Annotated in this window: 109 protein-coding genes, 1 tRNA gene, 2 pseudogenes and 1 riboswitch; of the genes and pseudogenes, 53 read left to right on the top strand and 59 right to left on the bottom strand. The window is 67.8% G+C overall.

Annotated features, from left to right (window positions below):
• Window positions 1-150: 150 nt before the first annotated feature.
• From ACYQ6W_RS15700 to ACYQ6W_RS15680, 5 genes are read right to left on the bottom strand one after another with little or no spacing between them, the layout of a single operon-like run.
• Entirely contained in the window at window positions 151-450 is a 300-nt protein-coding gene (locus ACYQ6W_RS15700; RefSeq protein ID WP_459676620.1) for a hypothetical protein, read from the bottom strand.
• Entirely contained in the window at window positions 447-1040 is a 594-nt protein-coding gene (locus ACYQ6W_RS15695) for a PqiC family protein (protein WP_459676619.1), read from the bottom strand. Before ACYQ6W_RS15695 ends, ACYQ6W_RS15700 begins: the two co-directional genes overlap by 4 nt.
• Window positions 1037-1996, bottom strand: coding sequence for an MlaD family protein (locus ACYQ6W_RS15690; protein ID WP_459676617.1), 960 nt, complete (start codon window positions 1994-1996; stop codon window positions 1037-1039). The genes ACYQ6W_RS15695 and ACYQ6W_RS15690 overlap by 4 nt, the downstream gene beginning before the upstream one ends.
• Before the next feature lie 14 nt (window positions 1997-2010).
• Window positions 2011-2787, bottom strand: a complete 777-nt coding sequence (locus tag ACYQ6W_RS15685) for an ABC transporter ATP-binding protein (protein WP_459676616.1) — start codon at window positions 2785-2787, stop codon at window positions 2011-2013.
• Window positions 2771-3922: an ABC transporter permease gene (locus ACYQ6W_RS15680; protein ID WP_459676614.1), complete on the bottom strand. Its 1152-nt coding sequence runs from the start codon at window positions 3920-3922 to the stop codon at window positions 2771-2773. Before ACYQ6W_RS15680 ends, ACYQ6W_RS15685 begins: the two co-directional genes overlap by 17 nt.
• A gap of 143 nt (window positions 3923-4065) precedes the next feature.
• On the opposite strand from ACYQ6W_RS15680, the gene ACYQ6W_RS15675 reads away from it, so the two are divergent.
• The gene (locus ACYQ6W_RS15675; protein ID WP_459676613.1) at window positions 4066-5073 is read left to right on the top strand and encodes an SDR family oxidoreductase; all 1008 of its coding nucleotides are present in this window, start codon (window positions 4066-4068) and stop codon (window positions 5071-5073) included.
• A 47-nt stretch (window positions 5074-5120) separates the two neighbouring features.
• On the opposite strand, the gene surE is transcribed toward ACYQ6W_RS15675, so the two are convergent.
• From surE to ACYQ6W_RS15645, 6 genes are all read right to left on the bottom strand, one after another.
• Window positions 5121-5900: a 5'/3'-nucleotidase SurE gene (gene surE / locus ACYQ6W_RS15670; RefSeq protein ID WP_459676611.1), complete on the bottom strand. Its 780-nt coding sequence runs from the start codon at window positions 5898-5900 to the stop codon at window positions 5121-5123.
• A gap of 114 nt (window positions 5901-6014) precedes the next feature.
• Window positions 6015-6773 carry an ABC transporter ATP-binding protein gene (locus tag ACYQ6W_RS15665; protein WP_459676610.1) on the bottom strand — a complete coding sequence of 253 codons (759 nt, stop codon included), beginning with the start codon at window positions 6771-6773 and terminating at the stop codon, window positions 6015-6017.
• Entirely contained in the window at window positions 6770-7600 is an 831-nt protein-coding gene (locus tag ACYQ6W_RS15660) for an ABC transporter ATP-binding protein (protein WP_459676609.1), read from the bottom strand. Before ACYQ6W_RS15660 ends, ACYQ6W_RS15665 begins: the two co-directional genes overlap by 4 nt.
• A complete protein-coding gene (locus ACYQ6W_RS15655; RefSeq protein WP_459676608.1) occupies window positions 7600-8493 on the bottom strand; it encodes an ABC transporter permease in 894 nt (297 codons plus the stop codon). The genes ACYQ6W_RS15660 and ACYQ6W_RS15655 overlap by 1 nt, the downstream gene beginning before the upstream one ends.
• Window positions 8490-9500, bottom strand: coding sequence for an ABC transporter permease (locus ACYQ6W_RS15650; RefSeq protein ID WP_459676607.1), 1011 nt, complete (start codon window positions 9498-9500; stop codon window positions 8490-8492). Before ACYQ6W_RS15650 ends, ACYQ6W_RS15655 begins: the two co-directional genes overlap by 4 nt.
• A gap of 10 nt (window positions 9501-9510) precedes the next feature.
• Window positions 9511-11118 carry an ABC transporter substrate-binding protein gene (locus ACYQ6W_RS15645; protein WP_459676606.1) on the bottom strand — a complete coding sequence of 536 codons (1608 nt, stop codon included), beginning with the start codon at window positions 11116-11118 and terminating at the stop codon, window positions 9511-9513.
• A gap of 240 nt (window positions 11119-11358) precedes the next feature.
• On the opposite strand from ACYQ6W_RS15645, the gene ACYQ6W_RS15640 reads away from it, so the two are divergent.
• Entirely contained in the window at window positions 11359-12543 is a 1185-nt protein-coding gene (locus tag ACYQ6W_RS15640; RefSeq protein ID WP_459676603.1) for an arabinose transporter, read from the top strand.
• Window positions 12544-12556: 13 nt separating this feature from the next.
• On the opposite strand, the gene ACYQ6W_RS15635 is transcribed toward ACYQ6W_RS15640, so the two are convergent.
• A complete protein-coding gene (locus tag ACYQ6W_RS15635) occupies window positions 12557-12781 on the bottom strand; it encodes a hypothetical protein (RefSeq protein ID WP_459676602.1) in 225 nt (74 codons plus the stop codon).
• A 108-nt stretch (window positions 12782-12889) separates the two neighbouring features.
• Between ACYQ6W_RS15635 and ACYQ6W_RS15630 the strand changes: the two genes are divergently transcribed.
• The 3 genes from ACYQ6W_RS15630 to ACYQ6W_RS15620 all read left to right on the top strand — a co-directional run bounded on the left by ACYQ6W_RS15630 (window position 12890) and on the right by ACYQ6W_RS15620 (window position 15985).
• Window positions 12890-15220, top strand: a complete 2331-nt coding sequence (locus tag ACYQ6W_RS15630; RefSeq protein WP_459676601.1) for an FdhF/YdeP family oxidoreductase — start codon at window positions 12890-12892, stop codon at window positions 15218-15220.
• Window positions 15221-15419: 199 nt separating this feature from the next.
• Window positions 15420-15617, top strand: coding sequence for a type II toxin-antitoxin system VapB family antitoxin (locus ACYQ6W_RS15625; RefSeq protein WP_459676600.1), 198 nt, complete (start codon window positions 15420-15422; stop codon window positions 15615-15617).
• On the top strand, window positions 15614-15985 hold the full coding sequence (locus tag ACYQ6W_RS15620; RefSeq protein ID WP_459676598.1) for a type II toxin-antitoxin system VapC family toxin: 372 nt from the start codon (window positions 15614-15616) through the stop codon (window positions 15983-15985). The genes ACYQ6W_RS15625 and ACYQ6W_RS15620 overlap by 4 nt, the downstream gene beginning before the upstream one ends.
• Window positions 15986-16127: 142 nt before the next feature.
• Here the strand turns inward: ACYQ6W_RS15620 and ACYQ6W_RS15615 are convergent, their stop codons facing one another.
• Entirely contained in the window at window positions 16128-16766 is a 639-nt protein-coding gene (locus ACYQ6W_RS15615) for a DsbA family oxidoreductase (protein WP_459676597.1), read from the bottom strand.
• Between the two features lie 9 nt (window positions 16767-16775).
• Window positions 16776-17396 (bottom strand): FMN-dependent NADH-azoreductase, encoded by a 621-nt coding sequence (locus tag ACYQ6W_RS15610; RefSeq protein ID WP_459676595.1) that lies wholly within the window; start codon window positions 17394-17396, stop codon window positions 16776-16778.
• An 81-nt stretch (window positions 17397-17477) separates the two neighbouring features.
• On the opposite strand from ACYQ6W_RS15610, the gene ACYQ6W_RS15605 reads away from it, so the two are divergent.
• Together ACYQ6W_RS15605 and ACYQ6W_RS15600 are read left to right on the top strand one after the other, a co-directional pair.
• Window positions 17478-17855, top strand: coding sequence for a winged helix-turn-helix transcriptional regulator (locus tag ACYQ6W_RS15605; RefSeq protein ID WP_459676594.1), 378 nt, complete (start codon window positions 17478-17480; stop codon window positions 17853-17855).
• 238 nt (window positions 17856-18093) lie between these two features.
• A complete protein-coding gene (locus ACYQ6W_RS15600; protein WP_459676593.1) occupies window positions 18094-18912 on the top strand; it encodes an alpha/beta fold hydrolase in 819 nt (272 codons plus the stop codon).
• A 56-nt stretch (window positions 18913-18968) separates the two neighbouring features.
• Here the strand turns inward: ACYQ6W_RS15600 and ACYQ6W_RS15595 are convergent, their stop codons facing one another.
• On the bottom strand, window positions 18969-19844 hold the full coding sequence (locus tag ACYQ6W_RS15595) for a LysR substrate-binding domain-containing protein (protein ID WP_459676592.1): 876 nt from the start codon (window positions 19842-19844) through the stop codon (window positions 18969-18971).
• A gap of 127 nt (window positions 19845-19971) precedes the next feature.
• On the opposite strand from ACYQ6W_RS15595, the gene ACYQ6W_RS15590 reads away from it, so the two are divergent.
• Window positions 19972-20358: a CidA/LrgA family protein gene (locus ACYQ6W_RS15590; protein ID WP_459676591.1), complete on the top strand. Its 387-nt coding sequence runs from the start codon at window positions 19972-19974 to the stop codon at window positions 20356-20358.
• Window positions 20355-21047, top strand: a complete 693-nt coding sequence (locus ACYQ6W_RS15585) for an LrgB family protein (RefSeq protein WP_459676590.1) — start codon at window positions 20355-20357, stop codon at window positions 21045-21047. The genes ACYQ6W_RS15590 and ACYQ6W_RS15585 overlap by 4 nt, the downstream gene beginning before the upstream one ends.
• A gap of 4 nt (window positions 21048-21051) precedes the next feature.
• On the opposite strand, the gene ACYQ6W_RS15580 is transcribed toward ACYQ6W_RS15585, so the two are convergent.
• Both ACYQ6W_RS15580 and ACYQ6W_RS15575 read right to left on the bottom strand, forming a co-directional pair.
• On the bottom strand, window positions 21052-23184 hold the full coding sequence (locus ACYQ6W_RS15580; protein WP_459676589.1) for an EAL domain-containing protein: 2133 nt from the start codon (window positions 23182-23184) through the stop codon (window positions 21052-21054).
• Between the two features lie 218 nt (window positions 23185-23402).
• Window positions 23403-25646 carry a hypothetical protein gene (locus tag ACYQ6W_RS15575; protein WP_459676588.1) on the bottom strand — a complete coding sequence of 748 codons (2244 nt, stop codon included), beginning with the start codon at window positions 25644-25646 and terminating at the stop codon, window positions 23403-23405.
• 165 nt (window positions 25647-25811) lie between these two features.
• Between ACYQ6W_RS15575 and ACYQ6W_RS15570 the strand changes: the two genes are divergently transcribed.
• Entirely contained in the window at window positions 25812-26819 is a 1008-nt protein-coding gene (locus ACYQ6W_RS15570; RefSeq protein ID WP_459676587.1) for a bile acid:sodium symporter family protein, read from the top strand.
• Entirely contained in the window at window positions 26816-27451 is a 636-nt protein-coding gene (locus tag ACYQ6W_RS15565) for an NUDIX hydrolase (protein ID WP_459676586.1), read from the top strand. Before ACYQ6W_RS15570 ends, ACYQ6W_RS15565 begins: the two co-directional genes overlap by 4 nt.
• Before the next feature lie 129 nt (window positions 27452-27580).
• Here ACYQ6W_RS15565 and ACYQ6W_RS15560 read toward each other — a convergent pair whose 3' ends face one another.
• From ACYQ6W_RS15560 to ACYQ6W_RS15540, 5 genes are read right to left on the bottom strand one after another with little or no spacing between them, the layout of a single operon-like run.
• Window positions 27581-28789 carry a molybdopterin molybdotransferase MoeA gene (locus ACYQ6W_RS15560; protein WP_459676585.1) on the bottom strand — a complete coding sequence of 403 codons (1209 nt, stop codon included), beginning with the start codon at window positions 28787-28789 and terminating at the stop codon, window positions 27581-27583.
• The gene (moaC, locus tag ACYQ6W_RS15555; RefSeq protein ID WP_459676583.1) at window positions 28786-29274 is read right to left on the bottom strand and encodes a cyclic pyranopterin monophosphate synthase MoaC; all 489 of its coding nucleotides are present in this window, start codon (window positions 29272-29274) and stop codon (window positions 28786-28788) included. The genes ACYQ6W_RS15560 and moaC overlap by 4 nt, the downstream gene beginning before the upstream one ends.
• A gap of 5 nt (window positions 29275-29279) precedes the next feature.
• Window positions 29280-30104: an indole-3-glycerol phosphate synthase TrpC gene (gene trpC / locus ACYQ6W_RS15550; protein ID WP_459676581.1), complete on the bottom strand. Its 825-nt coding sequence runs from the start codon at window positions 30102-30104 to the stop codon at window positions 29280-29282.
• Entirely contained in the window at window positions 30101-31147 is a 1047-nt protein-coding gene (gene trpD, locus ACYQ6W_RS15545; RefSeq protein WP_459676579.1) for an anthranilate phosphoribosyltransferase, read from the bottom strand. Before trpD ends, trpC begins: the two co-directional genes overlap by 4 nt.
• A gap of 34 nt (window positions 31148-31181) precedes the next feature.
• Window positions 31182-31778: an anthranilate synthase component II gene (locus ACYQ6W_RS15540; protein ID WP_459676578.1), complete on the bottom strand. Its 597-nt coding sequence runs from the start codon at window positions 31776-31778 to the stop codon at window positions 31182-31184.
• Between the two features lie 123 nt (window positions 31779-31901).
• On the opposite strand from ACYQ6W_RS15540, the gene msrB reads away from it, so the two are divergent.
• On the top strand, window positions 31902-32321 hold the full coding sequence (msrB, locus tag ACYQ6W_RS15535; RefSeq protein WP_459676577.1) for a peptide-methionine (R)-S-oxide reductase MsrB: 420 nt from the start codon (window positions 31902-31904) through the stop codon (window positions 32319-32321).
• On the opposite strand, the gene ACYQ6W_RS15530 is transcribed toward msrB, so the two are convergent.
• Window positions 32302-32823: a mismatch-specific DNA-glycosylase gene (locus tag ACYQ6W_RS15530; protein WP_459676575.1), complete on the bottom strand. Its 522-nt coding sequence runs from the start codon at window positions 32821-32823 to the stop codon at window positions 32302-32304. The two genes, msrB and ACYQ6W_RS15530, sit on opposite strands and share 20 nt — an antisense overlap.
• A gap of 251 nt (window positions 32824-33074) precedes the next feature.
• On the opposite strand from ACYQ6W_RS15530, the gene ACYQ6W_RS15525 reads away from it, so the two are divergent.
• Window positions 33075-33872: an SDR family oxidoreductase gene (locus tag ACYQ6W_RS15525; RefSeq protein ID WP_459676574.1), complete on the top strand. Its 798-nt coding sequence runs from the start codon at window positions 33075-33077 to the stop codon at window positions 33870-33872.
• Here ACYQ6W_RS15525 and ACYQ6W_RS15520 read toward each other — a convergent pair.
• From ACYQ6W_RS15520 to ACYQ6W_RS15495, 6 genes are all read right to left on the bottom strand, one after another.
• On the bottom strand, window positions 33845-34384 hold the full coding sequence (locus tag ACYQ6W_RS15520; protein WP_459676572.1) for a thioredoxin family protein: 540 nt from the start codon (window positions 34382-34384) through the stop codon (window positions 33845-33847). The genes ACYQ6W_RS15525 and ACYQ6W_RS15520 overlap by 28 nt on opposite strands.
• Before the next feature lie 25 nt (window positions 34385-34409).
• A complete protein-coding gene (locus ACYQ6W_RS15515) occupies window positions 34410-35027 on the bottom strand; it encodes a thiamine phosphate synthase (RefSeq protein WP_459676571.1) in 618 nt (205 codons plus the stop codon).
• On the bottom strand, window positions 35024-35791 hold the full coding sequence (locus tag ACYQ6W_RS15510) for a thiazole synthase (protein ID WP_459676569.1): 768 nt from the start codon (window positions 35789-35791) through the stop codon (window positions 35024-35026). The genes ACYQ6W_RS15515 and ACYQ6W_RS15510 overlap by 4 nt, the downstream gene beginning before the upstream one ends.
• 4 nt (window positions 35792-35795) lie before the next feature.
• Window positions 35796-35993, bottom strand: a complete 198-nt coding sequence (gene thiS, locus ACYQ6W_RS15505; protein ID WP_459676568.1) for a sulfur carrier protein ThiS — start codon at window positions 35991-35993, stop codon at window positions 35796-35798.
• The gene (locus ACYQ6W_RS15500; protein ID WP_459676567.1) at window positions 35990-36976 is read right to left on the bottom strand and encodes an FAD-dependent oxidoreductase; all 987 of its coding nucleotides are present in this window, start codon (window positions 36974-36976) and stop codon (window positions 35990-35992) included. The genes thiS and ACYQ6W_RS15500 overlap by 4 nt, the downstream gene beginning before the upstream one ends.
• 82 nt (window positions 36977-37058) lie before the next feature.
• Window positions 37059-37165: riboswitch (TPP riboswitch) on the bottom strand.
• A 61-nt stretch (window positions 37166-37226) separates the two neighbouring features.
• Window positions 37227-38492 carry a hypothetical protein gene (locus ACYQ6W_RS15495; protein ID WP_459676566.1) on the bottom strand — a complete coding sequence of 422 codons (1266 nt, stop codon included), beginning with the start codon at window positions 38490-38492 and terminating at the stop codon, window positions 37227-37229.
• A gap of 226 nt (window positions 38493-38718) precedes the next feature.
• Here ACYQ6W_RS15495 and ACYQ6W_RS15490 point away from each other — a divergent pair, with 226 nt between their 5' ends.
• The 3 genes from ACYQ6W_RS15490 to ACYQ6W_RS15480 all read left to right on the top strand — a co-directional run bounded on the left by ACYQ6W_RS15490 (window position 38719) and on the right by ACYQ6W_RS15480 (window position 42903).
• Window positions 38719-40236 carry an acetyl-CoA hydrolase/transferase family protein gene (locus tag ACYQ6W_RS15490; RefSeq protein ID WP_459676565.1) on the top strand — a complete coding sequence of 506 codons (1518 nt, stop codon included), beginning with the start codon at window positions 38719-38721 and terminating at the stop codon, window positions 40234-40236.
• Between the two features lie 60 nt (window positions 40237-40296).
• Window positions 40297-41721: a hypothetical protein gene (locus ACYQ6W_RS15485; protein ID WP_459676564.1), complete on the top strand. Its 1425-nt coding sequence runs from the start codon at window positions 40297-40299 to the stop codon at window positions 41719-41721.
• Between the two features lie 108 nt (window positions 41722-41829).
• A complete protein-coding gene (locus ACYQ6W_RS15480) occupies window positions 41830-42903 on the top strand; it encodes an NAD(P)-dependent alcohol dehydrogenase (protein WP_459676563.1) in 1074 nt (357 codons plus the stop codon).
• A gap of 50 nt (window positions 42904-42953) precedes the next feature.
• Here ACYQ6W_RS15480 and ACYQ6W_RS15475 read toward each other — a convergent pair whose 3' ends face one another.
• A complete protein-coding gene (locus tag ACYQ6W_RS15475) occupies window positions 42954-44219 on the bottom strand; it encodes a porin (RefSeq protein WP_459676562.1) in 1266 nt (421 codons plus the stop codon).
• 329 nt (window positions 44220-44548) lie between these two features.
• On the opposite strand from ACYQ6W_RS15475, the gene ACYQ6W_RS15470 reads away from it, so the two are divergent.
• The 7 genes from ACYQ6W_RS15470 (at window position 44549) to ACYQ6W_RS15440 (ending at window position 51984) form a co-directional block, all read left to right on the top strand.
• On the top strand, window positions 44549-45328 hold the full coding sequence (locus ACYQ6W_RS15470; protein ID WP_459676560.1) for a site-specific integrase: 780 nt from the start codon (window positions 44549-44551) through the stop codon (window positions 45326-45328).
• A 94-nt stretch (window positions 45329-45422) separates the two neighbouring features.
• Complete coding sequence (locus ACYQ6W_RS15465) at window positions 45423-46919, top strand: replicative DNA helicase (RefSeq protein ID WP_459676626.1); 1497 nt, start codon at window positions 45423-45425, stop codon at window positions 46917-46919.
• Window positions 46920-46923: 4 nt separating this feature from the next.
• On the top strand, window positions 46924-48201 hold the full coding sequence (locus ACYQ6W_RS15460; RefSeq protein WP_459676559.1) for a flavin monoamine oxidase family protein: 1278 nt from the start codon (window positions 46924-46926) through the stop codon (window positions 48199-48201).
• Between the two features lie 64 nt (window positions 48202-48265).
• Window positions 48266-49051, top strand: a complete 786-nt coding sequence (locus ACYQ6W_RS15455) for an MlaE family ABC transporter permease (RefSeq protein ID WP_459676558.1) — start codon at window positions 48266-48268, stop codon at window positions 49049-49051.
• Window positions 49048-49824: an ABC transporter ATP-binding protein gene (locus ACYQ6W_RS15450; protein ID WP_459676556.1), complete on the top strand. Its 777-nt coding sequence runs from the start codon at window positions 49048-49050 to the stop codon at window positions 49822-49824. Before ACYQ6W_RS15455 ends, ACYQ6W_RS15450 begins: the two co-directional genes overlap by 4 nt.
• An 86-nt stretch (window positions 49825-49910) precedes the next feature.
• A complete protein-coding gene (locus ACYQ6W_RS15445; protein WP_459676555.1) occupies window positions 49911-50876 on the top strand; it encodes a sensor histidine kinase in 966 nt (321 codons plus the stop codon).
• 130 nt (window positions 50877-51006) lie between these two features.
• Window positions 51007-51984: a malate dehydrogenase gene (locus tag ACYQ6W_RS15440; RefSeq protein WP_459676554.1), complete on the top strand. Its 978-nt coding sequence runs from the start codon at window positions 51007-51009 to the stop codon at window positions 51982-51984.
• Window positions 51985-52050: 66 nt separating this feature from the next.
• Here the strand turns inward: ACYQ6W_RS15440 and ACYQ6W_RS15435 are convergent.
• Together ACYQ6W_RS15435 and ACYQ6W_RS15430 are read right to left on the bottom strand one after the other, a co-directional pair.
• Window positions 52051-52528 (bottom strand): annotated as a pseudogene (locus tag ACYQ6W_RS15435) (nuclear transport factor 2 family protein).
• Between the two features lie 50 nt (window positions 52529-52578).
• The gene (locus ACYQ6W_RS15430; RefSeq protein ID WP_459676552.1) at window positions 52579-53208 is read right to left on the bottom strand and encodes a TerC family protein; all 630 of its coding nucleotides are present in this window, start codon (window positions 53206-53208) and stop codon (window positions 52579-52581) included.
• 89 nt (window positions 53209-53297) lie between these two features.
• On the opposite strand from ACYQ6W_RS15430, the gene purB reads away from it, so the two are divergent.
• From purB to ACYQ6W_RS15415, 3 genes are all read left to right on the top strand, one after another.
• Complete coding sequence (gene purB, locus ACYQ6W_RS15425; protein ID WP_459676551.1) at window positions 53298-54647, top strand: adenylosuccinate lyase; 1350 nt, start codon at window positions 53298-53300, stop codon at window positions 54645-54647.
• A 69-nt stretch (window positions 54648-54716) separates the two neighbouring features.
• Window positions 54717-56204, top strand: a complete 1488-nt coding sequence (locus ACYQ6W_RS15420; protein WP_459676549.1) for an exopolysaccharide biosynthesis polyprenyl glycosylphosphotransferase — start codon at window positions 54717-54719, stop codon at window positions 56202-56204.
• A gap of 48 nt (window positions 56205-56252) precedes the next feature.
• Complete coding sequence (locus ACYQ6W_RS15415; protein ID WP_459676547.1) at window positions 56253-57281, top strand: hypothetical protein; 1029 nt, start codon at window positions 56253-56255, stop codon at window positions 57279-57281.
• Between the two features lie 6 nt (window positions 57282-57287).
• Here ACYQ6W_RS15415 and ACYQ6W_RS15410 read toward each other — a convergent pair whose 3' ends face one another.
• Entirely contained in the window at window positions 57288-57692 is a 405-nt protein-coding gene (locus ACYQ6W_RS15410; protein WP_459676546.1) for a VOC family protein, read from the bottom strand.
• Window positions 57693-57769: 77 nt separating this feature from the next.
• Between ACYQ6W_RS15410 and ACYQ6W_RS15405 the strand changes: the two genes are divergently transcribed.
• From ACYQ6W_RS15405 to ACYQ6W_RS15360, 10 genes are all read left to right on the top strand, one after another.
• A complete protein-coding gene (locus tag ACYQ6W_RS15405; protein WP_459676544.1) occupies window positions 57770-58477 on the top strand; it encodes a helix-turn-helix transcriptional regulator in 708 nt (235 codons plus the stop codon).
• 363 nt (window positions 58478-58840) lie between these two features.
• On the top strand, window positions 58841-59164 hold the full coding sequence (locus tag ACYQ6W_RS15400) for a helix-turn-helix domain-containing protein (RefSeq protein ID WP_459676542.1): 324 nt from the start codon (window positions 58841-58843) through the stop codon (window positions 59162-59164).
• Between the two features lie 201 nt (window positions 59165-59365).
• Window positions 59366-59590 (top strand): hypothetical protein, encoded by a 225-nt coding sequence (locus ACYQ6W_RS15395; protein WP_459676540.1) that lies wholly within the window; start codon window positions 59366-59368, stop codon window positions 59588-59590.
• 79 nt (window positions 59591-59669) lie between these two features.
• Window positions 59670-60356, top strand: a complete 687-nt coding sequence (locus tag ACYQ6W_RS15390; RefSeq protein WP_459676539.1) for a hypothetical protein — start codon at window positions 59670-59672, stop codon at window positions 60354-60356.
• A gap of 122 nt (window positions 60357-60478) precedes the next feature.
• Window positions 60479-61237, top strand: coding sequence for a hypothetical protein (locus ACYQ6W_RS15385; RefSeq protein WP_459676537.1), 759 nt, complete (start codon window positions 60479-60481; stop codon window positions 61235-61237).
• Window positions 61238-61284: 47 nt separating this feature from the next.
• A complete protein-coding gene (locus tag ACYQ6W_RS15380; protein ID WP_459676535.1) occupies window positions 61285-61599 on the top strand; it encodes a hypothetical protein in 315 nt (104 codons plus the stop codon).
• Between the two features lie 90 nt (window positions 61600-61689).
• Window positions 61690-62478 carry an aldolase gene (locus ACYQ6W_RS15375; RefSeq protein WP_459676533.1) on the top strand — a complete coding sequence of 263 codons (789 nt, stop codon included), beginning with the start codon at window positions 61690-61692 and terminating at the stop codon, window positions 62476-62478.
• 335 nt (window positions 62479-62813) lie between these two features.
• Window positions 62814-63164, top strand: a complete 351-nt coding sequence (locus tag ACYQ6W_RS15370) for a hypothetical protein (protein ID WP_459676531.1) — start codon at window positions 62814-62816, stop codon at window positions 63162-63164.
• 3 nt (window positions 63165-63167) lie between these two features.
• Complete coding sequence (locus ACYQ6W_RS15365; protein WP_459676529.1) at window positions 63168-63743, top strand: hypothetical protein; 576 nt, start codon at window positions 63168-63170, stop codon at window positions 63741-63743.
• A gap of 137 nt (window positions 63744-63880) precedes the next feature.
• Window positions 63881-64426, top strand: a complete 546-nt coding sequence (locus ACYQ6W_RS15360; protein ID WP_459676527.1) for a hypothetical protein — start codon at window positions 63881-63883, stop codon at window positions 64424-64426.
• 64 nt (window positions 64427-64490) lie between these two features.
• On the opposite strand, the gene ACYQ6W_RS15355 is transcribed toward ACYQ6W_RS15360, so the two are convergent.
• From ACYQ6W_RS15355 to ACYQ6W_RS15325, 7 genes are all read right to left on the bottom strand, one after another.
• Window positions 64491-64853, bottom strand: a complete 363-nt coding sequence (locus ACYQ6W_RS15355) for an FKBP-type peptidyl-prolyl cis-trans isomerase (protein ID WP_459676525.1) — start codon at window positions 64851-64853, stop codon at window positions 64491-64493.
• Window positions 64854-64905: 52 nt separating this feature from the next.
• A complete protein-coding gene (locus ACYQ6W_RS15350) occupies window positions 64906-65688 on the bottom strand; it encodes an RNA methyltransferase (protein WP_459676523.1) in 783 nt (260 codons plus the stop codon).
• Window positions 65685-67049: a cysteine--tRNA ligase gene (cysS, locus tag ACYQ6W_RS15345; protein ID WP_459676522.1), complete on the bottom strand. Its 1365-nt coding sequence runs from the start codon at window positions 67047-67049 to the stop codon at window positions 65685-65687. The genes ACYQ6W_RS15350 and cysS overlap by 4 nt, the downstream gene beginning before the upstream one ends.
• A 78-nt stretch (window positions 67050-67127) precedes the next feature.
• Window positions 67128-67427 carry a hypothetical protein gene (locus tag ACYQ6W_RS15340; RefSeq protein WP_459676520.1) on the bottom strand — a complete coding sequence of 100 codons (300 nt, stop codon included), beginning with the start codon at window positions 67425-67427 and terminating at the stop codon, window positions 67128-67130.
• Between the two features lie 124 nt (window positions 67428-67551).
• Window positions 67552-69567, bottom strand: a complete 2016-nt coding sequence (locus ACYQ6W_RS15335) for a Hint domain-containing protein (RefSeq protein WP_459676518.1) — start codon at window positions 69565-69567, stop codon at window positions 67552-67554.
• 156 nt (window positions 69568-69723) lie between these two features.
• On the bottom strand, window positions 69724-70194 hold the full coding sequence (locus tag ACYQ6W_RS15330) for an SRPBCC family protein (RefSeq protein WP_459676515.1): 471 nt from the start codon (window positions 70192-70194) through the stop codon (window positions 69724-69726).
• Window positions 70187-70510: an ArsR/SmtB family transcription factor gene (locus ACYQ6W_RS15325; protein ID WP_459676513.1), complete on the bottom strand. Its 324-nt coding sequence runs from the start codon at window positions 70508-70510 to the stop codon at window positions 70187-70189. The genes ACYQ6W_RS15330 and ACYQ6W_RS15325 overlap by 8 nt, the downstream gene beginning before the upstream one ends.
• 122 nt (window positions 70511-70632) lie before the next feature.
• Between ACYQ6W_RS15325 and ACYQ6W_RS15320 the strand changes: the two genes are divergently transcribed.
• Window positions 70633-71325, top strand: a complete 693-nt coding sequence (locus ACYQ6W_RS15320; protein ID WP_459676512.1) for a hypothetical protein — start codon at window positions 70633-70635, stop codon at window positions 71323-71325.
• Between the two features lie 81 nt (window positions 71326-71406).
• Window positions 71407-72333 (top strand): LysR family transcriptional regulator, encoded by a 927-nt coding sequence (locus ACYQ6W_RS15315; RefSeq protein ID WP_459676510.1) that lies wholly within the window; start codon window positions 71407-71409, stop codon window positions 72331-72333.
• A gap of 22 nt (window positions 72334-72355) precedes the next feature.
• On the opposite strand, the gene ACYQ6W_RS15310 is transcribed toward ACYQ6W_RS15315, so the two are convergent.
• On the bottom strand, window positions 72356-73309 hold the full coding sequence (locus ACYQ6W_RS15310; RefSeq protein ID WP_459676509.1) for a LysR family transcriptional regulator: 954 nt from the start codon (window positions 73307-73309) through the stop codon (window positions 72356-72358).
• A gap of 133 nt (window positions 73310-73442) precedes the next feature.
• Between ACYQ6W_RS15310 and ACYQ6W_RS15305 the strand changes: the two genes are divergently transcribed.
• Entirely contained in the window at window positions 73443-73997 is a 555-nt protein-coding gene (locus tag ACYQ6W_RS15305) for a hypothetical protein (RefSeq protein WP_459676506.1), read from the top strand.
• Between the two features lie 23 nt (window positions 73998-74020).
• Here the strand turns inward: ACYQ6W_RS15305 and ACYQ6W_RS15300 are convergent, their stop codons facing one another.
• The 4 genes from ACYQ6W_RS15300 to ACYQ6W_RS15285 all read right to left on the bottom strand — a co-directional run bounded on the left by ACYQ6W_RS15300 (window position 74021) and on the right by ACYQ6W_RS15285 (window position 78958).
• Window positions 74021-74500 (bottom strand): GNAT family N-acetyltransferase, encoded by a 480-nt coding sequence (locus ACYQ6W_RS15300; RefSeq protein WP_459676504.1) that lies wholly within the window; start codon window positions 74498-74500, stop codon window positions 74021-74023.
• Window positions 74501-74556: 56 nt separating this feature from the next.
• On the bottom strand, window positions 74557-77442 hold the full coding sequence (locus ACYQ6W_RS15295; protein WP_459676502.1) for an autotransporter outer membrane beta-barrel domain-containing protein: 2886 nt from the start codon (window positions 77440-77442) through the stop codon (window positions 74557-74559).
• A gap of 122 nt (window positions 77443-77564) precedes the next feature.
• Entirely contained in the window at window positions 77565-78305 is a 741-nt protein-coding gene (locus ACYQ6W_RS15290) for an SDR family NAD(P)-dependent oxidoreductase (RefSeq protein ID WP_459676625.1), read from the bottom strand.
• Between the two features lie 2 nt (window positions 78306-78307).
• The gene (locus ACYQ6W_RS15285) at window positions 78308-78958 is read right to left on the bottom strand and encodes an HAD-IA family hydrolase (protein WP_459676499.1); all 651 of its coding nucleotides are present in this window, start codon (window positions 78956-78958) and stop codon (window positions 78308-78310) included.
• Between the two features lie 90 nt (window positions 78959-79048).
• On the opposite strand from ACYQ6W_RS15285, the gene glmU reads away from it, so the two are divergent.
• Together glmU and glmS are read left to right on the top strand one after the other, a co-directional pair.
• Window positions 79049-80383: a bifunctional UDP-N-acetylglucosamine diphosphorylase/glucosamine-1-phosphate N-acetyltransferase GlmU gene (gene glmU, locus ACYQ6W_RS15280; RefSeq protein ID WP_459676497.1), complete on the top strand. Its 1335-nt coding sequence runs from the start codon at window positions 79049-79051 to the stop codon at window positions 80381-80383.
• A 4-nt stretch (window positions 80384-80387) separates the two neighbouring features.
• Window positions 80388-82217 carry a glutamine--fructose-6-phosphate transaminase (isomerizing) gene (glmS, locus tag ACYQ6W_RS15275; RefSeq protein WP_459676495.1) on the top strand — a complete coding sequence of 610 codons (1830 nt, stop codon included), beginning with the start codon at window positions 80388-80390 and terminating at the stop codon, window positions 82215-82217.
• A 9-nt stretch (window positions 82218-82226) separates the two neighbouring features.
• Here the strand turns inward: glmS and ACYQ6W_RS15270 are convergent, their stop codons facing one another.
• The 3 genes from ACYQ6W_RS15270 to ACYQ6W_RS15260 form a co-directional block, all read right to left on the bottom strand.
• Window positions 82227-82547: a DMT family transporter gene (locus ACYQ6W_RS15270; protein ID WP_459676493.1), complete on the bottom strand. Its 321-nt coding sequence runs from the start codon at window positions 82545-82547 to the stop codon at window positions 82227-82229.
• Between the two features lie 159 nt (window positions 82548-82706).
• Window positions 82707-83411, bottom strand: a complete 705-nt coding sequence (locus tag ACYQ6W_RS15265; protein ID WP_459676492.1) for a tetratricopeptide repeat protein — start codon at window positions 83409-83411, stop codon at window positions 82707-82709.
• Window positions 83408-85705, bottom strand: a complete 2298-nt coding sequence (locus ACYQ6W_RS15260; RefSeq protein WP_459676490.1) for a methyl-accepting chemotaxis protein — start codon at window positions 85703-85705, stop codon at window positions 83408-83410. The genes ACYQ6W_RS15265 and ACYQ6W_RS15260 overlap by 4 nt, the downstream gene beginning before the upstream one ends.
• Before the next feature lie 183 nt (window positions 85706-85888).
• On the opposite strand from ACYQ6W_RS15260, the gene ACYQ6W_RS15255 reads away from it, so the two are divergent.
• On the top strand, window positions 85889-86203 hold the full coding sequence (locus ACYQ6W_RS15255) for a hypothetical protein (protein ID WP_459676487.1): 315 nt from the start codon (window positions 85889-85891) through the stop codon (window positions 86201-86203).
• 106 nt (window positions 86204-86309) lie between these two features.
• Window positions 86310-86386 (top strand) — tRNA-Pro (locus tag ACYQ6W_RS15250).
• A gap of 45 nt (window positions 86387-86431) precedes the next feature.
• On the opposite strand, the gene ACYQ6W_RS15245 is transcribed toward ACYQ6W_RS15250, so the two are convergent.
• Window positions 86432-87319, bottom strand: a complete 888-nt coding sequence (locus tag ACYQ6W_RS15245; RefSeq protein WP_459676485.1) for a LysR family transcriptional regulator — start codon at window positions 87317-87319, stop codon at window positions 86432-86434.
• 110 nt (window positions 87320-87429) lie between these two features.
• Here ACYQ6W_RS15245 and ACYQ6W_RS15240 point away from each other — a divergent pair, with 110 nt between their 5' ends.
• The gene (locus ACYQ6W_RS15240; RefSeq protein ID WP_459676483.1) at window positions 87430-88305 is read left to right on the top strand and encodes an SDR family oxidoreductase; all 876 of its coding nucleotides are present in this window, start codon (window positions 87430-87432) and stop codon (window positions 88303-88305) included.
• A gap of 3 nt (window positions 88306-88308) precedes the next feature.
• Here ACYQ6W_RS15240 and ACYQ6W_RS15235 read toward each other — a convergent pair whose 3' ends face one another.
• Window positions 88309-88947, bottom strand: coding sequence for a PRC-barrel domain-containing protein (locus ACYQ6W_RS15235; RefSeq protein ID WP_459676481.1), 639 nt, complete (start codon window positions 88945-88947; stop codon window positions 88309-88311).
• Window positions 88947-89210 carry a hypothetical protein gene (locus ACYQ6W_RS15230; protein WP_459676480.1) on the bottom strand — a complete coding sequence of 88 codons (264 nt, stop codon included), beginning with the start codon at window positions 89208-89210 and terminating at the stop codon, window positions 88947-88949. The genes ACYQ6W_RS15235 and ACYQ6W_RS15230 overlap by 1 nt, the downstream gene beginning before the upstream one ends.
• A gap of 136 nt (window positions 89211-89346) precedes the next feature.
• On the opposite strand from ACYQ6W_RS15230, the gene ACYQ6W_RS15225 reads away from it, so the two are divergent.
• The 3 genes and pseudogenes from ACYQ6W_RS15225 (at window position 89347) to ACYQ6W_RS15215 (ending at window position 91392) form a co-directional block, all read left to right on the top strand.
• Window positions 89347-90543 carry a CynX/NimT family MFS transporter gene (locus ACYQ6W_RS15225; RefSeq protein WP_459676478.1) on the top strand — a complete coding sequence of 399 codons (1197 nt, stop codon included), beginning with the start codon at window positions 89347-89349 and terminating at the stop codon, window positions 90541-90543.
• Window positions 90522-90907, top strand: a pseudogene (locus tag ACYQ6W_RS15220) (transposase); the annotation flags it as partial. The gene ACYQ6W_RS15225 and the pseudogene ACYQ6W_RS15220, both read left to right, overlap by 22 nt.
• A gap of 20 nt (window positions 90908-90927) precedes the next feature.
• A complete protein-coding gene (locus tag ACYQ6W_RS15215) occupies window positions 90928-91392 on the top strand; it encodes a VOC family protein (protein ID WP_459676475.1) in 465 nt (154 codons plus the stop codon).
• A gap of 152 nt (window positions 91393-91544) precedes the next feature.
• On the opposite strand, the gene ACYQ6W_RS15210 is transcribed toward ACYQ6W_RS15215, so the two are convergent.
• From ACYQ6W_RS15210 to ACYQ6W_RS15200, 3 genes are read right to left on the bottom strand one after another with little or no spacing between them, the layout of a single operon-like run.
• Window positions 91545-92639, bottom strand: coding sequence for a branched-chain amino acid aminotransferase (locus ACYQ6W_RS15210; protein WP_459676473.1), 1095 nt, complete (start codon window positions 92637-92639; stop codon window positions 91545-91547).
• Between the two features lie 28 nt (window positions 92640-92667).
• A complete protein-coding gene (locus ACYQ6W_RS15205) occupies window positions 92668-93495 on the bottom strand; it encodes a sulfotransferase domain-containing protein (RefSeq protein WP_459676471.1) in 828 nt (275 codons plus the stop codon).
• Between the two features lie 17 nt (window positions 93496-93512).
• Window positions 93513-93818 carry a hypothetical protein gene (locus ACYQ6W_RS15200; protein ID WP_459676469.1) on the bottom strand — a complete coding sequence of 102 codons (306 nt, stop codon included), beginning with the start codon at window positions 93816-93818 and terminating at the stop codon, window positions 93513-93515.
• A gap of 270 nt (window positions 93819-94088) precedes the next feature.
• Between ACYQ6W_RS15200 and ACYQ6W_RS15195 the strand changes: the two genes are divergently transcribed.
• The 4 genes from ACYQ6W_RS15195 (at window position 94089) to ACYQ6W_RS15180 (ending at window position 99418) form a co-directional block, all read left to right on the top strand.
• Window positions 94089-94796 (top strand): ImuA family protein, encoded by a 708-nt coding sequence (locus ACYQ6W_RS15195; RefSeq protein ID WP_459676467.1) that lies wholly within the window; start codon window positions 94089-94091, stop codon window positions 94794-94796.
• On the top strand, window positions 94705-96255 hold the full coding sequence (locus tag ACYQ6W_RS15190) for a Y-family DNA polymerase (protein ID WP_459676465.1): 1551 nt from the start codon (window positions 94705-94707) through the stop codon (window positions 96253-96255). The genes ACYQ6W_RS15195 and ACYQ6W_RS15190 overlap by 92 nt, the downstream gene beginning before the upstream one ends.
• 135 nt (window positions 96256-96390) lie before the next feature.
• Complete coding sequence (locus tag ACYQ6W_RS15185) at window positions 96391-96822, top strand: RcnB family protein (protein WP_459676464.1); 432 nt, start codon at window positions 96391-96393, stop codon at window positions 96820-96822.
• 247 nt (window positions 96823-97069) lie between these two features.
• Window positions 97070-99418 carry a hypothetical protein gene (locus ACYQ6W_RS15180; protein WP_459676462.1) on the top strand — a complete coding sequence of 783 codons (2349 nt, stop codon included), beginning with the start codon at window positions 97070-97072 and terminating at the stop codon, window positions 99416-99418.
• A 19-nt stretch (window positions 99419-99437) separates the two neighbouring features.
• Here the strand turns inward: ACYQ6W_RS15180 and ACYQ6W_RS15175 are convergent, their stop codons facing one another.
• Complete coding sequence (locus tag ACYQ6W_RS15175; RefSeq protein WP_459676460.1) at window positions 99438-101504, bottom strand: ATP-binding protein; 2067 nt, start codon at window positions 101502-101504, stop codon at window positions 99438-99440.
• A gap of 185 nt (window positions 101505-101689) precedes the next feature.
• Here ACYQ6W_RS15175 and mtnK point away from each other — a divergent pair, with 185 nt between their 5' ends.
• The gene (mtnK, locus tag ACYQ6W_RS15170) at window positions 101690-102976 is read left to right on the top strand and encodes an S-methyl-5-thioribose kinase (RefSeq protein ID WP_459676458.1); all 1287 of its coding nucleotides are present in this window, start codon (window positions 101690-101692) and stop codon (window positions 102974-102976) included.
• A gap of 6 nt (window positions 102977-102982) precedes the next feature.
• Here the strand turns inward: mtnK and ACYQ6W_RS15165 are convergent, their stop codons facing one another.
• Both ACYQ6W_RS15165 and ACYQ6W_RS15160 read right to left on the bottom strand, forming a co-directional pair.
• Window positions 102983-104449, bottom strand: coding sequence for a Hint domain-containing protein (locus tag ACYQ6W_RS15165; RefSeq protein WP_459676456.1), 1467 nt, complete (start codon window positions 104447-104449; stop codon window positions 102983-102985).
• 127 nt (window positions 104450-104576) lie between these two features.
• On the bottom strand, window positions 104577-105932 hold the full coding sequence (locus tag ACYQ6W_RS15160) for an MATE family efflux transporter (RefSeq protein WP_459676455.1): 1356 nt from the start codon (window positions 105930-105932) through the stop codon (window positions 104577-104579).
• A 119-nt stretch (window positions 105933-106051) separates the two neighbouring features.
• Between ACYQ6W_RS15160 and ACYQ6W_RS15155 the strand changes: the two genes are divergently transcribed.
• Window positions 106052-106549 (top strand): MgtC/SapB family protein, encoded by a 498-nt coding sequence (locus ACYQ6W_RS15155; RefSeq protein WP_459676452.1) that lies wholly within the window; start codon window positions 106052-106054, stop codon window positions 106547-106549.
• Window positions 106550-106690: 141 nt separating this feature from the next.
• Here the strand turns inward: ACYQ6W_RS15155 and ACYQ6W_RS15150 are convergent, their stop codons facing one another.
• Together ACYQ6W_RS15150 and ACYQ6W_RS15145 are read right to left on the bottom strand one after the other, a co-directional pair.
• Window positions 106691-107968 (bottom strand): cation:proton antiporter, encoded by a 1278-nt coding sequence (locus tag ACYQ6W_RS15150; protein WP_459676451.1) that lies wholly within the window; start codon window positions 107966-107968, stop codon window positions 106691-106693.
• Window positions 107965-108706, bottom strand: a 742-nt coding sequence (locus tag ACYQ6W_RS15145; RefSeq protein ID WP_459676449.1) for a GntR family transcriptional regulator, incomplete at its 5' end; no start/stop codon positions are given. The genes ACYQ6W_RS15145 and ACYQ6W_RS15150, both read right to left, overlap by 4 nt.

Raw genomic sequence — 108706 nt, 5'->3', positions numbered from 1 at the left:
CGGGTGGCGGAGCTGTCGTGCTCTCATTCGCGCGATCACCCCCCAGTTTTCCCCGCTCAGGCGAAACGATAAGCAGCCATGCGAGGCTCAGTTTTTCGGCTTTTGGCGCGGCCTCCTTTACCGTTTCTTCGTCTTTGCCCAGGAGCCGAATCAGCGACCCCTCGGGTGCATCTCCGTGACGAGTGCCGCCCATTCTTCGGCAAGCGCCACGGCCGGCACGGGGCGGCCGGCGCGCCTGTACCAGTAGCGGGCATTCATCGCATCGCCTTCCTGGCGGTGGAGATGGGCGTGCACCAGGTCGCAATCGGCCTCGCCCTCATGCGCCTGCACCACCTCATGCGCGGCCTCCCAATCCCCCCGCCCTGCCCACCACAGCGCCAGCAGGGCGGGAGAGAGCCCCGGCGGCGGGGTAGCGGCGGACAGGCTCGCGCGGAATGCAGTTTCGGTCATGCTGAGGCTCCTGATCTGGGGGCACGGGCGAGATCGGCGGTGATGGCCGCGGCCACGGCATCGAGCAGGCGGCTGGTGAGCGCCGCCACCTCCGCATCCGTCGCCGTCGGGCCTTGTAGCGTGACACTGGTGCGGTCGCGAATCTCGGCCCGACCGGCATCGCGTGGCTGCAACGTCCAGGAGGCGGTGATCGCTCCTTCGCCGGCCGCACTCACGTCCAGCCGGCTGATCGCGACGAAGAGGCGCCAGGCGACCGGCCCCTGCACGGGCTGGTCGGTCACGAACAGATCGGGTCGCGCGGCGGCAAGGCGGGCCGCGATGAGATCGGTCGCACCCAGAGACAGCCGGCTCGCCCAGCGCCCAGTGCTGCTGCGGATGATCACCTGGCCGTTGCGCGTCACGATGTCCTGGCTATCGAGATAGTCGGGCAGGGCGACGCGACGCACCTCGAGCGTCGGCGCATCGGCCGGATTGCCGCCCGCGCCCACGGCGACCGCGGGCGCGCCGAGCGTATAGAGGGTGAGGGGCGGCGCGGCGCAGGCGTTCATGAGGAGGGCGAGCGCCAGGGCCGCGATGCGTGGAGTCCTCATGGCTTGCGTCCCGTCAGCAGAAGTTGCGGATTGCGTTCGATGTCGCTCGCGAAGCCGCGCATGGCGGCGGCCGCCGCCGCGAGGTCGCTCAGGATGGCTTGCAGATCGGCCCGCTCGTCAGACCGCGGCGAGGTGATCTGGTGCAGATCGGCCAGGGTCTGCTTCGCCTGGAGCACCGTCGCATTGGTGTTGACCAGGAGACGTTGCAGGTCGGCGCCGCGCGCCGTGATCTGCTCCGTGCTGGCGCTGGTCAGCCTGTCCACGCCCTGCAGCGTCGTCGTCAGCTGGTCTTGCAGGGCGGCGAGCGTCTTCGCCGTCGCATCCACGAGCGCCCGCGAATGGTCCGAGGTCTGCTGCACGCTCGCGATCAGCGGCGGCAGATCCTGGTCGAGCTTGTCGGCCAGCGTGCGGATGCTCGCGAGCGAGGCCTGGGCGTTGTCTGCCAACTCCTTCAGCGGTAGCTGGGCAAGCGTCTGCTGCGCCTTCTGGATGACCGATTGCTTGGCCGGAATCTCCGGCAGGGTGGTGAAGCCGGGGTGAAGAATGGCGGGAGAACTGCGGTCGAAATCGAGGTCGATCTGCGATTGCCCGGTGACGAAGCTCTGCAGATTGACCTCGGCGCGCAGCCCGTGGCGGATGAGATCGGGGATTTGCAAGGGTGTGCTGTCATTGGCCAGGCGCACGCGCCCAGGCTGAAGATCGAGCGTCACCGGGATATAGGCGGCATAGGCGCTGCGATCGAATTCGAGGGAGATGTTGCTGACCGAGCCCACCCGCACGCCACGAAAGGTGACGGGCGAACCCACCGACAGGCCAGAGGCCGAGCCCTGGAAGATCACCACCGCCTGCACGGGTTTGACGAAGGGGTTGACCTTGCCGAAGAGCAGGATGGCGCCCAGGGCCAGCACGATGCCGCCAAGGACGAAGGCGCCCGTCATGGTCTGCCGGTTGGCCATGGCCAGTCTCCCTCTCAGCGTTCGGCTTGCGCTTCGCGGCGCATGAAGGCCCGCACCTGTGGGTCGTCGCTGCCGTCGCGCAAGGCGGTGGGCGATCCATGGGCAATGGGACGTTTCGTGACGGCATCGAGGAAGATGCCGTCATCGGCGATGGCGAAGAGGCTCGGCAATTCGTGGCTGACGATGACGATGGTGGCCCCCAGCCCGTCGCGCAGGTTGAGGATGAGATCGTCGAGCCGGGCCGAGGTGATGGGGTCGAGGCCGGCGGAGGGTTCGTCGAAAAAGAGCACGTCGGGGTCGAGCGCCAGCGCGCGGGCGAGCCCGGCCCGCTTCTTCATGCCCCCGGAAAGCTCGGAGGGATAGAGGTCGATCGCATGCAGCATGCCGACGAGGCCGAGCTTCATCTCCACCTGCGCGCGGATCGAGGCGGCATCCAGTTGCGTGTTCATCTGCATCGCCAAGGCCACGTTCTCGCCCACTGTCATGGAACTCCACAAGGCGCCGCTCTGGAACAGCACGCCGAAGCGGGCCCGCGCGATCGCCGCGCGGCCGGCCTCGCTCACGGCCCAGTAATCCGTCTCGTCCACCAGGAAGCGGCCCTGGGCCGGGCGCAGCAGGCCGATCATGCTGCGCAGCACGGTGCTCTTGCCGCAGCCCGATCCGCCCATGACGGCGAAGATGCTGCCACGCCGCACCCGCATCGAGAGGTCGCGTTGGATGACCTTCGGCCCATAGGCGAGGGTCACGCCCTCCAGCGTCAGCAGGGGGGGCGCGTCAGAGGCCGATGACATCGGCGAGCACGGCGAAGAGACTGTCGATGGCGATGACGCCGACGATGCCGACGACGACGGCGCGCGTCGTGGCGGTGCCGACGTCCGCAGCACTGCGCGCGGCCTTGAGGCCGATGCGGCAGGAGACGAGGCCGATGAAGGCGGCGAAGACGATGGATTTGACGAAGCCGAAGACGAACTGATCGAGGGGCACGGCGCCGAGCGTCTGATGCACGTAGCCCGCGAGGGTCACGTGCAGCATGGCGACCGAGACCAGCGCGCCGCCCGCCATGCTGATGAGGCAGGCATAGAGGTAGAGCAGCGGCATGGTGATGACGAGGGCGAGGACCGAGGGCAGGACGAGGTAGGTGGTGACCGGAATGCCCGTCACCGTCAGCGCGTCGATCTCCTCATTGCCCAGCATGGTGGCGATCCGCGCGGCATAGGCGCCGCCGGTGCGCCCGGCCATGATGATCGCCGTCATCACCGCCGCCATCTCACGCACCATGGCGATGCCGACGAGATTGGCGACATAGACGCCGGCCGCGAATTTCTCGAGCTGCACGGCGCCGACGAAGGCGAGGATGGCACCCAGCAGGAAGTTCACGATGCTGACGATGAGGAGCGAGGCCGGGCCCGCATCCGCCAGGTTGGCGAGCAGATCCACCCCACGCATTCGGCTGCGGCCGAGCACCGCGCGCAGGCTGCCGAACAGGCTCGCCGCCGCAAGCTCGGACAGGATGCCGATTTCTGTGAGGGCCGCGAGCGTCCAGGCGCCGAGGGCGGTGACGGGGCGAAAGGGTCGGCGCCGCGCCGCGGCGGGCGGCGCCCCGCTCTCGGGCAGCAGGCCGAGCAGTTTGCGTGCGGAGAGCGGCAACCCGTCTTCCCGAAACGGGAGACCGGCCGCGCCCGCCGCCTGTCGCACTTGCCACAGGAAGGTGACGAGGGCGCTGTTCCAGCGGCCGAGCGCTGCGGTGTCGAAGGTGAGGGGCAAGCCCGGCCGCGCCGCGCGCAGCCCTTCGGCCGGAAAACGGGGCAGATGGGCGCCTGCTGCCGTCCAATCCCCGGCGAGGGTGAGCCGGTTGCTCCCCTCGGCGGTGTCTAGATGCCATGCGGGCGGTGCCGTCTGCGCCTCGTCCATCACTTGCGTCGCCATGCCGAACCCTTTGTCCCGCGAAGGGCTGCCCGCGCCAAGCCCCATCTTGTGAAGCCCGACCCGCACACGCTTGCGCGCGCCCGGTTGAAGCAGACGGCGGTGGTTGACACCTGCGCCCTGCACTCAGCGAGAAAGAGACGATCATGGACGAACAGAAAACTCTGTCGCGCCGCAATGTCGTGGGTGGGGCTGGCCTCGGCCTCGCGGCGGTTGCCGCGGGCGGCGCGATGTCCTCTGCCCGTGCGGAGAGCGAGGGGCAGGCGACGGCGGCGGCGCTGCAAAACCCGGCCGACAAATATCCCCGGCCGCCCTTTCACAAACAGTCTCAGCCCTGGCCCGGCCTTGCTTCCAAGATGGACCCGAAGCCCGACCACGGCGAGACCAGCTACAAGGGCTCCGGCCGCCTCGCCGGGCGGCGCGCCCTGATCACCGGCGGCGATTCCGGCATGGGCCGCGCGGCCGCCATCGCCTATGCCCGCGAGGGCGCCGACGTCGCCATCAACTACTACCCGACGGAGGAGCCGGACGCGCAGGAGGTGGTGGAGCTGATCCGCCGCGCCGGCCGCAAGGCGGTGGCCCTGCCGGGCGATCTGCGGGATGAGGGCTTCTGCACGAAGCTGGTGGCCGATGCCGTGCAGCAACTCGGCGGGCTCGACATCCTGGTCAGCAATGCCGGGCGGCAGCAGGCGCGCGAGTCGATCCTCGACATCACGACCGAGGAGTTCGACGCGACGATGAAAACCAACATCTACGCGCCTTTCTGGATCATCAAGGCGGCGCTGCCGCATCTGCCGCCCGGCGCCACCATCATCGCGACGACCTCGGAACAGGCCTATGATCCGTCGCCCGATCTCTATGATTATGCGCAGACCAAGGCGGCGACGATGAACTTCGTGAAGTCGCTGGCGAAGCAGCTTGGCCCCAAGGGTATCCGCGTCAACGGCGTCGCGCCCGGCCCGATCTGGACCCCGCTGCAGGTCTCAGGCGGCGCGACGATGGAAAAGCTCGAGCAGTTCGGCGGCAAGACGCCGCTCGGCCGGCCGGGCCAGCCGGTGGAACTCGCCTCCATCTACGTCCAGCTTGCGGCCGAGGATGCGAGCTATGCCAATGGGCAAGTCTATGGTGCGGCCGGCGGCAGCGGTCAGCCGTAAACCCGCAGGGCGGGCGTCGTTCTGCGACGCCCACCCTCCGTTCCGTCTCAGTCTGACGTGCTCTGGCCCTGCTCGGCCTGAAGCTGGATCAGCGCTTCGCGGCTCGTACGCTCGAACTGCAGGGGCGTGACGGCAATACGGCCGTCGCGCAGCGCATGCGCTTCCGTGCCGGGTTCGTCCTCCCGCCCGGCGCGGGCGATCTTCAGCCAGTGATAGTCGATCTGGCGCGGATCCGTGCCGGAGATGATTTGCAAATCTTCCACCAGCCCGGCGCCCTGCCGGGTGAGGGTCACGGGGCCGATCGCATCTGGCCCGCAATCCGGGAAATTGATGTTGAGGATGGCGCGCTCGGACCAGCTGCCGCCCGCGAACTGGGTGATCACGGTGGCCGCATGAGCCTCCGCCGTTGCCCAGGGCACGCCGGCGCGGTCGGTGAAAGCCTGGCTGAGTGCCATCGCAGGCAGGCCGAGCAGCAGCGCCGTCATCGCTGCGCCCACCGTGCCGGAAAACACCGTCTCCACGCCGAGATTGGCGCCGCGATTGATGCCGGACAGCACGAGATCCGGCGGCGCCGGCATCAGCCGGCGGGCGGCCATCGCCACGCAATCTCCCGGCGTGCCGGAGACGGAGAAGCGCCGCACCCCATGCTCCGTCACCCGCAGCGGGCTGTGCAGGCTGAGCGCGTGGGAGACGCCGCTCTGGTCGTGATCCGGCGCCACGATCCACACCTCGTCGGCGAGGCTGAGCGCCACCCGCTCCAGCACCTGGATGCCGGGTGCATCGAAGCCATCGTCATTCGTCAGCAGCAGGCGGGCGAAGCGGGTCATGGCAATATCCTTCATGTTGAGTGACCCCTCGTCATCCCCGTGCTTGTCACGGGGATCTACCCTTTGAGGCGCCCAGCCGGGTGGATGGCCGGGTCAAGCCCTGCCATGACGAAACTAAATAGGTCTGCCGGCGTCTTCCGGGTCTTCGAGGTCGACGCTCAGCGCCCGCAACTCGGTCGTATGCGGGTGCTGCGTGCGCCCGGCGCGCAGATCCGCGGCCGACAACACCTCCACCATCTCGCCCGCCTGCATCACGCCGACCGTCGGGCAGAGATGCGCGACGACCGCGAGGTTGTGGCTCACCATCACATAGGTGAGGTTGCGCGCCGCCTGCAGGCTCTTCAACAGATTGAGCACCTCCGCCTGCACCGAGACATCGAGCGCGCTGGTCGGCTCGTCCAGCAGCAGGACGGACGGTTCGGCCATCAGGGCGCGGGCGATGGCGACCCGCTGGCGCTGACCCCCCGAGAGCTGATGGGGAAAGCGGAAGCGCACGCTCTGCGGCAGGGCCACTTCGGCCAGCGCCCGTTCGATCCGCGCCTCCACCTCGCCGATGCCGTGGACCAGCAGGGGTTCGGCCAGCGCGCGGTCGATCGTCTGGCCCGGATGCAGCGAGCCATAGGGGTCCTGGAAGACCATCTGCACCTGGCGGAAGAAGCTCTTCGGCCGGCGTGGGGTCAGCGGCTGGCTGTCGATCGCCATCCTGCCCGTCCAGTCCGGATTGAGGCCGGAGACTGCGCGCAGGATGGTGGATTTGCCCGAGCCGCTTTCGCCCACCATGCCGAAGGCGCCGCCTTCCGGTACGGTAAAGGACACACCGCGCACCACCTCGCGCGCGCCGAAGCGGACGCGCAGATCCTGAACGGAGATCATGCGGCACTCCAGGCGGGATCGCGGGTGAGGACGGGCAGGCGGTCCTGCGGGTGGGTAAGCGAGGGCAGGCAGGCCAGCAGGCCGCGCGTATAAGGGTGCTGGGCGCGCTGCAACTCCGACGCCCGCACTTCCTCGACGATGCGGCCGGCATACATCACCAGCACGCGGTCGCAGAAATGGCTGACGAGCGGCAGGTCGTGGCTGATCAGCATCAGCCCCATGCCGCGGCTGCTGACGAGATCCTCGATGAGCTTCAGGATTTCGGCCTGTATCGTCGCATCCAGGGCGCTCGTCGGCTCGTCGGCAATCAGCAGTTCGGGGTCAGGCGCCAGCATCATGGCGATCATCACGCGCTGGCCCATGCCGCCCGAGAGTTCGTGCGGATAGAGCTGGGCGACGCGCTCCGGATCGCGGATGCGTACCTGCGCCAGCAGATCGACCGCCGCTTGGGCGGCCACGCGCCGGCTGCCATTCTTGTGTGCGGCCCAGGCCTCGGCGATCTGGTCACCCGCCGTCATCACCGGATTGAGCGAATATTTCGGGTCCTGCAGGATTAGCCCGGCGCGCTTGCCGCGAATGCGCCGCATGCTGCGTTCGGAGGCCGAGCGGATGTCGATGCCGTCGAACTCCAACCGGTCGGCGGTGATCTCGGCGCTTTTCGGCAGCAGCCGCAGCAGGGAGCGTGCGGTGAGCGACTTGCCCGAGCCGCTTTCGCCGACGATGCCGACCTTCTCCTGCCCGACCGTCAGCGACACGCCGCGTACGGCCTCCGAGAGACCCTGCGGCGTGCGGAAACCCACGCGCAGATTTTCGATCCGTGCCAGCATCAGCTTTGCCTCGGGTCCAACACGTCGCGCAGGCCATCCCCCAGCAGGTTGAAGGCGAGGGAGGCGACGAAGATGGCGATGCCGGGTGTGGCCGGCACCCACCATTGCGCCAGGATGAAGCCGCGGGAGGTCGCGATCATCGTGCCCCATTCCGGCATCGGCGGCTGCGCGCCCATGCCGAGGAAGCCGAGCCCCGCGGCCGTCAGGATGATGCCGCTCATCGACAGCGTCATGCGCACGATCATGGAGGAGAGGCAGAGCGGGATGACGTGGCGCAGCACGATGCGGGGCGCGGAAGCGCCGGTCAGCCGAGCGGCGGCAATGAAGTCGCTGTTGCGGATGCGCAAGGTATCGGCGCGCGCCTGGCGCGCATAGGGCGGCCAGGCGGTGAGGGCGATGGCGATGACGGCGCTGGTGATGCCGGGCTTGAGCGCGGCCACGAAGGCGAGGGCCAGGATGAGCTGCGGCACGGCGAGAAACACGTCCGTCACCCGCATCAGCACGCGGTCGATCCAGCCGCCGGCATAGCCCGCGATGGAGCCGACGGCGAGGCCGATGGGGGCAACGATGACGACCACGGCGACCACCATGCCGAGGGTGATGCGCGTGCCGTAGATGAGGCGGGACAGCAGGTCTCGCCCCAGCTCGTCCGTGCCCAGCCAATGCGCGGCCGAGGGCGGCTGCAGGCGGGCGGCGAGGTTCTGCGCATCCGGGTTCTGCGGCGCGAGCAGGGGGGCGGCGAGGGCGACAAAGACGAGCAGCAGCACGACGACGAGGCCGAGCATGGCGAGGCCATTGGCGCGGAATTGCAGCCAACGGCGGTACTGCCGCCCCCAGGCCGCCTGGCGGCGCGAGGCGGGTGCGTCCGAGAGCAGCCAGTCCCGCGTGCTCATCGCACCCTCGGGTCGAAGATCTTGTAGGCGAGGTCGGCCAGCATGTTCAGCCCGATATAGACGCAGCCGATGACGAGCGTCGCGCCCAGCACGGCGTTCATGTCCGCGTTCAGCAGCGAGACGGTGAGATATTGCCCGATGCCGGGCCAGGAGAAGATGACTTCCGTCAGGACGGCCCCCTCCAGCAGCCCGGCATAGGCGAGGGCGAGGACGGTGATGAGCGGCACCGCAATGTTGCGGAAGGCATGGCGCCACAGGATGCGCCCGGGCGACAGGCCCTTGGCCCGCGCCGCCACGATGTATTCGCCGCCCAGCGCATCCAGCATGAAGGCGCGGGTCATGCGGGTGATGGTGGAGAGGCTGAAATAGGCGAGGACGAGGGCCGGCAAGGCAAGATGGGCGACGGCATCGGAGACTGCGCCCCAGTCCCCCTCGATCATCGCATCCGCCACCAGCATGCCGGTGACGCGCGGCACCGTTCCGTCATAGAGCACGTCCTGCTGGCCGGTGCCGGGCGCCCAGCCGAGCTTCACGTAGAAGACGAGCAGCGCGATGAGGCCGAGCACGAAGACGGGGATGGACTGGCCGGCAAGGCTCAGCACCCGCACCGCCTGGTCGAAGATCGAGCCTTGCCGGGCAGCCGCGAAGACGCCGAGCGGAATGCCGATCAGCATGGCGATGAGGATCGCCGTCGTGGCGAGTTCCACGGTCGCCGGGAAATACTGCGCGATGTCCTGCGTCACGGGATGCGAGGTCATCACCGAGCGGCCGAGATCACCATGCAGCAGATGGTTCAGATAGATCACGAACTGCACCGGCAGCGGCCGGTCGAGCCCGAGCGCCTTCCGTGCGGCGGCCACCACGTCAGGCGGCGCGTGATCGCCGACGATCGCGATCGTCGGGTCGATCGGCACCACCCGGCCGATGATGAAGGTGACGAAAACCAGCCCGATGAGCGTGACGAGCACGCTCCCGAGCGTTTGGGCGATGCCCTTCAGACGATGCAAGACGCGGGCTTCAGCTCTTGGTGATCTCGCGGTAGCTGGTGAAGTCAGGCAGCGCGCCCAGCACCAGGCCGTTCACGCCCTCCCGCAGCACCGCGACATCGTCCTTCTGCAGCATGAAGGCGAAGGGCGCGATCTCCCAGAAGCGCTTCTGCATCTCGGCATAGATCGCCATGCGCTTGTCGGCGTCCGTTTCCTTGGAGGCGGAGATGACTGCATCGGACAGGATCTTGTCGGAGAAGTGGCTGCGCCAGGCGGGGACGCGCACCTTGCTCGCGTCGCTGTCGTCCGGGTCGTAGCAGAAGCCCTGGGCGTTGGAGTTCGGGTCGAAATAGTCCGGGAACCATTCGAGGATGGCGAGCTGATGGGCGCGCTGGCGGGTCTTGGTGATGACCTGCTTCTCTTCGCCCGGCACCAGCGTGAGCGTGATGCCGATGGCCGCGAGATCGGCCTGTACCGCCTGGGCGATGTCGGCATAGGGCGCGTGCGAGATGTAATCCATGGTCAGGGTGAAGCCGCTGGCGAAGCCAGCCTTTTCCATCAGCGCCTTGGCCTTCGCCACATCCTTGTGGAAGGGCGTCTCGTCTAGCGCGCCGGGCAAGCCCTTCGGCAGGAAGGACTGGGAGACGTCCCAGGTCTTGGGCGTGATGTGCTCCGCAATCGCCTGATAGCCGACGGCCCATTTGATGGCCTGGCGCACTTCGGGGTGGCTGAGCTGCGGCACCGCCTCGTTCATGGCGATGTACATCTGTGCCGCCTGGTTGACGGAGATGAGATGCAGCTTCGCGTCGCCCGCGATGGATTTGAGTTGGTCGGAGGTCAGGTTGCGGGCGATGTCCACATCCCCCTTCTGGACCAGCAGCAGCTGGGCCGAAGGATCGGCCACGTGGCGGATGGCGATGCGCTTCATCGCCGGCTGCGGCTTGAAGTGCGGATTGACGTTCAGGATGATGTGGTCGCTCGCCACCCAGGAGACGAGGGAGAAGGGGCCGCTGCCGGCGCTGTTCGTCTTCAGCCAGCCATTGCCGAGATCGTCCCCTTGGGCGTGCTTCAGAGCGACGGCCTTCTCCACGATGCCGCCGACATTGGCCGAGAGGCAGTAGAGCACGAAGCTGGTCGCCTGCACGGCGGGCAGGGTGATCACCAGGGTGTGGTTGTCCGTCGCCTTGATCAGGCTTTCGACGTTGTCCGGCGTGAAGCCGAACTGGCCGATGACGAAGGCGGGGGCCTTGTTCAGCTTGACGACCCGCTGGAGGGAGAAGGCGGCGTCATCCGCCGTCACGAGATTGCCCGAGGCGAAATGAACGTCGGTCTTGAGGTGGAAGGTCAGGGTGAGGCCGTCCGCCGACACGTCCCAGCGCTCGGCGAGGTCCCCCACGATCTTGCTCGGGTTCTTGCGGTCCGGGATCACGAGCTTGCTGTAGCAATTCGCGTCCACCTCGTTATCCGTGAACTCGTAGGATTCCGCGGGGTCCAGGCTGACCATGTCGTCGATCTGCTTGGCCATCACCGCCATGTTGTGCGGCGTTTTGGCGAAGGCCGGGGCGGCGGCCAAGGGCCCGAGGCCGAGGGCTGCGGCTGTTCCGGCCGTGGTGGCGAGCAGGCTCCGACGTGTCAACATAAGGTCACTCTCCGCTGGTTGATCCGATCATATCAGCAATGCGGCGGAGCGGTAGGGGGCGGAAAAGGCTTGCCGGACCGAGGGCGAGCGGGCAGCATCGGTGGGCGGAGCGTGCCGGCGTCTTGGCTGGATGTCTGTCCGCACCTCACCGCCATGGCGGCGTAAGCGTTTACGTCAACCAACGCATCAACGCGCGAAGCCGCCGCAAGGGCGGCCGCGCTTCATGCGGAGTATGCAGCCATGGACATCTCCCGGCCGGTGGATCTCGCCTATCGACGCGTTGTCGCTCTGACGGCCGCGCTCTTCATCTCGTATCTCGCAGTTGCCATGTCACTGCCCGTGGTCGCCGTGCATGTCGTCCACGGCCTGCGGCTGGACAATGCCTGGGCGGGCCTCGCCGTCGGCATCGCGTTCCTCTCGACCGTTCTGAGCCGTGCCTGGGCGGGTTCCTGGGCGGACAGGCTGGGCGGCAAGCCCTGCATGCGCCGCGGCCTGCTGGTCTATGCGACGGCGGGGTTGATCTGTCTTCTCTCCGCGGCGCCCGGCCTGCCAGCTCCCGCGGCCTTCCCGGTGCTCCTCCTTGGTCGGCTGCTGCTGGGCCTGGGCGAAAGCCTCACCATGGTCGGCATGATCGGCTGGGGCATCGGGCTCATGGGCGTGCCGCGTTCCGGCCGCGTGCTGGCGCTGGTCGGCATGGGGATGTATGGCGCCTTTGCCGTGGGCGGGCCGCTCGGCCTTGCTGTGCTGGACAAGGTCGGCTTCGCCGGTGTGATGGCGGTCACCCTCCTGCTGCCGCTGGTAGGGCTCGCCGCGATCGCCGCCCTTCCGGGGGCCGCGCCCCATGCCGGTCAGCGCGAAAGCTATTGGCGCATCCTCGGCCGGATCTGGCGCATGGGCGCGGCGGTTGGCCTGCAGGGCGTGGGCTTCGCGGCCCTCGGCGCCTTCTTCGCCCTCTATGTCGCGAGCCGCGGCTGGCCCTATGGCGGCCTCGGCCTCACCGGCTTCGGCCTGGGCTTCGTGCTGGTGCGCCTGCTTTGCGGCCATCTGCCGGACCGCATCGGCGGCACCCCGGTTGCCATCGTCTCTCTGGCGGTGGAGGCTAGTGGTCAGTTGCTCATCTGGCAGGCGACGGGCCCGCTGCTGGCGCTGGCCGGCGCCGTGCTCACCGGGCTCGGCTGCTCGATGGTCTTCCCGGCCATGGGGGCGGAGGTAGTGAAGCAGGTGGCGCCGCATCAGCGCGGCACCGCCATCGGCGGCTTCGCGGCCTTCCAGGACATCGCCTATGGCGGCACCGGGCCGGTCGTCGGCCTGCTGGCCGACCATGCGGGCTACGGGCCGGTGTTCCTCATCGGGGCGATTGCTGCCGGCCTCGGCTTGGTGATGGCGGTCTCCGCCCACCGCCTGGCCCGCACCCAGGCCGCCTGATAGCCCGCCGGCGCTACCGCCGCGTGGAGAAGGCGGCGGTGCCGAGCACCAGGCCGAGGATGCCGGCCGCCAGGAGATAGGGCGCAGGCTGCGCCCGGATCTTCTGGCTGACTTCGTAGACCGCGGACTCCACGGCGCCCGCCGCGTCGATCGCCGGCGGTACGATGCGCGTGTTGATGAAGTGCAGCAGGGGCGAGGGACCGTCCGGCTTGTCGATCAGATAGCCAATGGAGACCATGTCTGCTCTCGCGTCTGTTGATGTCGACCGGCGGTAAATGGGGCGCGCGGGCGTTGCCGCAAGCAGCCCGGGCCCCATCTCTTCGCGAAGCCGGAGAGGAGACCGCTCATGGACCGCACCCCGTCCTTCAAGCCCTATACGCGTCCCTCCGGCGGATGGGGCTCGGCCCGGTCGCTGCAGAACATCCTGCGACGGGAAGGCGTGCCGGTGAGCGGGGCCCTGGCCCTCACCCAGCAGAACAAGCCTGACGGCTTCCAATGCGTGAGCTGCGCCTGGATCAAGCCCGCCGATCCTCTGCCTTTCGAATTCTGCGAAAACGGCGCCAAGGCGACGGCGTGGGACATCACGACACGCCGCGCCAAACCGGAATTCTTTGCACAGCATTCCGTGTCCGAGCTGCGCGGCTGGCAGGATTACGATCTGGAGCAGGTCGGGCGGCTGACACGGCCCCTGCGCTATGATCCGGCAACCGATCGCTACCGCGAAACCTCCTGGGATGAGGCCTTCGCGGAGATTGGCCGCGAGCTGCGGGCGATCACCGATCGCAGGCGGGCCGTCTTCTACAGCTCCGGCCGCACCTCCAACGAGGCGAGCTACCTCTACGCCCTCTTTGCCCGGCTCTACGGCAACAACAATCTGCCTGACAGCTCCAACATGTGTCACGAGACCACCTCGGTGGCACTGCCGGCGAGCATTGGCGTGCCCGTGGGCACCGTGACGCTTGACGATTTTGCGAAGACCGACTGCATCTTCTTCTTCGGGCAGAACCCGGGGACCAATTCGCCGCGCATGCTGCACCCCTTGCAGGAGGCGAGCGAGCGGGGCGCGCCGATCATCACCTTCAACCCGCTGCGCGAGCGGGGGCTGGAAAGCTTCACCAACCCGCAGTCACCGGTTGAAATGCTGACGGGGCACGAAACCCGGATCAGCTCGCAATATCACCAGGTGAAGACCGGCGGCGACCTCGCGGCAATGGCGGGTATCTGCAAATCCCTGGTCGCGATGGATGATGCGGACCGTGCCGCAGGCGGGCAAGGCGTGCTGGACCATGCCTTCATAGCCGAGCATACCACGGGCTTCGATTCCTTCGTCGCGTGGCTGCGGGCGCAGGACTGGGAGGCGCTGGAGCGGCAGTCCGGCCTGGAGCGAACGGCGCTGGAGCAGACGGCCGCGACCTATGCGCGTTCGAAAGCCGCGATCGGGGTGTATGGGATGGGGTTGACGCAGCATCGCGCCGGTGTCGAGACCGTGCAGATGCTGGTCAACCTGCTGCTGCTCAAAGGCAATATCGGCAAGGACGGCGCCGGAATCAGCCCGATCCGCGGGCACTCCAACGTCCAGGGCCAGCGCACGGTCGGTATCACCGAAAAGCCCGAGCTGGTGCCGATGGATGTATTGGCAAAGCAATATGGTTTTGAGCCGCCGCGCGAGACGGGGCTGGAAACGGTGGAGGCCTGCGAGGCCATTCTGCGCGGCGAGGTGGATGCCTTCGTCATGCTCGGCGGCAATTTCCTCCGCGCCATTCCGGACCGGGACCGGATGGAGGCCGTGTGGCGCAAGATGCGGCTGACCGTCAGCATGGCCACCAAGATCAACCGCAGCCATCTCTATCCCGGTGCCGTCAGCTACGTTCTGCCAGTGCTCAGCCGGATCGAGCGGGACCGCCAGGCGAGCGGCGACCAGCTGCTGTCGATGGAAGACACCTCGGGCTGCATCCATGCCTCGCGCGGCGTGCGGGCGCCGGCCTCCAAACATCTGCGCAGCGAGGTGGAGATCGTCTGCCGCATCGCCATGGCGACGCTGGGCCCCAATCCGCTGGTGCCCTGGCAGGGCTGGATCGACGACTACAGCCGCATCCGTGATGCCATCGCCGAGACCTATCCCGCGATCTTCTATGACTACAACAGGCGGATGCACGAGCCGGGGGGATTCCATAAGCCCATGCCCGCGCGCAAGCGGGAATGGCACACCAAGACCGGCAAGGCGCTCATCATCACACCAACGGCGCTCGAGGAAGATCGCGACATGCCGGCCGAGGGCGCGGAGGTGCTGCGCATGATGACGCTGCGCAGCAACGACCAGTTCAACACCACCGTCTATGGCTTCGATGACCGCTTCCGCGGCGTCAAAGGCACGCGCATGGCGGTGCTGATGAACCGGGCGGACATGGCGCGGCTGAGCCTGGCCGAGGGCGAGACGGTCTCGCTTGTGACTGAGTCCACCGACGGCTTTCACCGCGAAATGGCGGGCTTCCTCGTCACGCCCTACAACATCCCGCTGGGCTGCATTGGCACCTACTATCCGGAAGCGAATGCGCTGCTGCCGCTCAGCCACCATGCCGAGGGCAGCAAGACCCCGGCGGCGAAGAACATTCCGGTGCGGGTGAGGAAGGCGGCCAGGAGAAACGATGGATCATCTTGCCAACCGCAGGCGGGTTGATCGCGGGAACTCTGCCTTCGCTATGCGCCTGTTGCTTCACTTTCGAAGCTCGGCAGGAGGCTGTAGCCGGCATTTGATCTGAGAGCCAAAGTGGTAACGCGCATCTTGTTATGGGAGGATATCGAAGGCCGCTCCCATCGGCATTGTATCAGTCATCATCTGATGCGATAATCTGTGCCTCTGAAAGAAGGCACGGATCATGCGAACCACGGTCGCGCTCGATGACGATCTTCTCGCCAAGGCTCAAGCCTATACGGGCTTGACGGAGAAGTCTTCGATCATCCGGGAGGCGCTGAAGGCGTTGATCGAGCGAGAATCCGCTTCGCGGCTCGCGCGCCTTGGCGGCACCGAGCCCAAAGCGAGCGCGGGACCGCGCCGGCAAACCGAGCCAGCATGATCTTGGTCGATACCTCGGTCTGGATCGACCATCTGCGCCAGACCGATTCTATGCTCTTTGCGCTACTGGAGCGTCGGGAAATCCTCGCCCATCCTTTCGTCATCGGCGAATTGGCGTTGGGCAATTTCAGGAAGCGGGACCTCATCTTGGGGTTATTGCGCGACCTGCCTTCGGCACTGGTTGCTACTGATGAAGAAGTCCATGTCTTTATTGAGCGGCACGCCTTGTTTGGGCTCGGGATTGGCTATGTCGATGCTCATCTTCTGGCGGGCACGACCCTAACGGCGGCCGCGCGTCTCTGGACTCGCGACAAGCGTCTAGCAGCCGCGGCGGCGCGGGTCGGTGTCGCGGCAACGCCCGATCACTGACGAGCGCTTGTGTTGATTGAGGGCTGGGAGGAGGCCGTCCCCTAACCAGGCGAGGACCCTGTGCCACAGGAAAGGAAGTTCGGTGCAGGGCTGCTTGTAGGCCGATCATTGGGATGAGGCCGCGAGGACTAACGCCTCGCTATCACCCGGCCATGCCGGCAGCGGCCTGACGGATCGCCGAGGCAATCTCGTCCTCGCTGCGTCCCCCGTTGATGGCGATACGCCCACCGAAGACGAAGTGCGGGACGGACCGGACCCCGGCGGCCATCGATCGGGCCGCTTCCTGCTCGACACGTCTGTGCTGCGCCGGATCGAGCGCGATCGCACGGGCTTCTTCGCGTTCGAAGCGATGAGACACAGCGATGTCGGCGAGAACATCGGCATCCGATATGGTCTTGGCTTCCAGAAAATGCGCATGGGTGATTGCGACTGCGAGCCGATGCTGCGTGCCGCGGGCACGCGCCGCAAGGATCAACCCGTGCGCCGCCTGCGTCCTATACGTCCAGGGCTGACGACTGAGGTCGAGGTCAAGGCCAGAGGCGCGCGCTTCCGCTTCAGGTCGGGCGAAGGAGGCCTTCGGGTCCATCACGCCGTAGCGGGCGCGGAGAAGATCCGGAATGAAGAGTCCCTCGGCCGGCGCATCGGGAAGCAGAAGCACCGGATGCTGCCGGATATCCACCTCCAACTCTGGGAATCGTTCCGCGAGGACCTTGTCGAGACGGTGATACCCGATGATGCACCAGGGGCAGGTGATGTCGGTGAAAAGATCGATGTGCAACATGGCGGGCTCTCAGGCGACCTTTTCCAAGACCGCGCGCACGCGAGCTTCGGTGGCGGCGATTGCGGCCTGCGCCATGTCGGGTCCCAAGACGGTGCCTTCGACGCGGAGGATGTCGATGTCGGTCAGGCCGATGAAGCCCAGAAGGTGGCGCAGATAGCCCGTCTGGAAATCGAAGGGTGCCCAGTCGCCTTGGGAGAAGACGCCGCCTGCGGCCGTAACGAGGTAGACCTTCTTGCCGGTGAGCAAGCCCTGCGGCCTGCCGCCTTCGGTGTATCCAAAGGTCACGCGCGGCCAGGTGATGTGATCGAACCAGGCCTTGAGCTGGGAGGACAGGCCGAAATTGATCATCCCTGAACCCAGGACGATCACCTCCGCCCGCTTCACCTCGTCGACCAGCACCTGGGCCAGGCTCACCGCCTCGGTCTGTTCCGGGGTACGCGCCTCGGGCGCCGCGATGCGGCCGTCAATATAGGCTGGCGTGATATGGGGCAGGGGTTTGGTGACGAGATCCCGCGTCAAAAGGGTGGCGCCCCAACGATCCTTGAAGCCTTCGGCGATCTCGGTTGCGAAGCGGGTAGAAAGACTCTCCGGCCCACGCGGGCTCGATGTCACGAGGAGGATGGTGGTCATGCGGTGCTCCCACAGGGTGGTAAATTCTTGTTACCAACCCTATTAAGGTGACCGCAAAATTGCGCGCAAGAAGGCACGCCGATGACCCTAAGTGACATCCATTTTCCTACCCCCGGCGAAGGGGACGACTGCCGGATGGTTCGGGAAATCCTCGATCTCATCGGCGACAAATGGACGCTCTACATCATCGCGACGCTCAAGGATGGACCCGTTCGGTTCAATGAGCTGCGGCGTCGGATCGATGGCATTTCGCAGCGGATGCTGACGATCAATTTGCGTGGATTGGAACGGGATGGGTTGGTGAAGCGGACCTTGTTCCCCACCATCCCACCGCGCGTCGACTATGAATTGACCGAAGTAGGCCGGACGCTTCTCGCGCCCGTCATGGCGCTCGTGACCTGGGCGAATGGCAATCAAGATAAGATCCGCAGCGCTCGCGCCCGATATGATGGGGGCTAGTGCGCGCGGCGGCGTTGCGATGCATCCGCCGGCCGTAAGGTAGAGCACCCACCGCAGCTCCATCTCGTCTCTCTATACCTTCAAGGCATAGCTCGACCGGACAAGGTATTTGTCTTCGAGAGACGCGGCTCATAAGAGCGTAACGGTTTTCTATCCTTTTCAACAAAGGGTGGATGAACCGAACCAATTCGTTCATTCTCATCATCAACCGAATAACAAGCACAGAGGAAAGGGCTCCATGCCGACAATCACAACCAGCGATGGCGTAACCATCTTCTATAAGGACTGGGGCTCGGGCCAGCCGATCGTGTTCAGCCACGGCTGGCCGCTGTCGGCGGACGACTGGGACGCCCAGATGATGTTCTTCCTCCAGCACGGATATCGGGTAATCGCGCATGACCGGCGCGGCCACGGCCGGTCCGATCAGCCCAGCACCGGCAACACCATGGACCAGTGGGTCGCGGACCTCGCGGCCTTGACCACGCATCTCGACCTGCGCGACGCGGTGCATATCGGGCACTCCACGGGCGGCGGCGAGGTGGCGCGTTATGTTGCCCGCCATCAGGAGCGGGTCGCGAAGGCGGTGCTGGTCGCTTCACTCACGCCGAACATGTATCGGAGCGTGGAAAATCCCTCCGGTCAGCCGCCGGAGTGGTTCGACGCGATCCGCGCAGGTGTGCTGGGCAATCGGGCGGAGTTCTACCGTTTTGTGCCCGAGAACCCTTTCTATGGCTACAACCTGGACGGCGCAAAGCCGTCGGAGCTGGTCATCGCCAATTGGTGGCGCCAAGGCATGGCGGGTGGGGCGCTCGCCCACCACGCCACCGTCGATTCCTGGCTTGAAGACTACAGCGCTGACCTCAAGGCGATCACCGTGCCAGTTCTGGTGATGCATGGGGAGGCGGATCAGGTCGTGCCCTTCGCGAGTTCGGTGCCGCGTGCGGTGGAGTTGCTCAAGAACGGGTCGCTGAAGACCTATCCCGGCTACCCGCACGGCATGCTCACCACGCATGCGGATGTCCTCAACCCCGACTTGCTTGCCTTCATCAGATCCTGACGGCATCGCGTGGGGCAGCCTGGGCGCATTGGGTGTTGAGCACACGCCCAACCGCCTCACCCCGCCCCCCGCAGATGGGCGAGCCAGGCGCGGGCGGGGGCGGGCAGGAAGCCCTCCCGCCGCCAGGCGAGGACCATGTGCCACAGGATCTCGGGTTCGGTGACCGGCACCATGCGCACGCCGGAGGGCGCGCGGTCCTCCACGATCAGCCGCGGCAGGAAGCCGATGCCGAGGCCCGCGGCCACCAGCGCGAAGAGGAAATCCGGCTGGCTGGTGCGCGCCACGATGCGCGGCGTGATGCCGGCCTTGCCGCTGGCCTCCATCACCATGGCGTTGAGCGCGAAACCCGCCTCGAACAGGATGAAGGGATGGCCGCCCAAAGCGGCGAGCGGCACCGGGCGATCGCGGGGCAGCCCGTCCGCCTCCGCCACCACCGCGACCACGGGGGAGGTCGCGGCCTCCTGCCAGTCGAAAACCTCCGGCACCGGCATCAGCAAGGCGCCGAGGTCGATCTCGCCCTCGCGTAGCATCTCCTCCAGGCGGCTCGATCCCTGTTCCACCAGCGAGATGTCGATGCCGGGATAGCGCGCATGGAAGCGTGCCACGTGCGGGGCGAAGAGCAGCGAGGCGCCGATGGGGGCGAGGCCGAGGCGCAGCCGCCCACGCTCCAGCCCGCGAAGCTCGGCCAGTTCGCGCATCAGGTCGGCGCGCTCCGCCAGCATGCGCAGCGCCCGTGCATGAACGATCTCACCTGCCGCCGTCAGCCGCGAGCGGTGCCCGATGCGGTCGAGCAGCGGCAGGCCGGCCTCCTCCTCCAGCTGTCGCACCGTTTTGCTGACATTGGATTGCGTGGTGTTCAGCACGGCAGCGGCTTGGGAGAAGCCGCCCTGGCGGACGACCTCAGTAAGGGAACGGAGCGCACGCAGGTCCATCAGACTATTCCATTCAGGACTGGTTTCGATCGAAACAACCCATTTTACACATGAACTGCGGCACGCCTATTCTTGCCTCATCGGCGGCCCTCCGGCGGCGTCGCTTTTCGCACAAGGCAGTCCCGCGATGAGCATGATCGGTGCCATCTCCCTCCTCTTCGTCTGTGAGTTCCTGGGCGACGTCCTGCGCCGGGCAGCGGGCCTGCCGCTGCCGGGCTCGGTCCTCGGCATGCTCGTGCTGCTCGCCTGGCTCGCCGCCCTGCGGCGCGAGCGGCAGACGCTGACGCAGGTGACGCGGTGGCTGACGGCGCATCTCTCGGTGATGTTCGTGCCCGCGGCCGTCGGCCTCGTCACGCAAGGCGCCGTGCTGTCGCGCTACGGCCTGGGCCTGGCCGTCGCGACCGCCGTGTCCGTGCTGCTGACCCTCGTCGTCACCGTCCTCGTCTTCCACTGGGCGACGGGCGTCGTGGAGCGCCGGGCGCCGATGGCAGCGGAAGGGAGGGCCACGGCATGAACGCCCTGCTCTCGAGCCCGGTCGCCTGGCTCGCCATCACCCTCGCGGTTTTCGAAGGGGCGGACATCCTGTCCCGCCGCTCGGGGCGGCATCCGCTCTGCCACCCGGTGCTGCTGGCAACCCCGGTGCTGATCGGCCTACTGCTGGCCAGCCACACCGCCTATCCCACCTATCTGCGGCAGACGCAGGTGCTGGGTTTCCTGCTCGGGCCCGCCGTCGTCGGCCTCGCCGTGCCGATCTGGGCGCAGCGTGCCCTCATCGCGCGGCTCGCGCTGCCCATCCTGCTCGCCCTCGTCGCCGGCGCGGTGACGGCGAGTGTGAGTGCGGTCGCCATCCTCTCGCTCTTCGGCGCGCCGCGCGCCATCCTCGCCTCCATCGCGCCGCGCGCCGTCACCACGCCGGTCGCGATGGCGATGGCGCAGAGCCTGGGCGGCGTGCCCTCGCTCGCCGCGGCCATCGTGCTCTTCGCCGGGGTAACTGGCGCCATGGTCGCAACAACGCTCTTCAACCTACTGAAGATGCGGGATTATCGGGCGAGGGGCTTCGCCATCGGCGTCTCCGCCCATGGCTTCGGCACGGCCCGCGCCTTCCAGGTGGACCATACGGCCGGCGCCTTCGCCAGCCTCGGCATGGCGCTGAACGCCATCGCCACCTGCGTCTTGCTCTCGGTGCTTGCCACCCTGATCTGAGCGCTTACTGGAGCGTGGCGAGGCCGTGAGTCTTCTCTAGCTCCCGCACCGCCCGCATGCCGAGGTCCGTCAGCGGCCGCGCCGGGTCTACAGCATAGACGAAATCGTCGGCCCAGTCTGCCAGAGCCTCGGGCGGCATCGGCCGGGCGAGGGCGTAGCCTTGGCCGTAATCGGCGCCGAGAAAGGCCACCATCTCCACGAGATCGACGCTTTCGAGGCCTTCGGCCACCACCCGCATGCCGAGCCGGTGTGCCACCTCGATCAACCCACCGATGAAGGGGATGGTATTCTCCGGGTCGTGCAAAGCTTGGCGGATCAGGTTCTGGTCGATCTTCACCTTGTCGAAGGGTAGGCTGCGCAGACGCTGCAGCCCGCTATGGCCGGAGCCGAGATCGTCCATCACCAGATGCACGCCTTCTGCTGCCAAGCTGCGCAGGGTGACGCTCGCGCGCTCCTTCCAGTTGCGGCTGCCGTCCAGCTCCAGCAGTTCGAGCAGCAACCGGTTCGGCGGCACGCCGAAGCGGCGCAGCGCCTCCATGATCCAGCCCTCGCAGCCGGGCTGTTCCAGCACGGCGGGCGGCAGGTTGATGCCGAGGCGAAGGCGCGGCAGCCGGCCGCGCTCGCGCGCCAGGAAAGCGAGCGACTGGTCCAGCCCGCGGCGGAACAGATCCTGCAATTCGACCGTGCCGAAGGCGGGCAGGAAGGCGCTGGGGGGCAGCATCTGGCCGTCGAGCGATAGGCGCGCGAGGGCTTCCACGGCGTCCACCTCGCCCGTCTTCAGGTCGACAAGCGGCTGCAGCACCATCTGCAGGCCGTCCTCATACAGGGCTTGGCGTAGGCTGCGGCGCTGCTCCACCGAAATGGGCGGGGTGGAGGCCATGGGCGCCGTCCCGCGCCGCTGCACCAGTTCCTGCAGGGCCCAGAGCCAGATGCCGGCAAGCTGATTGGAGAATTGGCCGGGAAAGGCGCCGTAGAGGCTGAGCACGGCCACGGGCAGGCCCGTCTCGTCCAGCAGCGGCACCGCGACGCCGCTGCGAATGCCCAAGCGCGCCGCCATGGGGGCCCAGGCGGCCATCCGCGGGTCGAGAGCGATGTTGTCCGTGATTTCGATCTGCCCGGAGGCCCAGGCGCGCAGCGTGAAGGGTTGCAGGCGCGTTTCGCGTGTCCCCACCCGCAAGGTCGCCCGACGGGTTTCGGGGTCCCCCAGCAGGTCCAGCGCGCGGCCGGCGCTGAACTCGACGACGTGCAGGTTGTCGTCGTCCGGTCGGCCCCAGGCGACGCCGCGCATGCCGTGCAGTCCGGAGAGAAGCTGCACCACCTCGGCCGGAAAGGTGCCTGCGGTAGACCAGCCCTCCACGCCCTTCTGAATGGTGGCGAGGGCCTGATGCCGCTCGATGTCGAGCTGCCATCGCCCTTCCTGTTCGAATTGCAGTTCATTCGCAAAACGCACCTGCAGGACGGCATGCGCCCGCATGCGCTCCACTGCCGTCAGAGATGTGTCGTCCACCGTCTTGTGCAGCGCGCCGGCAACGGTGTCGAGAAGACGGATCGAATCCGCGGCGACCACGCCGGTCAGCCCATGCACCACGCCGAGATGGACGGAATGCGTGCGGTGGGTTTCCTCAGGCAGGCCCGGATCGATGAGCATGCGGAGATGATCATGCAAAACCGCGCCCAGGCGCGGCTGCTCCTCCGGCGTCATGCGGGCCAGCAGGCTGCGGCTGACCTCCATCGTCGGCAGCATGGCAATCAGGCGAGGGATGTCGTCGCGGAGGGTGGCGTCGAGGGCCGCATGGATGCGGTCGAGCGCGAGGGTGGCCGCGCTGCCATAGGGCATCACCGCCGCCGTCACATGCGCCTCCGACATGGTGGCGACCTGCGCATCCTGGTCGGCGACGCGGCGGGCGAAGAGCTGGCGGAAACGCCAGGTGGTGCAGAGCGCGCCCGCGAGCAGAGCCAGGGTCAGGGTGGGGAATACCGGGGAAGGGGTGGCGCGCGGCCAGGCGCCCATGACGGTCAGGGCAAGCGCAAGGAGTGCTGCCGCGCCCAGCAGCAGGCCAATCAGGAGCCAGCCCACGCGACGCAATCGTCGCAGATCGGCCGGTTCGTCGCGTCCGACATAGGCGGGCATGGTCATGCCGCTTCTCCGTCCCAGCCGGCACCAAAGACGATCCTTGCCTAGGCCGACCCTTGGTCGGACATCGGAAGGGGTGGCGCCGGACGCAAGAGCACCACGCGAGGCGGCGCCCGGGCCTCGTCATCCGCGACCCTGGGCCCGGAACGGTTCAAGAGCAAGATGAATCGTTCGTTACCGAATCGGTGCATCCCGCCGGGTGCGGCCGGCGGGGCCAGCGCTTAGCGCCGCCAGCGCGCGCCGCCGCCCCCGCCGCCCCAGGCGCCGCGATTGTAGCCGCCGTACTGCCGTGCCGTCTGGTCACGGTTGAGCTGGCTCCAGTTCTGGCTGTTCGTCGCGGGCTTCTGCACCTGCTGCCAGGATCCGTTGTTGTAGCTCGACCAGCCGGAACTCGTATGCCTGTAGGCATTGCCGTCGGCCCCGGCATAGACGTTGCCGGTCGGCGTCTTCACCACTGCAGCATTGTTGCCATTCGCCCCGTGCACGGCCGCTCCCTGGCCGCCATTGCTGGTGCTGTAGGCGCCGGCCGAGCCGCGCGCGTTGCTCGCACTCGCGGTGTTCACGGTGCCGTTCGGCCCGCTCACCGTGCTCGAGCCCCAGCGGCCATAGGCATTGGCATTCTGGGTGGTGCTGCCGTAGCGGCCCGTGCTCGGGTTGTAGCCTTCGGCATGGGCGGTGCCACCGTTCGGGCCCCAGACGGCGGAGCCATGGGCATAGGCGCCGGTCGTCGGATTGTAGCGCGAGCCCGCGGCCGCCCCGCCGTAAGGGCCATAGACCGCAGCGCCGCGGGCATAGGTGCCGGTGGTGGGATTATAGCCATAGCCCGCCGTCGCGGTGCGGCCATAGGGCCCGTAGACGGTGCCGGTCGTGGCCCATGCTCCCGTCGCCGTGTTGTAGTGCACGTTACCGGCATAGGTGTAGGGATAGGGGTAGTAGACCGGCACCCGGCCCCAGGCGACATAGGGCGGATAGTAATAGCCGGTGCCGAAGGCGATGATGCCTGCGGTGACGAAGCCCATCATGTAGCCGGCGGTATAGCCATAGGTCACGGCGGCGGGCGTTGCGCTGTACACCTGCACATAGGTCACGTTGTAGACTGGGCTGGACGGTGGGATGGTGTAGATCACCTGCGGCACCGCGGCCGCCAGCACCCATGGCCCCATCGGGCTTGCGGCGACGAACCAGGCGCCCTGGTAGCAGCAGTAGTATTTCCCCTCGGCGAAGATGACCTGATAGGCCGTGTTGGTCGCGTATTGCATCGTCGTGCCCGGGATGGGCGCGAAGTTCGGCGCTCCGGCATAGGTGACGGTCACCTTGGCGGTGCTGCGGGAGAGTGTCGCCTGGGTCGGGATCTGCGCCTTCAGCACCGCGGCCTGAGCCGCGGCGGTGCCGGGCACCGAGACGAGCAGATTGCCGAACTCGCCATCGGGCGAAAGCCGCGCAAAATCCGGCGGCAGGTTCGGCGTCGCGAAGGTCCAGGGGCCATAGAGGCTCTTGGCCGAGAACCAGCGGCCGGAGACGAGGTAGTAGAAGGTGCCGGTGGGTGTGTAGCGGAACAGCACCGCCCCGGTATTCGTCACGACCTGCAGCGCGGTCTGCGGCACCGGCTTGAACTGCGGGGGGCCGGCGGTGACGATGATCTCGGCGGGTGTCGTCGACACGAAGATCGTGGGCGGCGCCCCGGTGAAGGGCTTGCCGGGCACCGATTTGCGCAACGTGGCGAAATTCGCGTCATTGGGGATGCGGCTGAACTCGGGCGGCAAGGTACCGGCCGGCTGCCAGGGGCCGGTATAGGCCTGCGCCACCAGCCAGCTGCCGTTGTTGTTCAGATACCAGGCGCCACCCTGGCTCGTATCCTGCAGAACGTCCCAATTGGTGTTGACGGCATAGGTGAGCCCGGTCTGGCCGATCGGCGCCATCACGGGCGTGCCGTCGAAGATGAGCAGGCTCGCGGGTCCCGCGCTGTAGAAGATCGGCGGCGGGTCGTTCTTCACCGGCGCGGCCGGCGGGGGCTTTTCGCCCAGGCTCAGCAGCACGGTGTCGAGCGGGATGATCTTCGGCGGCAGCTTGGCGATGTAGTCGCTGATGCGGGTCTGCACCGCCATGGCCTGGCTGGTGTCGAGCGAGGGGAAGCTCGAGGAGAGGAGCTTCGGCGCTGAGAAGATGACGGTGTCGGTCTCGGGATCGACCGTCGTGGTGCCGGATACCTCGATCGTGCCGAGGAAGGGGGGCTTGCCCTTGGGCGCGATCTGGATCGCCGCGCGCGCCGAGAGGGTGGTGCGGCCGGGCCAGGCGATGGCCTGCGGCTCATAGATGGTGACGGTGCCGTTCGGCCCGTTGATCACATGCGGCCAGGGCGCGATCGGCGTTGCCCCGGCGGGCGGGGCCGCGGCCGCGCTGCGCGCGGCCCAGGCGGCGAGGGGCACGCCGACAAGGGAGGCCGAGAGGAGGGATCTGCGCCGCATCGCCATGTCGTCCACCCTAAGCTTTTGCTTTTGCAACAATAACGACTTCGTGAGCAACAGGCAACCGGAGCCTCGAATGACTTCTGCTCCTGCATGCCAGCTCGTCCGGCCGCGGTTCCTTCCGCATCTTCCCCGTGCCGGCGCCCCGCGACTAGGTTGGCGGCCATGCGCACGCTCCTGAACCTTCTCCCCGACGGCTTCACCCTCGCCATCGTCGCGACGGTGGTCATCGCCTCCTTCTTCCCCTGCTACGGCGAGGGCGCCACCGTCTTCAAATGGCTGACGACGCTCGCCATTGCGGTGATGTTCTTCATGCAGGGCGCGCGGCTGTCGCGCGAAGCGATCATCGCGGGCTTCGGCCATTGGCGGCTGCATCTCACGATCCTGGGCGCGACCTTCGTGCTCTTCCCCGTGCTCGGCTTTGGCTTTCAGGCGCTGTTTCCGCACGTGCTGACGCATGCGACGCTCATCGGCCTGCTCTACATCTGTCTGCTGCCCTCGACGGTTCAGTCCTCCATCGCCTTCACCTCCATCGCGCATGGCAACGTGCCCGCGGCGATCTGCTCGGCGACCTTCTCGACGCTGCTCGGCGTGGTGGTGACGCCGATCATGGCGAGTCTGCTGCTCAAGACCCATGGCGGGGGCGGTGGGCTGGAGAGCATCGGGGCGATCTTCGTCGAGCTGCTGCTGCCCTTCGTGCTGGGCCAGCTGCTGCGGCCGTGGATCGGCGGCTGGGCCCACCGCAACAAGCACATCCTGAAATTCACCGACCGCGGCTCGATCATCCTCGTCGTCTACACCGCCTTCAGTGGCGCGGTGATCGACGGGCTGTGGCACAAGCTGCCGCTCTCGGGCTTCGCCGAGATCATTCTCGCCAATGCCGTGCTTCTCGCCGTCGTGCTGGTGATCACCACCTTCGGCAGCCGGCTGCTCGGCTTTGCCAAGCCGGAGGAAGTGGCCATCGTCTTCTGCGGCTCGAAGAAGAGTGCGGCGACCGGCGTGCCGATGGCGAACGTGCTTTTCGGCGCCTCGACCGTCGGCCTCATCGTGCTGCCGCTCATCATTTTCCACCAAATGCAGCTGATGGTCTGCGCCGTCCTCGCCAAGCGCTATGCGCGGCAGCACGAGGCGCGGCTTGCCGCCTCTGGCGCGCAGCCGGCGGCGGCCGAATGAGCGGCGAGCCCGATTGGCTGCTCTGGGCGCGGGAGGTGCAGGCGACGGCGCAGACCGGCCTCGCCTTCACCAAAGACCCCTATGACCGGGAGCGCTACGAGGCGCTGACAGGGCTTGCCGCCCGCATGCTGGCCGCGCGCACCGATGGTAGCGCGGCGGATCTCCACGCGCTCTTCGCCGCCGAACGCGGCTACGCCACGCCCAAGATCGACGTGCGCGGCGCCGTCTTCGATGCCGAGGGCCGCATCCTCATGGTGCGGGAAGTGATGGATGCGAACCGCTGGACGCTGCCGGGCGGCTGGGCCGACGTGAGCCAGACCCCGGCCGAAAGCGCGGTGCGGGAGGTCTTCGAGGAGACGGGCTATCGCGCGCGTGCGGTGAAGCTCGCGGCCGTCTGGGACCATGCGGCGCAAGGCCACCACCCGCCCAGCCTCTTCTCCATCGTCAAGCACTTCTTCCTCTGCGAGCTGACGGGCGGTGCCGCGCAGACGAGCCTGGAGACCTCCGAGGTGCGCTTCTTTGCAGAAGACGAGATCCCTGCCGACCTCTCTAAGGGGCGTATCCTGCCGCAGCAGATCGCCCGCATGTTCGCCCATTGGCGCGACCGGGCGCTGCCGACCGACTTCGATTGAGGCGTCGGACGGGATTCCGTCACGTTTACAATCGTCGTGCGCGGGCCTGCCCTCCCGCCCAGGCGGTAGGTGCCCGGCTCAAGGCCGGGCACGACGTTCTGACGCGAGTCCCGCGGGCTGAGGCAGCCTTTACAGGCCCAGGGGCGCCAGACGGATCGCGGGCACCATGTCGCCGGGACCGAGCGCCGGGGCCAGCGGCGGCCGTACCAGCAGCGCATCGGCCGCCGCCAGCCGGCTGATCTGCCCCGAATCCTGCGTGCCATAGGGATGGGCGAGCCAGCCGCCACCATCCTCCCGCTCGAGCAGAGAGGCGCGGACGTAATCCTCGCGCATGTCGTTGGCGGGCAGGGGGCTTGCCAACCGCACCGGCTCGGCCATCGGTGGGTGGCCCGGCAGCCCCTGCAGCTTTTCGAGTGCCGGTAGCAAAAAGAGGATAGCACAGACCAGGGCCGAGACCGGATTGCCCGGTAGGCCGAGCATCGGCATCGGCCCGAGGCGGCCGTGCATCAGCGGCTTTCCCGGCCGCATGGCGATGCGCCAGAAATCGAGCGTCAGGCCCTGCGCAGCGAGGCCGGCCTGAACGAGATCATGGTCGCCGACGCTGGCGCCGCCCGTCGTCACCAGCATGTCCGCGCCGCGGGCGGCCTCCGCGGCGGCCGCGATCGCCTCCAGCCGGTCCGGTACGGTGGGCAGCAGCGTGGGCTCGGCGCCGGCCGCGCGCAGGAAGGCGGCGAGGGCTGGGCCATTGGAGGAGACGACGCCCCCCGGCGGCAGCGGCTCGCCCGGCAGGGCGATTTCATCCCCCGTGCAGAGCAGGGTGACACGCGGCCGACGATGCACCGTGATCCACGGATGGCCTGCGGCGGCGGCGAGGCCGATATGGCGGGGGGAGAGACGGGTGCCTGCCGGCAGAACGGTCTGGCCTGCCATGAAATCCTGGCCCATGCGGCGGATGTGGCGGCCAGGCGCCGGCGCCTCCCGGACCGTCACCTGCGCATCCTCGGCGCGCGCATTCTCCTGGATGAGGATGGTGTCCGCGCCCTTGGGCACCAGGCTGCCCGTGAAGAGCCGCACGGCCTCCCCGGGTCCCACCGTGCCGGCGAAGGGATGGCCGGCCGGCGCCGCACCGATCAGCCGCAGCGCAGTGCCGGCCTGCGCATCCGCGGCCCGGACGGCATAGCCGTCCATGGCGGAGACATCACCAGGCGGGTTGGAGAGACGTGCCACCACCGGCGCGGCGGTCACCCGATGCAGTGCCTCCGCGAGCGGAACCGTCTCCGCCGCAAGCGGGGCGAGACCTGCCAGGATGCGCGCGCGCGCTTCGGCAACCGAGATCATGGCGTGGTGAAATCCCCGGATTTGCCGCCGGATTTCGCGACGACGCGCAGGCTTTCCACCACCATGCCGCGGTCGACCGCCTTGCACATGTCATAGACCGTCAAGGCGGCGACCGAGGCCGCCGTCAGCGCCTCCATCTCGACGCCGGTGCGGCCGGTGGTGCGGACGGTCGCGGTAATCTCCACGGTCGCCGCCGCTTCGTCCGGCTCCAGATCGACGCGCACCGAAGACAGGGGAAGGGGATGGCATAGGGGAATGAGATCGGCCGTGCGCTTCGCCGCCATGATGCCGGCGAGCCGGGCGACGCCCAGGACGTCTCCCTTGGCGGCACTGCCGCTCTGGATGAGGGCGAGGGTCGCCGGCTGCATCACCACCCGGGCGCGGGCCGTGGCCTCCCGCTGCGTCTCGGCCTTGTCCGAAACGTCGACCATCGCCGCGCGGCCGGCAGCATCGAAATGGGTGAGCTTCGGGCCCTCCGCGCTCATCGCCGTCAGGCCGCGCTGGCCTTGCGCTCCGCGCCGATGAGGTCGCGCACCGCCTGGGTCACGTCGGGCTGGCGCAGCAGGCTCTCGCCCACCAGATAGCACTGCAAACCGGCATCCACGAGGCGCTTCACGTTCTCCGCCGTGCGGATGCCGCTTTCGGCCACCAGGAAACGCTCCGGCGGCACCTGGGGCGCCAGTTTGATCGACGTCTCAAGATCGGTCTTCAAGGTCTTGAGATTGCGGTTATTAATGCCGATCAGCGGAGTCTGAAGGCCGAGGGCGCGGTGCAGTTCCGCCTCGTCATGCACCTCGGCCAGCACGTCCATGTCGAGCGCCCGCGCCAACTCTTCGAGTTCGCGCGCCTGGTCGTCGGAGAGGGCGGCCATGATCAGCAGGATGCAGTCGGCGCCCATCGCCCGGCTCTCATAGACCTGCCAGGGTTCGAGGATGAAATCCTTGCGCAGGATAGGCGCCCGCACGGCGGCGCGCACCGCCGCCAGGTGCTCGGCCTCGCCGAGGAAATACTTCCGGTCGGTCAGCACGGAGATGCAGGTTGCGCCGCCCTCGACATAGGCCTCGGCGAGGGCCGCCGGGTCGAAATCCTCACGGATCAGCCCGCCGGAGGGCGAGGCCTTCTTGACCTCGGCGATGAGCGCCACGCGATGGGTGTTGACGTGATCCATCAGCGTGCGTGCGAAGCCGCGCGGCGGCGTCTGCTGCGCGATCTTTTGCTTCAGCACGTCCACCGGGAACTCCGCCTTGCGGCGGGCGGTCTCAGCCCGGGTGTCGTCGCAGATCTGGACCAGAACGTCGGGGGTTTGGGAACTCATGCTACCGTCACTGATTGATTCTCCGTGGGTGGCACCTGGCTTTCGCGCCGCAAGGTGTCAAGCGCGGCGCGGGCGCGGCCCTCGTCGATCGCGGCACGGGCCGCGCCGAGGCCTTCGGCCAGCGTGTCGACGCGGCCGGCCACCACGAGGGCGCCCGCCGCATTGAGAAGCACCGTATCGCGATAGGCCCCTGGCTCGCCATCCAACAAAAGGCGAAGGGCGGCTGCATTGTGGGCGGCGTCGCCGCCGCGCAGCGCCGAAAGCGGCGCATGCGGCAGGCCGAGTTCCTCGGCATGCAGCACGACGTCCCGCACATGGCCGTCTTCCAGGATGGAGACATGGTTGGGGCCAGCCAGCGTCAGCTCGTCCAGCCCCTGGCCGTGGACGATCCAGGCGCGCTCGGTCCCCAATTGGCCCAGTGCTTCGGCCACGGGCCGCGTCCAGTGCGTGGCATAGACGCCGGTGAACTGGCGGGTGACACGTGCCGGGTTGGCGAGCGGCCCGAGCAGGTTGAAGAGGGTGCGGGTGCCGAGCTCGGCGCGTACGGGGGCGGCATGGCGCAGGGCAGGATGGTGGTTCGGCGCGAAGAGGAAGACGCAGCCGGTGCGGGCCAGCACTGCTTCCAGCCGCGCGGGCGGCAGGGTGGTGCCGATGCCCAAGTGTTCCAGCACGTCGGCCGCCCCGGATTTGGAGCTCAGCGCCCGGTTGCCGTGCTTGGCCACCGGCACGCCGCAGGCGGCCACCACGAAGGCGACGGCGGTGGAGATGTTGAGCGTGCCCTGTTCGTCACCGCCCGTGCCGCAAACGTCGATCGCGCCGGGTGGCGCGTGGATTGCGACCATGCGGGCGCGCAGCGCGCGCACGGCGCCGACCATCTCGGCCACGGTTTCGCCGCGCACCCGCAGCGCCATCAGCAGGCCGGCGATCTGCGCATGCGTCGCGTCACCGGTCATGACCGCGCCGAAGGCCCCTTCCGCCTCGGCTTCCGTCAGGCTCTCGCCGCGGGCGAGGCGGGCCAAAAGGGGACGAATGGCGCCGCTCATACGCTTGTTCTTACCACGAAACGACGTGCGAAGATCAGGCGGCTTGCGCGGGGCTGTTGCGGCCGCGCGCGATCTCCAGGAAATTGCCCAGGATCTTGTGGCCGTGCTCGCTCGCGATGCTCTCCGGATGGAACTGCACGCCGAAGATCGGCAAGGAGCGGTGGCGCAGACCCATGATCAGCCCGTCCTCGGTGAAGGCCGTCGGCACCAGCGCCTCAGGCAGCGTGTCCCGCTCGACGATCAGGCTATGATAGCGCGTGGCGTTGAAGGGCGAAGGCAGACCCTCGAACACGTCCGAATTGGCGTGGGTCACAGGGCTGATCTTGCCGTGCATCGGCACCGGCGCGCGCAGCACGCGGCCGCCGAAGGCCTGGCCGATCGCCTGATGGCCGAGGCAGACGCCAAAAAGCGGGATGCGTCCCGCGGCCGCCTGGATGAGGTCCAAACAGATGCCCGCCTCGTTCGGCGTGCAGGGGCCGGGCGACAGCACGATGGCCTCGGGCTGCTTCGCCATCACCTCGTCCACCGTCAGCGCATCGTTCCGCCACACCGCGCATTCGGCGCCGAGATCGCCGAAGAATTGCACCAGGTTGAAGGTGAAACTGTCGTAGTTGTCGATGAGGAGGATCATGCCAATATGATGCGCTCCGCGCTCCCCAGGGTCAATCAGAAGCCGGGAAGGTCTGGGTTGATGCAACCTCGGCCGCAGCACCGGCGAGAAGACCCGTGGAGACAGGAATAAGGAAGAACGACGATGGATACGCAAACCGGCTCCAAGACCTATCCGGTGAGCTTCAGCGATGCGGAATGGCGCGCGCGGCTGACCCCGGAGCAGTATCAGGTGCTGCGCCAGCACGGCACGGAGCGCCCCGGCTCCTGCGCGCTGCTGCGCGAGAAGCGCCCCGGCACCTTCGCCTGCGTCGGCTGTGGCAATCCGCTCTTCAAGGGTGACACGAAGTTCGAGAGCGGCACCGGCTGGCCGAGCTTCGACGTGCCGCTACCGGGCGCGGTGGAGACGACGGAGGATCGCAGCTACGGGATGCTACGGACCGAGGTGCATTGCGCGCGCTGCGGTGGGCATTTGGGCCACGTCTTCCCGGACGGTCCGCCGCCGACCTATCAGCGCTACTGCATGAACGGTGTCGCGCTGAGCTTCACGCCCGACGAAGCCTGAGCCTGCGGACGCGGCCTGCCATGGCGTGCCAAGGTGCTGCGTCCCACGCCCGACAGGCGAGGCCCGAGGTCGAGGGCAGAACCCAGATCTCGGGCATGTCTGCGATAGGCGGCTGCGGCCCGTAGAGCAGCTTGCCGGTGCTCGTCGCGAAAAATTCGGCCGCGGCGCGCTTGCTGTTGAAGGCGAGGAGTCGCGGCCTGAAGCGCATCAGGGCCGCGCGTAGCCGCAGCCGGTCGAACCCATGGCGCGGCAGATCTTCATCCTGGCCCGACCGCGTCTTGCAGACGTCGGTGAGTCCGATGCCGCAGGCCAGAAGCCTCGGAAACTCCTCCGGCCGAAAGCGGCGGGGCGTCAGCCCGGTCTCGGCCAGGATCGGCCAGAAGCGGTTGCCGGGCCCAGCGTAATAGGCGCGCCGTGCGGCGGAGACGGCCCCCGCCGCCGTGCCGCAGATGACGAGATCGAGGCCTTCGGCCAGCAGATCGGGCAGGATGTCAGGGTCCATGGCCCGTATCTAGAGTCTCTCCACCTCTGGTTGAAACAGTCTATCCCGTCATGCCACGGATGTGGGCATCTTCTCGGCCGCCGCCGCAGGTATCACCCGGCCGGTAATGGCGTCTCCCATCAGATACCCGCGTGCGCGGGCATGATGGTGTCAAAGCGGTTCCGCCCCGAAGCCTCACATCCCCGCGCGGCCGGTTTGGCGCCATGCGCCAGCGCCCCACCTTCTGCCCCATCGTAGACAGGAGAGACGGGATGGAGTGCAGGCTCGATGGACAGGTGGCCCTGGTGACCGGCGCGAGTTCCGGCATCGGCTATGCGTGTGCGGAGGCGCTGGCCGAGGCCGGGGCCGCCGTCGTCATCAACTACCATTCCCATGGGGAGCCTGCGGAGGAACTTGCGCGCCAGATCGAGGGCCGTGGTGGCCGGGCCATCGCGGTCGGTGCGGACGTCTCCAAGGAAGACGACGTCCACCGGCTCTTCGACGCGACGCTTTCGGCTTTCGGTGCGCTCGACATTCTGGTTGCCAATTCCGGCATGCAGAAGGATGCGCCGCTCACCGAGATGACGCTGGACCAATGGAATGCGGTGCTGGAGGTCAATCTCACGGGCCAGTTCCTCTGCGCCCAGGCGGCGGTGCGGCAGTTCGAGCGGCAGGGCCGGCGCCCGCAATCCCGCGCCCTCGGCAAGATCATCTGCATGAGCTCGGTGCATCAACAGATTCCCTGGGCGGGTCACGTGAACTATGCCGCCTCCAAAGGCGGCATCATGTTGATGATGCAGAGCATGGCGCAGGAAGTGGCGGAGAAGGGCATCCGCATCAACGCCATCGCCCCCGGGGCCATCCGTACCAATATCAACAAGGAAGAGATGGAGGGCGACAGTGCCAAGAAGGTGCTGACGCTGATCCCCTATGGCCGCATCGGCGACCCTGAGGATGTCGGCCGGGTCGCGGTGTGGCTCGCCTCCGACCACGCCGATTACGTCGTGGGCACAACGATTTTCGTCGATGGCGGGATGACGCTCTACCCCTCGTTCCGCGGCAACGGGTGAGCGGCCGCGGAGGCCGCCTCCATCGCGTCGAGAAGGTCCGTCAGGGTGGTGTCGGTATAATTGCCGTTGCGGTAGCCCTGGCGCAGCGTCTCGATGCCGTGCTCCACCACGAAGCGCGGCTGTTCGAGGAAGCGGCCGATCAACGTCTGGCGGTGGTCGAGGATGGCGACGGTCGGGACCAGGATTTCGTTCAGGCCCATGGCCGCCATCATCTCCCGCTCGGCGCGCGCCTGGCTGATGATGCTCAGCCGGATATTGGGCTGCTGGCGGCACAGCAGGTCGATCGCTGGCAGGTTCACCCGGCAGTCCGGGCACCACATTTCGGCTGCCACCAGCAGGTGGAAGTGGCCCTGCAGCATCTTCATGCGCTGAACGGTGAGCGGCGAGATGGGGCCGCCCCCGTTCACCCGGTTCGCGATGACCGTGATGTCGGCGATTTCGTCCGCCGTGCCGGTTTTGACGAAATCGGCGAAGCCGAAGCCAATGCCGCACAAAGCGCCGAAACGTGCCATTCCTGTCCTCGCCGAAGCCCTCCGGCTAGACTGGAGCAGCCTCCGCTCGCGGTAAAGCCGCCTGCCATTCGGCGAGGCGCGCTTCCGGGTCCGGATGGCGCAGCACGTCCGTCACCATGGCGGCGCTATCGGCGCCCGCGTCCAGTGCCGCGCGCCCGCGCTCGGGCGTGAGCCCGCCGATGGCGACGAGCGGCAGGGCGCCGATGCGCCGTTTCCAGTCCGTCACCCGGGCGAGCCCCTGTGGCGCCCAGGGCATCTGTTTCAGGATGGTCGGGAAGACGGGGCCGAGCGCCACGTAATCCGGCGCGAGGCTGAGGGCGCGGTCCAGTTCCGCCTCGTCATGCGTGCTGATGCCGAGAGCCAGGCCCGCGCGGCGGATGGCCGGCAGATCGGCCGTGTCGAGATCCTCCTGCCCGAGATGGAGAAAGCCGCAACCTTCGTCGATCGCGAGCCGCCAATGGTCGTTGACGACGAGCACGGCGCCGACCGGGGCGCAGAGATCGCGCGCGGCCCGGATTTGCGCGCGCAACTCGGGTTCCGGCTTGTCCTTCAGGCGCAGCTGCACGAAGCGCAGGCCATGCGGCAGCAGGCGTGCGATCCAGGCCACGTCGTCGACGATGAGGTAGACGGGGTCGAGCATCATCGGAAGGCCGTGCCGAAGACGGGGGTAGAGGGTTCGGCCATGTCGCGCATCGGCATGGGATCGGCCTCGAAGCCGCGGCGGCCGGCGCGGATGGCCTCGGCCATCGCTTCCGCCATCATCGCCGGGTCTCCGGCCTTGGCCACCGCGGTGTTGAGCAGGATGGCGTCGAAGCCGAGTTCCATGGCCTGGGCGGCATGGGAGGGCAGGCCGATGCCGGCGTCGATCACCATGGGCACGTCGGGGAAGCGTGCGCGCAGCGCGCGCAGGCCATAAAGGTTGTTGAGCCCGCGACCGGTGCCGATGGGCGCGCCCCAGGGCATCAGCACCTGGCATCCGGCATCGAGCAGCCGTTCGGCCACGACGAGATCTTCCGTCGTATAGGGAAAGACCTCGAAGCCGTCGGCCGCGAGCATGCGGGCGGCCTCGACCAGACCGAAGACGTCCGGCTGCAGCGTGTCGTGGTCACCGATGACTTCGAGCTTGATCCAGTTCGTCTCGAAGACTTCGCGCGCCATCTGCGCCGTGGTCACCGCCTCGCGCACCGAATGGCAGCCGGCGGTATTGGGCAGAACGCGAACGCCGAGGCTGCGGATGAGCGACCAGAAGGCCTGACCTTCGCGGCCGGCGCCCGATTCACGGCGCAGAGAGACGGTCACCACCTCGGCGCCCGAGCGGCGCACCGCTTCCGCCATGATGGCGGGCGAGGGATATTGCGAGGTGCCGAGCAGCAGGCGGGAGGTGAGGGGGACGCCATAGGCCTGCATCGCCTCAGCCTCCCCGCATGGGGGCGAGCAGTTCGAGGGCGTCGCCCTCGCGCAGCATCAGGGTCGCGCGGCTGCGGGCGGGGGCGAAATCCCCATTCACCGCCGTTCCGATGACGGCGCCGCCATAGCCGAGTTCTTTGAGGACGGCGGCGAGGCTCGGGCCCTGCACCTCGCGCGGCTCGCTGTTGACTAGGATTTTCATCCTAAAACCTCCGCAGAAATCGTTCCGTTAAGAAAATAGTCCGTGGTGCGCCGCGCCAGGGCAGGCGCGAGCAGGAAGCCATGCCGGAACAGCCCATTGGCGGCGATGCGCCGGGGGGCGAAGGCGCGGAGCCGCGGCAGATTGTCGGGGAAGGCCGGCCGCGCATCGGCGCCCATCTCCAGAATTTCGGCTTCGGCGAAGGCGGGATGCAGCGCATAGGCGGCGTTGAGGAGTTCGACGATCGACCGCGCGGTCACGCGCCCGCGCTCGCCGCTCTCCACCATGGTGGCGCCCAGCATGAAAATGTCGCCGCCCCGGGGCACGACGTAGAGGGGAAAGCGCGGATGCAGGAGCCGCACGGGGCGGCTGAGCGTGACGCCGGGGCAGCGCAGGATCAGCATCTCCCCCTTTACGCCGCGCAAATCCTCCAGCCGGTCCTGCGCGGCAAGCCCGCGGCAGTCGACCACCGCCTCCCAGGCTGGGTCCGCCGGGTCCGCCTCCACTCCGAAGTGGAGAGGGACGCCGCGCGCACCCAAGGCCGTGGCGAGCGCCGGCAAGGCGGCGCGGGGGTCGAGATGGGCTTCGTGCGGGTAGAACAGCGCCTGACGGAACCGCCCGGCGAGATCGGGCTCGAGTGTTGCGATGCCCGCCGCATCCAGCCGCTGGTGCTCGGGGCTCCGGCGCGCGAAGCGGGCGAGGTCGGGCGCATCGCGCAGCGGGGCGAGAACGAGGCTGCCGCGCTGCACCGTCTCGGGGAAGACGCGCGGCCAGAAGGCGAGGGCTTCCTGCCCCAGCCGCGCCACGAGCGGCTCGGCGCTCTCCACCTCGCACCAGGGCGCCAGCATGCCGCCGGCATAGCGGGAGCAGGCGGCGGCGCCGAGCGTCGCGCTGCGTTCATGGACGGTGACGGCGAAGCCCGCTTCCGAGAGCGCGAGCGCTGTCGTCAATCCCAAGACTCCGGCGCCGATGACGGTGATCTGCACGGCACGTCCTTCGCTTGCGATGCGGGCGTGCCGGCGGAGGGGAGGGAGGCTGAGGTGATGCCGGGGCAAGGCGCCCCGGCGCTTCCATCCCTTCGCCGGCATGACCCGGATCAGGTTCGAAGGGTCGCCATCGCGGGCGGCATGCCGCCCCATGGCCTCTCAGCCCCTCACGTGGGGCTCCCCTTGGTAGGCCGCGAGTTTACGCCCGGGGTGCCGGCCCGTCAAAACCCCGGCAGCCGGGGGCGCCCCGTCAGAAGACCTTGTGGTCGATCCCGACGAGGGTGATCTTCGTCGCGTCGGCGAGGGTGATGACGTCCGACCCGCCGGAGACGGCTTCGGAGAAGATCGGATTGCCGCTGTAGCCGCCGAAGACGAGGGCATCGGCCCCGGTCAGATTGTAGATCGTCTCGCTGCCGCCGGCGTGGCCGGCGAGGAAGCCGAAAAGGTCTGCCCCTTTGCCTGCAACGACGGTGGTGGTGCCGGAACCGCCGACCACCGTGTCATTCGCATTGTTGAGGAACATGGTGGCGTGACTGCCTGCGGCGGAGAAAAAAGTCTCCGTGCCGCTGCCATATTGCCCGGCCATGACGGTGGTGCCGCCGGCGCCCGCGACGAAGGTGACGGCCGCCATGCCGGCGCCGAACTCCGTCGTATTGCCGCTGCCGCCGACCAGCAGGGAGGTGCCCCCGCCGGTGCCGGCCACCATCACCGTCGTGCCCGAGCCGCCGTAGAAGGTCGTCGTTCCTATTCCGGTGGAGCCCTTGAGCGTCGTCGTGCCCGACCCGCCATAGGCGACGACGGAACCAGTACTGCCCTGGAGGTTGAGGCTGCCTCCACCCTGGCTGCCATAGACGGTCGTCACGTTGATGTCCGCTCCGCCGATCACGGTCGTCGCGCCGATATTGCTTTCGCCATAGACGGTGGTGTTGCCGGGGCCGCTCTGCACGAGGGTGGCGCCGCTTCCGTCGCTTTCATAGAGCGTCGTCGGGCCGGTGCCGCCATAGATCGTCACGCCGCCATTGGAAATGCTGCCAAAGACGGTGGTGGGACCGGCGCCCCCTTGGACCGTCGCAGAACCGGTTCCGACATAGACCGTGAGGTCCGCCACTTCGGAATACACGAAAACCGGGTTGCCGCCGGTAAAAACGGTTTGCGTGCTCATCCTGGCGTAGATCGAGTCCGTGCCCGCCGCGTAGACCGTGCTGTTGCCAGAGCCGAGAGAGAGACTGGTATTCCCGGACAGAAAGACATAGCCGCTTTTCATGTTCACGGTGTCATTGCCGTGGATGTCGTAGACGGCCTGGTAGCCGTCCGGGACGTTGGTCTGCGACCCGCCGGTAATGATCAGGGAATTGACCAGTGTGCTGCCCACGGGCGGAACGGAGCCGGTTCCATCATAGACGGCGTCGTTGTGATATGTCCCGTTGGGGTCGAAGAGACTAGCGAAAATGGTGTAGATCGAAGGGACAAAGGGAAGATTGGATGGGTCGAAAGGCCAGTAGAGAGAGTCAGCCATCCGGGTCGTCCCTCTGCTATTGTTTCTTCCAATCCCGCCGTGACGATGCGGAATTGGTTGCTCATCGAGACTAGGGTGACCGGTAAACTTTGTCCAGCCACCGTCGCGGTGTGCGCGGCGCCAGGTCCGAGTCATCTCCGACCGGCCCAGGCTTGATCCATGTCATGGCGGGTCGCGGCCAAGCTCTTCTTAAGCTGCGGGAGAAAAGGCTGGCAGGGAGCGAGACATGGCCGCGGGCAGTCGTATCAAGCATCAGGGCCTGCGCGCCCGGGTGATGTCGGCCGATGACGCCGCGCGCGTCATCCAAGCGGGCATGACCGTCGGCATGAGCGGCTTCACCGGCTCGGGCTATCCCAAGGCGGTGCCGCAGGCCCTGGCCCGGCGGATCGAGGCCGAGCATGCGGCGGGCCGCCCCTTTCGCATCCGTGTCTGGACCGGCGCCTCCACCGGCCCGGAGCTGGACGGGGCGCTGGCCCGCGCGGATGGCATCGAGTTCCGCCTGCCCTATAATTCAGACCCCGTGGCGCGGGAGCGGATCAATCGTGGCGAGATGGACTATCTCGACATGCATCTGAGCCAGGTGGCGCCCATGGCCTGGCAGGGCTTTCTCGGCCCGCTCGATGTCGCGCTGGTCGAAGTCTCCGGCATTACGGAGGAGGGGCATCTCATTGGCTCTTCCTCGGTCGGCAACAACAAGACCTGGCTGGACCGTGCGAGCCAGGTGATCCTCGAGGTCAATGCCTGGCAGGATGCCGCACTCGACGGCATGCACGACATCTATTACGGCACCGCGCTGCCGCCGAACCGCCGGCCTATCCCGCTGATCCGCCCGGATGACCGTATCGGCGAGCCCTATTTGCGCGTCGATCCCGCCAAGATCGTCGCCATCGTCGAGACCGATGCGCCGGACCGCAACCTACCCTTCGCCGAGCCCGACGGCGCGGCCCAGGGCATCGCCGCCCATCTGCTGGAGTTCTACCGGCACGAGGTGGCGCGCGGCCGGCTGCCCCCCAGCCTGCTGCCGCTGCAATCGGGGGTCGGCAACATCACCAATGCCGTGCTCTCCGGCCTGCTCGACGCTCCCTTCGAAAACATGACCGCCTATACTGAAGTGATCCAGGACGGCATGCTGGACCTGATCGCCGCCGGCAAGATCCGCGCGGCTTCGGCCACCGGCTTCTCCCTCAGCCGCGAAGCAGCGCTGCGCTTCAACGCCGAGATGCCCCGCTTTCGCGACAAGATCATCCTGCGACCGCAGGAGATCAGCAACCATCCCGAACTGGTCCGCAGGCTGGGCTGCCTCGCCATGAACGGCCTCATCGAGGCCGACATCTATGGCAATGTGAACTCAACCCACATCATGGGCAGCCGGATCTACAACGGCATCGGCGGCTCGGGCGATTTCGCGCGCAACGCCTATGTTTCGATCTTCATGACGCCCTCCACCGCGAAGGGCGGCGCGATTTCGGCGATCGTGCCGCAGGCCGCCCATGTCGACCACATCATGCAGGACGTCCAAGTGATCGTGACGGAGCAGGGGCTCGCCGATCTGCGCGGCTTGTCCCCGAAGCAGCGGGCCGCGGTGATTATCGAGAACTGTGCGCACCCCACCTACCGGCCGCATCTGCGCGATTACTTCACCCGCGCGAAACAGGGGTCCTACGGGCAGCAAAGCCCATCGCTGCTCGCGGAAGCGCTGTCTTGGCATCAGCGCTTCGTCGAAACCGGGAGCATGCTGGGCTAAGGCGGTTGACCGGCGGGCCGGCGGGCGGCACCTAAGCCGCCTGTCTCCGAAAGCCCGCCGATGCCCATCCGACTGCCCTTCCGTCTGACGTCGCTGCTGATCCTGACCCTGGCCGCCCTTGCCACCCGCCTGCCCATGTTCGGCGACCCGGTCATCTATGGCGACGAGGAGTTCTATCTCCTCGTCGGCCACCGCATCCTGCACGGCGCCATCCCGTTCGTGGATATCTGGGACCGCAAGCCGGTCGGGCTCTTCCTGCTCTATGCTGGCATGAAGGCGCTGGGCGGCAGCGGTGTGCTCGCCTACCAGATCGTGGGCACCGGCTTTGTCGTGGCGACGGCGGCGGTGATCGGCCGGATCGCGCTCTATGTCACCGGCCGCTTCGGCGCGGTCTGCGCCGGGGTCGCCTATGTCATCTGGCTCAATCTCGGCCATGCCGGGGCCGGGCAGTCACCCATTTTCTACAATCTGCCGATGGCGCTGGGCGGGCTCATCACGCTGCGCGCCAGCCTCGGCGAAATGCGACCCTTCGGCAACCTCACCGGTGCCGGTGCTGCCGCCATGCTGCTCGCGGGTCTCGCGCTCCAGATCAAATACAGCGCGGTGTTCGAAGGCATCTTCTTCGGCCTCTGCTACCTGTGGCTCAGCCTGCGGGCGCACGGCCTGCCGGGCGCCGCGCTGCGCGGTCTGCTCTGGGTGCTGGTGGCGCTGCTGCCGACGCTTGCCGCACTGCTCGCCTATGTCGCGATGGGCCACGGGCAGGCCTTCGTCTTCGCGAACTTCGTTTCCATCTTTGAGCGCTCAGCGGATGCCGGGGCTGGGCTACTGCTGCGCCGTCTGGCTCTCATTCTGGCGGTGCTGGCGCCGCTGCTTCTCTGCGCGCTTTGGCCCGTGTCGCCCACCCACGCGGCGCGCCGCTTTCTCCTCTGCTGGCTGGGCGCGGCCGTGTTCGGCCTGCTCATCTTCGGCACCTATCTGCATCACTATCTGCTGCCCGTGCTGGTGCCGGCGACGGCCGCCGCCGCAAGCTTCTTCGGGCAGCGGCGGTGGCGACTCGCGACCCTCGGCCTGCTCGCCATCGTCTTCGTCGTCAGCGACGGGATGATGGTGACGAGCCTCGCGCGCCACGGGACGGTGCGGCAGTTCGACGCCATCGTCCGCAGCATCGATCCGCACGGCTGCCTCTATATCTATAGCGGGGAGCCTGCCTTCTACGATGCAACCACGGCCTGCATCCCGACGCGCTTTGCCTTCTCCAGCCACCTCTCGCGGCTTGCGGAATCGCATGCGGTGGGGACGGACCAGACCGCCGAGGTCGCCCGCATTCTGGCCACGCGCCCGACGACGATCATGCTCGGCCCGGCTCACTGGGACGAGAACTGGGCGGCGCGGCGGCTGGTGCTGGCAACACTCGCGCGCGAGTATCAAGAAGTATTGCAAACCAAGCTCGGGGAGGACCCGGTCGCGGTCTACCGGCTGAAGTGATCTGCTCGCCGCTTCGTGACCGCGCCGCCACGCCGGACTTGACGCAGGTCAAAGCCGCCCGCGGGTGACGCGCCCAGCATCGCCCCACCAACCAAGGAGGCGGGGCGGATGGCCAAGATGAAAGCGGCGATCTTTCTGGAACCGGGGCGGATCATCCTCGGCGAGAAGCCGGTGCCTGAACCCGGGCCACTCGATGCGCTCATCCGCATCACCACCACGACCATCTGCGGCACGGACGTTCATATCCTGAAAGGCGAATATCCGGTCGAGAAGGGGCTGACCATCGGGCATGAGCCGGTCGGCATCGTTGAAAAGCTTGGCAGCGGCGTGCAGGGCTTCGGGCTGGGCCAGCGTGTCATCGCCGGTGCGATCACGCCCTGCGGCCATAGCAATGCCTGCCAGTGCGGCGTCTCCTCCCAGGATGGGCCGGGCACCGAGCATGGTTTCAAACCGCTCGGGGGCTGGCGTTTCGGCAATACGATCGACGGGGCGCAGGCCGAATTCCTGCTGGTGCCCGATGCGATGGCGAACCTCGCCGCTGTCCCGGACAGTCTGACGGATGAGCAGGTGCTGATGTGCCCGGACATCATGAGCACGGGCTTTTCGGGGGCCGAGAGCGGGCATGTGCGGATCGGCGACACCGTGGCGATCTTCGCGCAAGGCCCGATTGGCCTCTGCGCCACCGCCGGGGCGAAGCTTTCGGGGGCGACGACCATCATCGCGGTGGACGGCATCGCGCGGCGGTTGGAGATTTCCCGCAAGCTCGGCGCCAGCCATGTCATCAATTTCCGCGAGACCGATCCGGTGGCGGAGATCCTGCGGCTGACGGAGGGGCGCGGCGTGGATGTGGCGATCGAGGCGCTGGGGACCCAGGCAACCTTCCGGTCCGCGCTGGAAGTTTTGCGACCGGGCGGCACGCTGTCCAGCCTCGGCGTCTATTCCGGTGATCTGACAATCCCACTGGGGCCCTTCGGCGCCGGGCTGAAGGACCTGAAAATCATCACCACCCTCTGCCCGGGCGGTAGCGAGCGGATGCGGCGGATGATGGAGGTCATCTCCTCCGGCCGTGCCGACCTGAAGCCGCTGGTCACCCACCACTTCAAGCTCGATGAGATCGAGGCGGCCTATGACCTCTTCGCCCATCAGCGGGATGGCGTGCTGAAGGTCGCGATCACGCCCTGAGCGAAAGGCGGGGAGGGTGCTTTGGGGCACCCTCCCTTCGCGACATCAGATCACCACTGGATCTGGGTGCCGACGCCGAAGAGCTGAGCCTGCACCGTGTTGTGGTCCACGCCCGCCTTGCCGGTCTCGAAGTCGTAGCCGCCCTGGTGGCGCCAGCCATAGTCATAGTCGACAAACAGGCTCACGCCCGGCACCAGCGTGTAGGTCGCCCCGGCGGCGAAGCCGTCGTTCACCTGCTGCCCGGTGGTGAGACCGGCCGAGGTGATGGTCGCGCCGGAGCCAGCGTCGATGCCGCCCGGCAGGTCGCCCGTCGTGTTGAACACGAAATAGCTGGCGCCGACGGTGATCGGGCCCGTCGTATATTGGGCGCCGCCCAGCCAGCCGATGGCGGCCGTGCCGCCATCGGGCTCGAGCTGGAAGGTGTATCCCGACACCTGGTTGAAGTTACCGCCGACGACGTTGCCGCCGAAGGTGAGGCCGGCGATGGTTGCGGTGGCACCGCCCGAGAAGATCTGCAAGTCCTTGTAGCCGCTCGGCGTGGTGTAGCTCGCGCTCTGGGTGCCGGTGCCGCTCACCTGGCCCGCGAACATGTAGTCCGCACCGATCTGGATGCCGACGGGCCCGAAGGTCTTGGTGTATTGGGCGCCGATGTCCATCACGTTGCGCGGCGTGCCGCCCGAGACGGCGGTGGTGACGGAGGTTGCCGCATCCGTGTAGTTCTCGGCCGTCTGGTTCGGCGTGAAGCCGAGCGCGAACTGGAAGCCGGACAGCGAGGGTGACAGGTAGACGATCTTGCTCGTTTCCTGGTCAAGCCCGCTGTTGTCGACGAAGGGATAGACGGGCTCTGCGTTCGTCGGCACCAGCGCCGGCAGGTCGCCCCACCAGCCGCCGTCGTTGAAGCCCTCGAAGGTCCCCGTCTCGAAGAGGACGATCGGCCCGTTCTGCTGGCCGAAGCTCACCTGGCCGATCTGCGGCAGGCCGAGATAGCCGTAGGCCTGGTGGACGTAGAGGGTTTCCGAACTGGCGCTGCTGCCGGTGTTCATGCGGATCTCGGCCGCCGCACCGTAGTGGAGACCATTCGCGGCGACGCCGTCGAAGCCGGGATAGAGACGGAAATAGCCGAGGAACCCGGCGGTCGAGGTCTTGCCGCTGCTCGTGGAGTCGAGCGACGAGCCTTCGACGCCCGCATACCAGTTGACCCGGCCATTGAGGCGGACGGTGACGCTGCCGGGCGTCGCCGTCTGAGCATGGGCGAGCGGAGCCGCGAGGCTGGCGGCGAGTGCGAGGGCAGTGCTCGCCAGAAGAGGATTGCGCATGGGGATCTCTCTGTTTGTGGCGCTTCGGTCACGTCCGGAGCGTGGGCACGGATCTTTCCCAAGTAGACAGTAGAACTGCAATGACGCAGAAAACTAAATGCGACAAAAACTCAACACCGTATTCTAAATACAACAATGAAATCTGAAAAAGATGGTTGCTGCATTCCACTTTATTCGAATGAACGCCGCAAATGATCGAAACATGCTGCAACAAAATTCATTCTATATTTGTGGGAAAAATTCCCACATATTTGCAAGGTAAGCCGGTGAGGAGAGACAGGGCGTTGAGCGACAGCCGGGAGAGCGCGGGCAGACCGGATGCGGGCAGAGTGTCGGTCCGCCGGCGGGTGGGGGTTGCGCCGGCGCGCGGAGGTCAAGCGACGCCGAGCGATCGCCCGCTGTCACCGGCCACCGCCCGCGCCTATCAGGAGGATTGGAACCGCTTCGTTCGCTGGTGCGCAGAGACCGGAGCGACCGAATTGCCGGCGGAGGCGGCGACCATCTGCCGCTTTCTGGAGATGGCCCGCGCGGATGGCCGGCATCCGGCCACCGTCAACCGCCAGATGGCGGCCATCGGCTACATGCACCGAGAGGCTGGCTTCCTGACGCCGCTCCTCTTGCCGGAAGGCCAGACCATCCGCCGTGCCATGGCGCGGCTGACGGAGCCAAGCCCCGCGCGGCCACAGCGCCCGACGATGCGGCTCTGGGGTGAGATTCTCGGCGCCATGGGCCATGAAGACCTGGCGGATGTCCGCGACAGAGCGCTGATCGCCCTGCACGTCGCCGGCGCCTTCCGCTGTGCGGAACTCTCCCGGCTCGCCTCGCGCCAGGTGCATGTGGAGCGCGGCAGCATGCAGATCCACCTCGGCCGCTTCCGCTCCAACGCTGCGCGCGGGGTGCCCCAGATCACCCTGATGGACGACCCGTTCCTCCTGCCGGTCACGCAGATGCGGTGCTGGCTGGAGACGAGCGAGCCCCAGGGCAGCGCGGTCTTCCGCCATTGCGCGGCGGGGTGCGTGACGGACCGCGCGATGAGCGAGGAAGAAGTGCGCGCCGTCATCCTGGACCGCGGGCGGGCTGCCGGGCTGCATCTGACGCCTCCGCGGTGAGCGGGCGGCGCCACACCTGCCGCCCGCCGTCGCGGCCGGCGAGAGCGCATGAGGGGTGGTGATCACCGGCGCCAGCCGGTCTATGCTGCGCGCCATGAACACGATCGACCCTGCGCTTCCGGGCCTCGTCCAACGCCTGCCGCCCAGCAATCTCCAGGCCGAACAGGCGCTGCTCGGCGCACTGCTCGCCAACAACAAGGCCTATGAGCGGGTGTCGGAGTTCCTGGCGCCCGAGCATTTCGCGGACCCGATCCACGGGCGCATCTTCGCCTCCATCTCCCGCCGGGTCGAAGCCGGACAACTCGCCGACGCGGTGACGCTGAAGGCGGAGTTCGAGCATTCCGGCGTGCTGGACGAGGTTGGTGGCACCGCCTATCTCGGCCAGCTCCTCACCGCCATGGTCGGCATCATCAATGCCGGTGATTATGGCCGCACCATCCACGATGCCTGGCTGCGCCGCCAACTCATCGACGTCGGCGAAACCCTGGTCAACCGCGCCTTCGGGGCGGAACCCGAACTCGACGGGCGGGACCAGATGGAGGCGGCCGAACAGCAGCTCTTCGATCTCGCGACCAAGGGCGGCTCGGAAGGCGGCTTCGTCACCCTCGAAAAGGCACTGACCTTCGCCATTGAAAGCGCCGAGCGCGCCTTCCAGCGCTCGGGCGGCGTCTCCGGCCTCTCGACCGGCTTGCGCGATCTCGATGCCAAGACCGGCGGCCTGCACCCGTCCGACCTTGTCATCCTCGCGGGCCGCCCCGGCATGGGCAAGACGGCGCTCGTCACCAAGGTGGCGTCGGGTGCCGCGCGCGCGGCGCTCGCCGAGTCGCTGAAGGAAGGCGGTGGCGATCCGCACATGAGAGGCTCGGTCGCGCTCTTCTCGCTCGAAATGAGCGCCGAGCAGTTGGCCGCGCGTCTCCTCGCCGAGGAGGCGCGCGTCTCCGGTGATCGCATCCGTCGCGGCGATATCGGCCCGAAGGATTTCGACCGCTTCGTGCAGGTCTCGCGCGATCTCGCGCAGATCCCGCTGGAGATTGACGACACGCCGGCCATCACCCTCTCGGCGCTCCGCACGCGCTGCCGGCGCCTCAAGCGCTCCAAAGGTCTCTGCCTCGTCATCGTCGACTATCTGCAGTTGATGCGCCCGGCCGCGGGGACCCGGCCGGAAAGCCGCGTGCTCGAAATCAGCATGATCACCCAAGGGCTGAAGGCGCTCGCCAAGGAACTCTCCGTGCCGGTCATCGCGCTGTCGCAGCTCAGCCGCGCCGTGGAAAGCCGAGAGGACAAGCGCCCGCAGCTCTCCGACCTCCGCGAATCCGGCTCGATCGAGCAGGACGCCGACATGGTGATGTTCATCTACCGCGACGAATATTACCTGGCGCAGCGCGCCCCGCAGCAGATGGGCTACGATTCGGAGGAGAAGTTCCAGGCCGCGCTCGACAAGTGGCAGCAGGACATGGAGCGCGTTCACAACCGAGCCGAACTCTACATCGCCAAGCAGCGTCACGGACCGACGGGCAAGATCGACCTGTTCTTCGAGGGTGAATTCACCCGCTTCGGGGATCTCGACCAGACGCACGACGACCGGGCTTGAGCGCATGACCGAGGTTGATGTCGCGATCCTGGGGGCCGGCGCGGCAGGGCTTGCCGCGGCCGCGGCCCTGCGGGCGGCCGGGCGGAACACCCTGATCCTGGAAGCCGCCGCTCAGCCGGGCGGCCGCGCCCGCACCACGCGGCCCGCGCCGCTCGGCGGTGCCTGGCTGGATGAAGGCGCGGCTTGGATCCACATGGCGGAGCACAATCCGCTGGTGCCGATGGCCGAGGCCGCCGGCATTCCGCTCACCGAAGCCTTCCGCAATGCGAGCCGCATGTTCGTGGGCAGCCGAGAGGCGACGGCTGCCGAGCATGCCGCCTATGAGGCGGCGACCGCACAGTGGGATGCGATCGTGATGGGTCACCCGGCCGCGCCCGACACGGATCTCGCGACGGCCATCGGCCCCTTTCGCCACGAGAACCCCTGGGCGCCGACCATCGAAGCCTGGGAGGCGAGCCTGATCCAGTCCGTGGACGCGCCGTATCTCAGCCTGGCCGATTTCCGTCTCAACCAGCTCGACGGTCTCAACCTCATGGCGCCCGAGGGCCTCGGGCGCCTGCTGCTCGATCTGTTCCTGCCGCTCGCCGGGCCGATCCGCCTCGGCTGTCCGGCGACGGCGATCGACTGGAGCGGCCCGCAGATCCGCATCGAGACGCCGGAGGGGGTCGTGACCGCGGCGCAGGTGATCGTCACCGTCTCGACCGGCGTCTTGGCCTCGGGCGACCTGCGGTTCACGCCCGCCCTGCCGGCGGCGACCGCCCAGGCCATCCATGATCTGCCGATGGGCCTGCTCAGCAAGATCGTGCTGCGGGCGGCGGGCGAGGCTCGCGGCGGCATCGGCGACCACACCCATCTCTTCCGCAAGCGCGACACCTTGGAGAGCCCGCTCCTCAGCCTCATCGCCTGGCCTCGCGGCACGGACCACGTCATCGCCTTCGTGGGTGGCGACGCGGCTTGGGCCGTGGCCGAGGAACCGGCGGCTGCCGAGGCGCTGTTCCGCGCCGAATGGTGCGCCATGCTCGGGGCCGACGCTGACCGCCTCTTCGCCGCAGACGGCCTCTTCACCACAACATGGGCGACGGACCCGCATCACCGGGGCGCCTATAGCTATGCGCGTCCGGGTGCCACCACGGCACGGGCGCGGCTCGCCGAGCCGGTGGGCGAGGGACGGCTGCTCTTCGCGGGGGAAGCCTGCCGCACGGATGGGACGGCCGGCACGGTGGGCGGCGCCGTGCTGGACGGCCGGCGTGCGGCTGCGCGCCTCCTCGCGGGCTTGAGATGAGGTCGCCCGCGCTCTTCATCCGGCCGGCTCTGGGCAGCCGCCGCCAATCTGTCTATCTGGACGCATGAACGCTCTTCTGAACGCCGTGGCCGCCATCGGCCGCTGGGCGATTTCCTCCCTTCGATCGGCGGGGGCTTTGGCCATCTTCGCGGCCGAGGGCCTTGTGAACATCGTCCTGCCCCCCTTCTACCCGCGGCTCTTCGGCCGGGCGATGCTCTCCATGGGCTTCCTGTCCCTGCCGGTGGTGGCCTTGACCGCGATCTTCGCCGGCATGGTGATCGCGCTCCAGTCCTATACCGGCTTCGCCCGCTTCGCCGCCCAGTCCCAGACGGCCACCATCGTCGCGCTGTCGGTGACGCGCGAACTCGGCCCGGTGCTGGCGGCGCTGATGATGGCCGGCCGTGCCGGCGCCGCGATGGCCGCCGAACTCGGCACCATGCGCGTGACGGACCAGATCGACGCCTTGCAGACCCTGTCCACCAAGCCGATGAAATATCTCGTCGCGCCGCGGCTGCTCGCCGGCATCATCGCCATGCCGCTGCTCGTCATCGTCGCTGACATTCTCGGCATCCTCGGCGGCTTCATCGTCTGCACCGTCAAGCTCGGCTTCAATGGGCCGAGCTACATCACGGACAGCTTTGCCGCACTGCATACGGACGACGTGACGCTCGGCCTCGCCAAGGCGATGGTCTTCGGCTTCGTCATCGCGCTGTCCGGCTGTTTCCACGGCTATCGCAGCCGGGGCGGCGCCGAAGGCGTGGGCTCCGCCACCACCTCCGCCGTCGTCATGGCCTCGGTTCTGGTCCTGGCGCTCGACTACGTCATGACCGAGGTCTTCTTCACGCGATGAGCGGCGATACCCCCAAGATTCGTATCCGGGGCCTGCGCAAGGCCTTCGGCGAGAAGCAGGTGCTGGACGGCGTCGACCTCGACGTCGTTCGCGGCACCTCCATGGTCGTCATCGGCGGCTCGGGTACCGGCAAATCGGTGCTGCTGAAATGCATCCTCGGCCTCATCGAGCCTGACGAAGGGCGCATCGAAATCGATGGGCAGGACATCCTGTCGCTCGGCCGCCGGGCGCGGGAAGAGGCGCGCGGCGACATAGGCATGCTGTTCCAGAACGGCGCGCTCTTCGACAGTCTGACGGTGCGGGACAACGTTGCCTTCGGTCTCATCGCCAAGGGCCGCGTGCCGCGTCATGCCGCTCATCGCCGGGCCGAGGAGGTGCTTCAGCAGGTCGGCCTCGACGCTCGCGTCGGCGATCTCGCGCCGTCGGAACTGTCGGGCGGCATGCAGAAGCGCGTGGGTCTCGCGCGCGCCATTGCAGCGGAGCCGGCCGTCATGTTCTTCGACGAGCCGACGACCGGCTTGGACCCGATCATGGGCGCCGTCATCGACGGCCTGATCGTTGATTGTGTGAAACGGCTCGGCAGCACGGCGATCGCCATCACCCACGACATGACGAGTTGCCGCCGCATCGGTGACCGCACCGCTATGCTGCATCGCGGCCGGATCATTTGGGAAGGCCCGTCGGCCGATCTCATGGACTCCGGCAATCCGATCGTCGATCAGTTTACCCACGGACGGCGCGAAGGCCCGATCCAGATGGAATTGCGGCGCTGAGCGAACGGCTCCGCGGCCGCGCTTTCCACCTGGCTTTGCAGCCGGTAGGCTGAAACGTTGATGAAGTCGAACATTCGGACCGCTTCATGCTGAAGCAGCCGCGCCTGCGCGCGAAGAGAGACTGGCTGAGCTATCTTCCCCGGCGCATCCGCAGCGTCTGGCAGGGGCAGGTCTTGGCCGCCGTCTGCCTGCTGCTCGCCTTCGGCGCACATCGGATTCTGATCCCGCTGCTGCAGTCCAATGGGCCCTTCTTTACGCTCTTCCCGGCCGTGTTGGTCGCCGCGATCTGGGGCGGCCCGCTGTCGGGCTTCACCACGCTGCTCGTCGGCGCGGTCATCGCCTCCTATTTCTGGCTGCCGCCCTATTTCAGCTTCTTCGTCGCCGAGGGAATCGTCCCCCACATCCTTGGCTTCCTGCTGGTGGGCGGCGTCGTTCTGGTCATTGCCGCCGTGCTGCGCAGCCTGGTGGACCGGCAACAGGCGGCGGAGGAGCGGGCGGTGCTGCTGGCGCAGGAGATGCGCCATCGCGTGCGCAATCTGATGGGCCTCGTCGTTGCGATCTCCCATCAGACAGCCCGCCAGACGGAGAGCCTGCCGGAGTTTCTCGACAGTTTCGGGGGCCGGATGGAGGCGCTGTCCGCGGCGCTGACGCTCGATCCGTCCTGCGCGGAGGAAGCGCGGGTGATGGAACTCGACGCCTTGCTCGCGCGTGTCCTCGCCCCCTTCGGACATGACCGTTGCCTCTTTGCCGGGCCGATGATCCCGATCGGCGGCGGTGTCGCCTCGGCGCTCGCCCTGGTTCTCCACGAACTCGCGACGAATGCAGTGAAATACGGCGCCCTGTCGGTGCCCGAAGGCCGCGTCGAAATCGGCTGGCGGCGGGGCGGAAGCCATGTCGAGGTGGAGTGGCGGGAAATCGGCGGGCCGCCGGTGGCGAACCCCGCGGGAAAAGGCTTCGGCTCCCGGCTCATTCAGTCCGCCTTCGCGCAATACGGTGGGGCGGTGACCATCACCTACGCGGCAGAAGGCGTGCACTGCCGCATCCGCTTCTGACGCGGCGGCCTGCCCGTTGCGCGAAGGACTGGGTCGCAGCCGCGCGATGACACCGATCCGTTATGCGGATTGGAAAGCGGCCGTTTCCGGCGCATACAGCGGCTCTCTGTGAAGAACATAGGACGCTCACATGTCTCGTCCCGCGACCCGCGTTACCGTCACCGGCGCTGCCGGCCAGATCTGCTACGCGCTCCTCTTCCGCCTCGCCCAGGGCGACGTCTTCGGCCGTGATCAGCCGATCATCCTGCAGCTGCTCGACCTGCCGCAGGCGCAGGCCGCGGTGCGCGGGGTGGTGATGGAGTTGGAAGACTGCGCCTTCCCGCTGCTGCAGGATGTCGTCATCACCGACGACCCGGCAACCGCCTTCCGCGACGCCGATGCCGCCTTCCTGGTGGGCTCGCGTCCGCGCTCGAAGGGCATGGAGCGCGCCGACCTGCTGACGGCCAATGCCGAGATCTTCAAGGTGCAAGGCCGCGCGCTGAACGAGAACGCGAAACGCGACGCGAAGGTGCTGGTCGTCGGCAACCCCGCCAACACCAATGCCGGTATCCTCTCCGCCTTCGCGCCCGATTTCCCGAAGGAAAACATCACCGCGATGGTCCGGCTCGACCACAACCGCGCGCTATCGCAGCTGGCGGCCAAGGCCGGCGTGCCGGTCTCGACCGTCGAGAAGATGATCATCTGGGGCAATCATTCCCCCACGATGCTCGCCGACTGGCGTTTCGCGACCTCCGGCGGCCAGAGCCTGCCGAAGATGGTGAACGACGAGGCCTGGTATCGCGACACCTTCATCCCGACCGTCGCCAAGCGCGGCGCCGCCATCATCGAGGCGCGGGGTGCCTCCTCGGCGGCCTCCGCCGCCAATGCCGCGATCGACCACATGCGTGACTGGGTGCAGGGCACGAACGGCGGCTGGGTCTCGATGGCCGTGCCGTCCGATGGCGACTACGGCATTCCCGAAGGCATCGTCGCCGGCGTGCCGGTGACCTGCGCGGGCGGCACGTATGAGCGTGTGAAGGGCCTGGAGATCGACAGCTTCACCGCCGAGAAGATCGCGGTGACGGTGAAGGAACTGCAGGACGAGATTTCCGGCGCGCTCGGAAAGTAAGTCACGATACACACAGGCTGCTCGGGTGGGCTGCGGAACACAGTTCACCCCACGGCGCCCAAGGGGTTAGAGCCCGAGGTCGCTCAGGCCCGGATGGTCGTCCGGGCGACGGCCCTGCGGCCAGTGGAACTTCCGCTCGGCCGCCGCGATCGGCAAATCGTTGATGCAGGCGAGCCGCCGCTGCATCAGCCCGTTCTCAGCAAATTCCCAGTTCTCGTTGCCGTAGGAACGGAACCAGTTGCCGCTGTCGTCGTGCCATTCATAGGCGAAGCGCACGGCAATCCGGTTGCCGGTATAGGCCCATAGTTCCTTGATCAGCCGGTACTCCAGCTCGCGCGCCCATTTGCGGGTGAGGAAAGCTTCGATCTCGGCGCGCCCGGTGATGAATTCGGCGCGGTTCCGCCACTGGCTGTCGGGGGGTATAGGCGAGCGCCACCCGTGCCGGGTCGCGGCTGTTCCAGCCATCCTCGGCGCTGCGCACCTTCTGCGCGGCGGCCTCGGCCGTCGTGAAAGGGGGCAGGGGCGGGCGTGGGGCATCGGTCATTGGAACCTCCTAGGGTGGGTGCGCTTCGGAACCCACCCTAAAATGCAGCCTCACCCCGCAGCGAGGCTGAGCGGCAGATAGCCGAAATGCTCCAGCACGCGGTGGGTGCCCTCCCAAATCATTTTCAGCGCCACGAAGAGCACGACGGCGAGGCCGGCCCAGGCGATCCAGCGGCGCTTCTCCAGCTGTGTCGCGATGACGCTGGCGGCCACGCCCATCAGTACCACCGAAATCAGCAGGCCGAGGGCCAGGATCCAGGGATGCTCGTGCGCAGCACCTGCGACCGCTAGCACGTTGTCCAGGCTCATCGAGATGTCGGCGAGGGCGATCTGCATCGCCGCCTGCAGCGGCGTCTTTGTCACCGCGGCCGTGCCGTCCTCGGCATGAGCGGCCTTGTGCCGGAGTTCGCGGAACATCTTCCAGCAGACCCAGAGCAGCAGGATGCCGCCCGCCAGGGTCAGGCCGACGATCGCCAGCAGCTTAAGGGCTACCAATGCCATGCCGATGCGCACCAGCACGGCGAAGCCGATGCCGGCGAGGACGGCGATGCGCTTCTGATGGGGGGCGAGGCCGGCGACGGCGAGGCCGATGACGACGGCATTGTCTCCCGCCAGCACCAGGTCGATCATCAGCACCTGGGCGAGGGCGGCAATTTGGGAAAGCAGGGTTGCTTCGGTCATTTCCCTTCATCTGAAGGGCAGGCCATGCTTGTCAATGTCCGCCGCCGGGGTTAGGGCGGCGCCTGAGCCGCTTTCCCGGAGATATCATCATGGTCCCTCGTTATTCCCGGCCGGAAATGGCCGCCATCTGGGCGCCCATCAACCGCTACCGCATCTGGTTCGAGATCGAGGCCCTGGCCGCCGAGGGCATGGCCATGGTCGGCGCCGTGCCGGAGGAAGCGGCCCGCACCATCCGTGAGCGGGGTGCGCCGATGCTCGCCGCCATGACCGAGGCGGACGTCGCGAAGATCGACGAGATCGAGAGCGTGACGCGGCATGACGTCATCGCCTTCCTCACCTGGCTCGCAGAGGGTGTGGGTCCGGACAGCCGCTTCGTCCATCTCGGCATGACGAGTTCGGACGTGCTCGACACCTGCCTCGCGGTGCAGCTGACCCAGGCGACGGACATCCTGATCGCCGATGTCGATGCCGTGCTGGCGGCGCTGAAGAAGCAGGCCTTCGCCCACAAGCACACGCTGACCATCGGCCGCAGCCACGGCATCCATGCCGAGCCCACCAGCTTCGGCCTGAAGATGGCCGGGCACTACGCTGAATTCGCCCGCAACCGGGAGCGCCTTGTCGCGGCCCGGCGCGAAATCGCCACCTGCGCGATTTCGGGCGCCGTCGGCACCTATGCCCATCTCGACACGCGGGTGGAGGATTACGTCGCCGAGAAGCTCGGCCTTGCCGCCGAACCTGTCTCAACCCAGGTCATCCCACGGGATCGCCACGCCGCCTGGTTCTCGGCGCTGGCCGTCGTCGCCTCGGGCATCGAACGTCTGGCCGTCGAAGTCCGCCACCTGCAGCGCTCGGAAGTGCGTGAAGCGGAGGAGTTCTTCCATGCCGGGCAGAAGGGCTCCTCCGCCATGCCGCACAAGCGCAACCCGGTGCTGAGCGAGAACATCACCGGCCTCGCCCGCGTGGTGCGCGCGGCCGTGGTGCCGGCGCTCGAGAACGTCGCCCTCTGGCACGAGCGCGACATCAGCCATTCCTCGGTGGAGCGGGTCTTCGCGCCCGACGCCTCCATCGCGCTCGACTTCGCCCTGCAGCGCTTGGCCTCGATGATGGACAAGCTGCTCGTCTACCCCGAGCGGATGGCCGCGAATATCGAATCCTTAGGCGGCGTCGTGCATAGCGGCGAGGTTCTGCTGGCGCTCGCCCGGGCCGGCATCCTGCGGGAGGACGCCTATCGCATCGTCCAGAAGAACGCGATGGAGACATGGACGAAGCTCGGCAGGCCGGAAGGCCGCTCCTTCCGTGAAAACCTCGATGCGGACCCCGAGGTCGCAGGCCGCGTTCCCGCCGCCGTGCTGGACGAGGCGATGGACGCGCGCATGCATCTGAAGGCGCTGGACGCCCTCTATACCCGTGTTTTCGGCGAGGCGGGCCCAGCCGCTTGATTCGTTAACGAAACGAAAATATAAAGGGGCAGCGGAGAGACGCGGAGCCAAAAGGAGGCCGGGCGGACCATGCCGCGTCGCAGCCTCGATGCCGTCCTGACGGGTTCCGACCCGCACCGTCTCTCCGCGCCCCATCCTGCCGTGGTCGTGGCGGCGGCCGATTTCGTGGCCGTCGCCGGTGCCGGCCTGCTGTGCCGGGGGCTCAATCCCGCGGGTCATGCCGCCCATACCCCGCGCGAGCTGGTGGTTGTTCTGGTCACCGCCGGCCTCGCCGTCCTGCTGTTGCACCGTCGCTGCGTGACGGGGCAGGGGGCGCAGCCGGCTCGGGGCGTGGAGGCGCTGCTTTGCCTCGCCCATGCCTTCGCCCTGCTGCTGCTGGCACTGCTCTTCTGGGAGCAGGTGATGAGCTTCCATCTTGGGGCCGGCGCCCCCCCGGAAGCGGATGCCATCCTCGCCAGCAACCGCAACTGGCTCTTTGCCTGGGCGGTGACGGCACCGCTTCTGCTCGCGCTCACCCGGGCGACGGTCGCAGCCTTCCCCGCGCGCCAGACGAGCCCGCCGCCCGCGCGCCGGGCGGTGGTGGTGGGCGATGCCGCAGGGGCCGCGCGCCTGGCCCGCGCCCTGGCGCGCGGGGGACCTGGCCCCGCCTTGGAGATTGCGGGCGCGCTCATTCTGACGCGGTGGGAGGAGGCGGGCGCGCCGCCCGCCGGCTGGCCGCGGCTGCAGGGCCTCGCTGCACTGCGCCGCACGGTGGCGCAAGGGGAGGCCGACCTGTTGCTGGTGGCCTTGCCGCAGCGGGCGGACCGCTCCATCGCCGCCCTCATGCGCGTGATGGCAGGGCTCGCGCTGGACATCTGGCTCGCGCCCGACATCGCCCGGCTCTATGCCGCACCGGCCCGGCTCTCGCCCCTCGGCGGTCTGCCCTTCCTGCACCTTCAGGAGCGGCCCATCGCCGGACGCGCCGCCGTCGTCAAACGCGCCGAGGATCTGGCCCTCGGCCTGCCTTTGCTGCTGATGGCGGCCCCCCTGATGCTCGCGATCGCCGTCGCGATCCGGCTGAGTTCCCCGGGGCCTGCGCTCTTCGTGCAGCCGCGTCTGGGGCTGAACCGCAGCATCATCCAGGTGCGCAAGTTCCGCACCATGACGCGCGAGGCCAGCGACCCCGCGGGCGCGCGGCAGACCGTGGCGGGCGATGCGCGGGTGACGCCGCTCGGCCGCGTTCTTCGGCGCAGCAGCCTGGATGAACTGCCGCAGCTGCTCAACGTCGTCGGCGGCAGCATGTCCCTCGTCGGGCCACGGCCACATGCGCTCGGCAGTTGTGCGGCGGGGCGCCCCTTCGCCGAAGCGGCAGCGGACTATGCGGCGCGCCATCGGGTGAAACCGGGCATGACCGGCTGGGCGCAGGTGCAGGGCTGGCGCGGGGAGACGGATACGGCGGAGAAGCTCCGCCAGCGTGTCGCGCATGATCTGCATTACATCGCGCACTGGTCGCTCTGGCTCGATCTGCGCATCCTGGCGCTGACGCTGCGCGCCATGTGGCGTGGCGAGGGAGTGTAGAGCCGCGCCGTTCTTGCGATGCGCCGTCAAACATCGGCAAATGGCGGCATGCATCATCCAAAGACATCGCGGCCGCGGCCGCGGCCCGCCCGGCCGGCACCTGCGGCTGGTCCGCCGGTTGAGCGCGGCAGCCGGCTCTTCACCCTGGCACTCTACGCCTGGTTCTTCGGCGCCTATGGTCTCGTCGTCTGGGGCGTGGTGTCGGATCGCGGGCCCTGCGCCTTTCTGCTGGACTGGCAGCGGGCGGCCTTCGGCGGCTCCAGCCTGGTGCTCGGCGCGCTTCTTGGGGCCGTGGTCGTTTTCTGGGGCCCGTCCCTGCTCGGCAGGATTGCGGGCCGCCTCTCGCCCGCAAGCCCCGCGGTCGCGCGCTACAACCAGTTGATGCGGCTCGCCATGATGTCCCGCAGCGAGGCCGCGGCCCGCGCGCGCATGGTCTGGAACGGGATGGATGACGGGGCCAGGCGGCGGATGGTGACCCGCCGCCGCAACGCGGCGTTGATCGTCGCGGCCGTGCTGCTGGTGGGCACCGCTGCCGTCAACCTCTATGTTACCCGCAGCGCCAGTGCCGATGCCGGACAGCCGCTTCGGCCGGTGATGCTCGGCGGATCTGCCCCCCTGCTTCCAGAAGGTGCCACGCCCTGGGTGCGCGTCCTCGGCGCGCATCCTGTGATGGAAGCCGCGATGCAGCGCGACTACTCCATCCGCGGCACGCCCTACCGGGATTACTATACGCCGCTGGTGCCGGAGGCCTGGACGCCGGGCAGCCCGATCGCTCTTCTGGAGAAGGACGAAACCTTTCCCGACCTGCACCGCCCGCAGGACATCCCCGATCCGCCCGGCGCGATCGAAGGCGTGTTGTCGGACGGCGGGCCGCGGCCCGAGGTCGAGGCCTTCTTCCGGCGCCAGGGCTACGCCGTGGACGACCGGACGCTGGTCCTGACCCGCAAGCCGCTGCATGGCGTGATCCCGGGCGAGGACCCGTTCCTCGGCGGCTTCATCTGGTACATGGGCGGCATGCTGACGCTGATGGCGCTGCTGGTGGCTGGGCTCACCGAGCGGCAGCGCCGTCGGATCTAGCGCGCTTCACGCCTCGCCCAGCCGGGACCGCGCCTCCGCCGTCACGGGTGTAAACAGATTGACGAGCCGGCCGTCCGGGTCGGCCAGCAGCATCGACCGGTTGCCCCAGGGCATGGTGGTCGGCGGCTGCAGGACAGGGAGGCCCGGGGCGGCGAGCCGGGCTGCTTCGGCGTCCACCTCCGCGACGCGGAATTCGATGATAGCCGAGCCGGCGGTGCCGGGGACGATCGGAAGGTCCCCGAACAGCGCCAGCGTCTCCGCCGCGGCGATGGCGAGCGTGCCGCCCGCGCTCGGAAGTTCAGCGAAAACCGGCGCGCGCCAGAGCGGGGTCAGCCCCGTGACCTTGGCGTAGAAATCCACCAGGCGATGGATGTCCGTCGTGACGAGACGGGTGGAGGCGAAGGTCGGCATCTGTGTGCTCCCAGGAATGGCCTGCTTGTTCTAGGCCGGTGCTGCTGACAGCATGGTGTCAGCAGTGAGGGCTTTCGATGCGCCGCGCCGACCGGCTGTTTCAGATCATCCAGATCCTGCGGCGGTCCTCCCGGCCGGTCACGGCGAAGGCGCTGGCGGCCGAACTCGAGATCTCGCCCCGTTCAGTCTATCGGGACATGGCCGATCTCATGGCGCAGCGCGTGCCGATCCAGGGTGAGGCGGGCATCGGCTATCTGCTTGGCCGGGATTTCGACATGCCGCCGCTGATGCTGACGCCGGATGAGCTGGAGGCGGCGATGCTCGGCGCGCAGTGGGTCGCGGAGCGCGGCGATGCGGTGCTGGCGCAGGCGGCGCGGGATCTCATCGCCAAGCTCAACGCGGTTCTGCCCGGACATCTGCAAGCCGTCATCACCGATCCGGCGACCGGGCCGCTGCCGCCGCTGGAGCAGAGCATCGACCGCATCGACATGGCGCGGACGCGTCTCTGGATCCGCCAGGGGCGGAAGATCCGCCTGCGCTACCGCGATCAGGACGGAAAAGAGAGCGAGCGCGTCATCTGGCCGGTCGTCATCGGCTATGCCGAGGCGGTGCGGCTGGTGGCGGGCTGGTGCGAGACCCGGCAGGATTTCCGTAGCTTTCGCAGCGATCGCATCGTCGACGCCGTCTTCCTGGAGGAACGGCACAGCATGCGCCCGGCCGTTCTGCGCGCCGAATGGCAGCGCCATCTTGCCCTCCGCCGCGCGGCGCGGCCCATCAAACCGTAACGATCGGGCCGCTCACAGTCCCCAGATGCCCCATTTTATGTTGCAGCTCTGCGACTGCCGCACGGCCTGTCGGCACCGTACAGGACCGGTTCAGCTGTCATCAGCGCCGAGGCAAATCGGCAGACTCCTGCGGAAAACAGGAGCGAGCGTGTTGTGCTGCAACTCCGGTGTTAACGATGTCTCGCAACGAGGTCGACTGCCGATGGCATCATCCGTCTTATGTATCTCGTTTCTTGAACGAACCGTTTCTCTATATCTGAAGGCATTGGGTCTGTCTTGGCCTGTTGACTGTTTTTGCGCTCTCCGTTCTGAAGAAGAAAAAGCGTTCTTAACGGGTGCTGCATGTCAACACGGGGGGAGCGGTTGCAGACGGCCATGGTTGCTCGAGGCATCCGGAAACAGATTGTGCTTGCGTCGCAGCTTGGTGTGAATGAAAGCGCTGTCAGCCGCTGGCAGCAAGGCGCCGGTCTTTCCCTTGATCATGCCATCAAGCTTTGCGAGGCGTTGGATATCTCGCTGGATTGGCTGATTCTCGGCCGTGGCAGCATGGATCAGCATCGGCGCGATACGCTGGCTTCGAAGAATCCAGATGAAATCGTTGACCTAGAGAATTTGCCGCCATCAATCGTTGCGGCCTTCTATGCTCTCGCGGAGTGCATAAGAGCGGAGATCGTGAAAGCGGAGTAGAAATTGCGCTAGGTGCATGAGGGTGAGCGCAACTTGCGCACCGCGCAAGTAAACGTACTTTATTCGTAACGAACGCGCTGATAGAACGAGGACGCGGAATGAAAAGAACCAAACGTCCAGGCCTCTATTGCGGTGACAAGCCTTCATTTCGTAGAAAAAAAGAGAAGATTAAGAGGCCGGGCGACCGAAAGGACATGCGTCATGGTTGCGTACTATATCTTCGAGCGGATCGATGAAGCCAAGCTGACGGCGGCTGATGCGAAAGAGGACGTCAGGAAGGCAGGTTTCGACGCCAATCAATTCACCTATGTCGAGGACGACAAGAAGGTGAAGGTGACGCCCGCAGGGCCCACCGCCCCCTATCTGCCGCCGAGCACGGTGGCGCACGGTACCAAGCCGAAAATCAACGTCACGGTCGTGGATTAGGGCGCCCTATTCGTCCAGTCGCACGTTCCACACGCAGAGAAAACACCGGCGCATCCTGCGCCATTTCGAGGACAAGCCAATGTCGACGCTCATCACCATCAATGTCATCAACAACAGCACGCAGAATCACAGCTTCTACTTCTTCCAGGAGCCCGCGAAATACACGGGCGGCGTCAAGCCCTATTCCAACAGCCTCTACAGCGCGGCGCTCGCACCCTACAACGATCCTGTCAGCGGCGGTGGCTCGCTGACCTTCCGTGCGAACATTCAATTCGTCGCCGGCGTGCAGCAGTCCGACAATGCCGTGCCGCCTGTCGGGCAGAGCTCCGGCTATGGCACGGCCACCAAGCCAATCGACCTGACGCTTGCGGACGGCACGCCGACCAACAACTCGACACTGATGGCGATATCGACCTCTGGCGGGCTCGGCCTCAGCGCGCCGAAATTCACCCCCGGCGTCCAGGCAGGAGCTTTCCGCATCACCACGCCGAGCTACAATGCCAATGCCAACAACTATTTCGCGGGTTCCGCCGTGCAGCTCGGCAACGGCAGCTTCGTGCTGTCGAATTTCGTGCTGGCCAGCCCCGCCGCCAATATCGACGCGCAGCCCATCCTCAAATACTACGTCGCCGTCGGTGATTATGTCGCCGGCAGCGTCATGAACTTCACGACCAGCTCGGTCGCGGCCGCGCTCTGCGATGCAACCCAGGGCAAGGTCGCCTTCAACGTCTCCTACGATGCGTCTGGTAACTGGTCGGTGACCTGACAGCGCGGCCGTCTCGAACGCCTGGGGCAGCGCGCATGCCGGGGCGCTCTGTTTCCATCCGTCTACGGGTGGAAACAGCCGCCTCGGCCTCTCCGGGGCCAGCAGAAGGACTATCTTGTGCCGTGACGACGATCACCATCAACATCCAGAACGATAGTCCGGCGACGCAGAACTTCCTGTACTTCATCTCGCCGGTCAGCAGCGGCAGTGGCGCGCCCGCCTATTGCACCAGCCTCGGGACAGCCGCACTCGGCAATTACGCGCAGACCGGCACGATCCTCACCTTCATGCTCAACTTCGAATATCGGGCGGGTGTGCAGCAGGCCTACAGCTTGCCCGCGGCCGGCCAGCAATCGGGCTTCTACTCGGCAAGCCAAAGGGTTTCGCTTTCGGCGGGCGACGGCACCACCAACTGTGCGACGACAATGGTGCTCAATCCACTGAGCCTGTTACCCGCGACGCCCGCGGCCTCCGTGCCAAAGGGCATGTTCCGCATCACCACACCGAGCTATGACAGCAGCGCCTTGACCTACAATGCCGGCACTGCCTTGCGGACGTCCGCTGGCGGCGTCGTCCTGCCCGGCTTCGTCGTCGCTTCTCCCAGCATGAACATCGACCTGCGGCCCGTGAGGAGCTTCTGTGTCGCAATTGGCATCGCCGCCACGGGCATCGTCATTCTGCCGAGCGATTTCCTCAATACCGCGACCTGCGACGCCACCACCTATACCAGCTTCGAAGTCATCTACAGCGCCGCAGGTACCTTCACGGTCAAAGGCTATGTGGATACCGGCATGTCCACCAAATCCGTCCCCGCTGCAGCACCCTCGCCCGAGACGTCCTCCAGCCAGACGGCACCGAAGCGCATCGTCGTGACGCTCTAGGCGACCCGCCCCAACCCATCCATCCATCCATCGAAAGAACTTCCATCATGACTGACCTGGTGCTGAATGCGATCTATCTGCAATATGCTAAAGGTAACAGAACCGGCACAACGCTGATGGTGCAGTTCGCAGACTACAAGGGCCGGCATGACTTCATTCTCGGAGACGACAGTGCCGCCTGGTCTATCGAGACGAGACAGACAAACTGCACCGGCAACACGATATGCAAGATTACGACCACGACGGCTGAGGAGGGGGTGCTGATCAAACCTTTGTCGGAGCTTACCTGGATCGCCAACACCGCGTCTGACCTTTTCACGATTGACGGTGACGATTACAAGATCACCTTCACTCAGCCCTGATGAACGGGCGAGGCGGCGGGTTGCCAGAGGTTGATGACGCCGCGCGTTGGTGCAAAGCTCCTGTGGCGATGCAGCAGGAGATGGCGGACCATGGCCCATGAACTCACCGCCCGGACGGCGGCGGGTGCCAATTCGCTGGGGGAGGTCGATGCCACCGCGCTGCGCGAGGCGCGGGTGGATCTCGCGGCCGCCTTACGCATGGCAGCGCGCCTCGGGCTCGAAGAAGGGATCTGCAATCACTTCTCCGCCATGGTGCCGGGACGGGACGATCTTTTCCTCGTCAACCCGTACGGTCTCGCCTTCCGCGAAGTCACCGCCTCCAGTCTTCTGGTCTGTGATTTTCATGGCAACGTTCTGGAAGGCGAGGGCGCGCCGGAAGCGACGGCCTTCTACATTCACGCCCGGTTGCACAGGCAATGCCCGCGGGCGCGCGTCGCCTTCCACACTCACATGCCCTATGCGACGGCACTGAGTATGGTGGAGGGCGAGCCCTTCGTCTGGGCCGGACAGACGGCGCTGAAGTTCTACGGCCGTACCGCGATCGACGACGCGTATAACGGCCTCGCACTCGACGAGCGCGAGGGCGACCGCATCGCGGCAAGCCTCGGCGCAGCCGATATTCTGTTCCTGCGCAACCACGGCGTGATGGTGACGGCGCCGAACATCGCCGAGGCCTGGGACGACCTCTATTATCTGGAGCGCGCGGCGGAGGTGCAGGTGAAGGCGCACTCCATCGGGCGGCGGCTGATGCCGGTGCCGGCTGAGATTGCCGCCCGCACGGCGGCGCAGATTCGTGCGGGCGACGCCGAGAGCGCGCGCCTGCACCTCGAAAGCGTCAAGCGCCTGCTCATGAAGGTCGAGCCCGAATTCGCGACCTGAGGGAGGAGCCCGGCCCTCCACCAACCCCCGCGCCCGGCAGGCAGGGCGGTCTGTTGACTTCCCGGCAGGCTGACCTTACGCTTTCGACATCATCTCGGGGGGCTCGCGCCGATGTCTTTCTGTTGTTGAACGCCGTCCTTTGATCCTGCCGCGCGCAGGATGGATGCCGTCGACAACCGGCCGCCGTGCGGCCTCGAAAGACACCAAAATGCCCGAGACCGCCTCCGTTTTGCCGCCTCAGCACGTCATTCAAGCCACTCTGCGGTGTCGCTGTTCCGCCTTCTGACAGCTGCTGCACCGCGTCGCTTCCGTTTGACCGTTGAAGGAACTCGGCTATGTCCCAGTCCCGTCTGGCCGTATCGCCCCCGCATCATCGTGCTGCGTCGACCCTGATCGCGCCGCCTGCCGCTGCTTGCGCGCGTGCGCGTGTGGTCCAGAGATGGGCCGGTCGGGCGATGCGGGGGGCCACGACCCGGTTCGGCCATGCGGCCGAACGCCTGCCTATGCCCGCCCTTCTGAGACGGCATCTGTCCAAGGGCGAAGCCGCCTTCATTCTCGCGGCCTATGCCATTCCGCTGCCGGGCACCGGCCTCGTCGCCGCTGCCATCGTGGGGGGCAAGATCGGCTGCCGCCATCTGCACAGCCGCTGGACGGGGCGCGGCGCCACCCGTGCCTACGGCGGCTGACCCATGAGCAAACGGCCTCTCACCAGCGGCGAGATCCGGCTCGCGCAAGACCTCTTCGCAGACGCGATCCAGTACTCGGCCGTCCGCGTCTATGATCGCGGCTTCGCCTTCCTCAATGTCATCGGCGACATGTCCTATGCCGGCCATCTCTATTTCCCGATGCGCTACCGTGACGATTTCTCGCGAACGGCCTTGGCGGAACAGCGGCTCTTCATCCATGAGCTGGTCCATGTCTGGCAGTATCAGCACAACGTCCTGAACCTGGCGCTGGCCGCGCTGCGCGAGGGCGTGAAGCACCGCTTCCAGTATCGAAAGGCCTATCTCTTCCGTCTCGAACCGGGGCGGGACCTGCTCGATTACGGGATGGAGCAGCAGGCCGCCATCGTCGAAGCGTATTTCCTGCGGCGGCACGGCGGCGTTTCGATGGGGCGCTGCCTCAATGAAGATGAGGAGACGCCGGCCTTGCTGGAGGGCGTGCTGCAGAACTTCCTGGAAGATCCCAGCTACCCACGGCGCTTGGGCCCCGCGCCTGCGCTGGCTTCGGAGACACCCGGCCGGCTGCAGCCCGATGCGGCGTGACGGCGCAGCGCATCGCCCGTCCTCCGCGCGAGAAAATCTGTCCGCAGAAACGGTTCGCCCATTCCGCGGTGTCTCAGGGAGGATTGCGCAACTCCCGCGCGTGAGGCACGCTTTCGTCCTCTCGCAAGGAAATGACGATGGCGCGTCCAGCTTCGATCGCGTGTGCGGCCGCCATTCTGGCAGCCTGTCTATCGGGCCCGGTGATGGCGCAGAATGCGCCGCCACAGGCGACGGCTACCGTCACTGTGACGCAGATGCGGGAGAGCATTACCCTGCCGGCGCCGCGCGCCGTGGCCCCGCCGCCGCAGCAGCAGATGATGACACAGACCGCACGCCTCGCCAAAGCCAAGGAAATCGTCATGCACAAGACGACGACGGCTGGCGAGACGATGCTGATCGCCCGGCCTGCCTCTCTCGCGCCCGACTGCACGCCGCTGGGCGACGTGGATGCGAAGGTGATCCTGCCGCCCGGCCACGGCAAGGTGAGTATCACCGCTGGGACGGCCTTCCCGAATTATGCGCCGGGCGATCCGCCTTACGCCTGCAATAGCCATCGCAGCCCGGCGACCATCATCGCCTATCAGGCGAAGCCGGGCTATGTCGGGCAGGACGAAACGAAGGTGCAGATCTTCTTCCCCGATGGGGACGCGCCGCTGCTCGTCGTGCACATCACCGTCGACTAGATGGCGCTCTGCCGCATGGGGCGGCCGGAGGGAGGGCGGGCCGCGGCCCGCCCCAGGGCGCGGCTCAGCCGACGCCGAGCAGTTCGACGTCGAAGATCAGCGTCGCGTTCGGCGGAATGACGCCGCCGGCGCCATGGGCGCCATAGCCATGCTGGGGTGCCAGCACCAGGGTGCGCCGGCCGCCGACACGCATGGTGGCGACGCCGAGATCCCAGCCTGAAATCACCTGCTGCACGCCGATGGTGAACTGGAAGGGCTTGCCGCGATCGCGCGAGCTGTCGAATTTGCGGCCGGGCTTACCGCCATCGTCCAGCCAGCCGGTGTAATGCACCGTTACCTTCTGGCCAGGGCTCGGCTGTGCGCCGTCACCCACCACCTCGTCGCGGTAGCGCAGGCCCGGATGCAGGGTCATGTAGTCTTCGCTCATGGTCGAAACCTCCCTTGCCGCGCGGCCAGGATGCGCGCGGAATGCCGTTGATCTAGCCAACCTGTTTCTTCGCGTGCCGGCCGCGAGCGAGTTCGGTGACGACGCCATGCAGGGTGCGTAGTTCCTGCTCCGTCACCTCGCCGCGTTGAAACAGATGGCGAATGTTGCGCACCATGCCGGGCCGCTTCTGTTCGTTGCGCAGGAAACCGCAGTCGTCCAGCTCGCGTGTCAGATGACCCAGGAAATTCTCGAGCTCGCCCTTCGTCGCGACGCGCGTTTCATTCGTCATCAGCTCCCGCGGGGATGACGGCTCATCCGCCATCCACCACTCATAGGCCATCACCATCACGGCCTGCGCGAGGTTGAGGGACATGAAGGCGGGGTTGAGCGGGTAGCGCACCAGCATGTCGGCATGGGCCATGTCGTCATTCTCGAGCCCAGCCCGCTCCGGCCCGAAGAGGATGCCGGCGCGCAGGCCCGTGGCCGTCACGGCACGCAGTTCCGCGGCCGCGCCGCGCGCGGTCAGGATCGGCTTGATGATGTGGCGCGGGCGAGGGCAGGTGGCGGCCACATGGTGCAGGTCGGCCACCGCCTCGGCCACCGTGTCGAAGACCTCCACCGCCTCCAGGATGCGGTCGGCGCCGGAGGCCATCCGCCAGGCGCGATCCTGCGGCCAGCCGTCGCGCGGGGCCACGAGGCGGAGGTGGAAGAGGCCGCCATTGGCCATGCAGCGGGCGACCGAGCCGATATTGTCGGCGAGCTGCGGCCGCACCAGGATGACGACGGGGCTATTGCCGATAGGGCCGATCTCGGCCCCCGCCTCCCGCCCGGTCACGGGGCGCTGTCCGCCCGGCGCCAGGTGGTGCCGGCAGGCCCATCCTCCAGCACGATGCCCTGCGCGAGCAGGGCAGCGCGGATGGCATCGGCGCGCGCGAAATCCCGCGCCTTGCGGGCGGCCAGCCGTTCCGCGATGGCGGCGTCCACCGCCGCCGCATCCACGCCGCCCTGGAACCAGGCTTGTGGCTCGGCCTGCAGGATGCCGAGCACTCGGCCCGCCGCATGGAGGCCGGCCGCGGCCAGAGCATCCCCGGCCATCGCGCGGTCCGCGAGATGATGCAGCGCGGCAATGGCGGCCGGGGTGTTGAGGTCGTCGCAGAGCGCCGTCATCACCTCGTCCGGCACGGCGGATGGCGCTTCGGCGAAAGCCGGGGCATGGCGGGAAAGCGCGCGGTAGAAGCGGTCGAGCTCACGCCGCGCCTCGACCAGGCCGGCCTCGGTGAAATCCACCGCCGCACGATAATGGCTGCGCAGCAGCAGAAAGCGCACGGCTTCGCCGGGGGCGAGGCTCAGCACCTCCGCCACCGTGCGGAAATTGCCGAGCGACTTCGACATCTTCTCGCCGTTCACCAGCAGCATGCCGTTGTGCATCCAGACGCGGGCGAAGCGGCTGCCGGGGAAGGCGCAGCAGCTTTGGGCCATTTCGTTCTCGTGGTGCGGAAACAGCAGATCGCCGCCGCCGCCATGGATGTCGAAATCCTCGCCCAGATACCGCCAGGACATGGCGGAGCATTCGATGTGCCAGCCCGGCCGCCCATGGCCCCACGGGCTGTCCCAGCCCGGCATCCCGGCATCGGAGGGCTTCCACAGCACGAAATCGCCCGCATCACGCTTGTAGGGGGCCACCTCCACCCGGGCGCCGGCGATCAGCTCCTCCCGCGAGCGGCCGGACAAGTGCCCGTATTGCGGGTCGCTGGCGACCGCGAAGAGCACGTGGCCCTGGGCCTCATAGGCGTGGCCATGTGCGATCAGCTTTTCGATGATCGTGATCATCTGCGGAATGTTGTCGGTCGCGCGCGGCTCCACGTCGGGCGGCAGGGCGCCGAGGGCCGCCATGTCGTCATGGAAAAAGCGCGTCGTCTCTTCCGTCAGCGCGGCAATGGAGATGCCGAGCTCCGCCGCCCGGGCGATGATCTTGTCCTCCACATCCGTGATGTTGCGGACATAGGTCACTTTCGGGAACATCTCCCGCAGTAGGCGGGCCAGCACGTCGAACACCACGACGGGCCGGGCATTGCCGAGATGCGCGCGGTCATAGACCGTCGGACCGCAGCAATAGAAGCGGACGTGCTGCGGGTTGAGCGGCCGGAAAACCTCTTGCCGGCGGGTCAGGCTGTTATGGAGCGAGAGAACGTGCATCCCGGCCTTTTGCCGGGAGAGCGGGCCGCCTGCAAGCGGCCCGCCGGCAAGGGAGGCGCGCGCCGCGCCTCCCCTGGCTCAATAGCCGTAACGATAGCCGTAGACGTAGCCCGGGGGCGGCGGGGGCGGGGCATAGTAATAGCCATAGGGCCGCGGGGCCCACTCGTGGTGCCAGTGATGGCGCCATTCGGGGCGGTATTCGTCCCGCCACTCATGGCGCCAGCGGTGATGCCAGCCGCCGCCATTGCCGTAGCCGTCCCAATCCGCCTGGATCACCTGGGCGCCAACTGTCGTGGCCGCCTGAGCGGTCGGGCTGGCGATGGCAGGCAGCGCCAAGGCCAGGGCGCCGATCGCGACGGTGGAAATGAAGAGCCGCATTGCGGAACCTCCTGTTCTATGCCCAGGAGTCTGGCGATGGCTGATGGCGCGACGGTTGCGGCGGCGTGGCGAAAGCAAGGCGCCCGATCACGATATCGCGTGAGGGGAGGGCGCAGGCCCTGGGTCAGGGGGCGACGCGCCGTGCCCCGGCGAGCGCCGCCCGTCCCGCGAGATGCGCACGCAGGCGCGCGATCTCCGGCCCGGTCACACGGAGAGGGGCATAGGCCAGCGCCTCGCTCGTCAGCACCGCGTCGGGCCGGTCGCGGCCCCAGACTGGATGCAGCGCGGTGGCCCCTTCGGCCGCCAGAAAGGCGCTGCGGTCTCCGGTATCGAGATAGCTCTCGACTGCCAGGTCTTCCGCGAAGATCACCGCGTGCTCTTCCAGTTCCACGTGGAAATACTGCACCGTCTCCGCCGGCATCTGGCGGATGCTGGTGCCGTTGACGAGGTGCTTGACGGGGATGAGCACACCCTCGCTCCACACGGCATGATCAGGCGAGAGCAGGAGCGGGCGGCTTGGCACGCCCTCGGCGAAGGCGCCGGCGGCGATGCGGATGGGGCGCACGGCCTCGGGCGCCGGATGCCGCCGGCACTCCACCATACGGCTGCCGATCCAGATGACGGGCGCGAGGCTGCCATCCAGCCGCCGCACGCGGTCCCCCACCGCGAGCGTCTCTACCGGCCGTGCGCCGTCCTCGGTCTCGATCCGTGTGCCAGACACGAAACAGGGCGCGTTGCTGACGGTGATGAGGGTGCCGCGGTCGGTCACGTCTTGCGCCACCGAGAAGTGAGCGTTGGTGTAGTCACCGGCCATGGAAATGACCGTGGTTTGCCCACCTTCGACGATCACCACCTGACCCGGCTCGCCGACGGCGAAGGCGCCGGGCACATAGGTCAGCTGTTCCAGATGGAGGGAGTTTCCATCCCCGAAACCACTGATCGTGACGCCAACCGTGTCGCTCACAACGTCGAGCGTGCCGTGATCGGTAAAAATTACGGATCCGGACAGAATTCCATGATTGAAGAACGTGCCTGATCCTCCGATGGTCAGGTTATTGACGACGTCGTTCGGGTTCGAAAAGACCAGGCCTCCGCCGACGATCGTCAGATTGTCGATTTCCATCGGGCTTGCATTCGGAATGGCGGGAGGCGATGACAGGTCCAGCCTGCCGCCGACGACGATGCCGTGAACCACACCGGTCACATCGGCGGAAGCACCATCCTCGAGAACCACGCCCGTTGCGGTTGCGCCGTTTGCAATCGTCAAATGGCCGCTGCTGCTGACGGTGATGGTGGCGGCGCTGGCGCCGCTCGAGACGGTCAGCGTGTAGGCGCTGTCGACCGTCATGTCGCTCACGACCTGGCCGGAGCTGATATACGTGCGGATATCGACGGTCGCGCCCGGCTCCGACCGCGTATCGCTCACGGTGCTATTCAGGGCGAGGAGGAGCCCGCCGGACTCGACCGTTGTCCCAACCAGGGTTGTACCCGAGCCGAAAAGAGTGGCGCCCGCGCCCACGGTCGTCGCGCTGGCTGTGCCAGGACCGGAGACATCCATTTGACCGCCAGCAAGGGTCGTCGATATCGCGGTGCCGCTGTCGACCCGGAACTCTCCTTGCGCCTCGACGATCGCACCGCTGACGACCCCGCCGCCCAGGTCGATCTCGCCGCCGGACTGCACATCCGCCGACACCACCGTACCCCCGGAGGCGACGAGGATGTCGATGCCCGAGGTCACGGTGAGACCGCTCAGCATCTCGCCGGACGAGACGTAGACGGTCTCGTGCAGGATGGCACCCGAAGCCGCGGTGATGCCGCTGTTCGTGCCCCAGGCATAGAGTGTGCCGCCGCTGGCGACCGAGGTCACGCTATCGGTGCCGCCGCTGCTGATGGTGAGGACGGCGGCGCTCTGCACCACCGTGTCGATGATGACGCCGCCACTGCTCACGATGCCAGAGGTGACGGGGCCGAGGGTGGTTTCGCTGGCGACACCGCCGTTCTCGACCACGAGGCCGCCGCCGGCGAGGATGGTCGCGTCCAGCGCCGTGCCGCCGCTTTCGACGACGAGACTGGTGCCGAAGCCGATGACCAGGCCGCTTTCGACGCTGCCGCTGGAGATGACGATGGTCTCGTTGGACACGGCGCGCCCCTTGATTGCTGCGGCGCAATCGTTAACGGATTTTTAAGAAACGTCGAGTGGGAAGCGGCCAGCCCGCTTCGGCGCGGCCCGCGCTTGCGGCCGTCACACGCTTTCTTGAAGCCCCGGGGCCCGGCAGCGCGTGCCCCGGGCTTCTCCTTACGCGCGGGCTTGGGCGGGGTAGGCTTCCTGCAGCGCCGGCAGACCCGTCTCCAGCAGGGATTTTAGGTTGGAAAGCACCTTAGGCCAGCCGCCAGATACCGCCTCGATCACCTTCGAAGCAGGGTGGCCGATGCTATGCGTGATGGTGAGCTTCACCGCCCCCTTGGCCTCTTCCAACTCCATGCGGCAGAGCGACGGCCCCTCCGCCTGCAGTTCCGGCCGCTTCTGGTGATGCCAGCGGATCACCAGCCGGTGCGGCGCCTCCGCCTCGAGGATTTCGCCGGAGTCGTAGACATCGCCGGTCTCGGAGAGCAGGCGCCAGGCCGAGCCCGCGCGCCAGTCGCTCTCGCAATGCATGCCGAACCAGTATTGCCGCATCAGCTCGGCATCCGTCAGCGCCGCCCAGACCCGTTCGGGCGTTGCGCGGATATAGGTGACGTAGACGAAGCAACTTTCCGTTTCACTCATGGCCGTCTCCCTCCAGCTTGCGTTTGATCTGTGACAGGGCGCCGAGACGCGGCATATCGAACTGGTTGATCCAGCGTTCGGCGATCTCGTGGATAGGCACGGGGTTGAGGAAATGCAGCTTCTCGCGGCCGCGCCATTGCACCGCGACCAGATTGGCCTCTTCCAGAATGCCGAGATGCTTGGCGACCGCTTGCCGGCTCATCACCATGCTCTCGCACAACTCACGCAGGGTCAGGCCATTCTCGGCCCGCAGCCTGTCCAGCAGGCGGCGGCGCGTCGCATCCGCCAAGGCACGAAAGACGCTGTCCTCTTCCATGCCTCACGGTAGGCAACCAAATGGTTGCATGTCAAGCGCCGATTGTTTCGCTTGGACCTCAGACTGCCGGCCGATAGACCCTGTTAACCTCTGATTCAGCTTCCGCCTAAGGGTATCCTGTCATGCTGCGCCGCATCGGGTCCGTCTGTGCTCTCGCCACCTTGCTGGCGATGAGCGCCTGCAGTGCAGATTCGGGGCTGCCGAAAAACGCAGCCTTTGGTGGACCGGGCGGGACAACGGCGCAGCAAGGGATCGTCGTCGTCGGCATCAGGGTGGTCCGGCCGCCTACCGAACATAGCTTCCTCGTAGGTGATTACGATTCGGCGGCGTGGTTCCTGATGACCTTCCGCGGGGTCGATGAGTCAAACCGTTTCACCCGCGTGACGCGGAGCGTGCAACTCTGCAACCAGACGGAATCGCTCATGGGAATGGCGCGCATCTGCGACCCAACCATCATGGCCCATCGGGTGCTCGAGCTTCCGCCCGGCCGCTACGTGCTGTCGGATTTCGAAGTTCATGAATACAAGATGACGTTGACGACGAGCTTCGCCGGCGGACCGGAAGGGTCGAACGTCACCGGCTTTCATCAACCGCCTCCCGGCGTCCATTCGCTGATCGCCTTCGATGCCGCCCCCGGGACGATCACCTATATCGGCGACTTCAGCTGGGACCCGGGTTCCTTCCCGGCCCGCTGCGTCGTGACACGGGATGATCTTGGGGCGCGGTCCGCTCTGGCCGACTACCCGCTCATCCAGGGACCGATGGTTTTTCAGACACCGCGCTCCATCGCGGTCGCCGCTTATCCGAAGAGCTAGACACGTCCGCGCAGCCCCTCTTCTGTTCGAAACGAATAGCCTCTAAGCTCCGTTATGCTTGGCAGGCATAACGGAGGCGGCATGGAATTGCGGCATCTGCGGTATTTCGTGGCCGTCGCCGAGGAGGGCAGCCTGCTGACGGCGGCCCAGCGGCGGCTGAACACCTCCCAACCTTCTCTGAGTCGGCAGATCAGGGACCTCGAAGCCGAAATCGGCATCCCCCTTCTCGAACGGCAGGCCCGAGGCGTGGCGCTGACCGCGGCCGGCAAAGTGTTTCTCGATCACGCCAAGCTCGCCCTGCTGCAGGTTGACGCGGCGGTGGACGGGGCGCGGCGGGTGGCGCGGCCGGAAAAGCCCGTGCTCGCAATGGGCTTTCTGGTCGGGCTGGAGGTGATGTGGCTGCCCCACCTCTTGCGGATGATCCGGCAGGAGGCGCCCGAGATCGAAATCACCCTGTGCAGCCAGTCGTCCCCGGACCTGGCCCTGTCGTTGATGCGCGGCAAGTTGGACCTCGCCTTCCTCCGCCCCGAGAAACAAAGCCTTGGAGTGTCGTTCAAACTGCTGGCGAAGGAGCCCCTGATCGTCGTGCTGCCCGCGGGTCATCCCTTGGCCGCCCAACGGAAGATCCGGCCGGAGCAACTGGCCCGCGAAAGCTTCGTCAGTTCGTCCCGAACCTCGCCCATCTTGCAGACCGTCATCGAAGACTATGCGCAGCGCACCGGCATCGTACTCAAGCCGCGCTACGAGGCGGAGAACATATCCTCCGCCATGTCTCTCGTGGCCTCCAGCGGTGGGCTCACGCTCGTCCCGCTCTATGCCCAGAACATGCTGGCGCCGAATGTCGTGGCCCGGGCGCTCGAAGGCGAGCCGCCGACGGTGGAACTCATGCTCGGCTACAACGAGGCCAATGCATCGCCGGTACTGCGCCGGCTGTTGGCGCGGCTGGAGGAGCTGATCGGGAACGTGCAGAACCAGAGTATCATCCAATATGCCGAGGTTCAGCATTGACCGCGCAAGGCGGATTTCACGCTCAACCCTCGATGGAGCGGATATCGCCGGGGGCGTCGGTGGTCCAAACCGGCGGATGGCCGATCTGCGCCTTGATTGCCGCGATCACCACCTTGAGGCGGGCGGAGGGCTGAGCCAGCGCGCGCAGCAGCCATATGCCCGTGGGCGTCGCATTCCATTCTTCCCCGCCCAAGGGAATCCGGAGGAGCGTGCCGGCCGCAATCTCCGGCCCCACCACCCAGTCGGCCAGGAAGGCAATGCCCATGCCGGCCTGGGCGGCCAGACGCATCGCCTCGAAATCATCGCAGCGGAACACGGCGGGGGCGCCTGGGCCACTGCCGACGCGGTGCCCGAGGACATCGGACCAGCCGAGAAGATCGGAACCGTGAAGCTTGTCGATCAAGCGATGGCCGGCAAGATCGTCGGCGCTCTCCGGGCATCCCGCCCGTGCGAGGTAGCTGGGGCTCGCCACCAGCAGCCGTCTTTGATCGGCGAGGCGCGTCGCGATCAGCCCGCTATCGGCGAGATCCCCGATGCGGATCACGGCATCGAGGCGCTCCAGCACCGGGTCGGCGAGCCGCTCCGTCAGGTCCAACGCGACCTGCAGGTCCGGATGTGCCGCCATGACGGCCTCCAGCGCCGGAATGACGTATCGTTTGCCGAAGGTCGGGAAACAGGCGAGCCGCAGCGTCCCGGACACGGACCCGTCGAGGGCAGCGACCTCGGCATGCGCATCGGCTAGCTGGTCGAGCAAAGGTTGAGCGCGCTCCATGAGACGCGCGCCCGCCTCCGTCATGCCGAGTGCCCGGGTGGAGCGCACCAGCAGGCTGACGCCCAGCGACTGCTCCAAGGCATCGATCTGCCGCACGATGGCGGAGGGCGTCTGCCCGCGCCGGCGCGCGGCAGAGGAGAAGCTGCCATGGCGCACGACATCGACGAAAACGGCCAGATGCTCGGCGAAGCGCGGGTCCTTCATCGCAAGCCCCATCTTTGCGGAAACGGCACAGGCGTTTCACTCAAAGGCCGGATTATCGCGTAGCGCAGGTTGGAGCAAACCTGCCGTCACCGGCGGGGCAGATCGTCCCGCCTCGACGCAAAGGACCATGCAGATGCGCGTTCTCGAACAGATCCTCTCCCAGTCTGCGTTTTCCCATGAGGTCGATGTGCCGCTAGCCGAGATCGACATAGCCGACTGGTTGTTCACCCTGCCGGAAGCCGAGTATCTTCGCTGCTGCGCGCCCGATCATATCGCCGCCGGCGTCACGACCACCGATGACGGGCGCCGCATGTCGATCAATGTCGAAATGGTGGGAACCGGCCTGGTCGTGCAGCATTACGTCGCCGAGGAGGCGACACCGAGCTATTGCCGCATGAACTCGATCTCGGACGTGTTCACGGCCAATGGCCGTACGCAGGTCAACGTGGTGTGGGAGCTGATCGCGGAGGACGCGGGCCAAGGTCGCACGCGCTACACCAACCGGGTGACCGCGCATCCGACCGATGCCTTCATGGCCTTCCTTGCCGAGCACGGTCTGACCTTCGAGCAGGCGGCAGCGGCCCGGCAGGCTGCGGGCAGTGACCATAACCGGCGTGAGACGCCGCTCTTCGCGGAAAGCATTGCCCGCCGCGCGGTGGCGCACCGGGCAACGCCAAGCGCGTCCTGAGCGCCGTGCTCTAAGATCGCCCCTCAGCTTCCCTGCCACTCCCGCCTGAGCATCGACATCGTGATCGTGTCGACACGAGTGCCATCCGACCGCAGGCGCGCCTCGCGGCCGACGCCTTCCTCCACGAAGCCGCAGCCGGCGTAGAGCGCGTGGGCGCGGCGGTTGTGGCGGTAGACGACGAGCCAGAGGCGGTGGGCCGGCGTCTCGCGGAACACCCAGTCCCGCACGGCGGCGAAGATGCCGCGGCCATGGCCCGGCACCGAGACGGCGATGCGGCGGAACAGCACGTTGCCGTTCTTGTCCCGCAGATCCTGCACCATGGCGAAGCCGGTGGGCGCGCCCGATGCGTCTTCACCGATGAAATAGGCGTGGTCGGGCCCGGCCATGGCGGCGGCATGCTCCGCCGCCTCCCAACGGCCGACGCGGTCCTCGTTCCCGGGCAGGCGTTCCACCTGCATGATGAAGGGGATGTCAGCAGGGGTCGCGCGGCGGATCTGGCTCATGCGCCGGAGGCTGCCCGGCCGGCCTGCGCGTGGCAAGCCATCCGGGTGCAGGGCGGTCAGAAACACCAGTTAAAGCTGGCCTGCACGCCGTTCGCCGTCACATTGCCGGCGACCTGGCCGAGATAGGAGAGGCCGATCCGCGCCTGCGCCGAAAGCTTGAGGTCCAGCCCGGCATCGAGCAACGCGGTATTCGTCGCCAGCGGCACGCCGCTCACCCCGAAAGTCGTCGTGGAGAACTGGGTGAAGCTCATCGTGGCAGTCGACGTCACGCCGCCGAAGGTATGCTGCCAGGCGGCCGAGGCATGCGGCACCAGCACCATGCCATTGGCAAGCGGCACGTCCGTCGCTGTGCGCAGGCCGAGCGACCCATAGCCGATGTCGTCGGTGGTGGAGGCAACGGTGAGGCCGGCGCCCCCGGCGCTGCTCTCGGTCACGCCATCGGTGTTGAGATGCACCCAGGCGAGGCCGCCGAAGGGTTCGACCGCCACGGTCCGGATCGCAAAGGCATGCGAGACCTCGCCGAAGATCTGCGTGGTGCCGCCGCCGTAACTGCCCGAGGCCTGCTGATCGAAGCCGGAAAAGGCGATGCTGCGGTCGGCATCGGTCTGGTTGAAGGCATGCATCACGCCGAAGCGCAGGCCCACCGGCCCGGCCGCGCCGCCGCCATAGAGGCCGAGCAGCAGGCTATTGGTGGTGGCGGTGGAGGAGACGCCGCTCATCGTCGCATTGGATTGGGTATAGCCGATGGCACCACCGAGGCGCAGGCTGCCCACGGCGACATCCGCGCCGGAGACGAAGCCGCCGAGGCTTTCATGGACGGAGGCGGCATTGTCCGTGCCGTTGTAATTCGTCCAATTGCCCAGGCCCTGCCCCCAGAAGGTGAGATCGGCCGGGGCTTTGCTGCCACCGCTCGCGGTCGCCGGGCCGCTGGTGCCAAGTGCCGTGACGGGTCCTGCCGCGGCACCATAGGCGCTCTGGCGCAACCGCCCGAGCACCGCTTCCCGCCCAGCGCTGCTATCCCCCAGCAGCACGGTCTGTTCGCTGGCATAGGCTTCGCCCGAGAGGGAGGCGAGGGCCGCCGGCAGCGCAGCCGCCGACAGGCCATAGAAGGCGGAGAGGCCGGAGGGCAGGGTGCCGAGGTTCGTTGCGGTGGCGCCGCTGCTGGTGCCGGTGTTGATCGCACTATCGATGGCGCTGCCCACCGCCTGCTCGTTGGTCGTGGTGCCCGCCGTCGCGGCGAGGTCGGAGGTGAGCGACAGCGCCACGGCATCGCTGCCATAGGTCAGGCTCGGCGTGATGAAGACCGGCAGGCCCTCGGTCGAGAGGGTCGCGAAACTGCCCGTCACGCCGCCGCTCGCCGTCACTACGGTGTAGGTGCGTTGCAGACCCGTGGGGCCGGCGAAGGCCGCGAGCAGCGTGCCGTTGAGCCGCGCGGCGCCCGCGACCTTCAGGCTGTCGCTCTGCGCGCCGCTGATGCGAAGCGCCAGCGTGCCGCTTGCCGTCTGCGCGAAGACGCCCGCGATCTGATGCGTGGCGCCCGCGCCCGTGCCGCTGATACCGAGCCAGCCGCTATTCTCGAACCGCCCGTCGGCACTCGGCGTGAAGGAGACGAGACCGTCGATGGTGCCGTCATTGACGACCGCCGTGCCGTCGGCCGTGGCGCCGGTTGCAATGGCGAGCGCGCCCGGGGCCGCGGTGATGGTGCCGGTATTGAGCAGCGTGCCGTCCAGCCCGCTGAGGCGCACGGCGGTCGCATTCTGGCCCGTCGCCGTGATGCTGCCGTTATTGGTCAGCACGCCATAGGTATCGCCCGCGATGCCGGTCGCATTGGCGCCGGTGACGAGGATCGTGCCGTCATTGACGATATCGTCCCCGCTGATGCCAGAGAGGCCGGTCGCACCAGGTGTCGCGACCGTCAGCAGCCCGGCATTGCGGATCGGGTCATACACGCCCGGCACGGTCGCGAGATAGTTCAGCATCGTGCCGTCGCTGGTGAAGTAGAAACCCACAGCATCGCCGCCATAGAGGGAGTCGACCGAGGTGAGGGACGAGCCCGGCACGTCAAGCTCGGTCCAGAAATAGGTGCCGTCGGCATTGATGTGCAAAATGGCGGCGTGGGAGCCGCCGCTCGCGTCGATCCAATCCGCCCCGAGATTGTATTCGCCGTGCCGTCCGCCGCCGGTAATGCCCTGGAAATGCGTCGCGATGGCGCCCGGATGGTCGTAGGTGGTGAAGGTGCCTGTTGCCATGTCGTAAAGGTAGCCGTGCTGGGCATTGAGACCCAGGCTGTCGGTGTAGCCGCCCGCCACCTTGTTCCCATAGATGCCATAGGCGGTGGTGACGATGGCGCCGGGCCCGACGAGGCTCGTGAAGCTTTGTGTTGTCTTGTCATAAATGAAGGCGCTGCCCGCGCCCTCCGTCGTGTCGTAGTTGCCGACGACGTAATTGCCGAACTGGCTGTGCGGGATGGTGTTCGCGACGGTGACGCCGGGCGAGGAGGGATAGACGAAGGAGGTGTATTGCGCGCCGGGTGCGGCGGCTGAATCGAAAACATAGCCGATATTGGCGGAGGAAGCGGCGGTCTTGTAGGAGCCGACGACCGAGAAGATGCCGCCGGGCGAGCCGAAGCTCGGGCCATAGGGCAGTTGCGTCGTCGCCCCGGGGTAGTTGACGTTGTTGGCCGTCGCCGTCGGGATCGAGACCCAGGTGCCGCTGTCGATCTCGTAGAGCACGCCGCTCGAAGCCCCGCCGGTACCCGGAATGACGACGTTGCCGACGATGTTGGTGCCGCGGATGCCGGTGAAATTGGCCTCGCCCAGACTATAGGGGATGTTGGTGTAGGTGATGTCCCCCGCATGGGCCGTGGTGCCCAGGCCGAAGGCGACGGGCAGCAGAAGGGCAGCCCCCGTCACGCAGTATTTGCGGTGCGGAAGAAACGTCATGATTGCCTCGTCGAAATTAAGTGCTTGACGTTGGATTATGGCAATCACGCGCGGTCGGATGAACCGCGATTCGTGTTAGCACCAAAAAACGACAGGCAGCGCAGGGAGGCGCTGCATGCTTCCTAAACGGCGGAGTTTCCGCCATCCACCGGCAGCATCGCCCCCGTGATGAAGGTCGCGTCGTCGGACGCCAGGAAGGCAATGGCGGCCGCCACGTCTCGCGGCTGGCCGAGCCGCCCGAGCGGCAGCGCCTCCGCCATCTCGGCGAGGCGGCGTTCGACATCGGCGCCCGCCTCGCCACGCAGCATGGCGGTATCGGTGTCACCCGGGCAGACGGCATTGACGCGAATACCGAGGCGCGCGTGATCGGCCGCCATGCTGCGGGTCAGCTGCACAACGGCGCCCTTGCTGGTGCCGTAAGCCACGGCCTTCTGCGCTGCAACCAGGCCCCAGTCGGAGGCGACGTTGACGATGGCGCCACCCCCCATGCGCGCCATCACAGGAACTGCGGCGCGAGACAGGCGGAAGACGGCGGTCACGTTCACCGCCATCAGCGCATCCCATTCCGCATCCGTGCAGCGCTGTGAATCGCCTTGGAACAGAATGCCGGCATTGTTCACCAGAACGTCCAGCCGGCCATGCCGCCCCTCGGCCCAGGCGATCAGCCGTTCGGCCGCACCCGGGGCGGCGACGTCCTCGGCCATGAAGTCTGCACCCAGCTCGGCGGCGATGGCGTGACCCGCCGTCTGGTTGCGGCCGGTCAGCAGCAGGCGCGCGCCGCGTTCGGCGAAAAGCCGCGCCGTTGCGGCGCCAATGCCCGCGGTGGCGCCGGTGATGAGGGCGATCTTGCCGGTGAGTTGCATGGTCACGGCCGCAGCTTCTCGCACAGCGCCGGCACCGCGGCGAAGTGCTCGGCCGTCGCATCGGCCATCGCGCCCACCTCGCGTGGGCCATAGCCCCAGGCGGCGAAGATGGTGGGCAGGCCGGCCCCCTTGCCGGCGGCGACATCATTGTGGTGGTCGCCGATCATCACGGCGTCTTCCATCGCCGCCCCGGCCGCGCGCAGCGTGAAGCGGATATGGTCCGGGTCCGGCTTCTTCACCGGGAAGCTGTCCCCCGCGCCGACCGCATCCAGCAGCGGCAGCACGCCCACATGGTCGAGCAGGATGCGCGCCGGCGCCTCCGGTTTGTTGGTGCAGACGGCAAGGCGCCAGCCCTGGGCCTTCAGCGCCTGCAGCGCCTTGAGCGCGCCGGGGTAGAGGTAGGTCTCATCCGTCGAATGCGCCGTGTAGTCGGCCAGCCCCTCGGCCATGTCGGCCTCGGTCGGCACCAGACCACGCGCCGCATAGCCGCGCAGGAAGAGCTGCGCCACGCCGTCCCCCACCATCGGCCGCACCTCGGCGAGCGGGAGCGGCTCCTTGCCATGGCGGGCGAGGGAGCGGTTCAGCGCCGCCGCGATGTCCGGCAGGCTGTCGGTGATCGTGCCGTCCAGATCGAGCACCAGGCATTTCGGCATCCGTTGCACTCCGATACGAGAATTGTCCCCGAAGCCTTTGACACGGCTGGCCTCTCGCCGCTACCCGAGCGGTGTGACCGAAGGACGACCATGACCGCCGAGACCGCCCCCACCACTGCCGTCATCCTGGCCGCGGGTCTTGGAACCCGCATGAAATCGCGCCTGCCCAAATGCCTGCACACGATCGCTGGCCGGCCGATGCTGGCCCATCTGCTGGCGGCGGCGGAAGCGGTTTTCGACCGGATCGTGGTGGTGACGGGGCCGGAGATGGAGGCGGTGGCCCGAGCGGCGGCCCCGCATGCGACGGTGGTGCAGCAGGAGCGGCTCGGCACCGGGCATGCGGCGCTGCAGGCGGCCGGGCATTTCGGCACGGGTGACGTCGCCATCCTCTATGCCGACAATCCGCTGATCACGCCCGAGACGCTGCGCCGATTGAAGGCCGCGCGGGCCGGGGCAGGGCTCGCGCTGCTCGCCATGCGTCCGCCCGAGCCTGGCAAATACGGACGCGTGCTGACCGACTTGCAGGGTTTCGTCACCGAAATCGTCGAATGGGCCGATGCCAGCGAAGCACAGCGCGCGGTGACGCTGTGCAATGCCGGCGTCTTCTGTGCGGCCGGGCCTGATCTCGCGCGCTGGCTCGGCGCCATCCGCAATGACAATGCGAAGGGCGAATATTACCTGACGGATGCGGTGGCCCTCGCCGTCGCCGAGGGGCAGCAGGTCGTGGCCGTCGAAGCCGATTATGCCGAGCTACGCGGCGTCAATTCCCGCAGCGAACTGGCCGAGGCCGAGGCCGTCGTGCAGCAGCGCCTGCGGGCCGCCGCGATGGAGGGTGGCGCGACCCTCACTGCGCCCGAAACCGTCTTCTTCTCCGCGGATACGGTGCTGGAGCCGGACGTGATCGTCGGGCCCCATGTTGTCTTCGGCCCCGGCGTCACCGTGCGCTCTGAGACTGAAATCCTAGCCTTCAGCCATCTCGAAGGCTGCGACGTGGGTGCGGGGTCGCGCATCGGCCCCTATGCCCGGCTGCGGCCCGGCACCGTCGTGGGCCAGGGCGCCCATGTCGGCAATTTCGTCGAGCTCAAGGCCGCGACCTTGGGAGACGGCGCCAAGGCCAACCATCTCGCCTATATCGGCGATGCCAGCATCGGCGCCGGCAGCAACATCGGCGCCGGCACCATTACCTGCAACTACGATGGTCACCTCAAGCATCGCACGGTGATCGGCGCCGGCAGTTTCGTCGGCTCCAATGCCACGCTCGTCGCACCCGTGACGCTGGGTGAGGGCAGCTTCGTTGCCGCCGGCAGCACGGTGACGGAGGATGTGGCGGCGGATGCGCTGGTCTTCGGCCGCGCGCGGCAGAGCGTGAAGCCGGGCGGCGGGGCGGCCATCCGCGCGACCTGGACCAAGAAGAAGGGGGCCTGAACCCATGTGCGGCATCGTCGGCATCCTGGGCGCGCGCCCGGCGGCACCCCTCATCCTCGAAGCTCTGAGCCGCCTCGAATACCGCGGCTATGACAGCGCCGGCATCGCGACGCTGGACGGGGGCGCGATCGACCGCAGGCGCGCCGAGGGCAAGCTCGGCAATCTCGCGGGCGTGCTGGAGCGTCGGCCGCTCGCAGGCAGCACCGGCATCGGCCATACGCGATGGGCGACCCATGGCGCGCCGACGGAAGGCAATGCCCATCCGCATGGCACGAGCCGCGTCTCCGTCGTGCATAACGGCATCATCGAGAACCACGCCGCACTCCGCGCCGAGCTGGAGGCCGAGGGCCAGGAATTCTCGACCGAGACCGACACCGAATGCGTGGCGCAGCTGCTCGATCTCTATCTGCAACAGGGCATGAGCCCGGAGGCGGCGGCGCGTGCGGCCCTCGCGCGGCTCGAAGGCGCCTATGCACTGGCGCTGATCTTCGCCGGCCATCCTGACCTCATGATCGGCGCGCGGCATGGCGCGCCGCTCGCCGTGGGCTTTGGCGAGGCGGAGATGTTCCTCGGCTCCGATGCGCTGGCGCTGGCCCCGCTCACTCGCCGCATCGCCTATCTGGAGGATGGCGACTGGGCGGTGCTCCGCCGCACGGGCGCGCAGTTCTTCGACAAGACCGGCGTGGAGGTGACGCGCCCCGTGCGGGAAACTCGCCTGACGGGGGCGGCCATCGGGCGCGGCAACTATCGTCATTTCATGGAGAAGGAACTGCACGAGCATCCCGTGGTGATCGGTGACGTGCTGAGCCGCATGATCGACCCCGGCACCCGCCAGGTGGTGATGCCCGATCTGCCCTTCGATCTCTCCGAAATTCCGCGTGTCACGATCAGCGCCTGCGGTTCGGCCTTCTATGCCGGTCTCGTCGGCCGTGTCTGGCTCGAGACCATCGCGCGCCTGCCCGCGGATGCGGATGTCGCAAGCGAGTTCCGCTACCGTGCGCCGCCGCTGCCCTCCGAAGGGCTCGGCCTGCTCGTCAGCCAGTCCGGCGAGACCGCCGATACGCTGGCGGCGCTGCGCTACATGCAGGATGAGGGGCAGCACGTGCTCTCCGTGGTCAACGTGCCGGAGAGCAGCATGGCGCGCGAAAGCGACGCGGTGCTGGAGACGCTGGCCGGGCCCGAGATCGGCGTCGCCTCCACCAAGGCCTTCACCGCGCAGCTCACCGTGCTGGCGGCCCTGGCGCTTGCCGCCGGCCGCGCCCGCGGCACGCTGGATGAGGGGCGCGAACTGCTGCTGACGCAGGCGCTGATGGAAGTGCCGGGCCAGGCCGCGGAGATCTTGAGCGGCCCGGCCGCGGCGGGGATCGCGCGGCTCGCCGAGCGTATCGCCGAAGCGCGAGACGTGCTCTATCTCGGCCGGGGTGCCTGTTTCCCGGTCGCCCTCGAAGGCGCGCTGAAGCTCAAGGAAATTTCCTACATCCATGCCGAGGGCTATGCCGCCGGCGAAATGAAGCACGGGCCGATCGCGCTGATCGACCGGCATGTGCCGGTGGTGGCCATCGCGCCCTCCGGTCCGCTCTTCGAAAAGACCGCCTCCAATCTGCAGGAAGCAGCAGCGCGCGGCGGCCAGGTGGTGGCTTTCACCGATGCCGCCGGCGCCGCGAAGCTAGCCGGCGTCGCGGCCGAAACGGTGGTGCTGCCGAGCTGCGATCCCTTCACCGCGCCCATCCTGCATAGCATTGCGGTGCAGCTGCTCGCCTATCGCGTGGCGGTGCTGAAGGGCACGGATGTCGACCAGCCGCGCAACCTGGCGAAGTCCGTCACGGTAGAATAGCCGCGCCGGCTACGCGGGCGTCGACAGCTTCATCAACACCAGCCCGGCCAGGATGAGCAGGGCGGCGGGCAGCCGGGCGGGCGTTACGACTTCCCCGAGCAGAGCCGCACCCAGCACGAAGGCGCCCAGCGTGCCAATGCCGGTCCAAACCGCATAGGCCGTGCCGAGCGGCAGGCTGCGCATGGCCGTCGCGAGCAGCAGGAGGCTGACCGCGAGGGCGCCGAGGGTGACGAGGCTCGGCCAGAACCGCGTGAAGCCCGCGGATTGTTTCATGGCCGTGGCCCAGACGATTTCGCAGAGTCCGGCGACGAGCAGCAGAATCCAAGCCATGGCAGTGCCCTTACGACCTGCCGGGCCGTCCCGGTCTTGAACCCCCCGGCCGCGGGACGGCCGGGCGGACGGGAACGTGGTCGCCGCGCTTCAGCGCTAGCGCCGGGCACGCGATCCTTCAAGCCACGATCCTTTGCCTCAGGACGGGCCGTGGGCGCTCTAGCCTCCGCCCCCCGCCCCGGCCGAGACCAGATCGCGCCATTGGGTGAGCCCCCCGGTCAGCTGATAGGCGATGCCGTAGAAATAGTCCTGCAGTTGTTGCAGCGGCAGGACGTGCGGCTGGGGCTCCAGCCCCCCCTGGGTGGCGACGGCGAGGAGGCTCGCGGCGAGCACGGGGTTTTTCTCCACCCCCGTGCCGCGCCGGTACAAGGCGGCGAGGGCGAAGGCGCCGCAGGCATCGTTCTGCTTCGCGGCCTTCTCGTACCATGCCACCGCCTGTTTCGGGTCGGGCGGTGGCGGCCCTTGGGCGAAGCTGCCCGTCTGATAGAGGAAGCCGAGTTCGCATTGTGCCGCGGCATAGCCTTGGTCGGCCGCCTTCCGCAGCCAGTCCGCCGCAGCCGCATAGTCCTGAATGATGCCGAGGCCGGTATAGGCGAGGGTGCCGTATTCGTACTGCGCCCGGGCCTCGCCCGCCGCTGCGCGCCGCGAGAGATCGGCGACCTGCGCCGCCACCCCGTCGTCCTGGGCAGGCGCCGGCCGCAGCTGCAACAGATAGGCGGCGAGGGCGAGAATCAGCAGCCAGAGGAGCGGCACCCGGTAGCGCCGGCGGTGCGATGGTGGCGCCTCCAAGGCTTCGGCGGCCCAGGCGGCGCGACGCGCGGCCCGCGCGCGTGCGACCTCGAAGGGCAGGGGGCGCCGCGTCACTGCGCTGCCTCCATCACCCTCTCTGCCTGATCATAGGAATTTGGGCCTAGTTTTTTGGGATTATCTAGGAGCGCGGTCCTATCATCCGCATCCGCATCCGGATCCGGCCCCGCGCCGATGGTGAACTCGGCCAGGAGTGCTGCGAGGGAGGAGGCTTCCTGCGCGAGGCGGGAGCCGGCAGCGGCGGTTTCTTCGATCATCGCCGCATTCTGCTGCGTCACCTTGTCCATCTGACTCACCGTCGTCGTCACGCCGGCAATCGCCCCGGCCTGGCGGCGCGCCGCCTCCGCGATCTCCGCCACCCGGGCCGCGAGTTCGCCGACCTGGCCGGTGATGCGCTGCAGCGTCTCCCCCGTCTCGTGCACCAGGCGTACGCCGTTGCCGACCTGCTTTTCGGAGGAGGCGATGATGTCCTTGATCTCGTGTGCCGCATTGGCGGAGCGGCCGGCAAGGGCCCGCACCTCTGTCGCGACCACCGCGAAGCCGCGCCCGGCCTCGCCGGCTCGCGCCGCCTCCACCCCGGCATTGAGTGCCAGAAGATTGGTTTGAAAGGCAATTTCCTCGATGAGCAGCAGAATGTTAGCGATGCGGTGGGAGGAGGCCTCGATCTCGCCCATGGCCTGCACCGTGTCATGGACGACGCGGGCAGAGGCCACGGCATCGCCCCGGACGGAGGCGGCGAGGCTGGCCGCCTGGCCGGCATTGCCCGAGGCGGCCTGCACGGTCTCGGTGAGGTCGCCGAGGGCCGCGGCCGCCTCCTGCAGCTGCACGGCCTGCTGCTCGGTGCGGCGCGCCATGTCGGCCGCGGCCGCGCCGATTTCCCGCGCGCCGGCGGCCACCCCGTCCGTATTGCCCTGCACGCGCCGCATCGTCTCTTCCATCTTCGCCGCCGCCTGGTTGAACTCGCGACGCAGGCCCCGGTATTCGCCGGTGAACTCCTCGCGGATGCGGAGCGTGAGATCGCCGCGGGTGAGGCTGGTCAGCGCCCGGGCGAGTGCCGCGACGACGCGTGCCTGGGTCGACTGAACCGCCGCGCGCTCCGTCTCCCGCGTCGCCCGCTCGGCCTCTGCCGCCTGCCGCGCGGCCTCGGCCACGGCCTCCAGCCGGGCCTTTTCATCGAGCGAGGCGCGAAAGGCGCGAAAGGCGCGGGCGAGCGCTCCGGCCGCGCCGCGGCCTTCGCGCAGCGCCGTCTCTGCGACGGGGCGGCCTTCGGCGAGTGCGGTGAGATTCAGGCAGGCGCGCTGGATCATCCTTGCGTTGCGGGTGAGGAACCAGACGATGGCGAGGCCGATCGCCGTGAGCAGCGCAATCACGCTCCAGGCGCCGATGGCGAAGTGGATAAGGCCGCGCACGAAGGGCTGGCCGTAAAAGGCGCTGTCGGGCTGCCGGCTCCAGATCAGCCAGGGCGATTGGCCGTCTTGCACCGAAAGCGGGACGGTGGCGGAGAAGACCGCCTGGGTATCGGCCGTGCCGGCGGCGGCGAGCTGCCGCAGCTCCGGACTGAGCTGCATCCGCGGGCCGAGGAAGAGCAGTCCATAGCCGGGATTGGTGAGGGCCATGCCGCTCGGCGGCAGCATGGCGCGCAGAACGCCCGCGCGGATGATCGCCGAAATGGTGCCCGCCAGCGCGCCGTTGGTCCCGTAGAACGGCACGGAGAAGATGACGCCGGTGCGATCCGCATTGTGGCCCGTCTGCGCATAGAGGGAATTGTCGCAGGTCAGGACCATCGGCCCCGAAATCATCGGCCGGGCGGCGCCCTTGAGCGAGTCGAGCGTCGGCACATGCGCCGCAAACCAGGCGATCTGTTTCTTAAGAAGATGATACTCGTAGATTTCGGTCTCGAAGGGCTTGGGTGCGCCCGTCTGCGACGGATCCTGGCTGCCGGCGATCTCGCTGTCGAACATCAGGATCGGTGCTTCGGGCTTGCTCGTCACCGGGTCGATCCGGTCGGGGTCGAGGCTGCGCGGGACGATGTAGACCTCCGACACGTCGATATTGGCGGCAAGGCTGTCGTAGATCTGACGGATCGTGTCTTCGCTATCGGCATCGAGCGTGGTGGCGTGGCGGTCGATCCGGCGGATGGCGGGCAGGCGGCTGATCGTATCGAGCTCGTCCGTAATCAGATGCAACTGGTATTGCACGCTGCGCGCCGTCGCCTGCGTCGCGTCCATCGCCTCGACCCGGAAGCGTTCCCGTGCCGTGGCGATGCCGAATTGCAGATCGAAATAGACGGCCGCGCAGCCGAGCACGCCGAGCAGGAAAACAGCCGCATAGGCGAGACTGTCTCGTCGCAAGCGTTTCCCTCCGTCCGCATGGCGTCGGTCGGGGAGCATCGGCCTGAAGCGATGAAGTTTTCGTAAGCGAAGCGATAGGCTTGCCCTTATCGTATCGAAATCGAGATGAAAGTTCTGGACGTGATGGCGCCGGATGCGGCAGGATGAGCCATCCCCCACAACCGCATCCGTGACGGAGAGCCGATGTCCTCCTCCAAAGCTGACGCCATCGCTGCCGGTCTCGCCCATGCCCTCGATCTGCGGGCCGCGCGGGAGCGGCAGCTCGCCCTCATCGCCATTGCCGCCGGCAATGCTGCGGCGCGGCAGGCGCCGAAGGCCGCGCCTGCCGAACCTCCGCCGGTGGAGGCGCCGGCGCTGCGCCCACCCCCGGGCGCGAGTGCGCAGATCCTCCGTCTCGGCCTGTGGCGGACGCCGGTCGAGCCCCCGAAGACACCGCGCGTCCGGCCGAGCCGCGTCCGGCCCAGCCGTGCCAAGCCGAAGCCCACGCCCGCCGGTTGAGGCCGGCATGGCTGCGCCGCGCCTCATCTGCCGGCACCCGGTTGCGGCGCGCCGCACACGCTGCTACAGGAGCGCACCCGCGGCGATGCCGGCGGGCATGATGGTCCGGAGCGTAGCGCAGCCTGGTAGCGCATCAGTCTGGGGGACTGGGGGTCGTGGGTTCAAATCCCGCCGCTCCGACCATTCTTTCCTGAAAATCAGAGCCGTGATCCGGGGCCGCGTCGTCTCTCAGGCGATGTAGCGCGCGAGTTCCTGTGGCTCGCCGTGCGGAAAAGCCGTCTTGAGATAATCGAGAAAGGCGGAGACGCGCGCACTCAGCAGCCGGCGCGACGGGTAGAGTACCCACAGGCCGATTTCGGGCCCCTCGGCATCGCCCCACACCACCAGCCGGTTCTCGGCGATATCCCGGCTGACGAGCGAGACGGGCAGGCGGCCCGCGCCGAGCCCGGCGCGCACCGCATCGCGAATCATGATCAGCGACGAGGCTGCGAGCACCGGCTTGATCGTCAGCTGCGCCACCCCCTGAGTGGTGCGCGCCGTCCAGATGGCGGGGTCGCTGCCGCCGCGCACCACCGCCGGCACGGGCGCCCCCGCCGTCGGCCGAGGCAGCTGCGGCGCCGCCACCACGACCAGCCGGTCATGCAGGAAGATCCGCCCCACGAGGCTCTCGTCCGGGTCCGGATTCACCCGGATGGCGAGGTCATAGCCCTCTTCGATCATGTCGACGGATCGGTCCTCGGCGGTGATCTCCAGCCGCACCTCGGGGTAGGCGAGGGCGAAGCCCGCCGCGATCTGGCCCATGGCGGTCTGTCCGAAGAGCAGCGGCACGCTCACGCGCAGCCGGCCCCGTGGCCGCGCCCCGCCCGAGGCGATGGCCGCCGCGGTCTCCTCCAGCTCCGCGAGCAGAAACCCCGCCCGCTCATAGAGCGCGCGGCCTTCCTCGGTGAGCTTCGGCGCGCGCGGCCCGCGTTCAAAGAGCCTGAGGTCGAGCGCCGCTTCGAGTTCCGTCACCCGGCGCGAGAGGGTTGCCTTCGGCCGTCCCGTCGCGCGGGCGGCGCGGCCGAAGCCGCCATGGCGCGCGACGAGGGTGAAGTCGGCAAGGGCGAGGAGATCCATGGTACGACTGTTCTACCAGTGAGACGGCCTGTCCAGATATACCGTCTGCCGGACCGAATGTGGATCGACCATCTTGAGGATGTCTTCAAAACCCACAGGGAGTGATCCTCATGACCATCCTCGTCACCGGCGCCAGCGGTCGTGTCGGCCGCCATGTCGTCGATCAGCTCGTGAGCCGCGGCGCCTCGGTGCGTGCGCTGACGCGAGATCCCGCCAAGGCTCGCTTTCCGGCTGAGGTGGACCTTGCCCAGGGCGACCTGCTGGACATCGCGGCGCTGCGGCGCACCATGGCCGGCGTGCGCACGCTGTTCCTGCTGAACGCCGTCACGGGCGACGAATTCACCCAGGCGCTGATCGCGCTGAACATCGCCCGGGAAGCCGGGATCGAGCGCGTCGTCTATCTCTCGGTGATCCATGCCGATCGTTTCGTCAACGTGCCGCATTTCGCGGTGAAGCGCGGTGCCGAGCAGATGATCCAGCAGATGGGCTTCAACGCCACCATCCTGCGGCCGTCCTACTTCATCGAGAACGACGCCATGATCAAGGACGTCATCCTCAACCACGGCGTCTACCCCATGCCGGTCGGCAGCAAGGGCGTCGCCATGGTGGATACGCGCGATATCGCCGAAGTGGCGGCGCTTGAGCTGATCCGCCGGGACCAGGCACCGGGCCCGCTGCCCGTGGAGACGATCAACCTCGTGGGCCCCGATACGCTGACCGGCCCCGGCCTCGCCGCCCTCTGGTCGGAGCTGCTGGGCCGTTCCATCGCCTATGGTGGAGACGACCCGAGCGGTTTCGAGCAGACCATGGCGGGCTTCATGCCGCCCTGGGCCGCCTATGAGATGCGCCTGATGGCGGAGCGCTACGTGACCGACGGCATGATCCCGGAGGTCGGGGACGTCGCGCGGCTCACCACGCTGCTCGGCCGGCCGCTCCGCAGCTATCGCGCCTTCGCGGCGTCCCTGATCGCGGGGGACGCCGCCTGAGGCTCAGGAGGGCTTGAAGGTGAAGTCCGGCGCGTCACGCAGCGACTGCTTCGTGGCGCCCGGATAGATCAGGCCGTAGTCGAAATTCTGCGCCGGCGTCGCGGAGGAGGCGCCCGGGGTGCCGCCACTCGCCGCCGTCGCGGATTTCGTCTCCGGCGCGTTCGGAGGCGTGGCGACGGTGCTGCCGGACCCGGCATGCGCCGGGTTCGCCTGGCTCGGCACCAGCTTCAGCTTGTCGAAGGGCACCTTCACGAGCTTGCTGCCGAGGCCGAGCACGCCACCCACGGAGAGCACCGCTTCCTGCACCGTGCCGTTCTCGCTCATCAGAAGGTCGTTCACCGTGCCCAACACCAAGCCCTTCTCGTTGTAGACGGTGGTGCCGACGAGCTTACTCATCCGCCATTTCCCGTCTACCCGGGTGATGTTGGCCTGGGGTGCCTTATCACCCAGGGCCTGGTCACTGACCTTGCCGGTTTGGGTGCCGGCCGAGTCGGGCGTGCGGTTCTGCGGGTTGGACTGGGCGGTGTCGGGCGCGACGTTCGCGGGGCTGCCCGGCGTGGTGCTTTGGGCGAAGGCCGGCGCCGAGAACGGCATCAGCAGCGCGATGGCCGCAGCGCCCGACCAGTGCGAGAGGCGCGGCATCAGCGGTCTCCCGCCCGGGGTCCCGCCTTCGGCGGCTTCGGTATCCATCCCTGCTTCTCCGCCTCCTGCGTGATGGGCGGGGCCACCGAACCACCGCGCCGCGCGATACGCACCGCCTCGGTCTGGCTGCGGCCGCCGGTGTTCGGCGGATCGCCTACTCCGGCAGCCCCGCCGGGCGGGGTTTCGGGATCGGGCCGGCGCGGGTTGGCGTTCGCATCCTTACCTTGCGGAAAATTGACCGGATCGCCACCGAACTGGGCCATGTTTGTCTCCCTTGGCTGACCGAGGAGATATGGGCATGGCGTAGGCCCGTGCCCGGCCGGCCATGCGCAACTGCGCGCGAGCACGACCCGGGGGCTGCACTGCCCAAATCCGTCGTGGAGTGCTAGGGCCTTTGCCATGACTGATCTCCCTGCGCGCAGCACCCGGCTTCTCCTGCTGACTGCGGCCTTGGTTGCCATCGCCTTCAACCTGCGCACGCCGGTCGCGAGCCTCGGCCCCGTGCTGCCAGACGCCATCCGCGCGACGGGTCTGTCGCCGGTGGGGGCCAGCCTGCTCACCATGCTGCCCTCGCTCTGCTTCGGCCTGTTCAGCCCGGCGGCGCCCCGGCTTGCCGGGCGGCTAGGCATGGACCGGGCGCTGCTCGCCGCGCTGGCGGCGCTGATGCTCGGCACGGCCCTGCGCAGCTCGGGCGGTGCCTGGGCGCTCTTCGCCGGCCAGGGTCTCGCCTGCGGTGGTATCGGCATCGTCAACGTTCTGCTGCCGAGCCTGGTGAAACGGGATTTTCCGCAGCGCGTCGCGGCGGTTACCGGCCTCTATGTCATGAGCATGTCGATGGGTGCGGCGCTTGCGGCCGGTGCCACCGTGCCGCTGGATCATCGCGTCGGCGGCTGGTCCACCGCCCTTGGCCTATGGGCGGTGCCGGCCATGCTCGCCGGCCTGCTCTGGCTGCCGCAGGCGCGAGCGGCCGAAACGGAGCCGGTGCGGCCGCAGCGCTCCGGCTGGCTGTGGCGCCATCCGCTCGCCTGGCAGGTGACGCTCTTCATGGGGCTGCAATCGGCGCTCGCCTATATCGTCTTTGGTTGGCTCGCGCCCATCCTGCGGGATCGCGGCCTCTCCGCCGTGGACGCCGGCCTCGCTTTGTCCCTCTCCATCCTGGCGCAGTCCGTGGCGTCGCTGGTGGCCCCCTCGCTCGCGACCCTCGGGCGGGATCAGCGGCCGGCGGCGGCCGGGCTGACGCTGCTCTGCGTCGGCAGCCTGCTCGCCTGCCTCTACGCGCCGCCCGCCACCGTCTGGCTCTGGGTGGTGCTGCTCGGCGTCAGCCAGGGTGGCCTTTTTGCTGTGGCCCTGATGCTGCTGGCGCTGCGCACGCCCGACCCGCACCTCACGCGCCATCTCTCCGGCATGGCGCAGGGCGTGGGCTATGTGCTGGCCTCCGCCGGGCCGCTGCTGGCCGGGCTGCTGCATGCCGGGCAGAAGGGCTGGGCCGGGCTCGCCCTGCTCATCCTCGTCCTCGGGGCGGGGCTGCTCGCCGCAGGCCTGGGCGCCGGGAAGGATCGTCACATCACGCGCGGCGCCCGGCCGATCGTCAGGTGATCTCCGGCATCCTGCACGGTGCTGAAGGCCGGTTGCCGCTGGGGCGACTGCCCGGTCGACTGTGGTTCATCGACCATGGTCTACAACCGCTTCAATCGCTGGTCGCGCCGGCGGCAAGGGCTACGATGCCGATCGCCTGCGCTGCGCGGTCCGCGACGCTGGTACCATCCCGGTCATTCCCGGCCGGCGCAACCGAAAGCGGGTTATCCGTTACGACAAGCAACGCTGCGCCGGTTGCCACCTCATTGAGAACGCCTTCTGCCGCCTCAAGGACTTCCGGCGCGTTGCCACCCGCTATGACAAACTCGCTGACAACTTCCTGTCGGCAGTCGCTCTCGCTACTGCCATCGCCTTTTGGTGCTGATCACACCTTTGGAGAGAATTGTGGTTGAGAATTCGGATTTCATCGTGCGTCGCGCCGACCATGTCGGCTTCTCCGTTGCCTCGCTGGACTTAGCCCTTCGCTTCTGGGTCGAAGGCTTGGGTGGGCAGCTGGTTCGGGTCGGCGAGATGGGTGGGGAATTCCTTGGAGAGGTGACCGGGGCTCACGGAGCATCCGTCCGCATGGCCATCGTATCCCTGGCAGGGCAGATGATTGAACTACTGGAGTATCGAGGTGTCGACTTACAACACCGAGCGTCCAGGCCCTTCGATCCAGGATTTGCTCATCTCGCTCTTATCGTGGACGACTTAGACAAGGTTCTGGCACGGATTGCAGTCTACGAATGGAGGCCACAAGGAAAGCCGCAGGTAATCTCTGGCGGTACCCGAGCAGGAACGAAGGTGATGTACGTCGTCGGCCCCGATGGCGCGACGATCGAGTTCATGCAATCGCCAAACGCAAATTGAGTCTGGATCCTAGTAATAGTTACGCTGCGCGGTGTTCAGCATCTTTTGCTGGTCCACGCAGCACTTGGCCGAATCCGGCCGTAGTTGATCTGCCAAAGCGATGACAGTCCGTTGAGGGGCGCCTACCGGCGTGAGGTCGCGCCCCTCCGACGTCAGCCGAGCCGTTCGACCCAGCCATAGGGGTCGGGCAGTTCGCCGCGCTGGATGCCGGTGAGCGTGGTGTAGAGCCCCTGCGTCACCGGGCCCATGCCGCCATCGGCAATGGTGATGTCGTGGTGGCGGCCGCGCACGCGGCCGATCGGCGCGATGACCGCCGCCGTGCCGCAGGCGAAGGCCTCCACCAGCCGCCCGCTCGCCGCATCCTCGGCCCACTGATCGATGGTGTAGAGTTCTTCGCGCACCTTGCGCCCCTGGTCGCGGGCGATGCGGATGATCGAATCGCGCGTGATGCCGGGCAGGATGGTGCCGCCGAGCGGCGGCGTCACCAGCGAGCCGTCCGCGAAGACGAAGAAGACGTTCATGCCGCCGAGTTCCTCGACATAGCGGTGCTCCACCGCATCGAGGAAGACCACCTGGTCGCAGCCCTCGCGCTTGGCTTCGGCGATGGCGGTGAGGCTTGCCGCGTAGTTGCCGCCGCACTTCGCCTCACCGGTCCCGCCCGGCGCGGCCCGCGTCAGGGTTTCCGAGACCCAGATGGTGAGCGCCGCCGCCTTGCTGCTGAAATAGGAGCCGACGGGGCAGGCGATCAGGCAGTACAGATAGTCGGTGGAGGGATGCACGCCGAGGGCGGTTTCGGTGCCGAGCAGGAAGGGGCGCAGATAGAGCGTGCCCACCTCCTTGGCCGGAATCCAGCCCGCGTCCCGCCGCACCAGGGCCCGCACGCTTTCGACGAAGAGATGTTCGGGCAGCGGCTCCATGCACAGCCGCTCCGCCGAATGGCGCATGCGGCGGGCATTGGCTTCGGGGCGGAAGAGCGCGCTCGTGCCGTCTGCCAGGCGATAAGCCTTTAGCCCCTCGAAGATCATCTGGGCGTAGTGCAGCATCACGGTCGCCGGGTGGAAGGAGAGGGTGGAGAGGGGTTCGATCCGCCCGTCATGCCAGCCGCGCTCGGCACTGAAGCGCATCGTCGCCATGTGGTCGGTGAAGACCCGGCCGAAGCCCGGATTGGCAATCGCGGCCTGGCGTACCGCCTCAGGCTGCGGGCTGCCCCCCGCCACCTCGATGAAAGCCGGTTCCGTTGCATTCATGTCCTGTTTCCTCACTCCAACACGCGACTCAAAGATAGCCGAAGCGCTGCATGACCGCGCCGTGGTCCCGTTCGATGCGGGCCGCCTGCGCGGGGCTCAGCACCTGCCGCCATTGCCCGGCCTGGCCCACGCGAAAGAAGGCATCGGCCGATTGCGCCGGCTGTTCGACGAAGCCGTGCGCCGCTTCCTGGGCGCGCAACACGGCGAAATCGCTGAAAGCGACGGCGCGCGCAAGCCGGGCGGGCTCAGGAGCCTCGCCCAGGAAGCGGACCAGGCCGCCGAAGGCGCCCGCCGCATCGGCCAGCATGTCCTCGTAGCGCAGCACGTGCAGCTGCGGGCTCGGTCGGCGCGTCCAGAAATGCACATGGGCGGACCAAGTGGCGAGGCGGACATAGACGCTGCTCTCCGTCCCGCCGGTCGCGGCCTCGGGATCGGCCATGAAGGCGATGGTGCGGTCCAGCGACAGGCCGAGATGCCGGCTGAAGGAGACAGCGACGTCCCGCGGGTCGCGCAGCACGTAGATGCAGCCGGCCGTCACCTCCTTGGTGATGGTCTGCACGCCTTCCACCACGAGAAGGGCGTTGTGCGTCTTGACGAAGGTGATGCCGGGGCGGGCCGCCGCCATCTCGCGATGCACGATGGGGCGCAGGCGCTGGACGTCGGCGATGCTGTAGGCCGTGGCCGGGCGCGGATCGTGCGGCTGGTAGCGGGCGGCGGCACTCTCGCCGGTCGTCAGGGCGGTGAGGTCGTTGATGTCCTGCGGGCGGTCTCCCGCACGGATGTAGTTGTGCAGGAAGGCGCGGACCCAGGTATTGCCGGATTTGGGATAGGAGGCGATCCAGAGCAGCTGACCCATGGGAGAGGCGGGCCGGTTCAGGCGCGGCGCGTCAGCTCGTCGTAGATGTCGACGATCTCGCCGGCGATGCGGCCGAGCTCGAAATCCCACCAGCGTTCCAGCAGCACGTCAGCGCGGTTATGGGGCGCGAGTTCTTCGCGCAAGGTCAGAAAGCGGTCCCAGAGATCGGGCCAGGGCATGTCGGCGGGAGTCAGCGCGATCAGGTCCGGCACGAAGGCTTCGCGCAGCCGCACCTTCATCGGCCCCGCATGGGAGGCGAGGATGCGCGTCGCGGTGAGGAATTTTTCGCGGGTCTCGCTCGCCGTGTCCATCACATTGCTCATCCCGTTTCGCCTTCCCTAGGAGGGGCGGCCCCGGTGTGGCCGCGATGTGAAAAAGTAAACGGTTTGGCGGAAGCGGCACCAGAGCGGCCCGGTCGACCCTGCCGTGCCCCATGCCCTGCGTCAGGCCGCCCTCGCTGATTCGGCACTTTGCAGCCGACGTATGTTCCTATTATGTTCTTGTTCTTCCTCCGCCCGACGCAGAAAATGAACCAATCGTTTCAAACACTTGAAGATCTTCGTGCGGATATCGCGTGCCTGGAGCGTGGGGCGATGGCACCGGCTTCGCACGCTGTCCTGCCTTTCGGCGTCGACATGATGGATCGCCACCTGCCGGGGGGGGGCCTGCGCCTCGGCGGCCTGCACGACCTCGCGGATGCAGGCACGGGTGCGACCCATGGTAGCGCAGCGGGGCTGATGGCGGCTGGCATTCTGGCGCGGCTCTCCGGCCCCGTCCTCTGGGTGGGGGAGCGGGACGATCTCTTTCCGGCGGGTCTCGCCGGCGCCGGGCTCCACCCCGACCGCGTACTGCACGTGCAGGCGCCGCAGGCCGTGGCCCTGGTGCTGGAGGAAGGCTTGCGCCATGGCGGCTTCGCGGGCGTGGTGGGTGAGGTCGCGGATCTGCCGCCCACGCCGGCCCGCCGCCTGCAGCATGCGGCCGAGGCCGCGGGCCTGCCGGCCTTCCTGCTGCGCCGCCCGCGCAAGGCGGGCGCCGCCGCGCGAGACCTGCCCATCCCGGCGCTGACGCGCTGGCGTCTGCGGCGCCTGCCGTCCGGCCCCGTGGTGCCGGAGGCGCCGGAGGTGCCGGGCCTCGCCCCGGCGCTCTGGCAGGTCGATCTGCTCCGCTGCCGCGGCGCCGCCCCTGCATCCTGGATTCTGGAGGCCTGCGATGAGACGGGTCATCTCCGTCTTCCTGCCCTTCTGGGCCACCGAACGGTGGTGCCGGCAGCGGCAGGCGGACGGGCACGCCGCAGCGGATAGCACGGCCGCCACGGCCGGCGGCTGCGTCACCCGCCTGCATGACGGGCGCCGCCACGTCGTGGGCGCGGCCGATGCGCGCGCCCGAGCGCGTGGCATTCTGCCCGGCCAGCCGCTGGCCGCAGTCCAGGCCATGCATCGCGATCTGCAGGTGATCGAGGCCGATCCAGCCGGGGATGCCGCCGCCCTGCGGGAGCTGGCGGCCCGGGGCCAGCGCTATGCGCCGCTGACCGCGGCCGACCCGCCGGATGGCATCCGCATCGACAGCACGGGGGCCGACCATCTGCATGGCGGCGAGGCCGGGCTGCTGGCGGAGATCGCCGGCCGTCTCGCCCGCGCCGGCCATGCCTGCCGCCTCGCGGTCGCCGATACGCCGGGCGCCGCCTGGGGGCTGGCCCGCTATGCCGCAGGCACCGCGCCCGTGATCTGCCCGCCCGGCGGCACGGAAGCCGCGATCGCGCCCCTGCCGCTCGCCGCCTTGCGCCTGCCGGGGGAGACCCTGCGCGGCCTCGCCGCCCTCGGCCTCGGTGAGGTCGGTGCTCTTCTGCAGGCGCCGCGTGCGCCGCTCGCCCGGCGGTTCGGCGCCAGCCTGCTGCGCCAGCTCGATTATGTGCGCGGCACGGTCTTCGAGCCGCTGGAGCCCGTGCCGCCGCCCAGCCTGCTGCGCCAGCGCCTGACCTTCCTCGAACCCATCGGCACGGCGGAGGCCTTCGCGACCGTCATCGGCCGCCTCACCCGGGCGATCGCGGAGGCCCTGACCCGGCGCGGGGAGGGGGCGCGGCGGCTCGATCTCGTCTGCGAGCGGGTGGACGGCACGCTGCAGGTGGTGGCGGTCGGCACGGCGCGGCCGGTACGGGATGCAGCACAGCTCGCCCGGCTGCTGAGCGAAAAGATCGAGACGATTGAGCCGGGGCATGGGGTGGAGGCGATGACGCTCTGGGTGCCGCTCGCCGAACGTGCGGAGGCCGAGCAGCATGCGGCGTTCGCCGCACCCTCCGCCGCCGGAGAGATGGCGGCGCTCGCCCCGCTGGTGGACCGGCTGGTGGCGCGCTTCGGCGCCGCCCAGGTCTATCGTTGGGCCCCGGTGGAGAGCGACGTGCCGGAGCGCAGCCTGCGCCGCCTGCCGCCGCTGGTGCCGCCGACGGGCCGCACTTGGCCCGCGGAACTGCCGCGCCCCCTGCGGCTGCTCACCCCGCCGCAGCCGGTGCAGGCGATCGCGGTGCTGCCGGACCAGCCACCGGCAGCCTTCACCTGGCGCCAGGGGCGTCACCGCATCCTGCGGGCGGATGGGCCCGAGCGCATCTTCGGCGAATGGTGGCGCCGCAGCGGCGAAGAGCAAGCGGTGCGGGATTACTGGGCGGTGGAAGACGAGGAGGGGGCGCGCTTCTGGCTGTTCCGCCGGGGTGATGGGGAGCGGCCGGAAACCGGCACGCTCGCCTGGTTCCTGCACGGCATTTTCTGAGGTGCAACCGACAAAGAGCTGCAAACTCCGCGGCATGCGAGGCGGCCTTGCCGTCTCGTCATCGCCTGGCCCCATTGCCGTGCGCCGCGGCGCCGCCATCTTCCTCCTCATGTGCTCCATGAGAAGGATGCCGCGATGAAGCGCCTGCTGTCGGCCACCTTGGCCCTCACCCTCACGACCGCGCCTCTGGCGATGGCCCAGCCGATGGGCGGACCTGGCGGCCCGCCGCCGCCCCCGCCGGGCGGTCCCGGTCACCATCAAGGCCCGCCGCCGCCGGGCTGGAACCACGGGCCCGGCGGCCCAGGTGGCCCCGGTGGCCCGGGCTGGGGCCGCGGGCATCCGCCGCCGCCCCCGCCGGGCGGCTGGCACCACTGGGCGCGGGGCCAGCGCTTCGACGCGCCGCATGGCTATTGGCAGCCGGTGCCCGACTGGCACGCCCATCCCGGCCTCTACCCGCCGCCGCCCGGCCAGCAATGGGTCTGGTACAACAACCAATACGTTCTGGTCGCGATCGCGAGCGGGATCATCGGCGCCGTGATCGGCGCCAGCATGACGCCGTACCAGTAAGCGCCATCACCAACCGTCGAAGATTGAGAAGGCGGACCCTCCAGGTCCGCCTTCTGCGTTTCAGCCCTCTGCCCAAAGACCTAATACTTTAGTCGAAAGTCTGCGTGTGTTTTGTTTCATGCACGCGTATTCTACCTCTTTGGGAGTATCTTCGGGCGCCTTTAGACAGGTTCTTGATCATTTCTCTTGCGCCGAAAGGATGATCCGTGGTGTAGACCGCTCATCATCACCGAAACGTGAGCGATAGATGGTCGATACCACCGTCATGCGCGCTGCGGATTTCCTCAGCACTTTGGGTGTGAACACGCACATCCCCTACACCGACGGCGGCTATGCCAATCTGAACAATGTCCGCGCTGATCTCGCCTATCTCGGCATCACGAAAGTCCGTGACCCGATCAGCGATGGCGCCGCCGGCTCCGCGCCTCTGTCGAGCTACATCCAATTGGCGCAGCAGGGCATCACCTTCGACATCCTGCTCTTCGTCGGTGGCGACCATACGCTCGCTGACGTTGCAACCAATCTGGCGCTGGTCGAGAGGCTCGCCGCCGCCGCTCCCGGCAGCGTCACCGCCATCGAAGGCGCCAACGAGATCAACAATTTTCCCCTCACCTTCGGCGGCATTGGCGGCCTAGCCGGGGCCGTCGCTTTGCAGGAAGCGATCTATGCTGCGGTGAAGGCGACGCCGCTGCTGCAGGGCGCTTCCGTCTATTATTTCACCGGCTACGATGCGGGAGGGATCGCCGCGGGACCCAATCCGGCGACGACCCCGGGCCTCGCGGATGCCGATACGCAGCATCCCTATCCGAACCAGGGCGAGGCGCCGCAGGCCTGGGTCGCGCGCGCCCAGGCCCTCGGCAACGAACACCCGGCGACGGGACCCGCCGTCTATACCGAAACGGGCTACAGCACGAACGGTGGCACGGGTGGCGCGGTCAACCAGGATGTCCAAGCCCGCTACACGCTGGATCTGCTGATGGACGATGCCAAGCAAGGCATCGCCATGACCTATCTGTATCAGTTGATGGACGCCTATCAGCCGGGCTCGCCGCAGGGGGATGACGGCTTCGGCCTCTTCGATCCGGCGAACCAGCCGAAGGAAGCGGCGGTCGCGCTGCACGACCTGACGGCCATTCTGGCCGACCCCGGCAGCCGCGCCACCACCTTCACCACCACGCCGCTCGCCTATACCCTTCCAGGCCTGCCTTCGACCGGTGACAGTCTGGAACTGCAGAAATCATCAGGCGCGACCGACATCGTGGTCTGGGCCGAGCCCGCCATCTGGGATGAGGCGAGTGGGCACGAAATCGCGGCTCCCGTTAGCGAAACGACCCTCGACCTCGGCAAGACCTATGCGCAGGTCAAGATCTTCGATCCTCTGCTTGGGACCGCGCCGGTGCAGACGCTCACAGGCGTCAGCCGCGTCACCCTCGCCTTGACCGACCATCCGCTCATCGTCGAGGTCGCCCCGCAGGTGGTGTCCACGACCAGCGGAGGCGGCTCCGACGCCGTCTCCGGCGGTGGAACCGCCCCGGTGTCGAGCGCCGGATCCAGCCCCGCCAGCACGCCGCAATCGAACTCCACAGCCTCGGGCGGCGCGTCTGCCGCCAGCACCCCGGCCGTTGCGGGCCAAACCGTGCCGTCCTTCCTCTTTCTCGGCGCGACGAGCGCGATGGCAGGCTTGGCACAGAGCCGCTACGGCGCCGGCTTCGCTCAGTCCGACGTGACTTTCGCAGGCCCGGGCGGCATTCCGGCGCCCAGGACGAACACGGCCGCTCTGGTGCTGACCGGTGGCAGCACGGCCCCGGTGCCCACGGGCTATGCCACCGTTCTGGACACGGCGAGCGGGGACCGGCTCACGGTCTCCGGTGCGGCGACAATCTTCCTCCAGCATGAGACGGCGCTCGAGACCGAGGCTGGGCCAAGCCTCGTCTTCGCCGCGGGGGCCGACACCATCTCCGCCGGCAGCGGCGCGCTGACTGTCGCGGGTGGTGCGCAGAGCCTTCAGGTCTTCGGCGGCGCGGGCAGCCTTCAGGTTGTCGGCGGGTCCGGCGCCGTGTCGGTGAGCGGTGGCACGGGCTCGCTTCTCGCCTGGGGCAGCACGGGGAGCCAGGCAACGCTGCTCATGGGCGGCAGTGGCCACAACACGCTGACCGGGGGCAGTGGCAGCGGCGCCTCCACCCTGGTCGGGGGCGCCAACGTCACCGAATTCGCCGGCGGCACCGGCCCCACGATGATGGTGGCCGGCACCGGCCAGTCCATCATGAACGGAACCACGGGCAGTGGTGCGGAGACGGTCTTCACCGCCGGGGGCACCGCCCTCATCGCCCTCAACAACGCGGCCGATACGATGGTCGGCGGTTCGGGTGCCGCGACCGTCATCGGCGGCGGCGGACCCACGGTCTTCGCCTTTCTCGACGGTCATGCCGGTGGCAGCGAGGCGATCCTGGGCTTCAGCGCGATCGACAATCTCGCTTTCGGCGGCTTCGCCGGCTGGGCGATCGCGAGCGAACACGTCGTTTCCGGGTCGGACGTGATGCGGCTGACCGACGGCACCGAAATCACCTTCGTGGGGCTGGCACACACACTGTTCTGAGGGCGGCGGCCGGCGCCGCCTATTTCCCCTGGCCGCCGCGGCCTTCGTGCAGCATCCGCTCGACCCGGCGGATGAGGTCGTCCACGCCGAAGGGCTTCGTCAGCACCTCCATCCCCGGCGCGATATGGCCGTGGTTGAGCACGGCGTTCTCGGCATAGCCGGTGATGAAGAGCACCCCGAGATCGGGGCGTGAGACACGCGCCGCATCCGCGACCTGCCGGCCATTCAACGCGCCCGGCAGGCCGACATCGGTGATCAACAGATCGATCCGCGTATCGCTCTCGAAAACCTTCAGGGCGGCAGCACCGTCCTCGGCTTCGATACAGGCATAGCCGAGATCGCCCAGCGCATCGGCGACGAGTAGCCGCACCGTGGGTTCGTCATCCACGATCAGCACCGTCTCTCCGGCATGCGACTGGCGGGGCGTGAGGGCGGTATGCGTCATGTCGGCCTCCACCGTCTCCCCCAGATGACGCGGCAGGTAGATGCTGACGGTGGTGCCGTGGCCGACCTCCGAATAGATCCGGACATGGCCGTGCGACTGGCGGGCGAAGCCATAGACCATGGAGAGGCCAAGGCCGGTGCCTTCGCCGATCGGCTTGGTGGTGAAGAAGGGATCGAAGACGCGGTCCAGGATCGACTTGTCGATTCCTGTGCCGGTATCCGTCACGCTGATGGTGACGTATTGCCCAGCCGACAGATTGCGCTCGCGCGCCGTGCGCTCGTCCAGCCAGCGATTGGCCGTCTCGATGGTGATCCGGCCGCCCGAGGGCATCGCGTCGCGCGCGTTGATGCAGAGGTTGAGGATCGCATTCTCGAGCTGATTGGCGTCCACCAGCGCCGTCCACAGCCCGCCGGCGGCGATGGTCTCCACCGCGATGGCCGGGCCCACCGTGCGCTGCACCAGTTCCACGAGATCGGCGAGCAAGCGGTTGACGATGACCGGCTTGGGCTGCAGCGTCTGCCGCCGGGCGAAGGCGAGCAGCCGATGGGTGAGGGCGGCGGCGCGGCGTGCCGCCCCCTGGCCGGCCGCAAGATACTTCTCGACATCCGCCGTGCGGCCTTGCGCGACGCGGATGCCGATCATTTCGAAGGTACCGGAAATGCCGGCGAGCAGATTGTTGAAATCATGCGCGAGGCCGCCGGTCAGCTGGCCGACGGCTTCCATCTTCTGGGCCTGGCGCAGCGCCTCCTCGGTGATCTTCAGCCGCTCCTGCTCGGCCAGCCGCTCCGTCACGTCGTAGCAGAACTGGAAGGCGCCGATCTGCCGGCCCTCGCCATCCCGCAGCACGCCATAATGCTGTTCGTAGAAGGCACGGGCGAAGGCAGGATCCCCGTATTCTCGCGTCACCACATGGTCTTCGCCCGCCAGCGCGCGGGACCAGCTGTCCTGCACGGCCGCGAGCAGCGCCGGGCGGTCGCCCAGAAGGTCGGCGATCGTATCGCCCACCTTGGGACGGATGCCGTAGACACGCTCGAACTCGTTCGCCGCTGCGCGGTTGATGGCACGGTAGCGCAGGTCCATGTCGACGACGAGGACGAAGGCGTTGGTCTTTTCGACGATCTCGGCGAACAGGCTGCGCCCAGCCAAGGCCTCGGCGACACGGGCCTCCAGCGTCTCGTTCAGCTCCTGCAGCCGGCGCTCGGACCGCTTACGATCCGTCACGTCCTTGAACAGAACGGCGACCTGCCGGCGTTCGGGCGGTTCGAGGCGGAAGGAGGTGATTTCGAGATGCCGGCCTGTCTTCACCAACTCCTGCTCGAAACGGATGGGCTGTCCCGTCGCCAGCACGGGACCATAGCGGGCGATCCAGGAATCGGCTTCGTCCGGCACCATGTCGCGCAGCTTCTGCCCGACGACGTTCGGAATGCCGGCATGCACCGCATAGGCCGGATTGGCATCGACATGGACGTAATCGCTCAAGGGGCCGTGCGGCCCATCGAAGAATTCGATGACGCAGAAGCCCTGGTCCATTTTGTCGAAAAGACCGCGGTAATAGGCTTCGTCACCGACGAAAGCGCGAAGGACCGACGCCCGCGTATCGTCTGTCTGAAGGCCGCCGGTCGCCGGCGTCGTCTCCGTCATGGTCTCGCCTCGATTTGAGCAACGATAACGCATTCGCTGGCGTATCAGGTCAAGTCGCCTCTCTTCCATCGAGGGACTGTGAAGTCCGAACTAGCGCGCTAGACTGGCCGATTGGATCAACCAGGGTTCAGAAGCCGGCGGCGGCACCATGCCAACCGGCCCACCCGCCAGAGGCCACCGCGTCCATGCCCGAGTCTTCCACCTACCGCATCCTCGATCTCGCGAGCCTGCCCGTCTATATCGCCGGCCGTCCTGCGCTGGCCGCCCGGCTCGGCGGCAGCCCGGATGACTGGCGCCTGCGGGACGTGGCCGACGGCAATCTCAACGCGGTCTTCCTGGTGGACGGGCCGAACGGCCGGCTCTGCCTGAAGCAGGCGCTGCCGTATGTGCGCGTCGCCGGCGAAGGCTGGCCGATGGATGTGAGCCGCGCCTTTTTCGAAGCCGAGTACATCCGCCGCCTGGCGCCCTTCATCGGTGATCTGGCACCCCGCCTCTACGACTATGACGCGGCGCAGTTCCTGCTCGCCATGGAACAGCTCACCCCGCACGTCATCCTGCGCCAGGCGATGATCGCGGGGCGGCGGATGCCGCGCGCCGCTTCCGACCTTGGCGCTTACGTTGCAGCGGCGAGCTTCCACACCTCCGATCTCGCTGCGCCTTTCGAGGTGAAGGCCGCCGACCAGGCGACCTTCGCCCGCAATCTGGCGCTGCAGCGCATCTCCGTCGATCTCGTCTTCACCGATCCCTACACAGTCTCGGACCGAAACCGCATCCTGCCGGCGCTGGTGGGCTGGGCCGCGGATTTCCGCGCCGACATCGACCTCAAGCAGGCGGTGGCCGAGGCACGGCTCACCTATCTCACGCGTGGGCAGTCCCTGATTCACGGAGACCTTCACACCGGCTCCGTGATGGTGACGGAGACCGAGACCCGGGTGATCGACGGCGAATTCGCCTGGGTCGGGCCGAGCGGCTTCGACATCGGCACCGTCATCGCCCATTACGTCATGGCCTGGTACGCGAAGCCCCATCACGCGGACACGCCGGCGGGCTTCCGCGAGACGATCCTGACGGACATCCTGACCTTCTGGCGCGTCTTTGAAACCCGCTTCCTCGACCACTGGCGGGCGTTCGAGGGCGAGACGGATGGTTACCCCGCGGCGCATTTCGCCGAACCCGTCGCCGCCAGCCGGCTGGAAACGCGGCGGCGCGCCTATGTCGCCGATCTCTTCCACGACGCGCTGATGTTCATGGCCTGCAAGATCATCCGCCGCGTGCTGGGCTTCGCGCAGATCGCCGATTTCCTCGTCATCGCCGATGAGACGCGGCGCGCCGAAGCCCAGGCCGGGGCCCTCGCGCTCGCGCGCTCCGTCCTGCTGCACCCCGAACGCTACGGCGACATCGCGTCTCTCGTCGCCGCTCTGCCGCGCTTCGAGGCGGCCGGGCTCGACCCGGCGCCGACGCGCCCGCTCTGAGACGCCTCAGGCGGAGGCGCGGCGCACCGCGCGGGCAAGCGCTGCCCGCGTGGCTTCGACCTCCGGCCCAGTGACGCGGAGCGGCGCACAGCCCGCGACATCCCAGTGCAGATGGGCGAAGTCCGGATGCAGCTGGATCGGGCCGCCGCCATTCTCGAAGGCGCTGCGATCCGCCTGCGGCAGCAGGCTCTCGGTCGGCAGGCCCTCGCTCGTCAGCACGTCATGCTGGGCGAGTTCGAGGTGATGATAGGTCACCGTGCTGCGCCGGGCCTGGCACACGGCGTCTCCATCGACGAGGTATTTGACGGGAATCAGCACGCCTTGGCTGAAGACCGCATGATCCGGCGACAGGTAGAGATCGCGGCAAGGCTGGTTCGGGCCGAAGGCATGCGCCCGTACCCGCACCGGCCAGACGCGCGTGGGGTTCGGGTGGCGCGCGCAATCAACCTGCCGCCGCCCCGCCCAGAGGATGGGCTGCGACCCGCCGAACCGCGTCTCGACCATCATGCCCGGCACCAGAGTCTCGACCGCAACCTCGCCATCCGGCGTCGCGATGCGCGTGCCCGCGGCGAAACAGGGCAGCGTCGCGACATAGCCATGAACCGCGTTGGACCCCGCATTCAGATAGACGCCGACGGCCTGGTCCTCGTAGCCCGAATTGCCCGAGGTGGTGGCCGCATCGGGATAGGCGAGATCGGTCCAGACGATGTCGGTGAAATTGTGGATCGTCGCCGAGAAGGCACCTTCGGTGCCGTCCGCCAGCAGATAGTCGCCCGTCACGATGTAGCTGTCCGGCGTCATGCCGCCGGTGATGCCGTCGAAATGCGTGACCACCGCGCCGGGGTGGGTGAAGGAATACCAGTCCCCGCTCGTCATGTCGTAGAGATAGGCCTGGGTCAGTTGGACCGAGCCGTCGAGCGCGGTGTAGCCGCCCGCGATGACGTGATCCCAGATGCCATAGGCCGTGGTGCTAATTGCGCCCGGCTTGTCGTTGGTGACGGTCTCATGCGTCGTCATGTCATAGATGAAGGCGTTTCCGAACAGCGGATAGTTTGCATAGTCGTCGTTGCCGGCGAGCCCCGTGTCGTAATTGCCGACGACGTAGTTGCCATAGGTGCTGTGCGGAATCGTATCGGTGGCGCCAGGGGCGTTGATCGTCGCGTAGGAGCCGTCGGCCGCCTTGTAGATGAAACCGTTGTCGAAGGCGGAGCCGGCCAGCTTGTAGCTGCCGACGACGACGATGCCGGTGGTGGCGTCACCGGTCGTGGGCCCATACGGCACGGTACTGACGGCGCCGGGCACGTCGATCATGATCCATTGCTGGTTGGCCTCGTCATAGATGAAGCCGTGGTCGTCCCCATCGCTGCCGACATACATGCCGACGATGTTGGTGCCGGCGATCCCGGTCAGGAAGGTGGAATAGGCGGTGCCGGAGATGCTGTAGTCGAGCGTCGTGTAGTCGATGGTCGACATGGGCTGGCTGCCTTTCCGTCACCGGAGCGACAGGCGGAATGACTGCCGCAGGGCGGTATCGTAACAGTCCGGCGCGTCCTCAACAATTCGGAATGAAAACGATACTCCGCAGTTTCCGGGCTGCGGCCTAGGGCGCGAAGGCGGTGAGCAGCCGTCCCTGGCGCAGGCGGCGGCCGAGCACCGCGCCCAGCGTCAAGCCGCGGATGGCGAAGAAGAAGAGGAACGCGATCCAGAGGCCGGCATTGCCGAGCGGCGGCATCAGCACCGCCCAGGCCCCGAGGAAGAGCGCGAGGGACAGCAGCATCATGTCGCGCATGTCGCGCGACCAGGTGGCGCCGATGAAGATGCCGTCGAGCTGGAAGGCTGCGGCGGCGATCAGCGGCACCAGGGCGGCCCAGAGGAGGCTCGCGGATGCGGCAGCGCGGACCGAGGGCGCCCGCGTCATCAGGGCGATGAAGCCCTGGCCGGAGGCGAGATAGGCGAGGGTGATGACGAGGCCGGAGGCGAGGCTCCAGCCCAGGGTGAGGCGGACGGCGCGAAGAAAACCCGCGCGGTCGCGTGCGCCGATCATGCGGCCGGCGAACTGCTCGGCGGCGGCGGCGAAGCCGTCCAGGCAATTGGCGGAGAGCGCGAAGAACTGCATGTGCACCGCATTGGCGGCGAGCACCGCGGGGCCGAGCGCCGCCCCCTGGCGGGTGAAGAAGGCGAAGGCGAAGAGCAGAGCGAGGGTGCGGATCAGCGTGTCGCGGTTGAGCACGGCCATGTGCCGCCAGCCGAGCCGGTCGGCCAGTGCCGGGCGGAGGCCGGCCCAGGCCCCAGGCCCCATGATGCGGCCGAGCAGCAGGAGCCCGGCGAGGAAAGCGATGCCTTCGCCGGCGACGGCCGCCCAGGCAGCGCCCCGCACCCCCATGCCGAGATGGAGCACGGTCCAGAGGCAGAGGAGGATGTTCGTGCCGTTGAGCAGGATTTGCAGCGCGAGGCCGGCGCCCGCGCGGCCGCGGCCGAGCAGCGCGCCGAGGATCGCGTAGTTGCCCAATTCTAATGGCGCCGAGAGGATGCGGATGACGCAATAGGCGGCCGCCGCCTGATAGACCGCGCCCTGCGCGCCGAGCAGTGGCAGGCCGATCCGGATTTCAGGCCCTGCCAGCAATAGGAGCAGGAGCCCGAGGCCGAGCCCCGTGGCGAGCGCCCGATGGAACACGGCCCGTGTCTCCGCCGGCCGGCCTTCGCCGAGGGCGATGGCCGTGAGGCCGAGCGTGGTGCTGCGCAGGAAGCTCAGGCTGACCAGCAGCAGGTCGAAGAAGATCGCGGCGATGGCGATGCCGGCCGCGAGCTGCGGTTCGGCGAGCTGCCCGATCGCCGCCGTGGAGACGGCACCCACCAGCGCCGTACTGAGATAGGCGAACATCATCGGCACGGCGATGCCGAGGACCCGCCGATGCGTGACGGTGAAGGCGGGGGGAGGGGACTGGACAACGCTCATCGCCGCACTGAGCCCAAAACCCGGCAGCAGAGCAAGAGCGCGACCCTTGACGATGCGCCGCGCGGCGCCATTCCAGGGAAAGGGGGGCGCGGGCGGCGATGCAGGGCAATGCGGATCTGATGTCGAGCCTGGCCGTGGCCTGGGCGGACCCGATGGCGGCCTTCGGCCGCTTCGCGGGCCATGCCGGCGCGCTGCTCCTCGCCTATCTGCTGGCGCTGCCGGCCGGCTGGAACCGGGAAAAGCGGGAGCGCTCGGCAGGCTTGCGCACCTTCCCGCTCGTCGCGGTCGCCGCCTGCGGCTTCGTGCTGATCGGCACCGCCGCCGCGGGGCCGGGCTCGGCGCAGGCGCGCATCCTGCAGGGCCTGCTGACGGGCGTGGGCTTCATCGGCGCCGGCGCCATCCTCAAGGGCGCGCATCACACCCATGGCACGGCGACGGCCGCGAGCCTCTGGGCCACCGGTGCGCTGGGGGCCGCCGTGGGCTACGGCCTCTTCGGCATTGCCTCGCTGCTGTCGCTCGCGATCTTCGCGACCTTGCGGTTCACGACGGGGCTCAAGGAGCGCGACGCACCACCGCCACAGGCGCGGGAGGAGCGGCGCGGGGAGAAGGAGGGGTGAGCCGACTGGGCATCGTCGTGCCCGGCCCCCATGCTAGGCCCTCGTGCCGCGCATCTCCCCGGCTGAGCGCCCCGACGGGTGGACCCCCGGCATGAAGCCGCGGGTCGGGATGAACGGAGTGCGTCCCTCTAACGCTGACCCCTAATGCACCGCGGCCTCGTCCGGATCGACGCCTTCCGCCGCGTTGTAGCGCCGGGCGAGTGCCGGCATGGTCAGCCCCTGCACGATGATGGTGAAGACGACGACGGCATAGACCACCGGCACCAGATGGCCGCGCGGGGCATCGCCCGGCAGGCTGAGCGCGAGGGCGACCGAAATGCCGCCGCGCAAGCCGCCCCAGGTCAGCACGGCCAGGGCGTGCGGCGTCAGCAAGCCGGGCAGCCGCAGGAAGGCGACCGGGACGAGGATGCTCACGAAGCGGGCGAGCAGGGCGAGCAGGATGGCGATGCCGCCTGCCAGCAGATCGAGCCCGGTCAGCGGCACGGAGACGAATTCCAGGCCGATGAGCAGGAAGAGCAGGGTGTTCAGCAACTCGTCGATCATCGACCAGAAGGTCGAGACATGGTGCTGCGTGATCTCGCTCATGGCGTTGTGGCCGGTCTCGCTGCCCATGGCGAGGCCGGCGACGACGACCGCGATGGGTCCCGAGAGGCCGAGTGAGCTCGCGAGGCTATAGGTGCCGGTGGCGAGTGCCAGGGTCAGGATGAGTTCGAGATTGTAATCGTCCACCCGGCGCATCAGGCGCAGCGCCACCCAGCCGGTGATGAAGCCGAGGAAGGCCGCACCCACCGCTTCCAGCAGGAAGGAGCGGGCGACTTCGGCGACGACGTGGACATGGGCGTTGGATGTCGCGAGACCCAGGAAGACGGTGAAGACGACGACGCCGACGCCGTCGTTGAACAGCGCTTCGCCGGCAAAGATCGCACGGAAGCCGGCAGGCAGGCCGAGACGCTTGAGGAGACCGACGACCGACACCGGGTCGGTCGGGGCCAGGATGGAGCCGACCACCAGGCACCAGATGAACGGCACCGGCTGGCCCAGCGCGCGAAACACGAGATAGATGCCCGTGCCGAAGACGCCGACGGCAATCAGCACGCCGACCGTCGCCAGCACCAGCACCGTCCACTTCCGGCGCAGCAACTCCCGGATGTCGACATGCGCGGCGCCGGCGAAGAGCAGGAAGGCGAGCGCCCCGTTCATCAGCGTCGCCGGCAGGTTGATGGTGTCGAGCAGGCTAAGGGCGAGTTCGCGGAAGTTCACGAAACTCACCAGCGGGTCGATGGCGATGGCGAGGATCGAAACGGCGAGGGCCACGATGAGGACCCCGGTGGAGGCGTGCACCCGCAGCAGGCGGTAGTTGATGATCCCGCAGACCGCCGAGAGCGTCAGCAGGATGGCGATGAAGCTCAGGCCACTCACGACGGATCGCCGTCCCCGGCGGTGCCGCGGAGCGCCCGATCGGCCACTCCGCTAAGATGATGATGCATCTGTGTCAGAGCCTCCTGCTTGTCACCACGTTCGATGCAGTCGATCAGCGCGCAGTGTTCCGCGACCGCGCAATGGCCGGAATGGGCAAGGCGGTGGTCGGAGAGCAGGAGCGAGCAGCGCGAGACGAGTTCAGAGACGTAGCGCGCGAGCAGGGGGCTGCCCGCGGCTTCCGCCAGGCGCACGTGAAACTCGCCGGACAGCCGCACGGATTCGGCGCGGCCGGCGGGCCCGGCGGCGAGTGCCCTTTCCTCCTCGGCGACATGGGCGCGCAGCGCCGCGACGTCCGGACGTGGGCGGCCGGCCTCGAAGAGCCGGTCGATGACGATGCCTTCGATGCTGCGGCGGAGGTCGAGAATGTCGGCGGCCTCGTCCTGGCTGGGCAGGGCGACGCGCGCCCCCTGATTGCTGGCGCGCACCAGTAGACCTTCCGCCGTCAGGCGGGTGAAGGCGGCGCGCACGATGGTGCGGCTGACGCCGAAACGCTCCGCCACGTCGAGTTCTGGCAGTTTGGTGCCGGCGGCCAAGCCTTGCTCGATGATGTCGCGGCGGAGGGCGGCATAGACCCGGTCCGGGCCGTCTCCGGTGCGGCGGGCCTTGGCGGGCCGCCACGCTTTCGGTTCGCGGGGGGAAGGACTCTGCGGCATGATCGGCGGGAAACTAGAGAAAACT

The sequence above is a fragment of the Acidisoma sp. 7E03 genome, from assembly GCF_054665075.1.
The sequence above is the reverse complement of the archived record's forward strand: the minus strand, read 5'-3'. Positions and strand labels throughout refer to the sequence as shown.

Excerpts from the sequence above, each read along its gene's own strand:
- trpC (WP_459676581.1), bottom strand. The coding sequence starts at position 30,104 with ATGAGTTCCCAAACCCCCGACGTTCTGGTCCAGATCTGCGACGACACC.
- ACYQ6W_RS15605 (WP_459676594.1), top strand. The coding sequence starts at position 17,478 with ATGACCCTAAGTGACATCCATTTTCCTACCCCCGGCGAAGGGGACGAC.
- ACYQ6W_RS15330 (WP_459676515.1), bottom strand. The coding sequence starts at position 70,194 with ATGAGTGAAACGGAAAGTTGCTTCGTCTACGTCACCTATATCCGCGCA.
- ACYQ6W_RS15160 (WP_459676455.1), bottom strand. The coding sequence starts at position 105,932 with ATGAGCGTTGTCCAGTCCCCTCCCCCCGCCTTCACCGTCACGCATCGG.
- thiS (WP_459676568.1), bottom strand. The coding sequence starts at position 35,993 with ATGAAAATCCTAGTCAACAGCGAGCCGCGCGAGGTGCAGGGCCCGAGC.
- ACYQ6W_RS15665 (WP_459676610.1), bottom strand. The coding sequence starts at position 6,773 with ATGATCTCCGTTCAGGATCTGCGCGTCCGCTTCGGCGCGCGCGAGGTG.
- ACYQ6W_RS15205 (WP_459676471.1), bottom strand. The coding sequence starts at position 93,495 with ATGGGTCAGCTGCTCTGGATCGCCTCCTATCCCAAATCCGGCAATACC.
- ACYQ6W_RS15580 (WP_459676589.1), bottom strand. The coding sequence starts at position 23,184 with ATGACCATGCCCGCCTATGTCGGACGCGACGAACCGGCCGATCTGCGA.
- ACYQ6W_RS15210 (WP_459676473.1), bottom strand. The coding sequence starts at position 92,639 with ATGAATGCAACGGAACCGGCTTTCATCGAGGTGGCGGGGGGCAGCCCG.
- purB (WP_459676551.1), top strand. The coding sequence starts at position 53,298 with ATGGTCCCTCGTTATTCCCGGCCGGAAATGGCCGCCATCTGGGCGCCC.
- ACYQ6W_RS15465 (WP_459676626.1), top strand. The coding sequence starts at position 45,423 with ATGAACACGATCGACCCTGCGCTTCCGGGCCTCGTCCAACGCCTGCCG.
- ACYQ6W_RS15405 (WP_459676544.1), top strand. The coding sequence starts at position 57,770 with ATGCGCCGCGCCGACCGGCTGTTTCAGATCATCCAGATCCTGCGGCGG.
- ACYQ6W_RS15490 (WP_459676565.1), top strand. The coding sequence starts at position 38,719 with ATGGCCGCGGGCAGTCGTATCAAGCATCAGGGCCTGCGCGCCCGGGTG.
- ACYQ6W_RS15685 (WP_459676616.1), bottom strand. The coding sequence starts at position 2,787 with ATGTCATCGGCCTCTGACGCGCCCCCCCTGCTGACGCTGGAGGGCGTG.
- ACYQ6W_RS15390 (WP_459676539.1), top strand. The coding sequence starts at position 59,670 with ATGTCGACGCTCATCACCATCAATGTCATCAACAACAGCACGCAGAAT.
- ACYQ6W_RS15625 (WP_459676600.1), top strand. The coding sequence starts at position 15,420 with ATGCGAACCACGGTCGCGCTCGATGACGATCTTCTCGCCAAGGCTCAA.
- ACYQ6W_RS15320 (WP_459676512.1), top strand. The coding sequence starts at position 70,633 with ATGCTGCGCCGCATCGGGTCCGTCTGTGCTCTCGCCACCTTGCTGGCG.
- ACYQ6W_RS15340 (WP_459676520.1), bottom strand. The coding sequence starts at position 67,427 with ATGCGGCTCTTCATTTCCACCGTCGCGATCGGCGCCCTGGCCTTGGCG.
- ACYQ6W_RS15655 (WP_459676608.1), bottom strand. The coding sequence starts at position 8,493 with ATGAGCACGCGGGACTGGCTGCTCTCGGACGCACCCGCCTCGCGCCGC.
- ACYQ6W_RS15195 (WP_459676467.1), top strand. The coding sequence starts at position 94,089 with ATGGCACCGGCTTCGCACGCTGTCCTGCCTTTCGGCGTCGACATGATG.
- ACYQ6W_RS15530 (WP_459676575.1), bottom strand. The coding sequence starts at position 32,823 with ATGGACCCTGACATCCTGCCCGATCTGCTGGCCGAAGGCCTCGATCTC.
- ACYQ6W_RS15325 (WP_459676513.1), bottom strand. The coding sequence starts at position 70,510 with ATGGAAGAGGACAGCGTCTTTCGTGCCTTGGCGGATGCGACGCGCCGC.
- ACYQ6W_RS15520 (WP_459676572.1), bottom strand. The coding sequence starts at position 34,384 with ATGGCACGTTTCGGCGCTTTGTGCGGCATTGGCTTCGGCTTCGCCGAT.
- ACYQ6W_RS15495 (WP_459676566.1), bottom strand. The coding sequence starts at position 38,492 with ATGGCTGACTCTCTCTACTGGCCTTTCGACCCATCCAATCTTCCCTTT.
- ACYQ6W_RS15245 (WP_459676485.1), bottom strand. The coding sequence starts at position 87,319 with ATGGATCTCCTCGCCCTTGCCGACTTCACCCTCGTCGCGCGCCATGGC.
- ACYQ6W_RS15485 (WP_459676564.1), top strand. The coding sequence starts at position 40,297 with ATGCCCATCCGACTGCCCTTCCGTCTGACGTCGCTGCTGATCCTGACC.
- trpD (WP_459676579.1), bottom strand. The coding sequence starts at position 31,147 with ATGAGCGGCGCCATTCGTCCCCTTTTGGCCCGCCTCGCCCGCGGCGAG.
- msrB (WP_459676577.1), top strand. The coding sequence starts at position 31,902 with ATGGATACGCAAACCGGCTCCAAGACCTATCCGGTGAGCTTCAGCGAT.
- ACYQ6W_RS15590 (WP_459676591.1), top strand. The coding sequence starts at position 19,972 with ATGAGCATGATCGGTGCCATCTCCCTCCTCTTCGTCTGTGAGTTCCTG.
- ACYQ6W_RS15200 (WP_459676469.1), bottom strand. The coding sequence starts at position 93,818 with ATGAGCAATGTGATGGACACGGCGAGCGAGACCCGCGAAAAATTCCTC.
- ACYQ6W_RS15480 (WP_459676563.1), top strand. The coding sequence starts at position 41,830 with ATGGCCAAGATGAAAGCGGCGATCTTTCTGGAACCGGGGCGGATCATC.
- ACYQ6W_RS15560 (WP_459676585.1), bottom strand. The coding sequence starts at position 28,789 with ATGATCTCGGTTGCCGAAGCGCGCGCGCGCATCCTGGCAGGTCTCGCC.
- ACYQ6W_RS15165 (WP_459676456.1), bottom strand. The coding sequence starts at position 104,449 with ATGTCGACCATCGACTACACGACGCTCGACTACAGCATCTCCGGCACC.
- ACYQ6W_RS15355 (WP_459676525.1), bottom strand. The coding sequence starts at position 64,853 with ATGAGCGAAGACTACATGACCCTGCATCCGGGCCTGCGCTACCGCGAC.
- ACYQ6W_RS15680 (WP_459676614.1), bottom strand. The coding sequence starts at position 3,922 with ATGGCGACGCAAGTGATGGACGAGGCGCAGACGGCACCGCCCGCATGG.
- mtnK (WP_459676458.1), top strand. The coding sequence starts at position 101,690 with ATGCCCGAGTCTTCCACCTACCGCATCCTCGATCTCGCGAGCCTGCCC.
- ACYQ6W_RS15610 (WP_459676595.1), bottom strand. The coding sequence starts at position 17,396 with ATGACCACCATCCTCCTCGTGACATCGAGCCCGCGTGGGCCGGAGAGT.
- ACYQ6W_RS15370 (WP_459676531.1), top strand. The coding sequence starts at position 62,814 with ATGTCCCAGTCCCGTCTGGCCGTATCGCCCCCGCATCATCGTGCTGCG.
- ACYQ6W_RS15645 (WP_459676606.1), bottom strand. The coding sequence starts at position 11,118 with ATGTTGACACGTCGGAGCCTGCTCGCCACCACGGCCGGAACAGCCGCA.
- ACYQ6W_RS15515 (WP_459676571.1), bottom strand. The coding sequence starts at position 35,027 with ATGATGCTCGACCCCGTCTACCTCATCGTCGACGACGTGGCCTGGATC.
- ACYQ6W_RS15460 (WP_459676559.1), top strand. The coding sequence starts at position 46,924 with ATGACCGAGGTTGATGTCGCGATCCTGGGGGCCGGCGCGGCAGGGCTT.
- ACYQ6W_RS15285 (WP_459676499.1), bottom strand. The coding sequence starts at position 78,958 with ATGCCGAAATGCCTGGTGCTCGATCTGGACGGCACGATCACCGACAGC.
- ACYQ6W_RS15290 (WP_459676625.1), bottom strand. The coding sequence starts at position 78,305 with ATGCAACTCACCGGCAAGATCGCCCTCATCACCGGCGCCACCGCGGGC.
- ACYQ6W_RS15675 (WP_459676613.1), top strand. The coding sequence starts at position 4,066 with ATGGACGAACAGAAAACTCTGTCGCGCCGCAATGTCGTGGGTGGGGCT.
- ACYQ6W_RS15430 (WP_459676552.1), bottom strand. The coding sequence starts at position 53,208 with ATGACCGAAGCAACCCTGCTTTCCCAAATTGCCGCCCTCGCCCAGGTG.
- ACYQ6W_RS15585 (WP_459676590.1), top strand. The coding sequence starts at position 20,355 with ATGAACGCCCTGCTCTCGAGCCCGGTCGCCTGGCTCGCCATCACCCTC.
- ACYQ6W_RS15565 (WP_459676586.1), top strand. The coding sequence starts at position 26,816 with ATGAGCGGCGAGCCCGATTGGCTGCTCTGGGCGCGGGAGGTGCAGGCG.
- ACYQ6W_RS15450 (WP_459676556.1), top strand. The coding sequence starts at position 49,048 with ATGAGCGGCGATACCCCCAAGATTCGTATCCGGGGCCTGCGCAAGGCC.
- ACYQ6W_RS15410 (WP_459676546.1), bottom strand. The coding sequence starts at position 57,692 with ATGCCGACCTTCGCCTCCACCCGTCTCGTCACGACGGACATCCATCGC.
- ACYQ6W_RS15525 (WP_459676574.1), top strand. The coding sequence starts at position 33,075 with ATGGAGTGCAGGCTCGATGGACAGGTGGCCCTGGTGACCGGCGCGAGT.
- ACYQ6W_RS15375 (WP_459676533.1), top strand. The coding sequence starts at position 61,690 with ATGGCCCATGAACTCACCGCCCGGACGGCGGCGGGTGCCAATTCGCTG.
- ACYQ6W_RS15600 (WP_459676593.1), top strand. The coding sequence starts at position 18,094 with ATGCCGACAATCACAACCAGCGATGGCGTAACCATCTTCTATAAGGAC.
- ACYQ6W_RS15380 (WP_459676535.1), top strand. The coding sequence starts at position 61,285 with ATGACTGACCTGGTGCTGAATGCGATCTATCTGCAATATGCTAAAGGT.
- ACYQ6W_RS15640 (WP_459676603.1), top strand. The coding sequence starts at position 11,359 with ATGGACATCTCCCGGCCGGTGGATCTCGCCTATCGACGCGTTGTCGCT.
- ACYQ6W_RS15660 (WP_459676609.1), bottom strand. The coding sequence starts at position 7,600 with ATGCTGGCACGGATCGAAAATCTGCGCGTGGGTTTCCGCACGCCGCAG.
- ACYQ6W_RS15315 (WP_459676510.1), top strand. The coding sequence starts at position 71,407 with ATGGAATTGCGGCATCTGCGGTATTTCGTGGCCGTCGCCGAGGAGGGC.
- ACYQ6W_RS15695 (WP_459676619.1), bottom strand. The coding sequence starts at position 1,040 with ATGAGGACTCCACGCATCGCGGCCCTGGCGCTCGCCCTCCTCATGAAC.
- ACYQ6W_RS15270 (WP_459676493.1), bottom strand. The coding sequence starts at position 82,547 with ATGGCTTGGATTCTGCTGCTCGTCGCCGGACTCTGCGAAATCGTCTGG.
- ACYQ6W_RS15570 (WP_459676587.1), top strand. The coding sequence starts at position 25,812 with ATGCGCACGCTCCTGAACCTTCTCCCCGACGGCTTCACCCTCGCCATC.
- ACYQ6W_RS15305 (WP_459676506.1), top strand. The coding sequence starts at position 73,443 with ATGCGCGTTCTCGAACAGATCCTCTCCCAGTCTGCGTTTTCCCATGAG.
- ACYQ6W_RS15185 (WP_459676464.1), top strand. The coding sequence starts at position 96,391 with ATGAAGCGCCTGCTGTCGGCCACCTTGGCCCTCACCCTCACGACCGCG.
- ACYQ6W_RS15175 (WP_459676460.1), bottom strand. The coding sequence starts at position 101,504 with ATGACGGAGACGACGCCGGCGACCGGCGGCCTTCAGACAGACGATACG.
- moaC (WP_459676583.1), bottom strand. The coding sequence starts at position 29,274 with ATGAGCGCGGAGGGCCCGAAGCTCACCCATTTCGATGCTGCCGGCCGC.
- ACYQ6W_RS15595 (WP_459676592.1), bottom strand. The coding sequence starts at position 19,844 with ATGGACCTGCGTGCGCTCCGTTCCCTTACTGAGGTCGTCCGCCAGGGC.
- ACYQ6W_RS15155 (WP_459676452.1), top strand. The coding sequence starts at position 106,052 with ATGTCGAGCCTGGCCGTGGCCTGGGCGGACCCGATGGCGGCCTTCGGC.
- ACYQ6W_RS15190 (WP_459676465.1), top strand. The coding sequence starts at position 94,705 with ATGAGACGGGTCATCTCCGTCTTCCTGCCCTTCTGGGCCACCGAACGG.
- ACYQ6W_RS15295 (WP_459676502.1), bottom strand. The coding sequence starts at position 77,442 with ATGACGTTTCTTCCGCACCGCAAATACTGCGTGACGGGGGCTGCCCTT.
- ACYQ6W_RS15540 (WP_459676578.1), bottom strand. The coding sequence starts at position 31,778 with ATGATCCTCCTCATCGACAACTACGACAGTTTCACCTTCAACCTGGTG.
- ACYQ6W_RS15300 (WP_459676504.1), bottom strand. The coding sequence starts at position 74,500 with ATGAGCCAGATCCGCCGCGCGACCCCTGCTGACATCCCCTTCATCATG.
- ACYQ6W_RS15255 (WP_459676487.1), top strand. The coding sequence starts at position 85,889 with ATGTCCTCCTCCAAAGCTGACGCCATCGCTGCCGGTCTCGCCCATGCC.
- ACYQ6W_RS15615 (WP_459676597.1), bottom strand. The coding sequence starts at position 16,766 with ATGTTGCACATCGATCTTTTCACCGACATCACCTGCCCCTGGTGCATC.
- ACYQ6W_RS15415 (WP_459676547.1), top strand. The coding sequence starts at position 56,253 with ATGCATCATCCAAAGACATCGCGGCCGCGGCCGCGGCCCGCCCGGCCG.
- ACYQ6W_RS15630 (WP_459676601.1), top strand. The coding sequence starts at position 12,890 with ATGGACCGCACCCCGTCCTTCAAGCCCTATACGCGTCCCTCCGGCGGA.
- ACYQ6W_RS15420 (WP_459676549.1), top strand. The coding sequence starts at position 54,717 with ATGCCGCGTCGCAGCCTCGATGCCGTCCTGACGGGTTCCGACCCGCAC.
- ACYQ6W_RS15455 (WP_459676558.1), top strand. The coding sequence starts at position 48,266 with ATGAACGCTCTTCTGAACGCCGTGGCCGCCATCGGCCGCTGGGCGATT.
- ACYQ6W_RS15575 (WP_459676588.1), bottom strand. The coding sequence starts at position 25,646 with ATGCGGCGCAGATCCCTCCTCTCGGCCTCCCTTGTCGGCGTGCCCCTC.
- surE (WP_459676611.1), bottom strand. The coding sequence starts at position 5,900 with ATGACCCGCTTCGCCCGCCTGCTGCTGACGAATGACGATGGCTTCGAT.
- cysS (WP_459676522.1), bottom strand. The coding sequence starts at position 67,049 with ATGCACGTTCTCTCGCTCCATAACAGCCTGACCCGCCGGCAAGAGGTT.
- ACYQ6W_RS15360 (WP_459676527.1), top strand. The coding sequence starts at position 63,881 with ATGGCGCGTCCAGCTTCGATCGCGTGTGCGGCCGCCATTCTGGCAGCC.
- ACYQ6W_RS15700 (WP_459676620.1), bottom strand. The coding sequence starts at position 450 with ATGACCGAAACTGCATTCCGCGCGAGCCTGTCCGCCGCTACCCCGCCG.
- glmS (WP_459676495.1), top strand. The coding sequence starts at position 80,388 with ATGTGCGGCATCGTCGGCATCCTGGGCGCGCGCCCGGCGGCACCCCTC.
- ACYQ6W_RS15180 (WP_459676462.1), top strand. The coding sequence starts at position 97,070 with ATGGTCGATACCACCGTCATGCGCGCTGCGGATTTCCTCAGCACTTTG.
- ACYQ6W_RS15445 (WP_459676555.1), top strand. The coding sequence starts at position 49,911 with ATGCTGAAGCAGCCGCGCCTGCGCGCGAAGAGAGACTGGCTGAGCTAT.
- ACYQ6W_RS15620 (WP_459676598.1), top strand. The coding sequence starts at position 15,614 with ATGATCTTGGTCGATACCTCGGTCTGGATCGACCATCTGCGCCAGACC.
- ACYQ6W_RS15230 (WP_459676480.1), bottom strand. The coding sequence starts at position 89,210 with ATGGCCCAGTTCGGTGGCGATCCGGTCAATTTTCCGCAAGGTAAGGAT.
- ACYQ6W_RS15635 (WP_459676602.1), bottom strand. The coding sequence starts at position 12,781 with ATGGTCTCCATTGGCTATCTGATCGACAAGCCGGACGGTCCCTCGCCC.
- ACYQ6W_RS15235 (WP_459676481.1), bottom strand. The coding sequence starts at position 88,947 with ATGCCGCGCCTCTCGCACTGGTCGGGCGCTGCGGCCATCGCGCTGCTG.
- ACYQ6W_RS15690 (WP_459676617.1), bottom strand. The coding sequence starts at position 1,996 with ATGGCCAACCGGCAGACCATGACGGGCGCCTTCGTCCTTGGCGGCATC.
- ACYQ6W_RS15475 (WP_459676562.1), bottom strand. The coding sequence starts at position 44,219 with ATGCGCAATCCTCTTCTGGCGAGCACTGCCCTCGCACTCGCCGCCAGC.
- ACYQ6W_RS15365 (WP_459676529.1), top strand. The coding sequence starts at position 63,168 with ATGAGCAAACGGCCTCTCACCAGCGGCGAGATCCGGCTCGCGCAAGAC.
- ACYQ6W_RS15240 (WP_459676483.1), top strand. The coding sequence starts at position 87,430 with ATGACCATCCTCGTCACCGGCGCCAGCGGTCGTGTCGGCCGCCATGTC.
- ACYQ6W_RS15510 (WP_459676569.1), bottom strand. The coding sequence starts at position 35,791 with ATGCAGGCCTATGGCGTCCCCCTCACCTCCCGCCTGCTGCTCGGCACC.
- glmU (WP_459676497.1), top strand. The coding sequence starts at position 79,049 with ATGACCGCCGAGACCGCCCCCACCACTGCCGTCATCCTGGCCGCGGGT.
- ACYQ6W_RS15225 (WP_459676478.1), top strand. The coding sequence starts at position 89,347 with ATGACTGATCTCCCTGCGCGCAGCACCCGGCTTCTCCTGCTGACTGCG.
- ACYQ6W_RS15395 (WP_459676540.1), top strand. The coding sequence starts at position 59,366 with ATGGTTGCGTACTATATCTTCGAGCGGATCGATGAAGCCAAGCTGACG.
- ACYQ6W_RS15440 (WP_459676554.1), top strand. The coding sequence starts at position 51,007 with ATGTCTCGTCCCGCGACCCGCGTTACCGTCACCGGCGCTGCCGGCCAG.
- ACYQ6W_RS15310 (WP_459676509.1), bottom strand. The coding sequence starts at position 73,309 with ATGAAGGACCCGCGCTTCGCCGAGCATCTGGCCGTTTTCGTCGATGTC.